Origin of the sequence: Siminovitchia jepli (assembly GCF_047228825.1) — a bacterium.
GTDB lineage: Bacteria > Bacillota > Bacilli > Bacillales > Bacillaceae_C > Siminovitchia.
Genome location: NZ_JBFEGN010000009.1, coordinates 1 through 82,108 on the forward strand (window position 1 = coordinate 1; position 82,108 = coordinate 82,108).

Here is an 82,108-nt window from a genome sequence, read left to right on the forward strand (position 1 = left end):
CCTCCCCGTGATTTGTAGTGTATACAGGCTCCTTCAAAAATAGATTACTACTTTAAAACGAAAGATAAAAGGCATAACGCTTCATTTTCATGCAGTGTTGTGCCTTGAGCGTAGCGAAAGGAATGATTATAAAAATGAGGAAATTCCTATTCCTGGTTCTGATACTATTTCTTTTTATCCCTTCCCATAAAATTGACGCGAAAGAAACATCACCGGAAGAGATGTACACACAACGAATGGATTTATATAAAAAAACAGAGGCAATATCCGGTGTTCCCTGGTACTTTATTGCTGCCATTGATCAATACGAACGGAGCATCCGCCATGTCAGGAAAGATCTTCCCAAACCTGATGGTTTAACGGGTTTTTATATGGACGCTTTAGAATGGGGCGGACCATTAAATCCGAACGTGGAAGACAACAACCCAAAGACGATTACATTTTTTGGGGGAAAGGGACTGGATGGAAACGGAGACGGAAAAGCGAGTCGAACGAATAATGAGGACCTATTATTTACAGCCGCCTCCATCATTTCTCCGTATGGTGTCAATGACACGAACGTCCGAATGGCATTATGGAATTATTATAAAAGAGATAAAACAGTGAGTATCATCATGACAAATGCCAAACTATACAGAACATTCAATCGCATAAATCTGAATGAAAGCGTGTTCCCGATCCCGAAAGGGTACAACTATACTTACCATAATACTTGGGGAAAAAGCAGGGGATGGGGCGGCAGGAGAATGCATGAGGGTACAGACATATTCGCTTCGTATGGCACACCTGTACGTGCTGTTCGATATGGCGTTGTTGAAATAAAAGGCTGGAACAAATATGGAGGATGGCGCGTGGGGATCAGGGATTTAAACAATACGTACCATTACTACGCCCATCTAAACGGTTTTGCAAAGGATTTAAAAATCGGTGATGTCGTAAAACCTGGACAAGTCATTGGAAGTGTAGGCAGTTCAGGATACGGACCTCCGGGTACTGCAGGAAAGTTTCCTCCACATCTTCATTTCGGCATGTATAAAGATAACGGGATCAACGAGTGGGCATTCGATCCATATCCTTACCTGAAAGCATGGGAATGGGCAGACAGATAAAAGCTAACGATGGACAGAAGAGATCCCATCAAAAGTGAAAGACTGGAATAGAATCAAATTTGATCGTTTTCATGGTTACCGGATCGTATTTGTACAAACCTCGATCGTATGTCGGGGTTACCGGTCCTATTTGCACAAAACTCGATCGTATGCCGGGGTTACCGGATCGTATGTTGGATTTGATTAAATTGGCGAACAGCCCTTTTTGAAAAAGCTTCGGGAAAGCACCCGAAGCTAAAATTGCCTGCTTTGATGACCACACTACGGAGAATTATCCTGTTTCGGGAATTGAATGGACGGATTGGTGTTCCCGCTGTTGTTGTAAAATTGCGGCACATCTCCCGGATACAATCCTATGGCAATGGGAACTTCCTGTTGAACAACTGCCTCTTTCGTTCCAAACGGGATAATGATTTGTACATTCACCTGAACCTGTATGGATATGGTTACAAACATATTATTAATGGGATATTGTTCCACCCTTGTATCGACATTTGTGGTGACGTCTCCGATAGCGGTAAACCGGATGGGTATACGTGGCCCCAAGTTGCCGAGAAGGGCGTTGTTTGTTGCCTGTCCCAGCGGGAAGGAATAAACAATCCCCTCTCCTTGTGAAGAAGATTCATAGTCAAATTCAACCCCGGTTTCTTCCGTGAGAGCATCCAGATTGCCTGCTTCGGCCTGTTTTAAATTCAACTGGATTGCCCTGGTAATATCTGCCTGGATTTGGTTAATGATGTCCGTTTTATACTGTACGGATGAACCTCCCGATCCATTCTGAACCATTTCCGTAATCTCCCGTATGTCTTTTACGTTTGGAATCACCTCTTTTACCGCCTTGCTGATGACTATGGGAGCAATTTTTTTCGTTTGTGATTCTGCATATCTCGTTAACGTCGGCTTAATGCCGTAATTCACGATCCAAAGCCCCGCAGCAGTTGACAATAAAAAAAAGACGAAAGAAATGAGTATGACATATCGGAACGGCAGCGGACCGCGCCGGAATTTGCGAGCGCGAAAATGAGTCAACAAAAATCCCCCCCATGGTTAGCATATGCGGACATGGGGGGTAATAGCTCTTTGAGAAAAAAATCATCTATATCATTTTTAATAATGCATCGCGCCCTTTTGTTCCGGCGGATATTCCGAGCTCCCCGGCAGCAGCCGTCACCGATTCGAGCGGCGCTTCCAGCAGCTGTTCAATCGTTTTTACTCCGACAGCCCTCCCCGCGATAATCCCGCGTTCTTTCAGCTTGTCATTTAAGAGCCCGACATCAAGGGCGCCGCACATAATATATCCACGATCATTGGACACGGCGAGCAACGTCGTTTTTGGCAAACGGACGGTGGAAGCTACAAACATGTGTCCGTCAATCATTACAGGTTCAATTGAAACCATCCAATCCACCCCTTCTGATACCCATATATATGAAAAAGAGGAAAGAATGGTTCACATTGGCATTTGGAAAGGGGTTACCCGTCTACGGCATTTGGTATAACCGGATTAAATACCATTCCATCACATCGCGCAAAAATTCGGGGAGATAATATGTTTTCGCTTTTGCATGCTGTATCTGCGGAAAAAACTTGCCGAAAGTAAACATGTCAAGAGTGGCAATCTCATAGGTCTCTTCAAGATCGAGAGGTTTGCCGCCAATTTTGATGATATCGCTTTGAAAATCCGCTGCAATTTGGTGATAGATAAATTTTCCCATCATGACTCCCCTGAACCCCAGCCCTTGAAACTTTAGCTGAGGCAAATGGGTCCGTTCGGCCTGGTACAGGACTTCCTTTAGCTCTTCTCCTGTCAGCTCCACTTTACAAGGGTTGATCGGATGAGGCAGCATGCGGTGGATATCATATTTGGTGACCGGTCCTTCATCAAGCCGGGACAGGAACAGCCCGGAATTGACAAGGGCGCAATCAGCCCCGCACCAATGATAAAGCGCTTCGGAAAGCATGGCTGGAAGCTCCGAACGCTTATCCCAAGAATACGTAAGCGGCTTAGGCAGCGAAACGACCTCTGCGGACAGCATTTTTTTGCCAATTTCTCTCCATTCATGCATCTGCTCAGTTTCATCCGGTGGAGCAGCCAAGTATGCCGTTTCGAATAGAGCGGCCTGGAACGTTTTGGTGGATACATCCCCAATCTCCCATTCCGCTGATACGTAACCGACATATTCTCCGTACCTTCCTGCCGCCCCCAAAATAGCTTCGCCTGCCTGTTCTCCGCTTGGCAAAACGTGATGTGTGTGCCCTCCCAGAATGAGATCAACCGCAGGTTCATTTTCCGCTATCCATTGATCAGCCTGCAGGCCCAAATGGGAAAGAACAATAATGACATCCGCCTCATGCCGAAGCATATCAATTTGTTTGGAGAGTGCCTGGAGAGGTTCACCAAGTTCCCAATCCAAAAGATTATATAAGCGGTGATAGTGGGCGGTTACGCCCGTCACGCCGATTTTTGCCCCTTTCGAAGTCGTGTACATCCGGCGCGGAAGGGCCCAGGCCGGCCTGTTCCCTTCCGGCAAAAACAAATTGGCCAACACGACATCAAACCGGGCGTCATCATACAGTTCATCCAATGAGCGATGATCCAGCGTCATTCCCTCATTGTTGCCGATTGTAACGGCTGTATAGCCGGCCTCGTTTAACAGTCTGACATTCCCTTTTCCCTTTGTTCCTTCCGTAAAAGGGTGCCATCTGTCAACAAAGTCGCCGCAATCAAAAACGAAGACATCCTCACCTTCAGCTTCATGGGCCGCTTTTCTTTCTTTTAAAAAACGATGGATCCGCGGCCAATTTTCCAGGTGGCTATGAATGTCATTCGTATGATAAATATGAACTCTTTCCTTCACATATCCACTTCCCATCCGTCAAAACAAATCAAGCTGCCTTGCTGCAAGTCCCTTATATTGTATGCCCAGCAAATCAATTAATTCTTTCGCGTTGCAGGCAGCATCCCCGCCGGAATTATTATTGAACAGAACAAAGACGTCCTTCGTTTCTGTTTGCAGCGTTAAAATATGTTCTTTCCATTGTTCCAGTTCTTTTCGACTGTAGCGGTATAAATACCGGGTCTTCCGCCAGTTTTTCTCCCCTGGCTTCATCCATGCAGGGGTATTGCGCCCATGCATGCGAATAAGTGCTTGATCCTTATCCGTGGCAGTGAGCACAATCGGAACAGAGGCTTCACCCACTTGGGGTTCGTCACAAACAACATGAATCCAACCTTCTTCTTTTAAAAATTGAAGCGTCTTTTCATGAAAACGGGGAGAAAACCATGTTTGATTTCTAAATTCCGCGGCAGCCGGAAATCTTTCCATCCTTTGCCGGCACATCCGTAAATAATCCACATTCTCTTTTGTACAATTGAACCATGGCGGAAACTGGAACAGCACCATCGCCAGCTTTCCACTCTCGGCAAACGGCTCGATCGAGTCAATATAAGCGTTAAACATTTCTTCCCTTGATGAAAACGGAATATCCCCGCGTTCATGCCCTGTCATGCCTTGATAAGCCTTGACGACAAACCGAAAATCCGCGGGCACATCTTTCACCCATCTTTCCACGTTCCGGGCCGGCTGAACGGCATAAAAGAATGAATCCACCTCAACGGTCGGAAAATGTGCCCCATACTCCTTTAATTTATCACTTGGAGCAATCCCTTTTGGATATAAATCGTGGTCTCCCCATCCGGTGACTCCTACATAAATCATATGCTCACCATCATTTCGTTTTCATACATATTATAACAAAGGCAAAAATGAACACGTAGTATATATAACCGTTAATACCCATAGTAAACTATGAGACCCTGACCTTTTCATTTGGCTTTTGGGAAGAAGCCGTTACAAAATTGTATTTGCCGGCTCGGCAGACAAGATCTCTTTAATCTGGTTGTTCTCATCCATAATGGCCACTTTCGGCTGATGGGAAGCGACTTTTTCTTCAGGTACAAGAACGTAGGAAATAATGATGACAATATCCCCCACTTGCACGAGGCGGGCGGCAGCTCCGTTCAGACAAACAACACCGCTCCCCCTTTCCCCGGGAATGATATAAGTTTCAAAGCGGGCACCATTGTGATTATTGACAACTTGAACTTTTTCGTTTGCCGCCATCCCCACTGAATCCAAAATATCCGCGTCAATTGTAATACTGCCTACATAATTTAAATTGGCCTCAGTTACGCGGGCGCGGTGTATTTTTCCATTCATCATCGTTCTATACATACTGACTCCTCCTGTTTGAAAATTGGATTCAAAATCAAAAAATGCAGAAGGATCTTGTTTTTCCTGTGTTCATGTCATCCTTCTGTCCCTGTCCGAAAGGGATCCGGGCAGATATAATTTATTTTAACAGTTCGGCAATGGTGCAGTTCAAATAATGATACCGCCCATCAAGATTATATCAAAAACAAAATCCCCCGCCTACATATTGTCTATTCCGACACATAGTCTTCCATTTATAATGAGAAGACCATATTTTTCAAAGGAGACTTGTTAATGAAAAGCGCTGTTCCTTGTCCACAATGTGAATGCGAAAATGTTCTACCTGAAAAACGGATTTTCGATTGTCGGCGAGGACCCTACAGATGATGCGGGTCGCCTAAAACTACATTGAAAAGAGGATGGGATATAAGTAAAAAAATCATTGAAAATGGTGTAAGTACTGAAAGTAAAACCGCATGAAATCAAGGTTTTAAATTTGATTTCATGCGGTTTCTTGATTTTCACTAATTTTTGTCCCTGTCTCTTTTTGTTCAAATTGTTAGTCTAATAGAAAGTTAATCATAATTCTTTGGAGAGAAAATCAGTTCATAAGGTGTCCCCACTCATTTTTTGTAACAGTCGGACACATCCAGCTCAATTTCAGTGTTAAAGGACGCTTTCCGCAGGCTTTTCTTCAGCCTCCTGCCCCTTTTAAATGGCTTTGCGATTGAAACTCAATAAACCCAACAGGAGAAATAGAATAAAGCTGCCACCTGTAACGAGTAACACTTGGCTTATCGGCACAAAGAAAATCCCTGGCATATTTTCTTCTGCATACATCATAAAGAATGGTTGCGCCCAAGGATAATAAGGACCAAAACGTTCTGAATTAATCGCTAAAATCCCCGGTAATGTAAAAATCACATTTAAGGTAAAAGCTACTGCAAAGCTGCGCCAATGCATCGCGGCCCAAAGTTGCAAAGCAATCATCGGAAATGTTGCAATCCAACCGCCAAAAATGAATTTGCTAATCACGATAAATGGGAAACTTTCTTCAAATCCATTCACCATACCCGCCACATAAACAACGACACCGTACATCAATTGAATCACTAAAACGAGAATTGCGATTAAGACAAATTTCGCTACATAAATTTGCGAGCGCGTAACAGGTAATGCAGCGAGCTGTTTCCAACCACCCGCTTGATGCTCGTAACGACAAACGATTCCTGCCAACACCCCAGTGATTAAAGGAAGGAATAATAAAGCATAGGGGAGATTCATAAACAAAAATAAGCTATACCACGGATTGAAGCCTTCCATCTGAGACATCATCGGATTCATCGCACCTATAAGCAATGTGAGGAGCGGACCAATAATAAGTAGCGCGTAAATGTTATTGCGTTTTAGCTTATACCATTCCGCTTCTAGTAATGAGACAAACATTTATTTAGCATCCTTTCGGTAAAAATCATACATACCCATAAAAAAAATAACGACACCTACACTAATGCCCAGTGCTGCATTCCACATTGGATTCGGTAAATAAATCCATTTCCAAGGCGTCCAATCCGGGAAGGAAAAAGCGGAATACGTCATTAAAAATTGTACAATTCCTACAGTGATCGCAACGGCTTGTGATTTACTCACAACCGAAATCCATAACTGCAGTGCGACAATTGGTAAAACGGCTAACAGAGGCAATGTACTTTGTTTGAATACTATTTCGTATGGAATCGATTGATTGAAATCCAAAAATATTCCATAAGCAATAGTGAAAATAATTAACAGTACAGATGCAACTACTAAATAGCAGAGGACAATAAAAAACTTCGCAGCATATAAACCTTTTTTCGATAATGGCAATGCCAATTGAAGCTTCCAGGCATTTGTTTCCTCTTCCACTCCTGCAATTTGAACCGCTAAGATGATGCTGCCGAGTACAATGGCAAGCGGAATAAATCCTTGAACGTTTATTAAATAATAGCCCCAATAATCCGGACTTTGTTGCATTAGCCACTCTTTTCGATAACCATAATTGATCATCTGCATAGCAACCACACCAAATGCGCCCAGAAACGCAAGCACTGGAAATCCTTTGCGTTTAATTTTGGCAAATTCAGCTTGCATTAACGTCATCATATTCAAGACGCCTCCTCTATCATCCGAAGGAAAATCTCCTCTAGTGAACGTCGCTCTTCTTCTACACGATAAATAGCAATATGTTGTCCCGTTAATTTTTGAATAGCGCCTGCAACCTCTGCATCCGCGCGAGGCTCACAGTACAACCATTTTCCTTCTATTTCCCCGCCTACAATTTGCTGCGCTTGTTGTACATCACTCACACGCATGCGTAAACGACTCTTTGCCAAAGTACGCATCGTTTGAATATCATCTTGATAAATGAGTTTTCCTTTTGCAATGACACCAATCGTTGTGGCAATTTGGTCAATCTCCGAAAGCAAGTGACTTGAAATCATAATGGTTGTTCCGTTTTTTGCTAATTCTTTAATGAGTGACCGCATTTCAATAATGCCTTCCGGATCCAAACCATTTGTAGGCTCATCTAAAACTAATAATTTCGGTTCATGCAATAAAGCTTGTGCAATCCCCATACGTTGTTTCATCCCAAGTGAGAAGCCTTTGACTTTTTTATCCGCGACATGACTTAATCGCACCATTTCTAAGACATCCGCAATACGCTTTTCAGGTACTTTTAAAACTTTACGCAACACTTCTAAGTTTTCCTTTGCAGTTAAATGCGGATAATAGGATGGATTTTCAACTAATGAACCGACTTGCTGTAGGATCTCTTTTCGATGCTTTTTTAAATCTTGGTTAAAAACTTGAATATCACCAGCGGTCGGTTTCATTAAGCCTAACAGCATCCGAATCGTCGTTGACTTCCCCGCGCCATTTGGACCGAGAAAACCATAAATTTCTCCTTCTTTAATTTTTAAATCAATACTTGAAACGGCCGTATGTTTTTCAAATTTTTTCGTTAAGTTGGTTGTTTTAACTATATATGTCATCTCATCCACCTCACTTTTAACTTTAAAGGCCATAGTTTAAAGTTAAGGGTACATTTGTTTAAAATTCGTTTAAAAAAGCGTACTCGAAAAACTCGAATACGCTTTGGTAAATTATATTTAAGCTTTGGGGTGTAATTGAATCGTCGTACCAGACACCGTACTATCAATAACAAGGGCTAAATTCATTTTCTCAGCCATTAACTCAACGATGGAAAGCCCAATTCCCGCTCCTTTCATATGAGCATGCTCGGTAAAACCTCGTCCTTTATCCATCACTGTTATGTGATTATCTTGCACAACAACGCGAATAAATTTTCCCTCATTAGCATGGCGCAATACATTTTGGAACAGATTATCGAGTATCCGTTCAAGCCATACTTGATCAATATGCCACACAAGCTCTTCAACTTCCAATTCCACATCAAACCCTTGCTCTTCAAACAACGGATACCATGAGGCAATACTTTGATTCACAAGCCGGTCTATACGTACATCTTGAGCTTCATAACGCATTTTATTTGCTGTGAGTAAAGAATAAGACATCAAGTTCTCGATTAGGTTGTTCATCGTACTAATGGAATGATCCAAATGCTCAGCTTGTTCAACAGGCACATTTTGCAATTGTGCACGCATTTTAGTGAGTGGTGTTTTTAAATCGTGTGATAAATTAGCAATCAATTCCCGGCGTAATTGCTCTTCCTCCTGTTCGCGTTTTTTAGCTTCTCTAAGTTCATCCACCATATTATTAAAAGCTTGTTCGACAGCGCCGATTTCATCTTTTTTCTTCACTTCTATGCGAATAGGCAAGCCATCCACCTCGCGAATTGTCATCGCTTCTTCCAAATTGACCAAGCGCTTTAAAATACGTATGAAAAATAATAGCGAAATACCTAAAAAGCCAACCATTAATAAGATTGCGATGAATAAAAAGCCTGATTCCATTTTAGCTGGTTCTAATGATTCACGCTCCATTTGTAAAACTAAAAAACCATTTTCATCTTGATTCCCTACAAAACGGATAACGGTAAAGATTGGGCCATCATAATGCGCTTGGATAAAGCGTGTAGTCTCTACCATATCCCAGTGCTCAGGTAATGTTGTAGCATCGTTGTCGTACCATTTTTTCACGAGTTCGCCATTCGCATTGACATAAAAAAAGCTCGCTTGCGGGTAATCAGTATGCCATTTTTCAACAATCGTCTCCATATCATCTAATGTTGCCCCGTAAACATCTTCAGTCCAGCGCTCTTCAATTTCTTGTATAGTCGGTACATCCGAAACCAAACGTTCAAAGTTGATACCAACCATATATAGAATCGTCACAAGCTGCAAAAAAGCTAAAGCGATAAGAATTAAAAAAATGTATTTTGTGAGTAATGAATGCCAAATCTTTTTCATGCTCTCACCCGGTAACCGATACCTCTTACTGTTTCAATAATTTGAGGCTCTGATGGGTCTTTTTCAATCTTTTCACGCAAATAACGAATATGTACCATAAGCGTCTTATCTCCGTCCATATACGGCTCTTGCCATACTGCTTCATACAACTGTTCCTTCGTTAAAATTTGATTCAAATGCGTAACAAAATAGCGGAGTAAACCATATTGCGTCTGCGTCAATAAAATCTCTTCACCGGTTTCTGTATCGTGCACTGTGAAATCTTTCGTGCGGACTTCAATATGTTTTAAGCGAATCGTCTCATTTGTTTTATTGAAACGGCGTAATAACACTTGAATCCGAGCTATAATTTCTTCTACTTGGAAAGGCTTCGTTACATAATCATCCGCAATACTCAAGCCTTCTAATTTATCATCTAACATCGAACGTGCCGAAAGCATTAAAATCGGAAGGTCTTCATACTCCCGCTTTAATTTGCGTGCAATCGAAAAACCGTCCAACCCCGGCAGCATAATATCTAAAATCGCAATATCCGGGGTAAACTTATCATCACTCTCTTCATACAGCTGAAAAGAAGGGTAATTATGTACAACAAAACCCGCTTGTACGAGCGCTTGTTTCAGCCAATTGGCAATTTCAACTTCATCTTCAATATATAAAACATCTATCATATCTTCACTCCTTCTATGTATAAAATAACATAACACTATTGGAAACATGATAAATATAAATAACCCGTCACAAATATGGATGTGACGGGTTTTGTATGATATTAACCTATTGAACCTTCCATTTCGAACTTAATCAAACGGTTCATTTCTACCGCGTATTCCATCGGAAGTTCTTTTGTAAATGGTTCAATGAAGCCCATGACGATCATTTCGACTGCTTCCTGTTCGCTGATGCCCCGGCTCATCAAGTAGAAGAGCTGCTCTTCAGAGACTTTGGAAACTTTTGCTTCGTGCTCCAATGAAATGTTGTCATTCAAAATTTCATTGTAAGGAATTGTATCTGATGTGGATTTGTCATCCAGGATCATTGTGTCACACTCGATATTGGAGCGGGCGCCGTCAGCTTTTCGTCCGAAATGGACCATTCCGCGGTATGTGACTTTGCCGCCGTGCTGTGACATTGATTTGGATACAATCGATGATGTTGTGTTTGGCGCCAAGTGGATCATTTTCGCCCCGGAATCCTGATGCTGGCCTTTTCCGGCTAATGCAATGGAGAGCGTCAGTCCTCTCGCACCTTCTCCTTTTAAAAATACGGCCGGATATTTCATCGTTACTTTGGACCCGAAGTTGCCGTCGATCCATTCCATTGTCGCATTTGCTTCACAAACTGCACGTTTGGTCACAAGGTTATAGACGTTGTTCGCCCAGTTTTGGATCGTTGTATAACGGCAATAACCATCTTTTTTAACGATGATTTCAACAACCGCACTATGAAGTGAGTTTGTTGTATAAACAGGTGCCGTACATCCTTCAACGTAATGGACGGATGCTCCTTCATCCACGATAATCAGTGTACGCTCAAATTGGCCCATATTTTCGGAGTTGATCCGGAAATATGCCTGAAGCGGCGTATCGACTTTTACTCCTGGGGGCACGTATATAAACGAGCCGCCGGACCAGACAGCCGAGTTCAAAGCTGCAAACTTGTTGTCCGTTGGCGGAATGACCGTTGCCCAATGTTCACGGAAAATGTCTTCGTTTTCCTTCAGGGCTGAATCCGTGTCTTTAAAAACGATTCCCATTTTTTCGAGATCTTCTTTCATGTTGTGATAAACAACCTCTGACTCGTATTGCGCGGAAACACCAGCCAGGTACTTTTGTTCAGCTTCCGGGATTCCCAGCTTGTCAAAAGTCTGCTTAATTTCTTCAGGCACTTCATCCCATGAACGCTCCGTATGCTCAGATGGCTTCACGTAATATCTGATTTCATCAAAGTTCAGGGCGTTTAAGTCGCCGCCCCATTGCGGCATCGGCATTTTATAAAAGTGTTCAAGCGATTTCAGCCGAAAGTCAAGCATCCATTGAGGCTCTTCCTTCATTTTCGATATTTCTTCGACAATTTCCCGTGTCAAACCGCGCTCGGTCCGGAAAATGGAAACATCTTTATCCCTGAACCCATACTTGTAATCACCAATTTCGGGTATTTGTTTCGCCATTGTTCATTCCTCCCTCTTTTATTGGTGCTCCTTTAATCCTTTTTCCATCGCTTTCCATGCGAGCGTGGCGCATTTGATACGCGCTGGAAATTTGGATACTCCTTGCAAAGCTTCGATATCGCCGAGATCAAGATCTTCTTCCTTGTCGTCAAGATCTTTTCCCTGAATCATTTCAGAGAATATATGCGCGAGTTTCAAAGCAGAATCCGTATCTTGGCCAATAATGGCCTGTGTCATCATGGAAGCAGATGCCATGGAAATGGAGCAGCCTTCCCCCTCAAATTTGGCATCCGCAACGATTCCGTTATCCAGCTTCATCGTTAAATGGATTCGGTCTCCGCATGTCGGGTTGTTCATGTCCACCGTCAGGTTTCCGTCGTTTAGACTCCCTCTGTTCCGCGGATTTTTATAATGATCCATGATTACTTGCCTGTACAGATTGTCAAGGTTGTTAAAAGACATTCGTGAAATACTCCTTTGTTTTAACTAGGCCTTCAACGAGTCTGTCAATGTCTTGCTCATCGTTGTATATATAAAAGCTTGCCCTTGCCGTCGCGGAAACATCCAGCCATTTCATGAGCGGCTGTGCACAATGATGCCCCGCCCTCACGGCAATCCCTTCCGAATCGAGTACTGTAGCCACATCATGCGGATGGACCCCTTCTATATTAAATGTCACGACCCCTGCCCGCTTTTCCGGTTCAGCAGGACCGTATATGGTTAAACCGTCAAGTTGGGACATCTTTTCCATTGCATAGGCCGCGAGTTTGTGCTCATGTTCAAGGATTGCTTCCCGGCCAATCTCATTTAAAAAATCGATTGCGGCACCGAGTCCGATTGCCCCGGCAATAATCGGGGTTCCGGCTTCAAATTTCCATGGAAGTTCCTTCCACGTCGATTCGTACAGTCCGACAAAGTCAATCATCTCGCCGCCAAACTCGATCGGTTCCATGTTTTCTAGATGGGCCTTTTTTCCATATAATACGCCAATCCCTGTAGGGGCACCCATTTTATGGCCGGAAAAAGCATAAAAGTCAGCATCCAGATCCTTCACATCAATTGGTACATGCGGTGCTCCCTGAGCGCCATCCACAACCATGACTGCTCCATTCTGATGGGCAATGGCTGCCAATTCCTTAATCGGATTAATCACGCCCAACACATTCGAAACGTGTGTGACGGAAACGATTTTCGTTTTCTTGCTGATCGCCTTTTCAGCATCTTCGAGCTTGATCGTGCCGTCTTTTTGAAGAGGAATATATTTAAGTGTTGCCCCTTTTTCCCTGGCAAGCTGCTGCCACGGAATAATATTGCTGTGATGTTCCATATAAGTAATGACGATTTCATCGCCTTCCCCGACGTTTGCCCGCCCGTAGCTTGCAGCAACCGTGTTGAGTCCCGTCGTCGTCCCTCTTGTAAAAATGACTTCTTCGGCAGAGGATGCATTGATAAATTTCCTGACCTTTTCGCGGGCGCCTTCGTATTTGTCGGTAGCTCTCGTCCCAAGCGTGTGGACACCGCGGTGGACGTTCGAATTGTATCCTTTATAATATTCTGCCAGCGTCTCAATGACTTGGATCGGCTTTTGGGAGGTCGCAGCACTGTCCAAGTATACAAGCGGTTGTCCATTTACTTCCTGGTCCAATATGGGAAATTGTTTGCGCACCTCACTCCAGTTCATGATTGCACTTTCCTTTCAATGATTTCGACCAATTGGCGTTTCACTGCTTCGATCGGCAGTTTTTCTACAACAGGAGCAAGGAAACCGTGAATAATCAGCCGTTCCGCATCTGCTTTGGGAATCCCGCGGCTCATCATGTAAAAGAGCTGCAACGGATCTACACGTCCTACAGATGCCGCATGCCCTGCCATTACGTCATCTTCATCGATGAGCAAAATCGGGTTGGCGTCGCCTCTCGCTTTTTCACTGAGCATTAATACACGGGATTCCTGGTTGGCGTTTGCCTTTGAAGCGCCTTTTTCAATTTTTCCAATTCCGTTAAAGATGGAAGAAGCGGCATCCTTCATAACGCCATGGGTTAAAATAAAACCTTCCGTGTGTCTGCCACTGTGCACGATGCTTGTCGTAAAGTTTTGCGTTTGGCTTCCCCTTCCGATGACAACGGTTTTCGTATCACCGTTTGAACCTTCGCCAATCAAGTTTGTTGTGGTTTCAGCGATCGTATTGCCGTCGTTCATCAACCCGAGAGCCCAATCAAGCCGGGCATCCCGACCGGTAATTCCCCGGCGGTTGACGTAAACCGTGGACCCTTTTGCCAGTGTATCAACCGCTCCATAAACAACTTTGGCGTTATGATTGGCAATGACTTCAGATACAATATTGACAATAGCATTTACCTCTTCGTTTGTGGACAAGTAGTTTTCCACGTACGTTACAGAACTATTGTCATCTGCAACAATGAGGACATGGTTAAACATCGCCGCATCTTTGTCGTCAAATATATAAACAGCCTGAACAGGCTCGGTTATTTGAACATTTTTTGGCACATATAAAAATGCCCCTCCGTTGACAAGCGCTGCATGAAATGCCGTCAATTTATGTTCGTCAACTTTTACCGCATCCGTCATGAAATATTTTTTCACCAAATCAGGATGTTCGGCAACAGCTGAAAATAGATCGGTGAAAATGACGCCCTGTGCTTTCAATTGGTCAGACAAGCTCACATAAGCAGCCTGGTGATTGTATTGAACATATAAGTTTTGATTGCTTTCTTCCATGTCAACGACGGATTTGGCCACCTCCGGCAAGTCGGAAAGAGACTTAAAAGTACGGACTTCCGCTTCATGCTTCGGGAATTCGGTGAAATTCCAATTTGTAATCCGTGTTTTATCCGGCTTTGGCATCGCAAGTTCATCCACTTTGCCAAAAGCATCCAATCTAAACTGTGTAAACCAGTCCGGTTCATTATGTTTGTTTGAAAAAGAACGAATGTATTGTTCATCGATCGTCATTTTCGTATCAGTTGTCATTTCAATCCCCCTACCGCTTATGCTTCCTGGCCAACTGTTTCATCTTCAATGCCAAGTTCTCCCTTGATCCAGTCATACCCTTCCGCTTCCAGACGATGTGCAAGTTCCGGACCGCCCGATTTTACAATCCTTCCCTGCATCATCACATGGACATAGTCGGGGGTGATGTAATTAAGAAGCCGTTGGTAGTGAGTAATGATCATGCATCCAAAGTCATCGCTTCTCATCTCGTTGATTCCTTGTGAAACTACTTTCAAGGCATCTATATCAAGGCCAGAGTCAATTTCATCCAAAATGGCAAATTTCGGTTTTAACATTAACAACTGCAATATTTCATTGCGCTTTTTCTCCCCGCCGGAAAATCCTTCATTCAAATAACGCTGTGCCATGTTCGGATCCATTTCAAGAAGCTCCATTTGCTTATCCATCTCGCGGATGAATTTCATTAACGAAATTTCTTTTCCTTCTTCTCTGCGGGCATTGATTGCTGTACGCAAAAATTCGGCATTTGTTACTCCGCTGATTTCACTCGGATATTGCATGGCCGCAAACAAACCGGCTCGCGCACGCTCATCCACTTCCATTTCGAGCACATCTTCCCCATCCAGCGTAATGCTGCCGCCTGTTACTTCGTATCTGGGATGCCCCATAATCGCGGCGGATAATGTGGATTTACCAGTTCCATTCGGCCCCATTACCGCATGAAATTCCCCGTTTTTTATTTCCAGGTTTACACCTTTTAAGATCTCTTTTCCGTCAATGGACACATTAAGATCTTTAATTGTTAACGTTGATGCCATCATTATTACCTCCGGATATAGAAATGTATTTGAAACTCGATTATTTTTTCATCTAAGTCCTAGTTTCCATCTTATCGCATTTTAAAATTATTATCAACTAGACAGCGCATAAGTATTGTTTCCCATCATTTTATTTGAGAATTTTCTCATTAGAAACAGGCCTTTGTTTAAACAAAGGCCTGTTTTTTCATAGTACGTTTGTTACGTTGCCGGTTATATTTAATATCGCCATTCGGGACTTGGCATATTCAGCTTCCCGCTTTTTTTCTACTTCCATTCTGGCATCATGATTTTGCCTGTATGTTTCATACCCTATGCCGTGTGCTCCATGAAATGCTTTTTCCATTACATTCGTATATCGAATGTCCAGGGAGTTAATAAAAAACCAATCCTTTCATTACCTTATTTACAATCATTCATATGTTTACCCCTTCATTGAGAACCTAAACTTTTTAACCAGGTATTTATTTTAACCATATTCTTTTAAAATTTCAACCAAGTATGGAATCGAGCGGAAGGCATATATTTTTCTGGAAACAGCCCCGCGGTTTAAGATCAGCAGGCAGGGCACACTTTCAATCTTGAAAAGTTCCGCAATTTCCGGAATATAATTCAAATCGGCTTTATAAATGGTTTTTCCATTCATTTCTTCAATGATATCAAGCATACGGCCTGCCACCCGGCACGTTCCGCATAACGGTGTATAAAAATATAAAATGGGCGATTCTTTCTTTTTTATCGCTTCAAGGATGTCCTTTTTTGTCCATTCTTGCATAAGCTGACCATCATCCTTTTAATAAATACTGTGCATGAACATCAATATGCGCCCTGATCAAAATATGGGCGAGGGTTTCGTACGGGGCTGTGGCCACTTCCTTGAACTTTCGGTCAATATAAAGATGGCGGGCAAGCGGAAATTCCCGTTTTAACTGTTTCCGCAAGTTCTCGCCGGAAGCATCTGCGTCAACGAGTATATATACATCTTTCCCCTCCAGCTCTTCAGATAATTCTTCCAGCCGCGACAACCCAATCGTACCGTTTGTGCAAATGATGCCCACGGGCTCTTTAATAATTTGTTGAATCCTTTTCTTGTCAGACAATCCTTCCACAATGATGACTTTTTCATAAGAATCATTCACCAGGCTGACCCCGCTTTCACGAAAACCAGATGCATAAGTACGGCTGCTTTTTATATTATGAGGAAAAAAACACCTTGGAACACGTCCAAGGCGCTTTCATCTTTTCTTATCCTTCGCTTGTCATTTTTTCATAGTCTTCGGCAGACATTAAATTTTCCAATTCGCTGCGGTCAGACAATTCTACAACGATCATCCAGGCTTTTTCATATGGAGATTCGTTGACAAATTCAGGGTTGTCCTCAAGCTCTTCGTTTACCTCAACGACCTTGCCGCTGACAGGTGCATAAAGTTCAGAAACGGTTTTGACCGATTCAACGCTTCCGAAAGGCTCGTCCGCTGTCACTTCATCTCCTACTTCAGGAAGTTCGACGAAAACAATGTCTCCCAGTTCGGATTGGGCAAAATCGGTAATGCCGATTCTTACTTTTTCCCCTTCTTCCTTTACCCATTCATGTTCTTCAGAATATCTCAGTTCGGCTGGTGTATTCATCCAAATCCCTCCATCATCTCTTTATTGATTTAAATGTACATAAAGAAAACTTTGAAAGCAAGAAAACATTCTTATTTCGTCCATGTTTCTTCAAATTCTGCTTCCTTAAACCCGACAGTGACTTTGTTTCCGTCCGTTACAATCGGGCGTTTGATGAGCATGCCGTCGGACGCAAGCCAATCGAGGAGTTCTTCATCAGAAGCGTTCTTTACTTTGTCTTTCAGCCCAAGCTCCCGGTATTTTTTGCCGCTCGTGTTAAAAAACTTTCTTAACTCCAATCTGCTTTTTTCATGCAAGTTTTTCAACTCCTCCTTCGAAGGAGGATTGTCAACGATATGTATCTCCTCAAACTCAAGCTGCTTCTCTTCCATCCACTTTTTCGCTTTGCGGCATGTGCCGCATTTCGGATAAGCGTACATCGTAAGAGGCATTAAATCACCTTCCTTTTTCTCTCATAAAAGATATGACAATATATTCGCCAAATTTTTCAAAAAACCTTTTTTTTAAAAAAAGAGATTATGATATGAATATAAAACAAACCACCGCGCCCGGGCAAATTAAAGGGCACGATGGTTTTTGACATTTTGTTAAACGATAAAGCGTTCCGCTGCGATCAGGGCATCGGCCGCTTCGCGTTTTTTGGCGATCACATTGATCGGGGTGTGGCGGATCAGCTTTCGGAGAGCAGAGTTCATCATCCGGAAGGAATCCCCTTCTTCAATTGCTGCCAAACATTCTCTTGCAAGCTGCTCCACCTTTACGATCGAGTCTTGACAAAAGATCTCTGTATATAAAACTTTTTGTCTGTTTTTCTCAAGGCCGTCGCGGGCGAGCGCTTTTTCCGTCCGGAGAACGGCTGATTCCATTGCGTAGCCCAATGAAACGATATCTGCGAGTTTCCCCAAAACTTCCTGTTCATTTTCCAGTGCTTTTCCATACTTCTGTGCCGCCAGCCCGGCAATCATGAGTGCTGCTTTCTTTGCCCCGCCCGTCAATTGTTTTTCCTGGGCGAGCGGCTCATCCCCGGGCTCTTCCGGCATGAGCATCATCAGTTCTTCCTGTAGGCTTTGGGCCTTGGCTAGGAGCGGCAGTTCCCCTTTAAACGCTTTTCGCAAATAAGTGCCAGGAACGAGCAGGCGGTTAATTTCGTTTGTTCCTTCAAAGATCCGGTTGATCCTCGAATCCCGGTAAGCCCGTTCAATTTCGTATTCCTGCATGTATCCGTAGCCGCCGTGAATTTGCACACCTTCATCGACAACATGATCGAGCACTTCCGTTGCGAACACTTTATTCAAGGAACATTCTATGGCATACTCCGCGATCGATTTCGCTACCTCCGTTCCGTTGTTGATCTCTTCTTCGGTCAGCCGGCTCATCCGTTCTTCAAACAGGCCGACTGTACGGTACACCGAGCTTTCGGAAGCATAAAGCTCCGCACCAAGCGTTCCGAATTTTTCCTTCGTCAAATTAAACTGGGAAATCGCCGTCTTAAATTGCTTGCGCTCGTTTGCATATTTCAGCGTAATTTCCAGCGCCCGTTTTGAGGCGCCAACTGCTCCGACACCGAGCTTGTAACGGCCTATATTTAAAATATTGAACGCAATTTTATGGCCTTTCCCGATTTCGCCAAGCACGTTTTCAGCCGGAACCTGGGCATCGTCCAAAATAAGCGTTCTTGTCGAGGAACTTTTGATCCCCATTTTCTTTTCTTCGGCACCTGTTGAAACACCTGGAAAATCACGTTCCACGATAAATGCCGTAAAATGCTCTCCGTCCACTTTGGCATATACGATAAATACATCAGCAAATGCCGAGTTCGTGATCCATTGTTTCTCCCCATTTAAAACATAGTGAGTCCCGGCATCATTCAGTTTGGCTGTCGTTTTGGCCCCGAGCGCATCTGAACCCGAACCAGGCTCGGTCAGGGCATAAGCCGCCAACAGCTCCCCTGTCGCAAGTGAAGGCAAATATTTCCGCTTTTGCTCCTCATTTCCGAAAAGGACGATCGGCAAGGAACCAATGCCGACATGGGCCCCGTGGGAAATGGAAAATCCGCCGGCTTTTGACATTTTTTCCGCAATAAGTGCCGAGCTGATTTTATCAAGTGCAAGTCCGCCATATTCCTCCGGTACGTCTGCTCCGAGCAGGCCAAGTTCTCCCGCCTGCTTCAACAGTTTGACAGAACGGTCAAATTCGTGGTTTTCCAGATGTTCGACTTGCGGCATTACCTCATTTGTTACAAAATCATCCGTCGTTTTGGCGATCATTTTTTGTTCTTCTGTGAAATCTTCCGGAGTAAACAGTTGATCCGGTGTAATATCTTCTATTAAAAATGCCCCGCCTTTTACCAGCTTTTTCGTTTCTTTTTCCATGATGACAACCTCCCTTTTAGGATAGCAATTCAAATACGCCTGCGGCTCCCATGCCGCCCCCGATACACATGGTCACTACGCCAAACTGGACATTTCTTCTCTTCATTTCATGGGCCAGAGTCAAGGTAAGCTTTGTGCCCGTGCAACCGAGCGGATGGCCAAGTGCAATAGCGCCCCCGTTGACGTTTACGATCTCCTCATTTAGGCCAAGCTCGCGGATCACCTGAATCGCCTGTGATGCAAAAGCTTCATTCAATTCAAACAACCCGATGTCGGACAGCTCCAGGCCCGCCAGTTGGAGTGCTTTGGGTATGGCTTTTACAGGCCCTACGCCCATGATTTCGGGCGGAACACCCGCCACGGCGAACGAGCGGAATTTTACCAGCGGCTTCAGTCCGAGAGAGTCGGCCTTTTCACGGTCCATGACCATTACGGCTGCCGCCCCGTCACTCGTTTGTGATGAATTTCCCGCTGTCACCGAGCCGTTTACGGAAAAAGCGGGACGCAGCTTGGCAAGCACTTCCATATTCGTGTCAGGGCGGACTCCTTCGTCCCTGGAAAAACGGACTTGCTTTTCTTGAAGCTTGTGATCCGGCCCCACCGATCTGATCGCTACATCAACCGGAACGATCTCATCGTCAAATTTTCCTTCGCCGATCGCCTTCGCCGCTTTTTGATGGCTCCGAACGGCAAATGCGTCCTGGTCTTCCCGGGTTACGCCAAATTGTTTGGCCACTTGTTCTGCGGTATGGCCCATGCTCATATAATATTCCGGAGCTGATTGGACAAGCTCCACATTCGGCCGGACGATATGTCCTGTCATCGGAACGAGGCTCATCGATTCCGCGCCGCCTGCAATGATTGTATCGGATGCTCCCAACATGATTCTTTCGGCCGCATAAGCGATCGACTGCAATCCCGAAGAGCAAAACCGGTTGATGGTAATGCCCGGAACATCATCCGGCAGGCCCGCAAGCCCGCCTATATTCCTTGCCATATTGAGACCTTGCTCCGCTTCGGGAACGGCGCATCCGAAAATGACATCATCAATATTGCCATTATAATCGCCCGCCCGCTTCAGTGTTTCCTTAACTGCGAGCGCCCCAAGATCATCCGGCCGCACTTGGGCAAGCGTCCCCTTTTTCGCTTTTCCGACCGGCGTCCTGGCACCGGCCACGATGACTGCTTCACGCATCATATTCCTCCTCGCTTTCTAACAATCTATGATCAGTTTCGTAACGGTTTTCCTTTCACGAGCATGTGCTGCATGCGCTGCTGGGATTTCGGATCTGCCGCGAGACTGAGGAAGGCTTCCCTTTCAAGATCGAGCAAATATTGTTCATCCACTTCCGTTCCGAACGGCACTTTTCCGCCAGCAATGACATATGCCAGTTTTTTCGCTATTTTCATATCATGTTCTGATAGGTAGCCTGAAAGCCGCATCGCTTCCGCACCAAGCAGTAAAGTGGCGTATCCTGTTTCCCCCGTAACCGGGATTTTTTCACGGACCGGCGGCCTGTATCCTTTTTTATGAAGCTCAAGGACAACCTGTTTCGCATCATGGATTAAATGGTCGCCGTTGATGGAAATGCCGTCCAAATCATTCAAAAAGCAATTTTCGGCTGCTTCTTCGGCCGATGTGGATACTTTTGCCATCGCAATCGTTTCAAATACTTTGTTTGCCACTTTTTGCAAATCTACTTCTATTGCTTCCGGCAAGCTTTTTAATGTTTTGATGTAAAGTTCTTTATTTCCGCCGCCGCCCGGGATCAGGCCTACCCCTGTTTCAACAAGGCCCATATACGTTTCCAGCGATGCCTGTATGCGTGCTGCAGGCAGACATACTTCCGCCCCGCCGCCGAGCGTCATGCCAAATGGAGCTGCTACAACCGGCTTTTCGCTGTACTTGATGTTCATCATCGCCTGCTGGAATTGGCGGACGACAAGATCAACTTCATAAATATCATCATCCTGGGCCGCCATCAAAATCATTGCCAGGTTGGCACCCACACAGAAATTTTTCCCCTGGTTGCCAATCACAAGGCCCTTAAAATGCTTTTCCGTTTCTTCAATCGCGTAATTGATCATTTGAATAATGTCAAAACCGATGGCGTTGCTTTTCGAATGAAATTCAAGCAGCGCAACACCGTCGCCAATATCCATGAAACTGGCGCCTGCGTTTTTCTTCAACACTTTTCCTTGTTTTTTTAGCAGCCTCAAGTCTATAACTTTCGGATTCAAGCTTTCTTCCTTATATACACCACTGTTGTAATATTGCTTTCCGGCTTCCGTTTCTTTGTAAAAACTGGCATCTTTGCGGGCAACCATGTCTTTTACCCAGCCTGGAACCTGGATGCCGTCCGCTTCCATTTTTTGTACGGACTGTTCTACCCCAATTGCATCCCACATTTCAAACGGTCCGAGTTCCCAGCCGAACCCCCATTTCATGGCCCGGTCAATCGAGACAATATCATCGGCGATTTCCCCAAGCAGTTCAGCAGAAATGGCCAAAACGGGAGCGGTGATGTTCCAGAGCAATTTTCCTGCCCGGTCTTCCGAATAGATAAGCGCTTTCAACTTGTTTTTCGTGCCTTTGGCCTGTTTCGCCATTTCAAGAGACGGGGTATTCAGTTTCTTTCTTGGTTCGTATTCCATCGTTTCGGGGTTGAGTTCAAGGATTTCCTTTCCTTTTTTCAAATAAAAGCCTTGCCCCGATTTACTTCCAAGCCACCCATTTTCAAGCATTTTCATCATGAAGCCCGGCACTTTAAATACTTCTTTTTCTTTGCCTTCGACTTGTTCGTAGACATTGTTTGCAACGTGCACAAAGGTGTCGAGACCGACCACATCGAGAGTCCGGAATGTAGCGCTTTTGGGTCTTCCGATGAGCGGCCCGGTCACCGAATCCACTTCCCCGATGCTGTATCCGCCCTTAGACATTTCCCTTACAGCCACGAGCAGGCCGTATGTCCCGATCCTGTTGGCAATAAAGTTCGGCGTATCTTTTGCAATAACGACCCCTTTGCCAAGCACATCCTCACTGAATTTCTTCATAAAAGCCAATGCTTCGGGATCGGTTTTTCCTGTCGGAATAATTTCCAGCAGCTTCAAATAACGGGGCGGGTTAAAAAAGTGAGTGCCCATAAAGTGCTTTTGGAAATCCTCCGTACGTCCTTCGGCCATTGCTTCAACCGAAATTCCGGAAGTATTGGAAGTAACGAGCGTCCCCGGCTTTCTGTATTGGTCAATCTGTTCAAACACGTGCTTTTTAACCGCAAGATTTTCAACAACGACTTCAATAATCCAATCCACTTCTGCGAGTTTTTCCAAATCATCTTCCAAATTTCCGGCAGTAATGAGGTTGATGTGCTTTTTGCTGGACAGCGGTGCCGGCTTTTGTTTTAACAGCTTTTTTAAAGCCTGCTCCGCATTTCGGTTCCGCACCTTTTTGTCTTCAAGCGTCAGGCCTTTCGCCTTCTCTTCTGCAGTCAGCTCTTTCGGTACGATATCCAACAGGATGACAGGGATCCCCACGTTGGCAAGATGGGCAGCAATGCCGGAACCCATGACGCCGGATCCAAGAACTGCCGCTTTTTGAATGCGAAATGACAATGCAATTCCTCCTCTGCAACTTTTTGAATGAATGCTCATTCATTTTATTTTTAAAAAAAACCTCATTGGTAAAATGAGTATCGTTATTTATTAATATATCGGAATTTTTGACGTGACGCAATCCATTATATGAAAATATTTTTTTTTATCATAAAAAGGACGTTCCCCTATCGTATATTCTTCCCGGTTGATTCCGCAAAGATTTGCAATGATGATGCCACTTTTTGATAAGAAAACAAGCCCTATGCATAAAACAATTTTTTCCACAAAGACTATTATTGCAAAACCATTTAAGGAGGGAAACGAATGCAAAACGAACAAATGCATCCACAGCAAGCACAAAATCAGCAGCCGATCATGGAACAGCCGCCCCACGTCATTACGACGAAAGATTTGGCCTATATTAATGATATGCTGGCGTGGAATTTGCTGACGATGAAAAAAGCCCATTTCTTTGCGCAGCAATGCCAGGACACAGAAATTAAATCCGAATTGGATCAATGCGGGCAAATGCATCAGCGGCATTATGAAATGCTGATGGCCCATTTGCAGGAAAAACAACAGAACAACCAATTCATGTAAGCCGGAAAGGAGCAATCACGTTGCAAATGAATCAAAACCATCAGGCCGGCCGCAAAATCCAAAATCCGGCCGCACAAGTCCCGAAAACGCCACAAATGAATGACAGGGATTTTACGAATGACATGCTTTCTACGGAAAAATACATGACAAGGAGCTATGCAGTTGCGCTGCACGAAGCAAGCCACCAGCATTTATACGACGACTTGCTGACGATTTTTAATGAGACCCAGCATGCACAGCGGAGACTGTTTGAACTCATGTTCCAAAAAGGCTGGTATTCATTCGATGCCGAAACCGAGCAAAAAATCCAGCAATCGTATCAGCAGCATGCCGGATATACAAATCAATTTCCGTATAGCGGGAATGTACAGTAAGGGATCTTAAGAAAGACGCTGGCGCGTCTTTCTTTGAGATGTGAGGCAAGAGGTTGGAATTGATTAAATTGGCGAACTGCCAATTTATACTTTTCTTTGGAAAAAGCAGGCCATGGCGGTCTGCTTTTCTTTTTTAACGAGGGGGGCGGAAGTTGGGATTTGCATGCTGAAATTGATTTTGTTTTTATCCATTATGCATGCTATCGTTCATGCTTTTTCCCGACAACCCTCATCGGCCTCATCATGTCATAATCTTCATGTTCTAAAATATGGCAATGCCACACGTAATCCCCGGTGTATTCCTTAAATTCCATGATGATACTTGTAACCATCCCGGGATCAGCTCTTACTGTGTCTTTCCAGCCTCTTTCAGATTCATCCGGCGCAATTTCCGGCCCTGTATAAATAATTGATCCATTTTCTTGAAATCGTTCCAGATCAAACGGCCTTCGGTGTAAAACTTTAAATTGAACAAGGTGAATATGAATGGGATGGGGAAATGCCGTCAAATTAATAAATTTCCATACTTCTGTACTGCCACGAACCGGTTTTTCCGTCACGAGGTCATCCCACATGCGATTGTCGAGCAGAAGAACCGGCCTTTCATATTGGTCCGTAATGGCGCTTAAAGTAAGCAGCCGTGTTTTATCGGCCGCATCTTCCGTTAATTGCTGCCCGGAATCCATTTTCACGGGAATTTCACTTGTATCTTTTTCAGAAAGCGGCAAGGTGACATCAAACCTCATGATGACCCCCATATCACCCTCTGAATTCGTATTTTGAAGAATGAGCTTTTTCCCCTGGAATGTCGAAAAATCAACGAGAATTTCCGTCCTCTCCGCCGGCTCCAATGAAACAGTCTCCAATTTCACCGGTTTTTCCAACAGCCCTCCGTCCGTTGCAATTTGATAAAACTCCCGTCCGTCTCCAAGCTTTAATGTATAAGAATTCGTATTGGAAGCGTTTAAAATTCTCAATCGATACCTCCGCGGCTCTACCTTCAGACGCGGCCAAAGTTTACCATTCACGGAGATCGTATTTCCGATAAAAAAAGGTTGGACCGAAGGATTTACAGGCGCAGGAGGATCCGAATTTTGCGGATAAAATAGTGAACCGTCAGGATTAAAGGATTTGTCCTGAATCATCAACGGAACATCAAATTTGCCACTCGGCAATTTTAGTCTCTTCTCAATGGGATCCCGAATCAAATAAAACCCCGAAAGGCCGGCATAAACATTCAATCTCGTAATCCCGATTGCATGGTCATGATACCAAAGCGTGGCCCCTCTTTGACGATTTGGATATTCGTATATTTTTCTTTTAAAAGCCGGCCCGGTCCGGGCAAAATCTCGCGAAAACCACGCTTCAGGATAACCATCGCTGTCTGAAGCGACATGGGCCCCGTGAAGATGCACAACAGTCCGGACTTCAGGGTTCCCCATTGTTCCGTGAAGGGTTCTGTCCACGGGGAAAAGGTGTTTTTCCGGCAGCTTATTCATCCACTTTACATAAACCGGTTTGTTTGTTTCGGTTTCAATCGTCGGACCCGGAAACATGCCATTATACCCCCATACAGTGGAAGGCGGGAAAAATTTATGAAACTGATGCCTCGTTTCGTTCATGGTGATTTCATAATAGACTTTATCTTCTTTGCGGTGTTTCGGTTTTGCTGTTTCCGGGATGGGCAATTCATCCACAAATTTGGGAATTGTTTCCGGTTTTGAAGGGTCAACAGTCATTGCAGGCTGCTTGGTGGTTTCCATTCTTTAAATCACACCTCCCTTGTTTATTTATGCCGTGTTATGCAAAAAGCCCTGTTTTGAAACAGGGCATGTGCGGACTCTTTTTTTATATATAAAAGACCAGCTTTGCGAACATCGCTCTGCTGGCCCAATACTTATTCTTTAAACCACCCGGACGGTCCAACGTCCATATTGATATTAATTTGTTTGATCTTTTGAAAGTCTTCAAGACCATACGTACCGAGACTGCGGCCGATACCGCTTTGCTTATAGCCGCCCCACGGCGCTTCGACAAACGTCGGATGGTACGTGTTGATCCAGGTAATGCCCGCACGCAATTTCTTAATAACGCGCATGGCGCGTGCCCCATCTTTTGTAAAAACTCCTCCGGCCAGCCCTCGTTCGATATTTTTTATTTATTCGCAAAAATCATTCCAACTATTAATCCCATTCTAAAGTATAAAAATAAGTCACCTTTGCATCTTTTGTGATTTTAACGATGCAAAAGTGACTTAAGATTTATTTTTGAATTTTATTCTTCTGACGAAAACATATATTTTTTATAATGATACCGGACAGACAGTATGAGTCCGATCGCCATCATATTGGATAAAAGGGAGCTGCCACCGTAGCTGATGAAAGGAAGCGGGATACCCGTGATCGGCAAAAGCCCGATCGTCATGCCGATATTTTGAAACACATGAAACGTGATCATCGAGATAACCCCGACGCAAATATACGAGTAAAATGGATTTTTCGTATCCAGCCCGACTCTTGTAATCTGATAAATCAATAAAAAGAACAAGCTAATAATAATGCTTCCGCCGATAAAACCAAATTCCTCGCCGAGCGTACTGAAAATAAAGTCAGAATGGCTTTCCGGCATGTACACTTCGCGGTTCCCGAATCCCTTTCCGCTCGTTTGCCCCGATCCAATGGCCAGCAGGGATTTCACGAGCTGGAATCCTTCTTTTGATTGATACGTGTATGGATCAATCCATGAGTATATCCGCTTAAATTGGTATTGTTGTACGCCGACATATTTTAACAGTTCCGGCTTTTTGATGGCAAAATACAGGACCATTCCGCCAAATAAAGACACAGCAGAAAAAATGGGAAGCAAAAGCTTCCAAGTAATCCCGGAAACAAACACTATTCCAAGAAAAATCGCCAGGAACACAAGGGATGTTCCAAGGTCTGGCTGTTTTAAAATGAAAGCAACGGGAGCTGCCACAATGATACCCAGCTTGACCAAGAGCCAAAAATCCGTTTTCGTCGTTTTCCGGAAAAATTTTACGTGATGATCGGCCGTAACTTTTGCAAGGACAAGAATCGTAAAAACTTTCATTAACTCCGACGGCTGAATGGCTCCAACTTTAGGTATAAAAAACCAGCTTTGAGCACCGTTTCTCTCCTCTGTTAATTCCCAGTTCCCAGGCGCGAGAAATAAGATGATTAACATCAACAAACCAAATCCATACAAGTACCAGGACACTTTTCTAAGCTGATCGGAATCAAACTGCATGGCAAACGCAGCAACAAATCCACCGATTACATACCACATGATTTGGTTCAATACAAAATTCCTATCATATTGCCCGGTCGTCTGGGCACTGTATATGACAATAACACTTGCAATCATCATTAACATTACCGTTAAAATGATTCCGTAATCCAGTTTGGGGATGGGCTTTTTCTGAGAGGTCATGTTGATTTCTCCTCTTTTATTAAAAATAACACGATACCATCTTAACATTATACTGAATTACAAATGAATTAAAAAGGAACAATTTATGAAGATCCACTATAAAAACAAAAAACAGAGACAGGCGAATACTCTTGCCTGTCCCCATATTCACTTCAAAAACTGCTGCCTGGCCTCCCATGTAAGCTGCCGGCTGCTCCACAATTTGATACATACTGTTTCGGTTCGTATTACGCGGGTTTTATTTTGGGGTTCCCGATCGTATTACGGGGTTCCTCGTGTGCTCTTTTGGAAACATATGGTTGCTGCATGGACAAGCTCTGTTTCAATTTTTCATTTTTGGGTAATTTATGATTAAGCATGCGAAAGGAAGTGAAAAATGTGCTTTGGACTATTATCGGTATCTTAATTGTTCTGTGGATTCTTGGACTTGTTGCCAAAGTGGGCGGCGCTCTGATTCATATTCTTCTCGTGGCAGCGGTCATAATCTTTATTATTAACCTGATTACAGGAAGACGCCATACGGATTGATCAAAACGCATGATCGGACTTGATCTTCCGGATGACGATTTTCCCAGTTTCTTGCGTTGTTCAAGCGCAGCGTTAGAATTTACCTTTCGTCAACAACGCAAAAATGCCGCCATTGGACCATCGGGCGGCCATTTTTGTTAATCCGGGACCTGTAAAACCATATCCACGTGCGGTATCCCTGCATCCAAATAAACTTCTGAAACAGGTTCAAAACCAAATGAGCGATAAAAAGATAATAAATATTCCTGCGCTTGAATTTTCACGCAATTCACCTTTGTATTTTCCTGAACAAACTTTAGGGCCCTTTTTATTAATTCGGTCGCCAAGCCTTTTCCTCTATACGTTTTCCGAACAAGCACCCTGCCTATCGAAAGTTCATGATATGTACTTCCCGGAGGCAAAATTCGTGCATACCCGGCAATTTCTTCGCCACAGGCAGCAAATAAATGAAAAGCAGTCTGATCATGATCATCAAGCTCGCGGTAAGCACATTCCTGTTCTACCACAAAAACATCCACCCTTGCTTGCAATATTTTATACAGTTCAACCGTTGTCAATTGATCGAACGTTTTCAAATGCCATTCCATCGCCATCATTCCTTTTCATTTTAATATAACACGAGACTTAAGTTTCAGAAAAATATTGCAAAACGGTTTTATCATACTGCATTGTTCACACTTATCGATGAGAGGACAGGATGATCATCCTTCCGGCACCCGCCTTTAAATGCATAATTTTACATTTTATGCTAAAAATTGAATAAATATATCGTCATATAATCCTATAAACCGGAACTGTACTATAAGAAAATGGATTCAGGACTTTTGACCTGCGAAAACCCGGGTAGTTAAACCTTTCACAAACGTTCAGACCCGATAGAACCGAAATAATAAGCCATTAGGGGGAGATGTCGATCTGTTTTTATGCTATCCTGCAAGCTGCCCGATACTTTTAATAGATCTTTCCACTCATGAAAAAAATACTGATTTATGGTATATTCAAAAAAATCATTGATACAAATTATTTGATATTTTTGTTCAAAGTTTTCGCATATCAATCTTGTTGATCCGGGAGCTGATGACTTCGTTAAATATATTAATATACCATGAACAACGATCAAACAAAGAAGATTCCAGCAAAGCAGTTAAGCTTTTGAACATGGTCGGAATTCCGTGAAAAAAAATGGATGAACACTATCCCCATCCCCTGTCAGGCGGAACAGCGGGTTCTGATTGCTATGGCGATGAGCTGTTAGCCAAGGCTCTGCACTCGATGTTACGATACAAGCACAAGTATCGGATATCATCAAGGATTTCCATGAGAAGATTAGCTCCTCATCACAGCATTGCTGTCAGCAGTTCCGTATCCACGGAAAAATTGGTCAAACCCCGCGAACCAATTGTATTGAAAGTGAACTTTCCTAATTTGGCAAATCCCCCGCAGGATGCGTATTCCATATCCTCTGCCCGGCGGCCAGGGATATTCGCAGGAGTCTTGAGCCTGTTTTTCATGAACGAAAGAGCATTTTGTTACTTGTCATCTATATCATACGGCAAAATGATTTGAAAGAGGATAATGGGGGCTTTCCACATATACGGAAAGGGGACTTTTAATGAAAAAACCCGCATGGTTACTGCTTGGCATTATACTTTTTCTTTCACTGTTTCTTGGTGGATGCATCGAACAAAACACGGCATCCGATGATCATAAATCTCGGAATGCCGGGAGGCCGTCAGATAATAAAAAACCCGTGGATGGCGGTGATTTAATTATTGGTTCGATCGGTTCACCCATACTTTTTAATCCGCTGTATTCGAATGATGGAGTGAGTGCAGATATTCAAGATTTCATTTTTGAAGGTCTTGTCGGTTCAAGCAAAGAAGACTTTAGCCCTGCAACGGATAAACTGGCCGCCGATGTAGAAGAATCTGAAGACGGCCTGACTTACACAGTCAAATTAAAAGAAGGGATCAAATTTCATGACGGGGAGGACCTGACTGCTGATGATGTTGTCTTTACTTATCGCATTCCCCTGAGCCCCGATTACGACGGGCCCAGAAAATCCTACTTTGAAGCATTGGAAAGTGTTGAAAAAGTAGACGATGAAACAATCAAATTCCGTTTAAACAAAGTTGATGCCCAATTTCAAACCGTTGGATTGAGTTTCGGGATCCTGCCAGAACACATCTTAAAAGACGTTCCGATTCGTGAACTGGCAGAGCATGAATTTAACACAAAAAAACCGATTGGTTCAGGCCCTTTTAAATTTGTCGAATGGGAAGATGGAGAGTACGTAAAAGTTGAAGCTTTTGATGAATACTATCAAGGCAGGCCCCATTTGGACACCATAACCATGAAATTCGTACCTGACACCAATGCGATGCTCACCCAATTAAAAAACCGCGATATTGATTTCTATGCAGGCATCCCGGCTTCCGATATTGAAACAGTAAAGTCTTTCCAGAATGATATCGACATCAAAATTGAAGAAGGATTGGCCCTTTCCTACACATTTTTTGCCGGAAATATGAGAAATGAATTATTCAAAGACAAAAAGGTTCGCCAGGCAATTGCCCACGCCATTGATCGGGAGACAATTGTAAATGAAATTTTGGAAGGACACGGGCAAGTAGCCCATGTGCCCGAAAGTCCCCTGAGCTGGGCATATAATCCGGATGTACCAAAGTTTGAATACGATCCTGAAAAAGCAAAGAAAATGCTTGCCGATGCCGGCTGGAAACCGGGAAAAGACGGTATTCTTAAAAAGGACGGAAAAAGATTTTCCTTTGAGCTGAAGACAAACCATGGCAGTAGAGTAAGAGAAGATATTGTCGTTCTTTTGCAAGAACAATTGAAAAAAGCAGGGATCGAAGCAAAGCCGGTATTTGTAGATTACAGCACACTCATCAACGATGTTAAACCGGGGGTATGGAATTTTGATGCGGTCATTTTCGCCTGGTTACTGGGGACAGATCCGGACCCAAGCAGCTTTTTTCACTCAAAGGAAATTGATAAAGGCCTCAATTTTATCGGCTATACCAATGCTGAACTTGATAGGCTGATGGAAATTCAGCTTCAAGAAAGAGATCTGGAAAAGCGCAAAGAGCTGATTGGAAAAATTCAAGCAAAAATTGCCGAAGATCAACCTTATATTTTGCTTTTCTATCCAACGGAGTTCAGGGCAATGCCAGCAGAACTCGAGGGGTATGAATTCCATCCAAAAAATAAGATATATAAACCTCACCAGTGGTGGCTGAATAAACAAGATTAATGCACAAAAAGAAGAAAACGGTAAGCTTTTCTTTTCATTTTGCCTACTGTAACCTCTCTTGAAGGGAGGTTATTTGCCGTTTGGGCAATATGTTATTTCATTCATATTTTTACAATTTCTGCAAAAAATTAGTTGTCATGAATTACTATTGATCATAATATATTTTTAATAAAAAAAGAAAATGGTATTTACGAACATTCATGTGTAAGTAACCAAGAGGAAAACCCGGAAAAATGACAGCCAGTCCCGGAAACCTCCGCATAACGGAATAGCCCATTATTCTCATGAATAAAAAAATGAATGGTGATATATTTATAGAGAAAACTTTAATCGGAATTTTCAAATGATTATAATTTTGAAATACGTTCGATTTCAACAGGGATGGTGGTAGGAATGACGGCTTTGCTCAAAGTAAAAAACCTAAAAACTTATTTTTTCATCGACAAAAAGGTCATCCGTGCGGTAGACGGGGTGGATATCGAGATCAACAAAGGAGAAACAGTCGCCCTTGTCGGTGAGTCAGGGTCGGGAAAAAGCATGACATCCTTATCTGTCATGAAGTTAATTCCGAATCCCCCGGGAAAAATAGTAGATGGTCAAATACTATTTGATGGTGTTGATTTGCTCCCCCTTCCCGAAGACAAAATGTACCGCGTTCGCGGGAATGCCATATCGATGATTTTTCAAGAGCCAATGACTTCATTAAACCCTGTTTTGACGATCGGAGAACAAATTACGGAGGTATTAATCTACCATAAAAAGCTGTCTAAAAAAGAAGCAGCGGCAAAAGCGGTAGAGTTGCTGAAAATGGTCGGATTTTCCCGGGCAAAGGAAATGATGAATGACTATCCACACCGCCTTTCGGGCGGCATGAGACAGCGGGTTATGATCGCCATTGCCATGAGCTGCAATCCCAAACTGCTGATCGCCGATGAACCGACAACAGCACTCGATGTCACAATACAAGCCCAAATTTTGGACATCATGAAAGATTTAAATGAGAACTTTGGAACATCAATTCTTTTAATTACCCACGATCTTGGCGTTGTGTCCGAAATAGCCGACAAAGTGCTGGTCATGTATTGCGGACAAGTGGTCGAGGAATCTCCGGTGGACGACCTGTTTGACGAACCGCTTCACCCATACACGATTGGCCTGCTTAAATCAATTCCTTCCATCGATCATGACACCGGAAAATTGATTCCGGTTCAGGGAAACATTCCCTCACCGGAAAATTTCCCGAAGGGCTGCCGTTTTGCCCCCCGCTGCCCTCACGTATTTGACCGCTGCCTTGCGGAAAGCCCCCATCTGATAAATGTGGACACAGACCGTTCAGTGCGCTGCTTTTTATACGATAACAAGGGGGATGAATGATGATGCCGATTGTACTTGCTAAAAATAAAAGGCCGTCCGAAAAAGAAAACAGATATATATTGGAAGCCATCAATGTCAAGAAACATTTCCCGATCAAAGCGGGGGTATTTCAACAGACAGTTGGCCAAATAAAAGCAGTAGACGGCATCAGCCTGTACGTAAAAAAAGGGGAAACGCTCGGAATTGTCGGGGAGTCCGGTTCCGGAAAGTCGACAGCCGGAAGGACGTTTGTCCGCCTGTATGAACCGACGGCTGGAAAAGTTTTGTTTAAAGGAAAGGATATCTCTCGATTGCCGGAACGGGAACTGACGCGATTTGTCAGAAAAAATATCCAAATGATTTTTCAGGACCCGTATGCTTCCTTGAATCCGAGGAAACAGCTCAGGTCCATCCTGAATGAACCTTTTACGACCCATCGTCTTTACGACAGAAAAATGCGTGACCAGAAAATTTCCGAACTTCTCTTGAAGGTAGGGCTAAGCCCTTCCTATATGAACCGCTATCCGCATGAATTTTCAGGCGGCCAGCGCCAGCGGATCGGCATCGCAAGGGCATTGGCCCTCCAGCCTGAATTAATCATTGCGGATGAGGCTGTTTCAGCGCTTGACGTCTCCATTCAGGCGCAAATTATCAATTTGATGGAAGAGCTGCAGGAAGAGTTCGGTCTTACTTATATTTTCATATCACATGACTTGAGCGTCGTGCGCCACATCAGCAGCCGGGTGGCCGTCATGTATCTTGGAAAAATCATGGAGTTTGCCAATAAAAAGGATTTATATGAAGACCCGCTCCACCCGTATACTCAGGCGCTGTTGTCCGCTGTCCCGGTTCCCCGGAAAAAGGGTGCCGTCAAACGGGAAAGGATCGTCTTGAAAGGAGACGTGCCCAACCCGGCAAATCCGCCGGCAGGATGTGTCTTCCATACCCGCTGTCCGGCAGCCATGGATATTTGCAGGAACATTGAGCCGGTTTTTCAAGAGATAAAGACAGAGCATTTTGTTGCATGCCATTTATATGAAAATCATAAAATCCTTTGAAAGGGGTGATACATGGCGCCGCTCTTTTGGGGTTTTATGCAACATAAATGAAGGAGGTTTGTACGATGAAAAGACCTGCATGGTTACTGCTCAGTTTGATGCTTGTCCTTTCGCTTTTTCTTGGCGCGTGCAGCGGAAACAAAACCGGAACCGGGGAAGGCAAGCCAAAGGAAGATAAAGCGCCGGCAGAAAATAAGGAGCCAGTGGATGGCGGAGATCTGGTTATCGGAACATCCGGATCACCCACGCTTTTTAACCCGCTTTATTCCGACGATACGGCGAGCGGCGATATTGAAGACCTCATTTTCGAGGGCTTGGTCGGCTCCAGTAAAGAAGACCTTTCTCCCACTACAGATGCGCTCGCTGAAACTGTGGAAGAATCAGAAGACGGCCTGACCTACACAGTCAAATTAAAGGAAGGCATCAAGTTCCATGACGGCGAAGACTTGACTGCCGATGATGTCGTTTTTACTTACAGCATTCCGTTAAGCGATGATTATGACGGACCGAGAATGTCTGAATTCGAGGCACTGGATCGTGTTGAAAAAGTAGACGACTTGACCGTCAAATTTCATTTAAAGAGAGTAGACGCCCAATTCCATTCCGTTGGTTTGGGATTTGGCATCTTGCCGGAGCATATTCTGAAAGATGTTCCCATCGCTGATCTTGGCGAGCATGAATTTAATACGAAAAAACCGATTGGTTCCGGTCCCTTTAAATTTGTTGAGTGGAAAGACGGGGAATACGTAAAAGTGGAAGCTTTTGAAGATTATTATCAAGGCAGGCCGCATTTGGACTCCATCTCGTTTAAAATTATCCCGGATGCAAATGCCATGCTGACCCAACTGCAAAACCGCGACATTGATTTCTGGTCAGGCGTCCCGCCTTCCGATATCGAAACGGTTAAATCTTTCCAGGATGAAGCCGGAATTAAAATTGAAGAAGGGTTGGCACTTTCCTATACTTTTTTCACCGGCAACTTGCGCAACGAATTATTTAAAGATAAAAATGTCCGCCAGGCGATCACTCATGCCATTGACAGGGAAGCAATCGTCAATGAGATTCTGGAAGGACACGGGGAAGTTGCCCACGTTCCGGAAAGCCCTGTAAGCTGGGCATACAATCCGGATGTACCCAAGTTTGATTACGATCCGGAAAAAGCGAAGAAATTGCTCGCTGAAGCCGGCTGGAAACCGGGCAAAGACGGCATTCTTGAAAAAGACGGCAAGAGATTTTCGTTTGAAGTAAAAACCAACCAAGGAAACAAAGCCCGCGAGGATATTGTCGTACTGCTTCAGGAGCAGCTGAAGGAAGTCGGCATTGAGGCGAAGCCAAAGGTCGTGGAATTCAGTTCTCTAATTGCCGATTTGGATCCCGGCGTTTGGGACTTTGACGCGATTGTTTTGGGCTGGGCACTGGCAACGGACCCGGATCCAAGCGGTATTTTCCATACAAAGGAAATTGAAAAAGGCTTAAACTTTCACGCGTATTCCAATCCCGAGCTTGATAAACTGATGGACCAGCAGCTGCAGGAGAAAGACAAGGAAAAACGAAAAGAAATGCTTGGTGAAATTCAGGCAAAGCTGGCAGAAGACCAGCCGTACACATTCCTTTACTACCCGATAGAATTCAGGGCCATGCCGGCAGAAATGCAAGGCTACGAATTCCATCCCAGAGTGCCGATTTATAAACCCCATCAATGGTGGCTTGATAAGTAAGATGAAGGAATATGGGGAAATGGACACCCGTTTCCCCTTTTCCTTTTAGAGGATGTTTAAAAAGTCGCCAAATGATAAGCGGCGAATCTCTTCGTTGGCTCGTTTTTGCGCTGCTCATGTATTTAAAAATACATTCCGCTGCTCAAAACTTCGCCGCCCCACCCTTCTTGCGACGCACGATGTGCTAGTGCCGACGTTGCTACAGGACGCGGGCCTTTAATCGGCCTTCTGATTTGTCAACTTTTTGAACACGGATTTTTAACAAGATTTTGATTCAGTGGAAGGGGGAATTCGAATGACTTCTTATATTATTCGCCGGGTTCTTATGGCAATACCGTTGTTGATCGGAATCACGATTATTTCTTTTGCCATTATTCAAGCAGCGCCGGGCGGTCCTACAACTTTGTTGATGGACCCGAAAATAAAGCCGGAAGACAAAATAAAATTTGAAGAAAAATACGGATTAAACGATCCCGTTCATGTCCAATACGGCAAATGGCTCGGGAATATGCTGAAAGGCGATTTCGGCACTTCCCTTATCAGAAGAGGTGTGCCTGTCAGTGAAATGGTCATGAACCGCCTGCCCAACACCCTTTTATTAATGGGTACATCCACGCTCATTGCTTTCCTCATTGCAGTTCCGCTCGGAATATTTTCGGCCACAAGACCCTATACGAAACTGGATTATACAGTGACGGTAGGCTCATTTCTCGGCGTGGCTACCCCAAATTTTTGGCTCGGCCTGATGATGATTATTTTTTTCGGTGTTCAGCTTGGGTGGTTCCCGACCGGCGGTGTGGCGACACTTAATGCCCCATTCAGCATATGGGACAGGCTCCATCACCTTGTGATGCCGGCTTTTGTACTGGCCGCGGCCGACATGGCTGCCCTAACCCGCTATACCCGCTCGAGCATGCTGGAGGTATTGCAGCAGGATTACATCAGAACGGCCAAATCGAAAGGGTTCAGGGAGCGGACAGTCGTATTAAAGCACGGGCTGCGAAACGGACTGATTCCCATTATCACCATGTTCGGATTGATACTCCCTAATCTCATCGGAGGGGCGGCCATTACTGAATCGGTTTTTGGTTGGCCGGGAATAGGCAGATTGTTTATTGAATCGGCTTTTACTCGCGACTATCCTGTCATCATGGCATTGACGGTTCTGACAGCCGTATTCGTTGTTATTGGAAATTTATTGGCCGATATTTTGTACGCCATTTTTGATCCGCGGATCGAGTATTAAGGAGGTGTGATGGTGCAATCTAACCATGAAACAATTCGGATGAATCCCAACATACAGGAGAAACCGGAAACACTTACAAAATTATTTATTCGCAAGTTCAAAAAAAATAAACTGGCCGTTTTGGGCGCCGTTGTACTGCTGATTATCATCCTCTCCGCTTTGCTCGCCCCGTGGATTGCCCCTTGCAATCCCGGGCAGACAAACCTGGCAAACAAATTGGCGCCGCCGGGCGCCGACCATTGGCTCGGAACCGACAGGTTTGGCAGGGATGTTTTTTCACGTTTATTGTATGGGGGAAGGATTTCCCTGCTGGTGGGCTTTGGCTCTGTTGCGGGCGCACTTGTGATTGGAACGACAATCGGCGCAGTCGCCGGATACTGCGGTGGGATCATTGACGCTATTTTAATGAGGTTTGTCGATATCGTCATTTCTATTCCGTCTATTTTCCTGCTGATTACAATTGTTGCGATTTTTCAGCCGGGCGTTGAAAAGCTGATTTTCATTCTTGCCATTACGTCATGGACAACTACTGCGAGAATTGTCCGGGGAGAATTTTTATCCTTGCGGACGAGGGAGTTTGTGCTTGCCTCCAAAACGATCGGGACAAGGCCTTCCAAAATTATTTTTAGCCATATATTGCCCAATGCCATGGGACCGATTATAGTTACCGCAACATTATTGATTGGAACCGTCATTTTGACTGAAGCCGCACTGAGCTATTTGGGCCTCGGTGTCCAACCGCCAACGCCCAGCTGGGGAAACATGCTCGAAGATGCGCAAAACTTTACGGTACTCCTGAAAGCTCCCTGGTATCCGGCATTCCCCGGGTTAATGATTTTAATTACAGTGTTGTGCTTTAACTTTGTCGGAGACGGCCTGCGTGATGCGCTTGATCCGAAAGGGAATTTATAAAGGAAAGGGATGGGGTGATGCAATAATGTACATGCGTTCGTGAACACGGCTAAGGATGGGGCAAAAAGCAGACTTTGGGAGTGGGCGATGGTACATGATGCCCCAAAGTTATAATACAACGCTATTGCCCCTTTTGTTGATGCTTTTGCGATCTTGAATGATTTGTCCGCGCCAAAAAAAGAAGATACTCATGATTCCCAGAAGTGCAAATCCTAAAAACATCACACTGCCGCCAAAATGCAGTAACAAGTATCCACCCGCCAAAGGTCCAAAGAAATTTCCGACACCCGTCAAGTTTTGGGCCCCATAATACATTCCACGCAGGCGATCGGGTGTAATATGATCAATCAACATATACTCCGACGGGATGACCATCGTCTCCCCAATCGTAAAGATCACCATACATAATATCAGCGTAAACCAGCCAGTAGCGAATGCAAAACCGCTCATTCCCATTGAAAAGAGAACACTGCCTGCAACGACTATCGTAAACGGCTTAAAACGCTCGGCCCATCTCGAAATAGGGTATTGAAACAAAATGACACATACACTGTTCACGGTTAGAACTGAAGTGTAAAGCAGCGTACCATTTATAAAATGCTCATTTAAATATTGCTGCATCGTGACAGACCACTGTCCATATACAGTCGTACTGACGAGACCTCCCAATACAAAAAAGAAAAGGGCCTTATCATATTTGATGACACGAAACGCTCCTTTGATCGTATGCGATTCTTTTAATTGCTCCCCTTCAATCTGTTTAATGCCATATTTATTTAATAATACATGCAGAAGAACGCTATACCCGCCATATAAACAACCTGTGGCAAAAAATGGATCAACCGTTTCTTTCAGCCATAAATAAGCCCCGATAGAAGGACCAATCGCATATCCGATATTATGGATCGTATAGCGGATGGAGAACACGCGCATCCTGCGATCAACAGCTGTCAGGTCGGCAGCCAATGCTTTGGATACCGGGGCAAAAAAAGAGGTGCTTACGCCCTGCAACAGTAGCATCAAAATGAGGAAATACACTTGCTTCGATAACATGAATCCAAAAAAAATGAAGGAGGATGCGTATAAAGAACCCAACATCACCTTTCTTCGTCCGATAAAATCCGATACAACACCGGCGACAAAGCCGCTAAACGTAGCCGCCAGTGATCCGCTTCCTATTATTAAAGCAATTTTCACTGGATCTAAGTGATGTTCCTTTACTAAATATAAAGGGAAATACAATATACTGATGCAACTTCCGATCGCTAAGACCAACGTACCAAAAAGCAATGTATTGACAATTGGATGATACTGATTGAATGTTTGAACAAATTTATTCATCATGTATCTCCCTTACCTGTTTTTTTACTCGTTGATGAACGCCATGATTTGCTCCCCAAGCTTTTCGATTGTACTTGTTCTCAAGCTGTATTTCTGTGCCGTTGATTTGCCAAAGTGATGGGCACGGATCAATCCCGCTCTTCTTAATGCAGTGATATGGTGATTGGTTGTGCTTTTTGCCAATCCAAGAAGTTTGTGAATCTCGGCAAAATTAGCTGGTTGCTGATTCAGTGCCCGCAAGATTTTTAAACGATTGGAATCCGCAAGTGCTTGAGTAATGGAAACCAGTGAATACATCTTCCCGCCAACTTCTCCATTGGCCGTTTTCATTGCACTCGTGGATGGATAGAGGCACGTACAAATATGTTCATGGAAATCTAAAATGGCAGCAGGATAATAGTGATATTGCGGCGTTAAAATAACCGTCTTTACTTCTTCCGTTTCTTCAAGCCTAATCCCGTTTGTTGCTTCTTCGATGAGATCAATTGGAGAAAGAGTTGTGAGCAGCCGTTCCTTTTCATCCGCATCTTTTTCCAAAGCTTGCAAGATATTGGCATCCATGTGTTGAAAGTATTGCTCATTCCACTTTGCCAATAGATATACCATTCGATCGCGGATCTCTCCAAGATTGCCCGGAATGGAACGTACCCATGGAGAGAGGAGCTCATAAATGTCTCCTGCCGGCTGGTTTTGCAGCCATGAAAGGAATGCATCTGCCGTCTGATCACCTTTATACTGCCAAACAAGCAAATTTAGGCGATGCAATACTTCAAAACGTTCATCAGCCAATTGTCCGGCAAATTGCGGGGCCAATTTCCGCTTGGTTTCACGAAACCAGTCATCCTGCAAGAATAAATGTTTGACTTGCTTATGGTAGATATACTTATAGAGACTGTTAATCAATTCATAAACAGGTGAAAAATCAATGACAAGCTGATATCCCATCATATCCTCCCTTATATCCGATTTGTTCTATATAAAGCGAACTTGATATTAGTTCTATTATACACGAACTAAAGGAACATACAGACCACTAATTTTCGACAAATTACACATCTGTTAAAATTGGAGTTACCCGGGCATCTTCCATTCGCTATCTCATAAAGCCCCATGCCATAAGAAAAGCGCAAGCGCATTGCCCGTCGACGTACAGACTGGAGTGCCTCCGACGAGATAAAGGATACACGGCGACGAAGGCAGGCTCAAGCAGCGACGTCCTCGAAAAAGCTTCGCTTTTCCTTCGTGCGATGCAGATGCTCCCGAAGCTTTCCTTGTCCTGTCGCTTCGCCTGCACTAGCACATCCTGTGCGTGACCCAAATCATCCGTTCCCACGCTTTGCCGTCACGTAGAAACTCTCTATGTGACCCCAATCAACCGTTCTCACGCTTTTCGGTCACGTAGAGCCTCTCTTTGTGACCCAAATCATCCGTTCTCACGCTTTTCGGTCACGTAGAGCCTCTCTTTGTGACCCAATCAACCGTTCTCACGCTTTTCGGTCACGTAGATACTCTCTATGTGACCCCAATCAACCGTTCTCACACTTTTCGGTCACGTAGTAGCATCAAAACGAAAAGTTATATTCACAAATAGTACGTTCAATAACAAAAAAGCCGGGATCACCCCGGCTTTTTTCGCATTAGGAAGTATAAAATTGTTAATGCCCCAAATATAAGGGAAATGAGGAAACTTCAACACCTGTAGGCAGGGCGTTTGCGCTTCTTATCTTTTTGGCTCCAATGTTTCTCCGCTGTCCATCATCTGTTTTTCATCCGGAGATGATGACGGTTTGTTTTTTTCCAAATTGCTCATATCCTGTCCCATTCCTTTTAAAAATTCGAGGATCAATGTAATGGCCCTGTTGATTTCAGGATCCTTTAAAGCGCGGGCCAGGCCAATATAGCCCGTTTTTCCATCTTGCTGCCCCTCACTTTCGGCAACCTTCGCGACTCCCGCATTGAGCTTTAAAAGGAATGGTTCAAGCTGGGTGACATTGATCATGCCAATTGTGCCAAGCAGGAGCAGGATATTTTTGATCGAATTTTTATTTTCGTTCATATTCGCAGTGTTGACGAGAATATCCAGTACTTTGTCACCCTGGCCCAACAGCCCTTTTACGAGATCAAGGATCCCCCTTTGTTTCAGGTAGCCAATAATTTCCATGATATCAAGTACAGCATCTTTGTGATTTAAAAGCGCCTCTTCTATTTCTTGCAACTCTTTTTGCTTCTGTTTTTGGATATCGGGGACTTGAAACTGAATATCTTTAATCGGTTCAGCCATGTGTCGCCTTGTCCTCCCTTTTTATAAAATCGCCCGGGAATACGTAATCAGGCCTTGCCCATTTTCTTTCCACTTCCACTCCTCTTTGCGGCTGGGGGTTTCCAAATCTGTGGTTAATGCGCGGGAGCGGGTCTTTTCCTTTTTCTTCAATCACTTCAAGCTTGACCATAACGTCCTTATAGGCAGGTGTATCGGTATCTTTATCGGCATAGCTGCTCGTCAGTTTGTTGATCGTCCCTTTGTCCATATTATTCATCGGCAAATACACTTCCTTGCCTTTTACACGGTCGGTCACATGAACCGGAACTTCTACCTGGCCGTATGGCGACGTCAGCCGGACAAGCGTCCCGCTTGCCAGTTTTCGTTCCCGCGCCAATTCCGGGGATACTTCCAGGAATACGCTCGGTGTTTTTGAAGAAATGCCTTCGGACCGGTATGTCATGTTTCCTTCGTGGAAATGCTCCAGCAAACGGCCATTATTGACATGAATATCATATTGTTCCTCATACTCAAGCGGCCTTGTCCATTGGACGGGGAATAAGCGTGCTTTTCCGTCCGGGAATGGAAATCCGTCTGTAAAGAGAAGCGGGCTGTCTGTTCCATCTTCTTTTACAGGCCACTGCAGGCTGTTATATCCTTCCAGCAGTTCATACCTGACGCCGGCAAATTGTGAAGCAAGGCTGGCAGCCTCTTCCATGATTTCGCTTGGATGTTCATATTTCCAGCCAGCTCCGAGCCTGTTGGCGATCTCCATAATAATTTGCCAATCCGGCTTGGACTCGCCAAGCGGTTCAAACACTTGGTAAAGCCTTTGGATTCTGCGCTCCGTATTTGTAAAAGTACCTTCCTTTTCCAGGCTTGGTGCAGCCGGAAGAACAACGTCGGCGTACTGGGCCGTTTTTGAAAAAAAGATGTCCTGTACGATAAAGAAGTCCAGTTTTTCAAATCCAGCCTGTACGTAATTGATATTCGAATCAACGAGGGCCATCTCTTCCCCTTTCAAATATAGCGCCCTTAACTTGCCGTCATGCATGGCATCGACCATTTCGTGGTTGTTCAATCCAGGATGTTCCGGCAGTTTTACGCCCCAGCCCTTTTCATATTTGGTCCGTACCTGCTCGTCTGCCACTTTTTCATATCCGGGAAACCGATCCGGCATGCTGCCAAAATCACTTGCTCCCTGAACATTGTTGTGCCCGCGAAGCGGATAGGCCCCTGTACCCGGCCGTCCATAATTTCCGGTAACAAGCAGGAGGTTGGATATCGCTGTGCTCGTATCACTTCCGCCGAGTTGCTGGGTAACGCCCATCGCCCACAGGACGACCATGCTCTTTGATTCGTGAATCATTTCCGCCACTTTGATGAGCGTTTCCTTTGATACGCCCGTTTCTTTTTCTGCAAATTCCAGCGTGTATGGATCTAAACTGCTGCGATATACATCAAAGCCGTTGACCTTGGATTGGATGAAGGACTCATCTGCCCACCCTTGATCGATGATATATTTAGTTACGGCGGATAACCATACGATGTCGGACGATGGCCTGGGTTTCATGTACACATCTGCCCTTTGGGCCATCTCATGTTTTCTCAAGTCCGCAACAACGAGCTTTTGCCCCTTCAGTTTATGGGAACGCTTTACCCTTGTCGCCAGGACTGGATGAGATTCGGCGGTGTTGGAACCGATGATCAATACCATGTCAGACTGCTCAATATCTTTGATGGAACCGGAATCTCCCCCGTACCCCACTGTCCTGAACAAACCCATCGTTGCAGGCGATTGACAGTAGCGGGAACAGTTGTCAATATTATTCGTACCGACAACGCCTCTTGCCAATTTCTGCATTAAATAAGATTCTTCATTTGTGCATTTTGAAGAGCTGATAAAGCCAAGTGCATCAGGTCCGAATTCATTTTTTATGGCGGTCAATTTTTCTGCAATAAGGGTTAAGGCTTCTTCCCATTCTGCCTCCCGGAAAACATTTCCATCCCGGATGAGCGGCTTTTTCAATCGTTCCTCGCTATTTACGAAATCCCAGCCAAACTTTCCTTTTACACAGGTGGAAATGCCATTTGCAGGCGCTTTCACCGTTGGCTCCACTTTCAGGATTTTCCGTCCTTTTGTCCAAATATCAAAGCTGCAGCCCACACCGCAATATGTGCAGACGGTTTTTGTCTTTTGAATCCGCTCTTCCCTCATTGCAGCTTCCATATCGGAAATCGCCAAGATGGACCCATATCCGGTTTCAACGTCTTTGGTCAAATCAATCATCGGGCGCAGCGTCTCTCTTTTAAGCCCCGTTAAATACCCTGCTTCACCTTCCATTCCCTTTTCCATCATGGCGTTGCAAGGACAGACGGTAGAGCAGTGGCCGCACGATACACATGATGATTCATTGATCGGAACGTCGTTGTCCCAAATGACGCGCGGATGCTCCCGCTCCCAATCTATTGTGAGCGTTTCTGTTACTTGGACGTTTTGGCACGCTTCCACGCAGCGTCCGCACAAGATGCATTGATCGGGATCATAGCGGTAAAACGGATGGGAGTCATCCACTTCATACGGCTTCGGCTCAAACGGAATGCTTTGATGGTTGATCTTCATCTCTTTTACCGTGTTATGTACCTCGCACGTCCCATTATTGTAATCACAAACGGTACAATACAATTCATGGTTGTGCAAAATTTGATCCATTGCGACGACTTGTGCTTTTTTTACGTCATCCGCTGCCGTCTCAACGACATCTCCGGCTTTGATTTCAGTTGAACATGATCTGACGAATTCACCGTTCACCTTTACGAGGCACGTGTCACACGTTTCGAGCGCTCCGAGGCTCGGATGAAAACAAACATCCGGAACTGAAATTTCCAGTGCTTTCAATGTTTCCATTACAGTTCCGGTGCCTTTTATTTGAATCTTTTCGCCGTTAATCGTTACAAAGTATTCTTTTGCCACCTTGTTCTCTCCTTTCCGAAATATTTTAGAAAGTTCCGATTAGTTAAAAGTCTAACATAAGGGCTTCCATTTTTAAACGATAAAGCTCCCTATTTCAATTCAACATGATTTACCCCAATGCCCCAAATTAAAAACAAGGGTGCCCCCTTTTTTTTTAAGAGAGTCCCCTTAGCTGATTTGCTTTAATAATTTGGCGGCTTGGGCTTCATTTACACCCTTGATGAGCGCCAATTCACTGATGATTAACTTCTTGGCTTCATTCAACAATTGTTTTTCACTTCCGTTTAACACTTTTTCGCTGCCCTGGCAAATAAGATCATGGATGACTTCGGCGGTCGCGTAAAACGTGCCGGTCTTCACTTTTTCCATGTTCAAGTTATAACGCTGTTTCCAAGGAAGCTTGAAATCTGTTCCGGAATCGTGAAGCGTCGACAAAACTTCGTTGGCCGTTTCTCTGTCTGTAATCGAACGAATGCCAGCTGCTGCTGCTTTTTTCTTGGGAATCATTACATCCATCTTACTCGTTGGAATAGAGATAATATAATATGTTTCTTTTTGGCCAAAGAAGTTTTTTTCCTCAATCGACAAAATGACTCCTGCTCCATGCATTGGGTAAAATACTTTATCGTCAACGTTAAACAAAAAATCAGCCTCCTATTCATATCCAATGTTCATTATATCACAAAATTAAAATGAAAAATATATTATGTTATCATGTTTTAATTATTTTTGTCAATGATTTTTAATCATTTTTTAGAATATCTTTTACCAAATAAAAAGACCCGCAACGCCACGGGTCCAAAGTCTAAATCCTCAACATTTTTGAGAAATGATGAATGATTTGTTCTATTTTATCACCATCCATGTTACAGCTCTTTTCTTGATTATCCTTCTTTCGGTAATACAATTCCCTTATATAATTGAACTGTCAGAAAGTAATATGCCGAGTAAATGATTAAAAAAATGACAATGGGCGTCCAAATGCGAAAATACGGGTCAATTACGATAAATCCAAAAATTTTTATTCCAAATAATACGTGGGCAATGCCAACAATGGCCGGGATTAAAAACACTAAAAATAACTCCTTATAAATGGACTTCGTTAATAACTTGCTGCAAACACCCATTTTGCGAAGCATTTCATATCGTTTTATATCCGTGGTTGCCCCGGAGAGAATTTTAAACATTAAGCAGCTCGCCAACATGGCCAGAAAAGCAATTCCCAGGAAGAAGCCCATAAACACTGTTCCGCTGGCAACAGCAGAAAATTCATCATATATTTTATATTTACTCAATATATCCTCAGCTTTTATATGTTCATATTTATCCAGCTGCAATTGGTCGAGTTTTTTCCATTCACGAATATGAGCGGCAAAATCATCTGTTTTTCCGAAAAATACTATTCCTTTTTTTCCTTTTATATGTGGATACATGTGTAAGTCCACTATTTTTATCTGTTTATCAAGGTAATTGAGATACGCAGGCTGTAGTGATCTTAACGCCGTATCCCATTCATCCGGAATGATCTTTTTGTTATTTACATTATTTTCTTGATGATCATTTGAAACAGCTCCTGCCGGCAGGTTTTCAGAAACACGTTTTACTTTACCAATATCCTGTTCGTCATGTATGAGCGGGCGATTTTTCTCCAGATCCTCTTTTACATAATAAATGAACTGATTATCTACTTTATAACGATACTCATTTTTTTCATTAAAAGGAATACTATTTAAGATGTTCATTTCTTCTGCTGTTGGGCTGTAAATCACTGTATCATATATTTCAAATCGTTCCGTTGATTTGATCACATTATTTTTAAAGGCCATACCTCCCGAGATTGCCCCTGCCCCAAGCGCAACTAACATTGCTACGGTTGCGAGAACTTTCGCCAATTGATTTATACGGAAGTTTAATTGAGCCAATGTGAAAGCATTGATCCCTTTTTCACGGTATTTCTTATTTCCTTGCAGCTTTTTTATGAGAAGGGGCAGGACAGAAGCAAATAGCATATACGTTCCTCCCGTTGTACAAAGCATTGCAATCATGATCCCTGATTCTTTTAACTTATCCAGGGTCATCATGGAGGCATAGCCAATTCCCAATAAAATAATGGAGAAACATGCAACTGCCACATTGACTTTCCCTTTCATAACAGCACCTTTTACATGGGCATCTGCATGTACAAGCTGCAAAACCGAGATACGTGATAATTTAACACTATTGATCAAGGCGGATAATACAAATATTGAGAAAAAGAAAATACAAGTCATTACCAAAGAAGGTACGTAAAATCCTATATAACCTTCCCCGGAAAAATCAAGTTGTTTCATAAGTAATTGTCCAATTCCTTGTGCAAGTCCAACACCTGCTATCGTACCAATAACCAAAGATGCTGTCCCGATGGCAATGGTCTCCATAAACATGAATAATGCAACCTTATACTTTTTTGCGCCCAGCATCATATACATTCCGAACTCTTTTTGGCGAAGAGATAACAAGAAGGAGTTCGCATATAAAATGTAAAAGAACGTAAGTATGGCTAATAAAACGGACCCTGTTTGAAAAACAAATTCAATTGAGTCAATCATCGAATTTGCTTCCAGAAATGCTTTATTTAAGGCCAGTGTTTGAAACATGTAAAAAATTGAAATGGACATAACGAGACCAACGAGCAGGACTATGTAATCTTTCTGCTTACTTTTTAGTCCTGACATGGAAAGCTTAAATAACATGCTGAACGCCCTTTCTTATGCTTTATGTGCACCTATGTCTGCAATCACTTCCAAGATTTCTTTGTAGAACGCCTCACGCGAACCTCCGCGGTGAATTTCTTTATTCAGCTTGCCGTCTTGAATGAATAAAATGCGCTGACAGTAACTGGCGCTATATGGGTCATGAGTGACCATCATAATGGATATACCTTGTTTTTTATTTAAATTTTGCATTGCCTCCAAAAGGGTGGTGGCATTCTTGGAATCAAGCGCTCCTGTCGGCTCGTCCGCCAATATGATTGCCGGCTCATGTACCAGTGCACGCGCCGCAGCGGAACGTTGCTTTTGTCCACCTGAAACTTCCGCTGGATATTTTGGAAGAAGAGATGAAATGTCCAGCATTTCCGCTGCCTTTTCCACCTTCGGTCCAATTTTTTTTGAAGGGATGCCTTGGAGTGAAAGCGGCAGTGCAATATTTTCATATATGGTTAAATTTTCGAGCAGGTTAAAGTCTTGAAAGATGAATCCTAATTTTCGGGAACGGAAGTCGGATAATTCTCTTTGCTTCATTTTCGTAATATCTGTACCCGCAATTTCAACAATGCCGCCTGTCGCTTTATCTAAGGTTGAGATTATATTTAATAAAGTAGTTTTTCCTGAACCGGATGGACCCATAATGCCCACAAACTCACCTTCTTGCATCGAGAACGATATTCCTCTTAATGCATGTGATTGATTTTCGCCTTTTTTTCCGTATATTTTTTGAACATGTTTTGCATTTACAACTGTTTTGTCCATCATATACCTCCCGCCTGTTCGTTTTTGCCCTGTTGTAAAGCAGTTGTAACGGCTGCTCCCCTGTTATTTTTCAAGTATTCCTTTTGCCTTTTCGGGAACTTCTTTTTCTTGTACAGTCTCATATTCGAAAACATATTTGCCTTTTACATGAACTTTTAAATAGCTGTTTTCCGGGAATTTTTTAGTTGAGGCAGTTAATTTAATTTCTTCTTCATTTCCGGCTTTGTCCACTCCATTCAACATGAACATATATCTATGCGGAAAATCCGGATTCGGTTTTCCTTCACCTTTGATAAGGACGTATACATCTTTTTCTTTCACAAGTGGATTAAACCGATCCCTTACATCTTCTCCAATAAGGGCCGATGCTCCAATTCCAATCATCACCAATACCAAAATGCCAAATACTATTTTTTTCATCTCTATTTCCACCTTTCTTTCTCCCGTTTTCCTTTGGGATGTCTATAAAGCTATATAAGATAATCCCAGTATAAGGTGGAATTCTTAATAAAAAACCGGGAAGCATCTTAAGATTTTCTTAAGATGCTTATAGAAATAACGATGTTGATTGCATAAAAAAACTCTCACATTGTGAGAGTTGTTAGAAAGGTACATGAATTTGTAAAATCATTTGGAATTCATTTTTGCGCCAAAGCCGGGAGTAAAATGTGAAATTGAACGACTCCATCTTCATATTCCGCTTGAATCTCTCCACCCTGCAGTTCTGCAATACTTTTTGCAATCGAAAGACCGAGTCCGGATCCTTCCACCCTGCTCCTGGATCGGTCTTTTTTGTAAAAGCGTTCAAATAAGTTATCCATTTCCTCCTTGGAAAACTCTTCGGAGTGATTTGCAATTGATAATTTAAGGTTATCCTGCTCTCTTTGCAGCGAAACTTGAATTTCGCTATCTTCGGTACTATATTTAATGGCATTCATCAATAAATTATCAAACAGTCGTACTGTTTGCTCAGAATCTGCAACAGCGTATACATCTTCGGCTGGGAAATTTTTCAAAATTGAAAGCCCGCGCTCTTCCAGGTGAGGTACCAATTCTTCGATTAATTGGTCAAGTAGCTTATTTATACATACTTCCTGTAAATGTAATACAAAATTTTCATCTGTAAGCTTTGTATATTCAAATAAATCATCGATTAAATTTTTAAGTTGTTCAGACTTTGAGAACGCAACTTTTATATATTCTTTATGTTGTTGATCATTTTCGTATTTCCCATCACGCAGCAAGCTCAAGTAGCCCATTATTGATGTGAGCGGCGTCCGCAAATCATGCGATACGTTTGTAATTAATTCATTTTTTTGCTTTTCCGCTTTTCTTTCTTTTTCAATTTTCATCATGAGCTCTTCGGCCATATGATTAATGTTCCCGGTTAATGAAGCAATTTCATCCTGGCCTTTCAGTTTTATACGATATGCCAAGTTTCCTTTTGCCATTTCTTTTACACCTTCTGCCATTGCTTCAATTTGCTTCATCTTTCGTTTAGTCATATAAAAGTAAGTAAAGATAAACACAAAAAATCCAATGATCAATGGAAAAGGTCCTTTTTTCGTCTCATAGCTTACATTTCCTTCCGGAATTCCGCTTACAAACAGATATAAGCTTTTTCCTTTAATGCTAACAGGATAAAACGTTATAAACTCTCTGCGCGACCATTCCTTGTCATCTGTATAATCTGGACGGTTAATGGCAAATGACATGACATTACTCATCGTATCATGCAGATTTATTTGAACTTCCTCTGCTTGTTTTGTTTTATACAAAACCTTGCCGGCTTCATCAGTAACAAGTACTTTTAAGGCGTTTTGCCCATTTTTTAAAAGTTGATCTTCCTCATCAATCAGTTTGTTGATCGCATCGATGGTATTTTCTTCCACCGCCGCTTCTGCCGTATATTTTGCTCGCCAGTTCATTTGTTCCATGCTGCTGCTGTAATCGATCATCGCTTTTTTATTCATGTTTTCAAATAGTGGTGCTGTTGCACTTGACGCCAGAAACCCTAACAATATACAGAAAACAAACGTAGTAATAAGCTGAAGCCTAATACTTTTTTGAATGGGGGCTGTCACGGGTTTTATGAGCCGTTTTATAAAAGAAAATGGTCTAATCTTTTTCAATCTTATACCCCACCCCCCATACAGTCTGAATATAACGAGGTTTCCTGGGATTTTCTTCTATTTTTTCGCGAATTTTCCGAATGTGCACCATTACCGTATTATCAGATTGAAAAGATTGTTCCTTCCACACTCTTTCATAAATTTGATCGGCACTAAAAACAATACCACGATTTCGAGCAAGCAGTTCGAGAATGGAAAACTCCCGGGGAGTTAATTTGATTTTACTTCCCCTTACTTTTACTTCGTGTGTTGCTGCATTAATTAGCATATCTTCAATCTCAATTTCATGTTCGTTATTTTTCATTCCCCCATTCATTTTCGTATACCTGCGGAGCTGTGATTTTATGCGTGCGATTAGTTCTAATGGATTAAATGGTTTTGTTACGTAATCATCTGCCCCTGTTGTCAATCCCAGTATTTTGTCCATATCTTGTGTTTTCGCCGATAACATAATAATGGGCATTTCTGCTATTTCCCTGACTTTCATGCACATATGGATACCATCTATTTTGGGCATCATCACGTCAAGCACGATTAAATGGACCTCATTTGCTTTTAATAATTCCAAGCCTTCTTCTCCATCTTCGGCCTGTAACACTTTATACCCTTCATTTCTTAAATAGATCGTAATGAAATCACGGATTTCCTTCTCATCATCCACTATAAGAATTGTTTCTTTATTCACGTCATACCTCCACGTTTTAAATAACCGTCAACATTTGCACTATGGATCAGCAGACCGTCCGGAATTTGTACAAACCGCTTGTTTGATTGCCTGCCCATATGGCTTTTGTTGTGCCGACAACGATTTTACCGTGTTCAGGCGGCGCTTGCAATGCGGAGGGTTATTTTTTGTTTGAAAAATCGCCTAAAATGTGTTCCGTTTCCTCAACAGAAAACCTTGGGTTTGTATGCACAAAAGACGATGGGCACTTATTGCCAATCGTCTTTTGTTCAAAGTGATCTTTCGCAAATTTAGACCAACATAAGAAAAACGCTAGCGCGTCTTTTCTTAGAGGTGAGAGGTGGGAGGTTGGATTTGATTAAATTGGCGACATGCCAATTTATGCTTTCTTATTTTTTAAGAAAAGCGAAAGCGCCTTGCCCATTGACGCACAGACTGGAGCGCCTCCGACGAGATAAAGGAAACACGGCGAGGAACGCGGGCTCAAGCAGCGACGTCCTGTCGCTCCGTATCCCAAAAACCGCCGCCCTGTTGTAATCTGACATATCACCGAGGTCTCTTTCTTCCAATTAACAATGTCACATGCAGCATGGTGATCGGAAGAGATGACTTTTTTCGGTAAGCCATATATTTTGGCTCCCAAATATTTGCGTATTTTTCCTTAAAATATCTCAAGCCTTTAAAATGGTAGAGAAATTGTCCGTGGAGGTAGATTTGGGAGGCAATTTTTTCGGTTAAAAATGAAAATCTTGATAAACCCACATTCGAAAGAGGAGCCATTCCCAAATTAAATCTCATATAACCCCTTTCTTTTGCCCATTCAAATAGCGAAAGAAAAATATAATCCATTGTACCCGACGGCGACTGTTGTTTATACCGCATCAAATCAACAGATATCGTAAAGTGTTCATCATAAACAGGCATCAGGTTTGCAAAAGCAATGATTTCATTGTTGTCATTTTTTAAAATGGCGATATCAGACTTATTTAAATACGACTTATCATAAAATCCCAAGGAGTATCCTTTTTCCCTTCTTCCCTGAAGCCAATCATCCGAGACCTCTTTCAATTGACTGAACAGTTCGGGGGTGAAGGGCGGCTTTACGATTTCAAGGCCGTAGTGTTCTCTTTTGAATTTATTGATAACAGCCCTGGCGCCTTTCATTTTTTTGCCTGAAATAGAAAAGTTCTGTAAATCAACAAATCCTTCCTCGCCCAGTTTAAAAAAGTCAAACCCGCTTTCATGAAGATAAGGAAGCATGTTCATGCCGACTTGATAAAATACCGGGGTATACCCATGTAAATCGGAAATATGCTGGAATTCTTCCACAGCAGGGAAAAAATCTTTTTGATCCCCGACAGGATCCCCCAGGACGACGAGCTTATCCGCATACTTTTGAAACGGAAACAGAACATTTCCCTTGCTGTTCCAAAAAATATACTTATCATGTAAAAAAATCAAGTGGGTTAACACATTGCCTTTATACTTTTTGAGATGAGCTAGAATTTTTTCTTCTTGCGTATCCGTTGCCTCCAACACCAGCTTGCGGGGATTGCCCAAAACATATCCGGCAACAAAAACACCAATGGCGATCAATATTCCAATCAGTGCACTCAAAAACAAATCTTGATAATCAGTGATAACATAGGGCATCAGCTTTGTCGGGATACTGATTTTTGCCGTTGGCAAATTCAGGTAACCGATTACTACGTACATGGACGTAATCAGAATCAGTATTGCAGCATCAAAAATGGTTTTGCCCCATGTCAAAACATAACTTTCCCGGTAAAATCTTGGCTTGGACATCCGGAGAAGGACGGCTACGCTCAGGAGAAAAATCGCCTCTTCATAGTCCAATCCCTTAAAAAGAGCAAGAACTGCGGCAACAATTAATACTGCCATCGTCAAGTGATAAGCCCGCTTGACCTTGTATTCAATGCCCCTTGACAATCCGAGCAGGACAATGCCGGCAGCCACTGTCAGCTGGTGGGAGAGATTCATGATCGGAAAGGACAGGAATTCTTCGACGACCCTTAATCTTTCCATGATTCCGGGTACGGATGCCGACAGCAGCAAAATGAGGCCGGAAGCAAAGATCAATACGGTTAACAGGAAATGGCTGACCGATCGGACGATAATATTGGGCAGATCTTCCCAAGCAAGATTCCACTTGTCCCAATATTCTTTTACAAATAAAATCACGCTAATGATAAAAGGGATGAAGAAATATCCGATCCGATATAACATCAAAAGGACCAAAACCTTCTCATCCTGAATCCCCAAATAGTCGGTTCCCCAAATGAAAACGAGATCAAACGAACCCAGTCCACCCGGGATCATACTGATGATCCCTGCACAGCAGGCAACAATAAAAATTGAAAACAAGTCGTGAAAGCCAATATCTATATGCAAAATTTTGGCCAAAAATGAAATGACCAGGAAGATCCCGCCCCATTCACATAAAGAAACGATGACTAAATTGAATCGGGTTGGAATATCCAAAATGATGTCCTTTTTATTTCTGTTCAAAACAAACAATAAAACAGGCAGATAGATCCCTACTGCAAGAACCGCCAAATATAGCCATTTCGTATTCACAAGCAACGGGATATCCCTGTAACCCGCAATGATGACCCATGAGAGCAGGGAAATGCCTGTCAAATAAAACAGCGATACGGATGCAATTGTCGTGAGCAATCTCTTTCTTGGGATTTTTTGGGACTCATAAAAATAGGTCCTGATCATTAATCCAATTAGCCCGCCAAAGCCTAACAGGTTGGAAAAAGCATTGGCGATCAATGAGCGCTTCATGAACTGTTTTTTCGGCACATCAAGGCCCAAAGTGTTTATGATGATACTATCATAAAAAAACATGGGAATGATGGCACAGGCCACAACCAATAAAACGAGCGCCATGTCTATCATCTGAATTTGGCTCATTTCACGCTGAAGCATCCCATAATCCAAACCTTTGGCAAACCTTTGTATTTCAAAACCCGCCAAGATCAATAAAAACAACGGGAAAATGATTTTTAGTATTTGAAGTCCCTTGTTTAATATATTTTTTTGCATACATATCCCCTATTGCCGTATCCCAAGAAGCAAGAGTTTTGATCCAGACTCCTTACGATTATCCTTTTTTGATCCATGCTGTATTTCAGCACAAACTCTTTCTCATTATATCGTATTTTTTGGGGCGGACAATCATTTGGAGTGAAAATAATGCAGGTTGACTCATATCATCATGCGAATACAAATTGCTTCCTAATCAAACAGCTTTTTCTCCAATGAGCATTTGCATCCTTTCGTTGGCCTCCACTCTTGCATCGCGAATAGGATTCCGGTCCTTTGACCGTTTTCGGCGGAATAACGCCGGCGCGGGCAATGGGGCCCCGGTCCTTTACCGTTTTCGGCGGAATAACGCCGGCGCGGGCAATGGCATTGGCCTGCCGGACCAATTCATAATGAATACCGATCGTCTAAAATGATTGCGTGTTAAATTATTACATTCATTGTATATAGCACATCCATCATTTTACCAAAAAATCATCCACCCATGGCTCGGGTGGATGATTTCTGCCTGTTGCTGGCCCCCCTGCAAGAAAGCAGGCTATTGTATGGCCGAAGGTATGCCTGAACCTTCAGTCTTTTTAATTTACCTTTTTTCCGAAAAAGAAAACTAAAAATGATTATTAGCCAGGCTGGAATGGGCTTGTTTTTAAGACAAAATAAAAACCACCATATTATGTATGGTGGAGACGGTGGGAATCGAACCCACGTCCAAGAATATCGCCACTCAAGCATCTACGAGCGTAGTCGATATATTGGCGTTTCGCGTCTTCTTCAGCCTATCGACGGGCTTCCAAAGCGCTAGCCTGATTGGTCTCTTCCATGGTCCCCAGGCGGAGGACTTCCGGCGTAGCCCACTGAGAGTGAGACCCTGACCCTACCACATGGGCGATGGAGGGAGGATCCGCATTAGGCCTTATTAGGCAGCTAAAGCGAGGTTTTCGTTAGATTTGCCAGTTATTATTGGCGTTGACGTTTTTACGAGGACGATCCCCTCGACTCGCAACTTGAGCTCGATCTATCCCTGTCGAATCCAAAACGTCCCCTTGTTAAAAAAGATTCCTAACAAAAAGAGTGTCCGTTTTAGATACTCGGATGTGTCGAATACATTGACTATTATAGCATAAAGTCGTGAAAAATCAATGCTTGACCGTTTTTTTACATTTTTTGGCGTTCACGAAACGCTCTCTCAATGTCCCGCTTCGCTTCTTTCCGCTTCAAATCTTCACGTTTATCGTATTGTTTTTTCCCTTTGCCAAGACCGATCAGCAATTTGGCAAATCCGTTTTTCAAATAAATCTTTAAAGGAACGAGTGTATAGCCCTGTTCTTTCGTTTCCCCAATCAGCTTATTGATTTGCTTGCGGTGCAACAGCAGCTTTCTTGTTCGGAGCGGATCGTGATTGTAGCGGTTTCCCTGCTCATATGGACTGATATGCATGTTATGAAGAAATACTTCACCGTTTTGAATGCGGGCATAGGCGTCTTTTAGGTTGACCCGGCCTGCCCGGATTGCTTTGATTTCCGTTCCTTTCAGGACGATCCCCGTTTCATACGTCTCTTCTATAAAATAATCATGACTCGCTTTTTTATTTTGAGCGATCAGTTTTCCTTCTCCCTTCGGCATCCTGATTCCCCCTCGCCGTTTTCTCTTCGGACAATTATAACACGAAACGGAAAAAGGTTAGAAGCAGGGCTCTCTAACCTTACCGTTTCTTCCCGCGTTTTCGGCGGACGTTCGCGGGTGTATTTTCATACGACTTCTTCTTTTTTCTCGGGCGCCTTGTCGTCCACTCATCTTCTTCATTGCTGTTGCCTTGGGCTCCCTTATTTTTTTCTTTGCCATTTTTCAATTTGACCACTTTGAGGTTTCCTTCCGCATCCGGCTTGCGGCTTTTTTTCATGCCGACGATTTCAAAGTCAATCGCATGCTCATCCTTGTTGACATGGATCACACGAACAGTAATCTCGTCGCCGATCCGAAATACATTGCCGGTCCGTTCCCCGATCATCGCAAATTGGCGCTCATCGTAGTGATAGTAATCATCGGTCATGTAACTGACATGGACCAAGCCTTCAATCGTATTGGGCAGCTCGACAAACAGCCCGAAATTGGTGACGGAACTGATAATGCCATCAAATTCCTCGCCAATTTTGTCCTCCATGAATTCCGCCTTTTTCAGCTCGTCCGTATCCCTTTCGGCATCTACGGCCCGACGCTCCATTTGTGATGAGTGATGGGCGATTTCTTCCAAGTCTGCCTTCCATTTTTCACGCGTGGCATCATCCATTTTTCCTTCAAACAAATAGGTTCTGATCAGCCGATGAACGATCAAATCGGGATATCTTCGGATCGGCGAAGTAAAATGGGTGTAAAATTTGGTCGACAGCCCGAAGTGGCCAATGCTTTCCGGATCATACTTGGCCTGCTGCATCGAACGGAGCATAACGGTCGAAACAACCATTTCTTCCGGTTTTCCCCGGACAGCCTCGATAATTTCCTGTAGGGCCCGCGGATGTACGGAATTGGCCGTTCCCCTGACGACAAGGCCAAAGTTCGTCATAAATTCAAAGAAGCGCTGCAATTTTTCTTCTTTTGGATCTTCATGAATCCGGTAAATAAATGGAACGTCCAGCCAATGAAAATGCTCTGCTACGGTTTCATTTGCCGCCAGCATAAATTCTTCAATAATCCGTTCCCCGATCGATCGTTCCCTGATCACAACATCGACCGGTTTTCCTTCATCGTCCACAATTACTTTTGCTTCTTTAAAATCAAAATCAATGGCGCCGCGCTTCATTCGCTTGTTTTGTAAAATGCCCTGGAGCTCCTCCATCAATTCGAACATGGGAACAAGCGGTCCGTATTTTGCACGAAGTACCGGATCTTTGTCTATCAGGATTTTATTGACATCGGAATATGTCATCCGTTCGGTTGAACGGATGATGCTCTGAAAAATTTCATGATTCACGACTTCCCCTTGCGGAGTGATTTCCATTTCACAAGACAATGTAAAGCGGTCCACTTTCGGATTGAGTGAGCAGATTCCATTCGACAAGCGATGGGGGATCATCGGGATCACCCGGTCAACCAAATAGACGCTTGTCCCGCGTTCAAACGCTTCCCGGTCGATCGGCGATCCTTCTTTTACATAATGGCTGACGTCGGCAATATGAACGCCAAGCTTGTAATTCCCGTTATCAAGCTTTGACAGCGTTACGGCATCGTCCAGGTCTTTTGCATCCGCCCCATCGATGGTCACAATCGTTTCATTTCTTAAATCACGCCTGTTGCCCATCTCGCTTTCGTCAATCGTCTCGGGAACGCCGTTTGCCTGTTCCATCACTTCATCCGGAAAAGCGAGCGGCAAATCATGCTTGTAAATGATCGATAAAATATCGACACCGGGATCGTTTTTGTGCCCGAGAATTTTAATGACTTCTCCTTCGGCATTTTTCCGGTTTTCCGGATAGGTCGTCAGGCGAACAACGACTTTGTGCCCTTCAACCGCCCCCATGCTGGCATTTTTCGGGATAAAAATGTCATCTGCAATTTTCGGGTCATCCGGAATCACAAAACCGAAGTGTTTGCTTTCATTGTAGGTGCCGACAACTTGCACCGTCCCCCGCTTTAAAATGCGGACAACAGTGCCTTCCCGCCTTGAACCGGAACTGGAAGGTGAAACCCTGACAAGGACATGATCCCCGTGCATCGCCCCGTTTTTTTCATGGGGAGGAATAAAAATATCATCCATCCCCTGTTCATCCGGGATGAGAAAAGCAAATCCCTTTGCATGGCCCGCCAACACGCCGCGCACGAGGTTCATTTTTTCCGGTACGCCATACCGATTGCTTCTTGTCCGGACGACAAGACCCATTTCTTCCATCTGGACAAGCGCCTTTACAAAATCTTTAAATGCCTCTGATCCTTCAATTTGAAAAGCTTCTTCCAATTCCTTTACGGATAGCGGCTTGTAGGCTTCATCCCTCATATATGCCAATATGTTGTCTATGTGATGCTGTAAATGTTCTTCCATATGCTTCTCTCCTTAAAAATAAGCCTAAACGGACCAATCAAGCCCTTCGAGGAAACGGAGTATATCTTCGTGCAATTGTTCTTTTTCCTCCCCAAGGGTAATCACATGGGAGGAATGTTCATACCATTTCAACTCTTTTTGAATGGACTCCGCTTTCTGATAAATAATATTTGCACTGTCCGGATTGACAATGTCATCGTACCGCGCCTGTACTACGAAGAGCGGTGCATATATCATGTCCACACAATCCCGGACATCGCCGATCAGCTGCTGAAGCGCCTTTAACGTTTTCATCGGTGTTTTCTGAAACTGTTCCATTTCTTGTTCGATCTGCTCTTTGGACTTTCCTTCAAATTGTTTATATTCACGTGCATATTTTAAGATCCCTTGGTACATGACTTCTTCACTTTTTATGTACATGGGGGCACACATCGGAACAATCCCTTTTACAGGAACAGTGTAGCCCAATTTCAGGGAAAATACTCCGCCAAGCGACAGCCCGGCAACAGCAATTTCTTCATGCCCTTTTTCTTTTAAAAATTGATAGCCCTCCATCACGTCCTTCCACCAATCATCCGGGCCGGTTACAACCAGCTTTTCCGGCGGAACCCCGTGTCCTTTATATTGAGGGGCGTGGCAAGTATATCCTTGTTTTTCCAAAAATCTCCCGAGCATTCTCACATCTGCGGTGCTTCCCGTAAAACCGTGCAGCAACAATACAGCACGTTTTCCGGCTTCAAACATAAAAGGCTTCGGTGGTTTAATTTTCATCGCCCTTCTCCTTCGTTATCATCCTTTATTTACACTATTACCCTATTTTAAGCAAAGTATCGTTTTCAGGCAAAATAAAAACCCGGTTATCATGTAACCAGGTTTGTGAAAAACTATACTTCAAAAAAGGCTACGGCCATTGTAAGGACAAAAAATAATATCGAAAGTACAACCGTGATCCGCTGAAGGACAAGATCCATTCCGCGGGCTTTCTGCTTTCCGAAAAGTTGTTCGGCACCACCGGAAATGGCCCCGGAAAGCCCTGCACTTTTTCCGGATTGAAGCAAAACAACAATAATTAATCCGATCGAAACAATAATTAATAAAGTAATGGCCAACGCATGCACTGAACTACACCTCCCGAGCCTGCTGCAGTAATTTTAATGTAGCATAAACAGCCCCTCTTAACAAGAGGGGCCCGGCTCATTTCAGTCCGAAGATACACCGGAAGCGGATAAACCGGCAAGACGGCTGATAACTCCCGTAATCAGGATGACAATGAGGGCCGGAACAAGCCAGCCAAGCCCCGCTTTATAAAGCGGCAATGTATGTTCGTAAAAAGAAATAATAGGCCTCATCCACCCGAAATAAGGGATATCAAACAGTTGACAGAACGTTTTAAAACCATCCATGATGCTTATGCAAAATGTTACCGCCGCCACAGACACATACACAAGGCGGGCATGGTTAAATAACGGAGACAAAAATGTAAGAAGCATCAGCACGATGGCAAGCGGATAAAGGAACATTAAAATGGGAATCGAATAATTGATAATGTTCGCTAATCCGAAGTTCGCAACCGTAAAAGAAAGCAGCGAAAAGAAAATGACGAACAGTTTGTAACTTACGTTTGGAAGCAATGTATGAAAATATTCACCGCAAGCTGTGATTAACCCGATGCTTGTTGTCAAACATGCCAATATAATGATAATGGCCAACATAACAGAACCGAATGTTCCGAAATAATAAGAAGATGCCTGGCTGAGTACGGGGCCGCCTGTATCGAAAAGGCCAAACGCTTTCGTGGTCGTTGCGCCCAAATAGGCAATGCCCACATAAATAATGGCAAGGAAAAAGGTGGCGACAACCCCGGATTTAACGGTAGCCGATAAAACGCCCGCCTTTGACGTAACACCGATCGACCGGATCGCATTGATGACGATAATCCCGAAAACAAGCGAAGCAAGTGCATCCATCGTATTATACCCTTCCATAAAACCTTTTACGAAAGCATCGCTTGTATATGCACCCTGCGGGGAATCGATCGGTCCAATCGGATTCACTATCGCCGTAATCAATAACACAGCAAGCAAAATAATAATGCCCGGCGAAAGAATTTTTCCAACACGGTCAACTATTTTGGATGGATTCAAAGAAAGCCATAATGTCACTGCAAAAAATAAAAATGTAAAAATAAACAGGCCGGCCTTTGTATAATCCGCTCCTACAAAAGGAGAAATCCCGATATCATAGGCAACGGCCCCTGTACGGGGAGCCGCGAAAAATGGCCCGATCGTCAAATAAAGAAGTGAAGTAAAGACGACGGCGTACCACGGGTGAATTCTGCTTGCAAGCTCCTGAAGATTGCTGCTTCCCGAAAAGCCCATTGCCAACACGCCGAGTAAAGGCAATCCGGTACCGGTAATTAAAAAGCCAAGAACGGCAGGCCAGATATTGGTTCCGGCATTTTGGCCCAGCAATGCAGGAAAAATCAAATTTCCGGCACCAAAGAATAAAGCAAATAACATAACCCCAATGACGAAATATGATGAAAAAGTCAACTTATTATTCAAAATATAGTTCCCCCCAAGATGTTCCTTTCATAATTTGGCCCATTACAAGTACGATCCCGCTGTTTTTTCATGTCAGCCCACAACAGGCAGAAAATCAAAAAAACGGGTCAAAAAGTTGTTCGGTTGGCAATGATTTGCGCGGACACTGCGATTTGCACTGCATGAATTCCGAAATAAATGCATGATTTGCACCGACAGGAACATGAATTCCATCTTTAAACCTTCTTGCGTCGTTTTAGCTGTAATTGTCCAGGAAGCTTCCATGCCATCGCAACAATAAGCAGGCAGAAAACGAAGCAAATAATGGCGACCATGTGCAGATGGGACTGGTCCAAATGGCGATTGAACGTAAGGCCGAGCAGGCTCCCCGATAATATGGAACCAAGATAGCGGCTCGTCTGAAACAGTCCCGAAGCAGTACCGGTATCTTCCGGATTGACATGTTCATACAAGGCGGTTTGGCTGGAAATATTGTTAAAACCGTTGCTCATCCCCAGTACGGCCATTATGACAAGCAGCCAAAGCAGCGGGGATGTTTCCTTGTAGGTCAGCAAAAGTCCTGTCCCGATTAAAAGCAAAGCCGCTCCAATCAGCATTGGCAACTTGGAGCCGTGCCTGTTAATCAGTCCTCCGGCAATTGGTGAAACAAGCACGCCAAACCCTGCCAGCGCCAGCATGATTAATCCGGTATGTTCCTCACTGTATCCCCGTACTTGCTGCAAAAACGTCGGAAACCCGAAAAAATAACAATAATAGACGGTATTGATACTCATAAACTGCAAATAAACTGCAGTTACATAACGATTTTTTTTCAAACTTTTTATGTCAATAAAAGGTTCATCATGTCCTTTTTCCTGCATATAGAACAATGAACCGGCACCCAAAAAGAGAAACAGCGCCCACCAGCGGATGTTTTCGTCAAGCGATAATAAAAACAAGATGATAGCTGCGATGGAAATGATAAAAAGGACAATCCCCTTAAAATCGATACGCCTGATGTCGAAGGTTCCTCTTTCAGTTTCAGGCAAAATAAAAATAGCCAATACAAAACCTGCCATAATAAACGGGAGATTGACCAGGAAAATGGCTTGCCAATCCCACGCAGCAATAAGAAACCCTCCGACAGACGGGCCAAATGCAGCCGATGTTGAAGCAAAGACTGACAATACAGCCAAAGCTTTCGCCTGATTTTTTGTAATGATGGATCTGACCATGCTCATACCGCTCGGAAATAACGTTGAGCTGCCGATTGCCTGTAATGCCCGGCAGCCCAGCAAAAACAGAAAATTGGGTGAAAACGGGGCCAACAGACAGGCAGCGGATACGAGCACCATCCCGGTTAAAAACAATTTTTTCGCCCCAAACATATCACTTAATTTTCCCATCACCGGCTGGCCTGCAGCACTCGCCAGGTAGAAAACGGAAATCAGCCAGGAAACATCGGCAAATGACAGCCCGTATTCATTTTGCAGACGTGTCAAGGCTACTGAAATCATCGACGAATTTAACGGATTCAGCATGGTGCCAAGCCCGATAGTCAAAACGATCATCCATTGTTTTTTTTCCAGGTATTTTGCCATTTGATCACCCGTTTTTATACGGTTAGTAAAATTCATGCCCCGGTTTACTATAAAATAGATTTTCCAAACTTACAACTATTTACGTTTAACGGAATGGCCAGGAAGGTCAAAAAGAAGTATTCTTTCAGAGGGAAAGCTTGGGGAAAATGAATGAGCCAATCAGGCCCGACTGCCGTCAGGCCTGCTGATTGGATTCACTTTATGTTGTAAAACGCCTTGGCGCCGGCATAAATGGCCGTATCGCCCAAGCTGTCTTCAATCCGAAGCAGTTGATTATACTTGGCAACCCGATCCGTACGGGACGGGGCGCCTGTTTTAATTTGGCCTGCATTTGCGGCAACTGCAATATCGGCAATGGTGCTGTCCTCCGTTTCACCGGAACGATGGGAAATGACTGCCGTATAGCCGGCACGCTTCGCCATTTCGATTGCATCAAACGTTTCGGTCAATGTACCGATTTGGTTTACTTTGATTAAAATGGAATTGCCCGCCCCTTCTTTAATGCCGCGCGCAAGTTTATTCGTATTGGTCACAAACAAGTCGTCCCCGACAAGCTGCACTTTTGAACCGATCCGCTCGGTCAGGAGCTTATGGCCTTCCCAGTCATTTTCATCCAAACCGTCTTCAATCGAAATGATCGGATATTTGTTGACGAGGGTTTCATACCAATTGACCATTTCCTCGGATGTTCTGACAATACCCTCGCCTTTTAAATGGTATTTGCCGTCTTCTTGATTGAACAGCTCGGAAGAAGCCACATCCATTGCGAGTTTGATCTCTTCGCCCGGTTTATAGCCGGCTTTTTCAATGGCCGTCATGAGTGTTTCAAGCGCTTCTTCATTGGAATTCAAATTCGGCGCAAAGCCTCCCTCGTCACCGACGCTTGTACTGAGTCCCTTTTCCTTTAATACGGCCTTTAAGCTGTGAAAAATTTCTGCACCGATGCGGAGCGCTTCTTTGAAGCTGGGAGCCCCGACAGGCATAACCATAAATTCCTGGATATCCACGTTATTATCCGCATGCTCGCCGCCGTTTAAAATGTTCATCATGGGAACAGGGAGCTGTTTCGCGTTGAATCCGCCCAAGTATTGGTATAACTCCAAATCCAGGAAATCCGCCGCGGCATGGGCAACGGCCATCGATACGCCCAAAATGGCATTGGCCCCCAATTTTCCTTTATTGTCCGTTCCGTCCAGCTCAATCAACGCATTGTCAATCCCAACCTGATCCGTTACGTCATACCCGATGATTTCCTCCGCAATGATATCATTGACATTGCTGACGGCTTTTTCAACGCCTTTGCCGAAATAGCGTTCTTTGTCACCGTCACGGAGTTCAACCGCTTCATATTCGCCGGTGGATGCACCACTCGGAACGAGCGCCCTTCCGAAAGCACCGGATTCTGTATCAACCTCGACTTCCACTGTTGGATTACCGCGGGAATCCAATACTTCTCTGGCATAAACATTTGTTATAAATGGCATCCATATCTCTCCTTAAAAAAATGATCATCATTTAATTAAACTGCTGCCGGTCATTTCCGGCGGCTTTTCCAAGCTTAGCAATTCGAGCATCGTCGGCGCCAGGTCAGCGAGAATACCCCCGTCGCGAAGCTGTATCCCGCGCTTTGTCACGATGACAGGTACCGGATTGGTCGTATGGGCTGTCATCGGGGCGCCTTCGGGTGTCACAACTTCATCCGCATTGCCGTGATCCGCTGTAATGATGGCCGTTCCGCCTTTTTCCAAAACTAAATCCACTACTTTTCCGAGGCATTCATCGACCGCTTCCACCGCTTGAATCGTCGGCTGAAGCATGCCGGAATGGCCGACCATATCCGGATTGGCAAAGTTCAAAATAATGGCATCAAATTTGTCTTTTTGAATTTCTCTGCATAAGGCTTCTGTCACTTCATAGGCGCTCATTTCCGGTTTCAAATCATACGTGGCCACTTTGGGCGAATCAATTAATATCCGTTCTTCGCCCGGAAATGTCGCCTCCCTTCCGCCGCTCATGAAAAAAGTGACATGCGGATATTTTTCCGTTTCTGCGATGCGCAGTTGCCGAAGACCGTTTTGCGAGATCACTTCTCCCAGCGTCTGATCAAGATTCATTGTTTTAAAAGCCACATAACCGTTGACTGTTTCGGAGTAGTGGGTCATGCAGACAAAATACAAATCTTTCGGACTGTTTTCACCCCTGTCGAACCCATGAAATTCCTTGTTTGTAAATGCATTGGAAATTTGGATCGCCCGGTCGGGGCGGAAATTGAAAAAGATGACCGAATCTCCGCTCTCTATCTGCGCATTTGGTTTTCCATTTTCATCCGTAATGATGGATGGAACGATAAATTCATCAAAAATGCCGTGGTTGTAAGAGTCCTCAACCATTTTCAAAGGATCCGAATAGAGCGGCCCTTCGCCAAAGGCCATCGCCCGGTAGGCTTTTTCCACTCTGTCCCACCGTTTGTCGCGGTCCATTGAATAAAACCGTCCGGAAACCGTGGCGAATTTGCCCACGCCATATTCCTTCATTTTACCTTGCGTTTCTTTAATATACCGCGCCGCTGTTTGCGGACCGACGTCCCGGCCATCCAAAATGGCGTGAACGTAAACTTCCTTGAGCCCTTCGTCGGCGGCCAGTTTTAACAAAGCATGCAGATGGTCGATATGGCTATGGACACCCCCATCGGACAATAACCCGAACAAGTGCAGCTTTTTGCCGTTTTCTTTCGCATGCGAAAGAGCAGCTTGGAATGTTTCGTTTTTTGCAAATTCGCCATTGCGAATGGCAATATTCACTCGCGTTAAACTTTGGTAAACGATTCGGCCTGCCCCGATATTTAAATGCCCCACTTCAGAGTTCCCCATTTGTCCTTCCGGGAGCCCTACTGCTTCACCGCAGGCTGTGAGGGTATTACGGGGGTACGTATCCCAATAGCGGTCAAAATTCGGCTTATTGGCTTGGGTAACGGCGTTTCCCTGCTCCTCCTTCCTTAAAGCGAAGCCATCCAGGATAATTAGAGCGACCGGTGCTTTACCCATTGGCAGCTGCCTCCAATAAACGGAGGAATGAGCGCGAATCAAGACTGGCCCCGCCGACCAACGCCCCGTCAACATCTGGCTGCTTCAGAAAATCATCGATATTTTCCGGTTTGACGCTTCCCCCGTAAAGAATTTTCACGGATTGTGCCGCGTTTCCGGAAAAACTGCTTTCGATAACTTGGCGGATGTGGCCGCATACTTCATTGGCATCTTCCGCTGTCGATGATTTGCCGGTACCGATCGCCCAAATCGGTTCATAGGCAATGATCAGTTCTTTTGCCTGTTCTTCGGTCAACCCTTGAAGGGCTTTGGACACTTGGCTGCCGACATGGCCTTTTGTTTCATTGCGTTCCCTTTGTTCAAGCGTTTCACCGACACAGACGATTGGCTTGATATGATGGCGAAATGCTGCCAATACCTTTTTATGGACGGATTCATCGGTTTCGTTAAACATTTCTCTGCGCTCCGAATGGCCAATGATACAATAAGACACGCCCAAATCTTTCAAAGCTGCCGGGCTGATTTCACCTGTAAAGGCGCCGCTGTCTTCAAAATGCATCGTTTGTGCCCCAATGCTCACATCATAGCCAGCAACCGCTGCAAGCAGCCTGTCCAAAAACAGAGCCGGTGCGCAAATAACCGTATCCACTTTGGACCGGCCGGGAACAAGCCCTTTTACTTCATTTGCGAAAACGATCGCTTCATTCATCGTTTTGTTCATTTTCCAGTTGCCTGCTATTATCGGTTTTCGCATGCCATACATCCTTTCTTTTTAAAAATCGCGGTCATCCAGCGCAGCGATGCCCGGTAAATTTTTTCCTTCCATAAATTCGAGCGATGCCCCTCCGCCTGTAGAGATATGGTCCATCTTTTCCGAGAGGCCAAAATGTTCCACCGCTCTCGCAGAATCGCCGCCGCCGATGATGGAGTATGTATTGTCCGCTTCTGCCAGTGCCTTTGCGACTTCCTTTGTCCCTTGGGCAAAAGGCTCCATTTCAAACACCCCCATCGGGCCGTTCCAAATGACAAGCTTCGATTTTTTGATGACATCGCTGTACAGTTTGGCCGTTTTCGGGCCAATATCAAGAGCTTGCCACCCTGCAGGAATGTGTTCAATATCGACAATCTGTATATGGGCATTTTCGGAAAAAGAATCCGCCACAACCGCATCGATCGGAAGAAGAAATTGTACGCCTTTTTCCTTCGCTTTCTCCATAAAGCTTTGGGCAAGCTCTATTTTGTCTTCTTCAAGCAGAGAATCGCCGATTTCATGGCCCTGCGCCTTGACAAATGTAAAAGCGAGCCCGCCTCCGATGACTAAATGATCGACTTTTTCAAGCAGGTTATCAATAACGCCAATTTTGTCTTTCACCTTCGCGCCGCCAATTATCGCCGTAAAAGGCCTTTGGGGATTGGATAAAGCGTTCCCCAGCACTTCCAGTTCTTTTTCCATTAAAAATCCGGCAGCCGATGGCAGGAATTTTGCCACCCCTTCTGTGGAAACGTGCGCACGGTGTGCGGTTCCAAAAGCGTCATTGACATAAAGATCAGCCAGATTGGCAAACGACCTGGCGAGCTCCGGATCATTTTTTTCCTCGCCGGGATGGAACCTTACATTTTCCAGCAATAAAATATCGCCTTCTCGAAGTTTGGAAATTTGCTTTTCGACATCTTCCCCAATGACTTCTTTTGAATAGCTAATTGTTTTGCCCAATAATTCTTCAAGCCGTTTGGCAACCGGCTCCAACCGCAGTTCTTCGACGACCTTGCCCTTGGGCCGCCCCATATGGCTGGCCAATATGACAATCGCGCCATGGCCCGTTAAATGGCGGATTGTCGGCAGAGCCGCCCGAATGCGCGTATCATCGGCGATGGCTCCGCCATCCATCGGGACATTAAAATCCACACGGCAAAATATGCGTTTCCCTTTTACATGCAAATCGTTGATTGTTTTCTTCCTCACTTGGACTGCCTCCTATTACCACGCAGAAAATAAGAGAGTGGGTGTTTCCCGCTCCCTTTTTTATTCTCCTCTATATTATAGATGCCAAGCCATGATTTATCCAATACTATTCTCCATTTTTCATGCCGATCCGCGATTGGCGATGTATTCCGCCAAATCAACCAAACGGTTGGAGTAGCCCGTTTCGTTGTCGTACCACGAAACGATTTTTACCATATTTCCATCCAAGACCATCGTGGAGAGGGCATCGATGATCGATGAATGAGTGTTTCCGTTGAAATCACGGGAAACGAGCGGATCTTCGCAATAAGCGAGGATTCCTTTTAAATCTGCTTCCGCCGCCGCTCGAAGGGCTGCATTTACCTCTTCCGCCGTGACCGTTCTCTCCAGTTCAGCCACCAAATCGACTACCGAAACGTTCGGAGTCGGAACCCGCATCGCCATCCCGTTCAGCTTGCCTTTTAACTCCGGAAGTACGAGGGAGACTGCTTTTGCCGCACCGGTTGTAGTCGGGATGATCGATTCGGCGGCAGCACGCGCCCTGCGGTAATCCTTGTGGGGAAGGTCCAGGATTTGCTGGTCATTCGTGTAAGAATGGACCGTCGTCATCATGCCCCGGCGAATCCCAAATTCATTATGAATCACTTTTGCCAATGGAGCGAGACAGTTTGTCGTACAAGATGCATTTGAGATAATATGGTCATTCGCCGGATTGTAATTCTCCTCGTTGACTCCCATGACAATCGTGATATCTTCATCGGAGGCAGGTGCAGAGATAATAACTTTTTTCGCCCCGGCTTCCAAGTGCTTGGCGGCATCATTACGCTTTGTAAACCGTCCTGTCGACTCGATGACAATATCAACGCCGAGGTCTCCCCAATTAAGCAGTGACGGGTCCCTTTCCGCCATCACTTTCAATCGTCGGCCCGCTACCAAAATATCATTTTCGTCCACAGTGACTTCTTCCCGAAGCGTACCGTGTATCGAGTCATACTTTAACAAATGGGCCAGCATGTTTGCATCAGTTAAATCATTTACTGCCACAATGTCCACATTTGGATTGTCCAATGCCGCCCGATATACATTCCTCCCGATTCTTCCAAATCCGTTGATCCCGATTTTCACTGTCATTTTTAAATTCCTCCTGTTATACGTTTGTTAAGTTTTTCAACAAATCCTTTGCCGCACCCTCATCTGTAATTAATACAGTAGTGGACGGAGCACTTTTCATGTAGGATTGGATCGCTTTTGCTTTTGACTTTCCTCCGGCAACCGCAATGGCATGTTGAATATGGTGCAGGTCCCCCAGTTGCAAGCCGACAGTGGATACCTTGTGAACAACTTCTCCATGAATATTAAAGTAATAGCCAAATGCCTCCCCGACAGCCTGACCATTTAACAGTTTGTTCATGTCTGCTTCGTTCGTATTTCGCCGCTTCGCCATTTTGATGGCATCTCCAATTCCATGCAATACAATTTTGGCCGATCGGATCAAGTTCAATACTTCCGATATATTGGGTTCTTGCAGAAGTGAATCCCGGACTTCTTCGCTGACTTGGTCCGGGACATATAACACCCGGTGGCTCCCGCCTGTCTTTTCGGCCATTCTCGCGCAAATGGAGTTGGCTTGATTTTTTACATCATCCCCGACGCCGCCCCGGGCAGGAACAAACAGCATCTGCCTTCCTTCACCGATTTCCCGCGTCATCATTTCGGCTGCGCAGGCCATTGTCGTTCCACCGGTCACCGCAATAATATTGTTGGCTTTCAAAACTTTTTTTAAATGCTCGGCACAGGCCTGCCCGAGCTCCTCCTTGACAACAGGAATGTCGTCAGAATCTCCGGGAATGATTTTCACTTCTGCGATTCCGAGCAATCGGCCAAGCTGCTGTTCCAATTCACGAATCCCTGCTGCCTCACGCACCAGGCCAGCAAGTTCCGCCAGCAACATCCTGCCGTTATCTGTAATTTCCATGCCTGCCGGCCGGGCCGATATAAGCTGCTGCTCTTTTAAAAACTCAATCTCGTTTCTGAGTACCCGTTCCGTCATATCGAGCATTTGTGCGAGCGGCCTTCTTCCAATAGGCCCAGTCAATTGGATCGATTTCAGAATCTGGTACCGTTTTTGCATCACTTCAAGGAGATCCGGAACCAATTTTTGTTGGACTTTTAACAGTTTTTTCAATAATAAAGTCACCCTTGATCAGTTATTGTCCCACTTGGACATTTTTTGTCCCGGTTAATCAAAAAAAAGAACCTGTTATTCAATATATATTTTAGCAGGTTCGGATAACCGTTTCAACTCCCATATTCACGGAGCCTCTTGTCTATTGTAACGGGATCGATTATTCCGTATTGGATAATCTCTCCCTGTATTTCGACGACCGGGATCATCAAGCCGAATTTTTCCGTTAACTCATCGCTTTTTTCAATGTCTTTTTCAATCAGTTTAAATGGATATTCCCGTTGCAGCTTTTGCAAAATAAGCAGCCCATCCTCGCAAAGGGGACATTTTTTTCTTGTATAATAGTAAACTTCCATGATGTGTTCCATTCCTTATTCATACCGTTTTCTTTTTGTGGATGAAGGGATGCGGAGCTGTTCCCGGTATTTGGCAACTGTTCTCCTGGAAAGTTGCAACCCTTTTTCCTTCAGCCTGTCCGCGATCAGTTGATCGGATAGAGGCTTCTTTTTATCTTCTTGTGCAATCATTGCTTCGATCAGCGCTTTCGCCTGGGCAGCGGAGGCCTGCTCGGTATCCGAATTGGCTCCCGTTTGGAGGGCTTGCGAGAAGAATTTTTTCAGTTCATGCATGCCATTTGGTGTCTGGATGTATTTGCCTCTAATGGCACGGCTCACAGTCGATTCATGCACATCAATTTTTTCGGCAACATCCTTTAACGTGAGCGGCTTGAGATAATGCGGGCCTTTCAGGAAGAAGTCCTGCTGTTCTTCCAAAATCGCCATGCCCACCTTCATCAAGGTCTGCTTCCGCTGTTCGATACTGCGCACAATCCAGCGGTAATCCTGGCGTTTATCGTTTAAAAATTGCTTGACCTTTTCATCCGCAACTTGCGACATCGTATTATAATAGTCTGATTGGTAGCGAATGTCGGGAAGATGTTTTTCAAAAAGCTGCAATTCGAGTTTTCCGTCTCTGATTTCAAGGATGAGGTCCGGTATGACATATTGCGGGCGCTCATGATCAAACTGGGTGCCCGGGCGCGGGTCAAGTGTTGTAATAAAATCAGCTGCTCTTTGAATGTCTTGCAGGCTGACGGACAATTGCTCGGAAAGGAACTTCCATTTTTTCTCCGCAAATTCATTGAAAAAGCCTGATAGCAGGTCGACAACAAGTGCCGGCGTATTTTTTTTCCTTTTTGACTGGATCAGCAAGCATTCCTGCAATGAACGTGCGGCGATGCCGGCCGGTTCAAGGCTTTGGATAATCCCCAACACTTCTTCGGCTTCATCAATGCCTGTTTGAACAGCGGCGGCCGCTTCTTCCAGGCTGATGGTCAAATACCCGTTTGGATCCAGATTATATATTAATTGTTCGGCTAATTTGCGTTGTTTGGCGGACAGCGCTTTCATTACGAGTTGAGATAACAAGTGATCGGCCAAGTTTTCGGTGGGCTCTGCCATTTGCTCGAGCCACTTTTTCTGATCGTGTTCCTGGTTCGTTATTTTCCGCTTCCTCACCATATCGTAGCGGGGATCTACGGACTGGACGATCGGTGATTCAAGCTGGATGAGCGGATTTTCCATTTCCTTCATCTCAAGAAACGCCGTTAACTCAGGGACAGTATATTGTAAAATGGTAATTGCCTGCTGCAATTCCTGGGTCATCGTCAAATTAAGCGTCTGTTTCTGTAGTAAAGCCGGTTCCATTTTCATTTGCCCTTCCTCCCCCCCATAGCTATTTTACTATATTTTGATTTGCGAGTATATAGAATATTTCTTCCTTCCGCAGAACACGCCAGCCTATTTTTCACTTAATTAGGCAGTTGTACAACCGTTGGACGGTTGTCCCTCATAAGTATGAATATGACCAATTAAAAAGGAGGCTTTTTTCATGAGAATGCACCATAAGCTTTGCGGCTGCAAAAAACCGTGCCAATGCGGCTATCCGCCGGTAAAACCGGCTATGCAATTGCCCGCTAAAACGGCGCCTGCCCAGGTCAGCCCCACTAAACAAAACACCGAATATGTCGGCCAGGATGTCTACATCCCGGTTATGCATCCAAGTCATACAACCCAAATAAACCATACAACCTATAAATATATGCACTCCTATCCGCACACAAAATCCGTCGTAAACTCCGTTTCAGAAGAACATTATTGCGTCTGCCCTCCAAAACACCCTTGCAGCTGGTATAGAAAATATCGGTAAACATGCAAAATAAGTCCTAACACGGGCTTTTTTCTCATAAAATGTCGAGTCTATTGGCACATGTAATGGCTAAAAACTTGTTGTACAATATGGTTAAGGCCAACATAAATGGCTTTGTTTAACCCCCTTTTAGTATAGTTGGAGACTTCGCCTCCACGGCAGGTTTCCTCATTTTTTTAGGCCCGGAAAGTTACGGGCTTTTTTTCTTTTTTTGAGAATGAACAATAACTATAACGTATTTTAGTAAAAATTAAACTTAGAAAAGAAGTGAAAAGCGTTTCCTCCCGTGATTGAAGTCACGTGTATCCACGCTAAAATCTTATGAATAATATATTTTAAATTCCTTGGTTCAATAACCATTTTTATCTAATTTATGTCCTCGATAATATATTTGTCCGTTTCCATATTCGAAAGATTTAATACTAATAAATATTAGGAGGTGAATGTAATTGTTTGCTTGTAATAAACCTATCGTTGCTAGCCCCATATACAAGGTTCACAATCATTATATCCGTCGGCCAAAACCAATTATCCATCCCGTTGTTCATGTAAATCGTGTAAACTTTGTAGATGTTCCAAAACATATTTATCGACCTGTTACAAGAAATGAATTTGTTGGAAGTACTCATTGTCGGCCACATCACTGCAAGTGTTTTTAAAACCCACAAAAATAGAGGTCCTTCATTATGAATGATAATGGATACGGAGCAGGATATCTGCTTTAATCGTTGTACTGTTTCATGGGAGTTTCCTCCGTTGGCAGCCTATATTAGTCATTTAAAGTTCTCTACTTCTCATGATCGGTCAATTTTTTACGACCGATCTTTTCCTAGTTGTTATTAAATTTTTCTTGGAACTGCGCAATAAAACGATCTAATAAATGCAACCATTTTGCGCCTTGTCCGCTTATTGCTAGCTCTTTTTATAGAAACTTGCATAAACTGAATTAACCTTTCGAAAGGAGATGACATGAAATGGGGTTTTACGGCGGCTATGGCTATAACGGCTACGGATGCGGTTATGGCAACTCCTTTGTTTTAATTGTTGTCCTTTTCATACTACTGATTATTGTAGGCACATCATTTTTCTATTAATAGCCTCCCTCCACATCTATAGACCGTAAACACATTTAATCTCTTTAAATCACCTTACAGCCTGAAGAGCGCTACCACCCGGCGCTCTTTCATATCGCTCCTGCCGCTTATTCAAAAGTTTTGGAAGATCTATAAGTTTTCTCCGTTTTTCTTCGAAATATGCAGTAAACTTTTGATATAATATCCCAAAACCATGTAAAGGCTGGGATTACATTGCATGTAGTAAATTTTGGTGATATTATATTTCAGCTGGCAATCCTTCTTTTTTTGCTCGGAATATTTGCAGCTTTGTTTTTTCTTTTTCGTTTACTCATAACTAAACAAAAGGGCAAGCAAAATAATATCGAACAAAAGCTTGATAGAATCATTGATTTACTTGAAAAGGATAAGAAAGAATAACTTTTTTATCCTTTTTTATTTGAATACCCACTGTACACGTATGCTGACTAGATTTGCGCCTTACGGCTTTTCGGACTTTAATGAGATAATTGCACTCTGAACTTAGATAAAACGCTTTCCAAAGGAACATGGGCAGTTAAAAATCATTTGGGAAGCCGGCATTTCCGATTTGAACTACGTTGGCGGAAGAGTGGGAGATGCGGACAAAACTATTTTACTGGAAACATATGGTTACATGTCCAACAGATCGGCCCAATTAAACAATGAAAAAATTAATGAATTTATGAAGAAGTGGTCCAAGAAATTGGAGGGTATAATTTGATGTTTTTTCGAGGAACTAGGACAAAACTAGGACAAAAAGAAAATGAAGCACCAACAAACGTTGATGCTTCAGGGTTTTAGCGCCCAGGAGGACGTATGTATTCGGATTAAAACATTGGTATATCCATGTTCTTCATGCCCAATGTGTAAAATATGTGTAAAAAATTTACCGTTATATAACGGCTGATTTTGTCTATGGTGTAAATAATAATAATTTGAAACCACTTAAACAACTAACCCCGTTCTGGTTACAGGACGGGGATCATAACCTGGTCTTCACCTACTTTTAATTTTCAATAAAACATTAATAACTACTTAATTTTTCATCTCTTTCTTTATAAAAGTTCGATCGGCATCAGTTGCGACTATACCAAACTTGTCACTAGCTAATCTTGCAATTTCTGGATCATGGATTACCGGTATATAATTTGTTCCATAGTTAGTAAGCCCATTGTATTTATTAACCATAAAAGTAAAAATATCAACTTTTGATGGATGGCCCATGTAACTACTGCCTGTCATTGACCCTATCGAATCACCAATAGTAAATTCCTCATTTGACTACGTCCTTTATCATTTCTTTCAACTTTATAATCAGTCATAGAAATTTACTCAGGGACATTCCTGCCTTTAAGTCTGAATATCCGAAACATCTTCATTTATTAGCAACACATTATCCAATCCTAGTTCACCAGGTCGAAATCGTAACTTTTCTTAAACCCTAATAACTTTCCAACTAATTTATGTCATTTATAAGTTTTCAAGATAACTGCATAGTTTCTTCACATTCATGTCTTATCTTTAGGGGGCGTATGTATGTTCATCAACCTAGGAAGGAGCATGAGTGAATAGTTTATCACCTTGTGCGCTTCCTTTATATCCTGCTTTCCTTTCTTATATAACGGGCATGACTATTAGCGAATTAAAGGACAGACAAGGGATATTAAGAAAAAAAGCGTTTATTCATACAATCCTTTTTTTATTGGGGTTTTCAATTTTTTTTTTAGCCCTCGGGCTATCCACCTCTTTCATAGGATCTTTTTTTGCCGAATATCAAGAACTTCTAAGGCAGTTGGGCGCTGTATTAATGGTATTTTTCGGGCTGGTCCTTACTGGTGTGCTCCGAGTTAATTTTTTGCTTTCTGATAAAAAAATTCAGTTTCGAAACCGGCCATCCGGTTATTTGGGGTCTGTTTTGATAGGCATCGGGTTTGCTGCAGGCTGGCCCCCCTGTACAGGACCAATTTTGGCAGGAGTGATTGCTCTTGGCATTGCTAATCCAAGCATGGGGTTAATCTATATGATGTTTTATTACTGGGTTTTTCCATTCCTTTTTTGATCATGACCTTTTTCCTCGACAAGATGACCTTCTTAAAAAAACACGGAAACCGTTTTATGGTATTTGGAGGAATTTTAATGATTTTGATGGGAATCCTCTTATATTTTGATTGGATGACGGTCATTATTTCATTATTAATTCCCTTATTTGGCGGCTTTACTGGATTTTAGTATTTAAGGACAACTGGCTTTACATAAATTGGAGGAAAAAAGATGAAGAAAAAGAAACGACTTATGATGCGCAGTGTGATACTAGCCATTATGGTAGCTGCTATCGTCTACACACTGTATGCCAACTTCACCAAGGAAACAAGAGGGCAACTGGCTATCGGAGACATAGCACCGGATTTTATCCTTTCTGATATGAAAGGTGCCGAACATAAATTGTCTGATTATAGAGGACAGGGCGTGTTTTTGAACTTTTGGGGAACGTGGTGTAAACCGTGTGAAAGGGAAATGCCTTATATGAAAAATCAATATCAAGTATACAAAGATCAAGGGGTAGAAATATTAGCCGTTAACGTCGGAGAACCGGAATTTGCCATAAATAGATTTGTTCAAAAACACGGTTTGGATTTTCCTATTTTGAAAGACGCCAATAAAGATGTGCTCAATCTATACAAAATTAAACCTCTGCCCACTACAGTGTTGATTGATTCTGAAGGTAAGATCACCGCAATAGAATCCGGGGAACTTTCAGAAGCAAAAATTAAAGGTATGATGGAGAGCATCAAGCCTCGTTAAGAGAATACAGAACGGTAAGATTAAAAATATGAGGTTGATGATATGTATCAAGAGATAAGCAAAATAAGTCAATTTTTAAGTGACCCATTTATGTCACTGTATTATGGGACAGAAGCACCTATAGTTGTTGCCTTTTTACTTGGATTAATAGGAGCGTTGGCACCTTGCCAGTTAACAGGAAATATAAGTGCTATTACACTTTATGGGAATAGACGTTTGCAAACATCCGGTTATTGGGGCGATGTGATCTTTTTTGTGCTAGGGAAAATCGCGGTATTCAGTGCTTTGGGCTTCCTGGTCTGGATAGTGGGCCAAAGCTTTGAAGAGAATATTATTCTTCTATTTCCTATTTTCCGTAAAGCGATGGGCCCCTTTCTGATGCTAGTGGGATTCTTTTTACTTGGATGGATCAAACTAAACGTAATCAATAAAATTACTAATAAAATACCGGTAAGATTACGCAGTGGCAAAACGGGATCCTTTTTAATGGGCGCAAGTTTCTCTATTGCTTTTTGCCCAACCATGTTTGTTATATTTTTCGTCACGCTTATGCCGGTTGTTTTGACCTCTTCACACGGTATGATTCTTCCTACCATATTTGGCATCGGGACCTCAATCCCAGTGCTGATTGTTATCGGTATGATTTCCTTTTTAGGATTAAGTGGCTCTTTACTAAAAAGGAGTAGAAAAGTAGGGATTGTCGTTCAACGAATTGCTGGTGCAACTCTTATTTTGATGGGGATATTGGATACCATTACTTATTGGGCTTAGAAACCCAGCATCAATATATAACTAAATAAAAATTCCCTTTGCCGGTAAACTGAACGGGCAAAGGGAACTTTTTTACGCTGCCATTTTCCTGCATTCCTCCGCACACTTAAAACAAGCCTCTGCACATTTTTGACAGTGATCATGTTCATGTTTCTTACATTCGTTACCACAAGCCTCACAGATATCAGCACATAATTGGCAAATTTGTTTTGCAAAAGGGCTGCCCGACTGCATAGACCTGGCGGCAAATGCACATATATCTGCACATTCTCGATCCATGCGGATACAGTCCGCCATCATGGCTAAGTCTTCTTCTTTCAAGCAGGCATCATAACAAGTGTTGCAGGCTTCCATACATTCCAGACAAGCTTTAATACATTCTTCATACATCTGGGCAATCATCCAATCATCCTTTCTTTTGAAACTTATACAATTTTACTTTTCCCAAGCATGATTTGAATAAACTACACAAAAATTGCATACTTCCCGATAATCAATAAAATAAAGTTATTTAATTTTAAAACCTCAAACACGTATAACCCCGTTCTGCCTTTAGGACGGGGTTATAATTAGTTGATTAATTTTTGAAGTGAGAAGTTTGTTCCAACTTAAAAATATAACTAAAGTCGTTTAAATCTAAGGGTGTATTCCACAATCGCGCCCGAAAGTTTAAGTGTACTTGTTCACATGGTAAAGAGCTTTACCCTGCACAGCAAGATAATTTCGATACATCTTTATCAAAGGTAAGAGACGCTAATTTTAATCCTTCTGCCATTGTTAAATATGGCGCAAAGCTATCTTTTAAATCCTCCACGGTTAAACCAAACTTAACCGCCAATGTCGCTGCATATATCACATCTCCTGCATTTTCAGATACGATATGAACCCCTAGAACTTTTAATGTTTTCATATCGGCAACAAGCTTGAAAACACCTGTTGTCTCACGATTTACTATCGCTCTTGGAACTGCATTTAAAGGCAATACTGATGTTTTAACTTTATAACCTTTTTCTTTTGCTTGCTTTTCTGTTAAACCAACCGTTGCAATCGATGGATTTGTAAATGTCACGGCAGGAACAACGGATAAATCTAATTTTTTATTTAACCCACCAATCGCATTATCAACAACAATTCCACCTTGATAGGCTGCCACATAGACAAATTGAGGTCCTAATGTTACATCTCCTGCTGCATAAACCTTTTCATTACTTGTTCTAGCATAATCATTTATCAATATTTCTTTTCGTGTTCCGACTTCTACCCCCGCTGCACTTAAATTTAAAGAATCAGTATTTGGTTTTCTTCCTGTTGCAACAAGTAACTGCTCTGATTCCACAACTTTTTTCTTGCCATCTACCGTTACATAAACCTTTTTTAGGTCTCCATCTTGTTCTGCACGCTCAAAAGTCGCCCCTTTTACAAGATTTATACCTTGTTCTATTAATGCTTTTTCTACGGCTTCTGAAATTTCGGGGTCATATTCTTTTAAAAGTGTCTCACTTCTTTGCATAAGTGTGACTTCTGAACCTAAATTATGAAACAGTTGCCCAAGCTCCAATCCGATATATCCTGAACCAATAACCGTTAATCGCTTAGGAACCTTTTTTAATTCAAGTAGTGTTGTACTTGTAAAATAATCTACTTCATTAAGTCCTGAAATGGGGGGGAGAGACGGAGAAGCCCCCGTTGCAATTAAAAAACGTTTTGCAGAAAGTTTCTCTCCGTTGACTTCAACTGTATTTTCATTAACAAATTTTGCTTCGCCTTCAATTAAATCAAATCCATATTCATCAATTAAATTGACATATTTTTGATTCCGAAGCTCACTCACCAATTCATTTTTTTGCTTGATTAAAGGAGCTAATTCCACCTCTCCAGCAGATGTTTGTAAACCCGTAAAAGAATTAACTTTTGCAAAATGATTGATTTCCCCAGCACGAAGAAGTGTTTTTGATGGAACACAACCAATATTTACACATGTTCCACCAACTGTTCCACACTCAATCATAGCTACTTTTGCCCCGTATTCAATCGCTTTAATCGCAGCCGAAAAAGCTGCCCCACCTGAACCAATGATAAGTAAGTCGTAATCCCCTTTGTCTCCTAACACCATATTTTCTTGTGTTGGAATTTCTTCTATTTCTCCCGGTAGATATTTTGCTTCATCGATTGCTTTTTTTACACGTTCAACCCCAACATCATTGGGTAATTCAAATACTACTTCACCCTGATGAAAACTAGCTTCAATGTTTTTGGCGCCTATGCTGGTTAATGCTAGATCAATATGTTGTTCACATCCTGTACAGGTCATTCCATTAATTTTAACCTGATACTTTTTCACAATTTATTCCTCCTCTATGTATAAAATCAACGGTATCTTCAATCAAAAATTAACGATTCAATAATAGGACATTGTTGTATTGCTTTTTGATCTGGACATCGACTTTTTAAGTCCTTTAACATTGAATCAATACGTTTTAAATCTGCAATTTGATCTTGAATTTCACTTTCCTTTTGGGATACAAATTCAAATATATTTTTGCAACGAACTTCATCATTATCAACAACTCCAAGTAACTTATGGATTTCACTCAATGAAAAGCCAAGGTCTTGAAGTCTTTTGATAAATTTTACACGCTTAACATCGGCATCTGAATATATCCTATAACCCACATTCGTTCGGTAAGGTTCTTTTAATAATGCTTTTTGTTCGTAATATCTAATCGTCTCTTTATTTACACCACATTTTTCTGCAAATACACTAATTCGGTACCTCACATTATTCGCTCCTATAAACATAATAAACCGTGTACCTTAGTACGCAGTCAATTATAATACTAAATTTCTCTTCTTCAAGTATTCTAACCCGTTACTTTAAGTGCGTAATTTCAATTTTGAACTATAAAGCCATTTTACCTTAAAGGTATTACTCCATACTCTGTCCTTTTAATGAAGTAACATGATTTGCGTTTTTAAACACCTTTATGTCAATATAACGATTTTATTTGTAATGAAACGACTTTATTGTTACTTAACATTGTTTGCAGAATCTCTGCATTTTTTATGACAATTTATCAGTAAGTGGATGTACTGTAATAAAATCTATTTTTTAGCCCATATACTTGTAGAAAAATATGGAGCTGATCATGATGACCATAGGCCTAGCCTTTTTAGTTTCGGTATTATTGATATATTTTACTAGTGTTTTAGTATCCTCATTTTTAGTTAGAAAACAGGTAACGATGATGCATGGGATGTTGTTTGCTATGTCATCGGCCATGGGAATCGGTTTATTTGCTGGAACGCTGTTCGGGATCTTATTTCAAGGACAATTACTGGTGTCCACTGTTATCGGGATATCTATAGGTTTAGTAACGGGAGCCTCCATCGGTTTTTATTACTCCTTTCTTGCTCTGTTAGAGGGGGTGTTATCTGGAGTGATGGCTGGTATGATGGGGGCTATGCTCGGGGAGATGGTAAAGCCGGCAGACTGGGACAAAGCCATTATGACAATGTTTACGATTGCCCTGTCGATCTCCTTTTTAATTATTTATGAAACATCTATTTATAGGAAAAGCCAGCCTAAATGGATTCGTTTTTATCAACACCCTTTTATTTCTTCTTTGATGTTTATCCTGATTTGTTTATTCCTCTATTCTCAAAAGCCATTTATATTAAAATCAATACCATTCCTTCCTCCCCATCATTAACTGAAACTTGTTTACCCTGCACACTTTCTGGACAAATTACATGTAAAATATGGTAAACAATAAAGAAAGGAGAGGAAACAGTATGGATAAGCATAACCACGAACATTCTCACCATCATAAAACATCTCCCACTCATTCGGATGACCACCATCAACACGGTGAGCACTCAGGGTATCATCAGCAGCATAATGTGAATGAAGAAGGACACAATCATCATTCACACGGGGGACATATGGGGCATCATGATCATCATGCCCACATGGTAGAAGACTTTAAAAAGCGTTTTTATATTTCCTTGATCATTACCATTCCTATTTTGATTTTTTCCCCCATGATTCAGATGTTTTTAGGGGTAAACTGGCGATTTGCTGGTGATATGTACATATTGTTTGCCTTGTCTTCCATCGTCTTCTTTTATGGAGGCTGGCCGTTTCTGACAGGGGCAAAAGATGAGCTAAAGGATAAAAACCCGGGGATGATGACGCTCATTTCCTTGGCCATTATTGTTGCTTATGTTTACAGTTCAGCGGCTGCATTCGGTCTTGCGAAAGAGGATTTCTTTTGGGAACTGGCAACCTTAATCGACATTATGCTTCTTGGCCATTGGATTGAAATGCGCTCAGTTATGGGAGCCTCTAAAGCATTAGAGGAACTGGCAAAGTTAATGCCTTCAGAGGCAAGTGTCATTGATGAAGACGGTAATGTAAAAGTTGTAGATATTGCCGAACTTAAACACGGGGATCATGTCTTGGTAAGGCCTGGTGAAAAGGTCCCGGTGGATGGTGAAATTATCGAAGGTAAATCTACGGTCGATGAGTCGATGTTGACAGGAGAATCCGTGCCAGTCGAAAAGGAAACAGGTGAGGAAGCCATTGGAGGCTCCGTGAACGGTGAAGGCTCGTTGATCATATCAATCAAGAAGACAGGTGAGGAAACATACCTTTCTCAGGTGATAAAGCTCGTCAGGGAAGCGCAGGAATCTAAATCAAAGGCTCAGGATCTTGCCAACCGTGCTGCGAAGTGGCTGTTTTATGGGGCGCTTGTCGCGGGATTGCTTACCTTTGTTATTTGGTTAGCCCTCGGTTATTCTGTTTCTTTTGCCATGACAAGGATGGTCACTGTCCTGATCATTGCCTGTCCGCACGCTCTGGGTCTGGCAGCACCCTTGGTTGTGGCTGTCTCTACATCCATTGCAGCTAAAAACGGGCTGTTGATCAGAAACCGTGCTTCGTTTGAAAATGCCCGCTTTATCGAGGCAATTGTTTTTGATAAGACCGGAACGTTGACCAAGGGAGAGTTTGGGGTAACGAATATCGCAGCATCCAGCTCATATACAGAAGAGGAAATACTATCACTCGCAGCAGCAGTTGAGGCGCATTCGGAACACCCGATTGCCCGCGGAATCCTAAAATCAGCAAAAGAAAAGCAACTTTCAATTCCACCTGTAAGCAATTTTCAGTCCCTTACAGGTAAGGGGCTGCAGGGAGTGGTGGATGGAAAAGAAGTCATGGTGGTTAGCCCAGGTTATGTACGGTCCGAAAATCTTTCTTTTGATGAGGGGCCGTTTAATGAATGGTCGGCTGAAGGAAAGACGGTTGTTTTTACTTTGGTCAACGGTAAGATTGCCGGCATGATTGCACTGGCGGATATTATTCGAGAGACGGCTCAAGAGGCGATTAATAAGTTAAAAGAATTGAATATCAAATCCATCATGCTGACAGGGGACAATGCCAAGGTAGCCCAGTACGTCGGGGACAAGCTTGGCATATACGAAATCTTTGCCGAAGTGCTTCCTCATGAGAAGTCAGATAAAATCGTTCATATCCAAACAAAAGAGGGGCTTAGAACCGCTATGACGGGAGATGGAGTAAATGATGCTCCTGCACTTGCAAAGGCGGATTTGGGCATTGCAATCGGTACCGGAACAGATGTGGCGATTGAAACAGCAGATGTTATCTTGGTAAAAAGCAATCCCATGGATGTTTTAAATATCATCAAACTCTCAAAAGCAACTTACAACAAGATGCTCCAAAACCTTTGGTGGGCTGCAGGATATAATATCGCAGCGATTCCCCTCGCGGCCGGCATCCTGTATCCAATGGGCATTGTATTGAGTCCTGCTGTAGGGGCGATACTCATGTCACTCAGTACAGTGATTGTAGCTATAAACGCAAAATTATTGAAAATAGACTAGAAAAATCCGGTGTCCTCTATCAAGACTTTCATCATCATGCCTGCACGTTAATTTGGACATTTGAAGGGTATACTCCTTTGGGGAGGATTAAATATACTCTCGGTATTCCAAACGAGTAAATTCCTGAATTCCCAAAAATTTACTGGAAATGGAGTGTAATCTGATGAG

At 43.3% G+C, this 82,108-nt stretch carries 71 protein-coding genes, 1 other RNA gene and 3 pseudogenes; 18 read left to right on the forward strand and 57 right to left on the reverse strand.

What is annotated here, in order from left to right:
• The first annotated feature begins 134 nt into the window (after positions 1-134).
• A complete protein-coding gene (locus AB1L08_RS05955) occupies positions 135-1,109 on the forward strand; it encodes a M23 family metallopeptidase (protein ID WP_413063817.1) in 975 nt (324 codons plus the stop codon).
• A gap of 261 nt (positions 1,110-1,370) precedes the next feature.
• Here the strand turns inward: AB1L08_RS05955 and yunB are convergent, their stop codons facing one another.
• The 23 genes from yunB to AB1L08_RS06065 form a co-directional block, all read right to left on the reverse strand.
• The gene (gene yunB / locus AB1L08_RS05960) at positions 1,371-2,138 is read right to left on the reverse strand and encodes a sporulation protein YunB (protein WP_413063750.1); all 768 of its coding nucleotides are present in this window, start codon (positions 2,136-2,138) and stop codon (positions 1,371-1,373) included.
• Positions 2,139-2,205: 67 nt separating this feature from the next.
• Positions 2,206-2,508 (reverse strand): YunC family protein, encoded by a 303-nt coding sequence (locus AB1L08_RS05965; RefSeq protein ID WP_413063751.1) that lies wholly within the window; start codon positions 2,506-2,508, stop codon positions 2,206-2,208.
• A gap of 82 nt (positions 2,509-2,590) precedes the next feature.
• Positions 2,591-3,967 carry a bifunctional metallophosphatase/5'-nucleotidase gene (locus tag AB1L08_RS05970; protein WP_413063752.1) on the reverse strand — a complete coding sequence of 459 codons (1,377 nt, stop codon included), beginning with the start codon at positions 3,965-3,967 and terminating at the stop codon, positions 2,591-2,593.
• Positions 3,968-3,985: 18 nt separating this feature from the next.
• Positions 3,986-4,828, reverse strand: coding sequence for a DUF72 domain-containing protein (locus tag AB1L08_RS05975; RefSeq protein ID WP_413063753.1), 843 nt, complete (start codon positions 4,826-4,828; stop codon positions 3,986-3,988).
• A 132-nt stretch (positions 4,829-4,960) separates the two neighbouring features.
• The gene (gene panD, locus AB1L08_RS05980; RefSeq protein WP_413063754.1) at positions 4,961-5,344 is read right to left on the reverse strand and encodes an aspartate 1-decarboxylase; all 384 of its coding nucleotides are present in this window, start codon (positions 5,342-5,344) and stop codon (positions 4,961-4,963) included.
• A 690-nt stretch (positions 5,345-6,034) separates the two neighbouring features.
• Entirely contained in the window at positions 6,035-6,769 is a 735-nt protein-coding gene (locus AB1L08_RS05985; RefSeq protein ID WP_413063755.1) for an ABC transporter permease, read from the reverse strand.
• Positions 6,770-7,465, reverse strand: a complete 696-nt coding sequence (locus AB1L08_RS05990; RefSeq protein WP_413063756.1) for an ABC transporter permease — start codon at positions 7,463-7,465, stop codon at positions 6,770-6,772. It abuts the gene before it with no gap.
• Between the two features lie 2 nt (positions 7,466-7,467).
• The gene (locus AB1L08_RS05995; RefSeq protein ID WP_413063757.1) at positions 7,468-8,355 is read right to left on the reverse strand and encodes an ABC transporter ATP-binding protein; all 888 of its coding nucleotides are present in this window, start codon (positions 8,353-8,355) and stop codon (positions 7,468-7,470) included.
• A 117-nt stretch (positions 8,356-8,472) separates the two neighbouring features.
• Positions 8,473-9,753: a sensor histidine kinase gene (locus tag AB1L08_RS06000; RefSeq protein WP_413063758.1), complete on the reverse strand. Its 1,281-nt coding sequence runs from the start codon at positions 9,751-9,753 to the stop codon at positions 8,473-8,475.
• Positions 9,750-10,424, reverse strand: a complete 675-nt coding sequence (locus AB1L08_RS06005; RefSeq protein WP_413063759.1) for a response regulator transcription factor — start codon at positions 10,422-10,424, stop codon at positions 9,750-9,752. The genes AB1L08_RS06000 and AB1L08_RS06005 overlap by 4 nt, the downstream gene beginning before the upstream one ends.
• A gap of 101 nt (positions 10,425-10,525) precedes the next feature.
• Entirely contained in the window at positions 10,526-11,923 is a 1,398-nt protein-coding gene (sufB, locus tag AB1L08_RS06010) for a Fe-S cluster assembly protein SufB (RefSeq protein WP_413063760.1), read from the reverse strand.
• Positions 11,924-11,941: 18 nt separating this feature from the next.
• Positions 11,942-12,385: a Fe-S cluster assembly sulfur transfer protein SufU gene (sufU, locus tag AB1L08_RS06015; RefSeq protein WP_413063761.1), complete on the reverse strand. Its 444-nt coding sequence runs from the start codon at positions 12,383-12,385 to the stop codon at positions 11,942-11,944.
• Positions 12,375-13,604, reverse strand: coding sequence for a cysteine desulfurase (locus AB1L08_RS06020; RefSeq protein ID WP_413063762.1), 1,230 nt, complete (start codon positions 13,602-13,604; stop codon positions 12,375-12,377). The genes sufU and AB1L08_RS06020 overlap by 11 nt, the downstream gene beginning before the upstream one ends.
• Complete coding sequence (gene sufD, locus AB1L08_RS06025) at positions 13,601-14,914, reverse strand: Fe-S cluster assembly protein SufD (RefSeq protein WP_413063763.1); 1,314 nt, start codon at positions 14,912-14,914, stop codon at positions 13,601-13,603. Before sufD ends, AB1L08_RS06020 begins: the two co-directional genes overlap by 4 nt.
• A 17-nt stretch (positions 14,915-14,931) precedes the next feature.
• Positions 14,932-15,717: a Fe-S cluster assembly ATPase SufC gene (gene sufC / locus AB1L08_RS06030; RefSeq protein WP_413063764.1), complete on the reverse strand. Its 786-nt coding sequence runs from the start codon at positions 15,715-15,717 to the stop codon at positions 14,932-14,934.
• 184 nt (positions 15,718-15,901) lie between these two features.
• Complete coding sequence (locus tag AB1L08_RS22560; protein WP_489686521.1) at positions 15,902-16,060, reverse strand: YuzK family famiily protein; 159 nt, start codon at positions 16,058-16,060, stop codon at positions 15,902-15,904.
• A gap of 123 nt (positions 16,061-16,183) precedes the next feature.
• The gene (locus tag AB1L08_RS06035) at positions 16,184-16,489 is read right to left on the reverse strand and encodes a thioredoxin family protein (protein ID WP_413063765.1); all 306 of its coding nucleotides are present in this window, start codon (positions 16,487-16,489) and stop codon (positions 16,184-16,186) included.
• A gap of 10 nt (positions 16,490-16,499) precedes the next feature.
• Positions 16,500-16,853 carry a toprim domain-containing protein gene (locus tag AB1L08_RS06040; protein ID WP_413063766.1) on the reverse strand — a complete coding sequence of 118 codons (354 nt, stop codon included), beginning with the start codon at positions 16,851-16,853 and terminating at the stop codon, positions 16,500-16,502.
• 106 nt (positions 16,854-16,959) lie between these two features.
• Positions 16,960-17,343 carry a glycine cleavage system protein GcvH gene (gene gcvH, locus AB1L08_RS06045; RefSeq protein ID WP_413063767.1) on the reverse strand — a complete coding sequence of 128 codons (384 nt, stop codon included), beginning with the start codon at positions 17,341-17,343 and terminating at the stop codon, positions 16,960-16,962.
• A 71-nt stretch (positions 17,344-17,414) separates the two neighbouring features.
• Positions 17,415-17,774 (reverse strand): arsenate reductase family protein, encoded by a 360-nt coding sequence (locus tag AB1L08_RS06050; protein WP_413063768.1) that lies wholly within the window; start codon positions 17,772-17,774, stop codon positions 17,415-17,417.
• A gap of 156 nt (positions 17,775-17,930) precedes the next feature.
• Complete coding sequence (locus tag AB1L08_RS06055) at positions 17,931-19,715, reverse strand: acyl-CoA dehydrogenase FadE (RefSeq protein WP_413063769.1); 1,785 nt, start codon at positions 19,713-19,715, stop codon at positions 17,931-17,933.
• A 16-nt stretch (positions 19,716-19,731) separates the two neighbouring features.
• The gene (locus AB1L08_RS06060; RefSeq protein WP_413063770.1) at positions 19,732-20,910 is read right to left on the reverse strand and encodes an acetyl-CoA C-acetyltransferase; all 1,179 of its coding nucleotides are present in this window, start codon (positions 20,908-20,910) and stop codon (positions 19,732-19,734) included.
• Between the two features lie 32 nt (positions 20,911-20,942).
• Positions 20,943-23,327, reverse strand: a complete 2,385-nt coding sequence (locus AB1L08_RS06065; protein ID WP_413063771.1) for a 3-hydroxyacyl-CoA dehydrogenase/enoyl-CoA hydratase family protein — start codon at positions 23,325-23,327, stop codon at positions 20,943-20,945.
• Positions 23,328-23,633: 306 nt separating this feature from the next.
• On the opposite strand from AB1L08_RS06065, the gene AB1L08_RS06070 reads away from it, so the two are divergent.
• Both AB1L08_RS06070 and AB1L08_RS06075 read left to right on the forward strand, forming a co-directional pair.
• A complete protein-coding gene (locus AB1L08_RS06070) occupies positions 23,634-23,909 on the forward strand; it encodes a hypothetical protein (protein WP_413063772.1) in 276 nt (91 codons plus the stop codon).
• Positions 23,910-23,935: 26 nt separating this feature from the next.
• On the forward strand, positions 23,936-24,283 hold the full coding sequence (locus AB1L08_RS06075; protein WP_413063818.1) for a spore coat protein: 348 nt from the start codon (positions 23,936-23,938) through the stop codon (positions 24,281-24,283).
• Between the two features lie 200 nt (positions 24,284-24,483).
• On the opposite strand, the gene AB1L08_RS06080 is transcribed toward AB1L08_RS06075, so the two are convergent.
• The 3 genes and pseudogenes from AB1L08_RS06080 to rodA all read right to left on the reverse strand — a co-directional run bounded on the left by AB1L08_RS06080 (position 24,484) and on the right by rodA (position 27,733).
• Positions 24,484-26,046, reverse strand: coding sequence for a multicopper oxidase family protein (locus tag AB1L08_RS06080; protein WP_413063773.1), 1,563 nt, complete (start codon positions 26,044-26,046; stop codon positions 24,484-24,486).
• A gap of 134 nt (positions 26,047-26,180) precedes the next feature.
• A pseudogene (locus tag AB1L08_RS06085) lies at positions 26,181-26,423 on the reverse strand (aldehyde dehydrogenase family protein); the annotation flags it as partial.
• 134 nt (positions 26,424-26,557) lie between these two features.
• On the reverse strand, positions 26,558-27,733 hold the full coding sequence (gene rodA, locus AB1L08_RS06090) for a rod shape-determining protein RodA (protein ID WP_413063774.1): 1,176 nt from the start codon (positions 27,731-27,733) through the stop codon (positions 26,558-26,560).
• Between the two features lie 378 nt (positions 27,734-28,111).
• Here rodA and AB1L08_RS06095 point away from each other — a divergent pair, with 378 nt between their 5' ends.
• Positions 28,112-28,261 carry a lmo0937 family membrane protein gene (locus AB1L08_RS06095; RefSeq protein WP_413063775.1) on the forward strand — a complete coding sequence of 50 codons (150 nt, stop codon included), beginning with the start codon at positions 28,112-28,114 and terminating at the stop codon, positions 28,259-28,261.
• Between the two features lie 137 nt (positions 28,262-28,398).
• On the opposite strand, the gene AB1L08_RS06100 is transcribed toward AB1L08_RS06095, so the two are convergent.
• On the reverse strand, positions 28,399-28,848 hold the full coding sequence (locus AB1L08_RS06100; RefSeq protein WP_413063776.1) for a GNAT family N-acetyltransferase: 450 nt from the start codon (positions 28,846-28,848) through the stop codon (positions 28,399-28,401).
• Between the two features lie 1,025 nt (positions 28,849-29,873).
• Here AB1L08_RS06100 and AB1L08_RS06105 point away from each other — a divergent pair.
• From AB1L08_RS06105 to opp4C, 6 genes are all read left to right on the forward strand, one after another.
• A complete protein-coding gene (locus AB1L08_RS06105) occupies positions 29,874-31,532 on the forward strand; it encodes a peptide-binding protein (protein ID WP_413063777.1) in 1,659 nt (552 codons plus the stop codon).
• 393 nt (positions 31,533-31,925) lie between these two features.
• Complete coding sequence (locus AB1L08_RS06110; RefSeq protein WP_413063778.1) at positions 31,926-32,906, forward strand: ABC transporter ATP-binding protein; 981 nt, start codon at positions 31,926-31,928, stop codon at positions 32,904-32,906.
• Positions 32,907-32,908: 2 nt separating this feature from the next.
• Positions 32,909-33,943: an ABC transporter ATP-binding protein gene (locus AB1L08_RS06115; RefSeq protein WP_413063819.1), complete on the forward strand. Its 1,035-nt coding sequence runs from the start codon at positions 32,909-32,911 to the stop codon at positions 33,941-33,943.
• Between the two features lie 65 nt (positions 33,944-34,008).
• Positions 34,009-35,661 carry a peptide-binding protein gene (locus AB1L08_RS06120; RefSeq protein ID WP_413063779.1) on the forward strand — a complete coding sequence of 551 codons (1,653 nt, stop codon included), beginning with the start codon at positions 34,009-34,011 and terminating at the stop codon, positions 35,659-35,661.
• Between the two features lie 295 nt (positions 35,662-35,956).
• Positions 35,957-36,907 (forward strand): ABC transporter permease, encoded by a 951-nt coding sequence (locus tag AB1L08_RS06125; RefSeq protein WP_413063780.1) that lies wholly within the window; start codon positions 35,957-35,959, stop codon positions 36,905-36,907.
• Positions 36,908-36,916: 9 nt separating this feature from the next.
• Positions 36,917-37,819, forward strand: coding sequence for an oligopeptide ABC transporter permease (opp4C, locus tag AB1L08_RS06130; RefSeq protein ID WP_413063781.1), 903 nt, complete (start codon positions 36,917-36,919; stop codon positions 37,817-37,819).
• Between the two features lie 108 nt (positions 37,820-37,927).
• Here opp4C and AB1L08_RS06135 read toward each other — a convergent pair whose 3' ends face one another.
• The 26 genes from AB1L08_RS06135 to rpoN form a co-directional block, all read right to left on the reverse strand.
• Positions 37,928-39,160, reverse strand: coding sequence for an MDR family MFS transporter (locus tag AB1L08_RS06135; RefSeq protein WP_413063782.1), 1,233 nt, complete (start codon positions 39,158-39,160; stop codon positions 37,928-37,930).
• A gap of 24 nt (positions 39,161-39,184) precedes the next feature.
• The gene (locus AB1L08_RS06140) at positions 39,185-40,105 is read right to left on the reverse strand and encodes an ArsR/SmtB family transcription factor (protein WP_413063783.1); all 921 of its coding nucleotides are present in this window, start codon (positions 40,103-40,105) and stop codon (positions 39,185-39,187) included.
• Between the two features lie 775 nt (positions 40,106-40,880).
• Entirely contained in the window at positions 40,881-41,441 is a 561-nt protein-coding gene (locus AB1L08_RS06145) for a helical membrane plugin domain-containing protein (protein WP_413063784.1), read from the reverse strand.
• The gene (fdhF, locus tag AB1L08_RS06150; RefSeq protein WP_413063785.1) at positions 41,434-44,394 is read right to left on the reverse strand and encodes a formate dehydrogenase subunit alpha; all 2,961 of its coding nucleotides are present in this window, start codon (positions 44,392-44,394) and stop codon (positions 41,434-41,436) included. The genes AB1L08_RS06145 and fdhF overlap by 8 nt, the downstream gene beginning before the upstream one ends.
• 168 nt (positions 44,395-44,562) lie before the next feature.
• Positions 44,563-45,036 (reverse strand): CarD family transcriptional regulator, encoded by a 474-nt coding sequence (locus AB1L08_RS06155; protein ID WP_413063786.1) that lies wholly within the window; start codon positions 45,034-45,036, stop codon positions 44,563-44,565.
• A 242-nt stretch (positions 45,037-45,278) separates the two neighbouring features.
• The gene (locus AB1L08_RS06160; protein WP_413063787.1) at positions 45,279-47,126 is read right to left on the reverse strand and encodes an FtsX-like permease family protein; all 1,848 of its coding nucleotides are present in this window, start codon (positions 47,124-47,126) and stop codon (positions 45,279-45,281) included.
• A gap of 15 nt (positions 47,127-47,141) precedes the next feature.
• On the reverse strand, positions 47,142-47,903 hold the full coding sequence (locus tag AB1L08_RS06165) for an ABC transporter ATP-binding protein (protein ID WP_413063788.1): 762 nt from the start codon (positions 47,901-47,903) through the stop codon (positions 47,142-47,144).
• Between the two features lie 63 nt (positions 47,904-47,966).
• A complete protein-coding gene (locus AB1L08_RS06170; protein WP_413063789.1) occupies positions 47,967-48,323 on the reverse strand; it encodes a YxeA family protein in 357 nt (118 codons plus the stop codon).
• Between the two features lie 218 nt (positions 48,324-48,541).
• On the reverse strand, positions 48,542-50,035 hold the full coding sequence (locus tag AB1L08_RS06175) for a HAMP domain-containing sensor histidine kinase (RefSeq protein ID WP_413063790.1): 1,494 nt from the start codon (positions 50,033-50,035) through the stop codon (positions 48,542-48,544).
• The gene (locus AB1L08_RS06180; RefSeq protein ID WP_413063791.1) at positions 50,022-50,720 is read right to left on the reverse strand and encodes a response regulator transcription factor; all 699 of its coding nucleotides are present in this window, start codon (positions 50,718-50,720) and stop codon (positions 50,022-50,024) included. The genes AB1L08_RS06175 and AB1L08_RS06180 overlap by 14 nt, the downstream gene beginning before the upstream one ends.
• Before the next feature lie 546 nt (positions 50,721-51,266).
• Positions 51,267-53,792 carry a bifunctional lysylphosphatidylglycerol flippase/synthetase MprF gene (gene mprF, locus AB1L08_RS06185; RefSeq protein ID WP_413063792.1) on the reverse strand — a complete coding sequence of 842 codons (2,526 nt, stop codon included), beginning with the start codon at positions 53,790-53,792 and terminating at the stop codon, positions 51,267-51,269.
• A gap of 678 nt (positions 53,793-54,470) precedes the next feature.
• Positions 54,471-54,835, reverse strand: a transfer-messenger RNA (tmRNA) gene (gene ssrA / locus AB1L08_RS06190).
• Between the two features lie 112 nt (positions 54,836-54,947).
• Positions 54,948-55,415 (reverse strand): SsrA-binding protein SmpB, encoded by a 468-nt coding sequence (smpB, locus tag AB1L08_RS06195; protein ID WP_413063793.1) that lies wholly within the window; start codon positions 55,413-55,415, stop codon positions 54,948-54,950.
• A gap of 79 nt (positions 55,416-55,494) precedes the next feature.
• Positions 55,495-57,825 carry a ribonuclease R gene (rnr, locus tag AB1L08_RS06200; RefSeq protein WP_413063794.1) on the reverse strand — a complete coding sequence of 777 codons (2,331 nt, stop codon included), beginning with the start codon at positions 57,823-57,825 and terminating at the stop codon, positions 55,495-55,497.
• Positions 57,826-57,849: 24 nt separating this feature from the next.
• Positions 57,850-58,596 (reverse strand): alpha/beta hydrolase, encoded by a 747-nt coding sequence (locus AB1L08_RS06205; protein WP_413063795.1) that lies wholly within the window; start codon positions 58,594-58,596, stop codon positions 57,850-57,852.
• A gap of 113 nt (positions 58,597-58,709) precedes the next feature.
• Positions 58,710-58,943, reverse strand: a complete 234-nt coding sequence (secG, locus tag AB1L08_RS06210; RefSeq protein ID WP_413063796.1) for a preprotein translocase subunit SecG — start codon at positions 58,941-58,943, stop codon at positions 58,710-58,712.
• Positions 58,944-59,024: 81 nt separating this feature from the next.
• Positions 59,025-60,389 carry a branched-chain amino acid transport system II carrier protein gene (brnQ, locus tag AB1L08_RS06215; RefSeq protein ID WP_413063797.1) on the reverse strand — a complete coding sequence of 455 codons (1,365 nt, stop codon included), beginning with the start codon at positions 60,387-60,389 and terminating at the stop codon, positions 59,025-59,027.
• Between the two features lie 215 nt (positions 60,390-60,604).
• A complete protein-coding gene (locus AB1L08_RS06220) occupies positions 60,605-61,969 on the reverse strand; it encodes an MFS transporter (RefSeq protein ID WP_413063798.1) in 1,365 nt (454 codons plus the stop codon).
• Between the two features lie 194 nt (positions 61,970-62,163).
• Positions 62,164-63,453, reverse strand: a complete 1,290-nt coding sequence (gene eno / locus AB1L08_RS06225; RefSeq protein ID WP_413063799.1) for a phosphopyruvate hydratase — start codon at positions 63,451-63,453, stop codon at positions 62,164-62,166.
• A gap of 27 nt (positions 63,454-63,480) precedes the next feature.
• Positions 63,481-65,013 (reverse strand): 2,3-bisphosphoglycerate-independent phosphoglycerate mutase, encoded by a 1,533-nt coding sequence (gpmI, locus tag AB1L08_RS06230; RefSeq protein WP_413063800.1) that lies wholly within the window; start codon positions 65,011-65,013, stop codon positions 63,481-63,483.
• Positions 65,006-65,767 carry a triose-phosphate isomerase gene (gene tpiA, locus AB1L08_RS06235; protein ID WP_413063801.1) on the reverse strand — a complete coding sequence of 254 codons (762 nt, stop codon included), beginning with the start codon at positions 65,765-65,767 and terminating at the stop codon, positions 65,006-65,008. The genes gpmI and tpiA overlap by 8 nt, the downstream gene beginning before the upstream one ends.
• An 18-nt stretch (positions 65,768-65,785) precedes the next feature.
• On the reverse strand, positions 65,786-66,976 hold the full coding sequence (locus tag AB1L08_RS06240) for a phosphoglycerate kinase (protein WP_413063802.1): 1,191 nt from the start codon (positions 66,974-66,976) through the stop codon (positions 65,786-65,788).
• Between the two features lie 120 nt (positions 66,977-67,096).
• On the reverse strand, positions 67,097-68,107 hold the full coding sequence (gene gap, locus AB1L08_RS06245) for a type I glyceraldehyde-3-phosphate dehydrogenase (protein ID WP_413063803.1): 1,011 nt from the start codon (positions 68,105-68,107) through the stop codon (positions 67,097-67,099).
• Positions 68,108-68,123: 16 nt separating this feature from the next.
• On the reverse strand, positions 68,124-69,161 hold the full coding sequence (locus AB1L08_RS06250; RefSeq protein WP_413063804.1) for a sugar-binding transcriptional regulator: 1,038 nt from the start codon (positions 69,159-69,161) through the stop codon (positions 68,124-68,126).
• A gap of 113 nt (positions 69,162-69,274) precedes the next feature.
• Positions 69,275-69,517: a glutaredoxin family protein gene (locus AB1L08_RS06255; protein WP_413063805.1), complete on the reverse strand. Its 243-nt coding sequence runs from the start codon at positions 69,515-69,517 to the stop codon at positions 69,275-69,277.
• A 15-nt stretch (positions 69,518-69,532) separates the two neighbouring features.
• Entirely contained in the window at positions 69,533-70,873 is a 1,341-nt protein-coding gene (rpoN, locus tag AB1L08_RS06260; protein ID WP_413063806.1) for an RNA polymerase factor sigma-54, read from the reverse strand.
• Positions 70,874-71,051: 178 nt separating this feature from the next.
• On the opposite strand from rpoN, the gene AB1L08_RS06265 reads away from it, so the two are divergent.
• The 3 genes and pseudogenes from AB1L08_RS06265 (at position 71,052) to AB1L08_RS06275 (ending at position 72,862) form a co-directional block, all read left to right on the forward strand.
• Positions 71,052-71,369 carry a CotD family spore coat protein gene (locus AB1L08_RS06265; RefSeq protein ID WP_413063807.1) on the forward strand — a complete coding sequence of 106 codons (318 nt, stop codon included), beginning with the start codon at positions 71,052-71,054 and terminating at the stop codon, positions 71,367-71,369.
• A 1,022-nt stretch (positions 71,370-72,391) separates the two neighbouring features.
• A pseudogene (locus AB1L08_RS06270) lies at positions 72,392-72,463 on the forward strand (YjcZ family sporulation protein); the annotation flags it as partial.
• Between the two features lie 213 nt (positions 72,464-72,676).
• Positions 72,677-72,862: a DUF4083 family protein gene (locus tag AB1L08_RS06275; protein ID WP_413063808.1), complete on the forward strand. Its 186-nt coding sequence runs from the start codon at positions 72,677-72,679 to the stop codon at positions 72,860-72,862.
• Positions 72,863-73,498: 636 nt separating this feature from the next.
• On the opposite strand, the gene AB1L08_RS06280 is transcribed toward AB1L08_RS06275, so the two are convergent.
• Positions 73,499-73,687 carry a hypothetical protein gene (locus AB1L08_RS06280; protein ID WP_413063809.1) on the reverse strand — a complete coding sequence of 63 codons (189 nt, stop codon included), beginning with the start codon at positions 73,685-73,687 and terminating at the stop codon, positions 73,499-73,501.
• A gap of 340 nt (positions 73,688-74,027) precedes the next feature.
• On the opposite strand from AB1L08_RS06280, the pseudogene AB1L08_RS06285 reads away from it, so the two are divergent.
• From AB1L08_RS06285 to AB1L08_RS06295, 3 genes and pseudogenes are all read left to right on the forward strand, one after another.
• Positions 74,028-74,692, forward strand: a pseudogene (locus tag AB1L08_RS06285) (cytochrome c biogenesis CcdA family protein).
• Positions 74,693-74,734: 42 nt separating this feature from the next.
• On the forward strand, positions 74,735-75,265 hold the full coding sequence (resA, locus tag AB1L08_RS06290) for a thiol-disulfide oxidoreductase ResA (protein WP_413063810.1): 531 nt from the start codon (positions 74,735-74,737) through the stop codon (positions 75,263-75,265).
• A 42-nt stretch (positions 75,266-75,307) separates the two neighbouring features.
• On the forward strand, positions 75,308-76,036 hold the full coding sequence (locus AB1L08_RS06295; protein ID WP_413063811.1) for a cytochrome c biogenesis CcdA family protein: 729 nt from the start codon (positions 75,308-75,310) through the stop codon (positions 76,034-76,036).
• Positions 76,037-76,108: 72 nt separating this feature from the next.
• On the opposite strand, the gene AB1L08_RS06300 is transcribed toward AB1L08_RS06295, so the two are convergent.
• The 3 genes from AB1L08_RS06300 to merR all read right to left on the reverse strand — a co-directional run bounded on the left by AB1L08_RS06300 (position 76,109) and on the right by merR (position 78,814).
• Positions 76,109-76,438: a four-helix bundle copper-binding protein gene (locus AB1L08_RS06300; RefSeq protein ID WP_413063812.1), complete on the reverse strand. Its 330-nt coding sequence runs from the start codon at positions 76,436-76,438 to the stop codon at positions 76,109-76,111.
• 298 nt (positions 76,439-76,736) lie between these two features.
• On the reverse strand, positions 76,737-78,377 hold the full coding sequence (gene merA, locus AB1L08_RS06305) for a mercury(II) reductase (RefSeq protein ID WP_413063813.1): 1,641 nt from the start codon (positions 78,375-78,377) through the stop codon (positions 76,737-76,739).
• Between the two features lie 38 nt (positions 78,378-78,415).
• Positions 78,416-78,814 carry a mercury resistance transcriptional regulator MerR gene (merR, locus tag AB1L08_RS06310; protein WP_413063814.1) on the reverse strand — a complete coding sequence of 133 codons (399 nt, stop codon included), beginning with the start codon at positions 78,812-78,814 and terminating at the stop codon, positions 78,416-78,418.
• A 368-nt stretch (positions 78,815-79,182) separates the two neighbouring features.
• Between merR and AB1L08_RS06315 the strand changes: the two genes are divergently transcribed.
• Positions 79,183-79,746 carry a hypothetical protein gene (locus tag AB1L08_RS06315; protein ID WP_413063815.1) on the forward strand — a complete coding sequence of 188 codons (564 nt, stop codon included), beginning with the start codon at positions 79,183-79,185 and terminating at the stop codon, positions 79,744-79,746.
• An 82-nt stretch (positions 79,747-79,828) separates the two neighbouring features.
• Positions 79,829-81,940, forward strand: a complete 2,112-nt coding sequence (locus AB1L08_RS06320) for a heavy metal translocating P-type ATPase (RefSeq protein ID WP_413063816.1) — start codon at positions 79,829-79,831, stop codon at positions 81,938-81,940.
• Positions 81,941-82,108: the final 168 nt, after the last annotated feature.

Excerpts from the sequence above, each read along its gene's own strand:
- AB1L08_RS06000 (WP_413063758.1), bottom strand. The coding sequence starts at position 9,753 with ATGAAAAAGATTTGGCATTCATTACTCACAAAATACATTTTTTTAATT.
- AB1L08_RS06135 (WP_413063782.1), bottom strand. The coding sequence starts at position 39,160 with ATGAATAAATTTGTTCAAACATTCAATCAGTATCATCCAATTGTCAAT.
- AB1L08_RS05975 (WP_413063753.1), bottom strand. The coding sequence starts at position 4,828 with ATGATTTATGTAGGAGTCACCGGATGGGGAGACCACGATTTATATCCA.
- sufU (WP_413063761.1), bottom strand. The coding sequence starts at position 12,385 with ATGTCTTTTAACAACCTTGACAATCTGTACAGGCAAGTAATCATGGAT.
- AB1L08_RS06005 (WP_413063759.1), bottom strand. The coding sequence starts at position 10,424 with ATGATAGATGTTTTATATATTGAAGATGAAGTTGAAATTGCCAATTGG.
- AB1L08_RS06295 (WP_413063811.1), top strand. The coding sequence starts at position 75,308 with ATGTATCAAGAGATAAGCAAAATAAGTCAATTTTTAAGTGACCCATTT.
- AB1L08_RS05990 (WP_413063756.1), bottom strand. The coding sequence starts at position 7,465 with ATGATGACGTTAATGCAAGCTGAATTTGCCAAAATTAAACGCAAAGGA.
- AB1L08_RS06055 (WP_413063769.1), bottom strand. The coding sequence starts at position 19,715 with ATGGAAAAAGAAACGAAAAAGCTGGTAAAAGGCGGGGCATTTTTAATA.
- AB1L08_RS06080 (WP_413063773.1), bottom strand. The coding sequence starts at position 26,046 with ATGGAAACCACCAAGCAGCCTGCAATGACTGTTGACCCTTCAAAACCG.
- eno (WP_413063799.1), bottom strand. The coding sequence starts at position 63,453 with ATGCCATTTATAACAAATGTTTATGCCAGAGAAGTATTGGATTCCCGC.
- AB1L08_RS06070 (WP_413063772.1), top strand. The coding sequence starts at position 23,634 with ATGCAAAACGAACAAATGCATCCACAGCAAGCACAAAATCAGCAGCCG.
- AB1L08_RS06320 (WP_413063816.1), top strand. The coding sequence starts at position 79,829 with ATGGATAAGCATAACCACGAACATTCTCACCATCATAAAACATCTCCC.
- AB1L08_RS06060 (WP_413063770.1), bottom strand. The coding sequence starts at position 20,910 with ATGCGTGAAGCAGTCATCGTGGCCGGTGCCAGGACGCCGGTCGGAAAA.
- AB1L08_RS06020 (WP_413063762.1), bottom strand. The coding sequence starts at position 13,604 with ATGAACTGGAGTGAGGTGCGCAAACAATTTCCCATATTGGACCAGGAA.
- mprF (WP_413063792.1), bottom strand. The coding sequence starts at position 53,792 with ATGCAAAAAAATATATTAAACAAGGGACTTCAAATACTAAAAATCATT.
- rnr (WP_413063794.1), bottom strand. The coding sequence starts at position 57,825 with ATGGAAGAACATTTACAGCATCACATAGACAACATATTGGCATATATG.
- AB1L08_RS06160 (WP_413063787.1), bottom strand. The coding sequence starts at position 47,126 with ATGTTATTTAAGCTTTCCATGTCAGGACTAAAAAGTAAGCAGAAAGAT.
- opp4C (WP_413063781.1), top strand. The coding sequence starts at position 36,917 with ATGGTGCAATCTAACCATGAAACAATTCGGATGAATCCCAACATACAG.
- AB1L08_RS06100 (WP_413063776.1), bottom strand. The coding sequence starts at position 28,848 with ATGGAATGGCATTTGAAAACGTTCGATCAATTGACAACGGTTGAACTG.
- AB1L08_RS06315 (WP_413063815.1), top strand. The coding sequence starts at position 79,183 with ATGATGACCATAGGCCTAGCCTTTTTAGTTTCGGTATTATTGATATAT.
- AB1L08_RS06255 (WP_413063805.1), bottom strand. The coding sequence starts at position 69,517 with ATGGAAGTTTACTATTATACAAGAAAAAAATGTCCCCTTTGCGAGGAT.
- gap (WP_413063803.1), bottom strand. The coding sequence starts at position 68,107 with ATGACAGTGAAAATCGGGATCAACGGATTTGGAAGAATCGGGAGGAAT.
- gpmI (WP_413063800.1), bottom strand. The coding sequence starts at position 65,013 with ATGGGTAAAGCACCGGTCGCTCTAATTATCCTGGATGGCTTCGCTTTA.
- AB1L08_RS05965 (WP_413063751.1), bottom strand. The coding sequence starts at position 2,508 with ATGGTTTCAATTGAACCTGTAATGATTGACGGACACATGTTTGTAGCT.
- AB1L08_RS06075 (WP_413063818.1), top strand. The coding sequence starts at position 23,936 with ATGAATCAAAACCATCAGGCCGGCCGCAAAATCCAAAATCCGGCCGCA.
- AB1L08_RS06110 (WP_413063778.1), top strand. The coding sequence starts at position 31,926 with ATGACGGCTTTGCTCAAAGTAAAAAACCTAAAAACTTATTTTTTCATC.
- AB1L08_RS22560 (WP_489686521.1), bottom strand. The coding sequence starts at position 16,060 with ATGGAAAAAGCATTTCATGGAGCACACGGCATAGGGTATGAAACATAC.
- AB1L08_RS06220 (WP_413063798.1), bottom strand. The coding sequence starts at position 61,969 with ATGGCAAAATACCTGGAAAAAAAACAATGGATGATCGTTTTGACTATC.
- AB1L08_RS06035 (WP_413063765.1), bottom strand. The coding sequence starts at position 16,489 with ATGCAAGAATGGACAAAAAAGGACATCCTTGAAGCGATAAAAAAGAAA.
- AB1L08_RS05955 (WP_413063817.1), top strand. The coding sequence starts at position 135 with ATGAGGAAATTCCTATTCCTGGTTCTGATACTATTTCTTTTTATCCCT.
- AB1L08_RS06265 (WP_413063807.1), top strand. The coding sequence starts at position 71,052 with ATGAGAATGCACCATAAGCTTTGCGGCTGCAAAAAACCGTGCCAATGC.
- AB1L08_RS05985 (WP_413063755.1), bottom strand. The coding sequence starts at position 6,769 with ATGTTTGTCTCATTACTAGAAGCGGAATGGTATAAGCTAAAACGCAAT.
- sufB (WP_413063760.1), bottom strand. The coding sequence starts at position 11,923 with ATGGCGAAACAAATACCCGAAATTGGTGATTACAAGTATGGGTTCAGG.
- AB1L08_RS06050 (WP_413063768.1), bottom strand. The coding sequence starts at position 17,774 with ATGCCTCTTACGATGTACGCTTATCCGAAATGCGGCACATGCCGCAAA.
- rodA (WP_413063774.1), bottom strand. The coding sequence starts at position 27,733 with ATGACCTCTCAGAAAAAGCCCATCCCCAAACTGGATTACGGAATCATT.
- rpoN (WP_413063806.1), bottom strand. The coding sequence starts at position 70,873 with ATGAAAATGGAACCGGCTTTACTACAGAAACAGACGCTTAATTTGACG.
- AB1L08_RS06105 (WP_413063777.1), top strand. The coding sequence starts at position 29,874 with ATGAAAAAACCCGCATGGTTACTGCTTGGCATTATACTTTTTCTTTCA.
- AB1L08_RS05995 (WP_413063757.1), bottom strand. The coding sequence starts at position 8,355 with ATGACATATATAGTTAAAACAACCAACTTAACGAAAAAATTTGAAAAA.
- sufC (WP_413063764.1), bottom strand. The coding sequence starts at position 15,717 with ATGATGGCATCAACGTTAACAATTAAAGATCTTAATGTGTCCATTGAC.
- tpiA (WP_413063801.1), bottom strand. The coding sequence starts at position 65,767 with ATGCGAAAACCGATAATAGCAGGCAACTGGAAAATGAACAAAACGATG.
- smpB (WP_413063793.1), bottom strand. The coding sequence starts at position 55,415 with ATGCCGAAGGGAGAAGGAAAACTGATCGCTCAAAATAAAAAAGCGAGT.
- resA (WP_413063810.1), top strand. The coding sequence starts at position 74,735 with ATGAAGAAAAAGAAACGACTTATGATGCGCAGTGTGATACTAGCCATT.
- AB1L08_RS06205 (WP_413063795.1), bottom strand. The coding sequence starts at position 58,596 with ATGAAAATTAAACCACCGAAGCCTTTTATGTTTGAAGCCGGAAAACGT.
- AB1L08_RS06120 (WP_413063779.1), top strand. The coding sequence starts at position 34,009 with ATGAAAAGACCTGCATGGTTACTGCTCAGTTTGATGCTTGTCCTTTCG.
- sufD (WP_413063763.1), bottom strand. The coding sequence starts at position 14,914 with ATGACAACTGATACGAAAATGACGATCGATGAACAATACATTCGTTCT.
- AB1L08_RS06125 (WP_413063780.1), top strand. The coding sequence starts at position 35,957 with ATGACTTCTTATATTATTCGCCGGGTTCTTATGGCAATACCGTTGTTG.
- AB1L08_RS06145 (WP_413063784.1), bottom strand. The coding sequence starts at position 41,441 with ATGGCTGAACCGATTAAAGATATTCAGTTTCAAGTCCCCGATATCCAA.
- panD (WP_413063754.1), bottom strand. The coding sequence starts at position 5,344 with ATGTATAGAACGATGATGAATGGAAAAATACACCGCGCCCGCGTAACT.
- gcvH (WP_413063767.1), bottom strand. The coding sequence starts at position 17,343 with ATGAATACACCAGCCGAACTGAGATATTCTGAAGAACATGAATGGGTA.
- AB1L08_RS06115 (WP_413063819.1), top strand. The coding sequence starts at position 32,909 with ATGCCGATTGTACTTGCTAAAAATAAAAGGCCGTCCGAAAAAGAAAAC.
- AB1L08_RS06170 (WP_413063789.1), bottom strand. The coding sequence starts at position 48,323 with ATGAAAAAAATAGTATTTGGCATTTTGGTATTGGTGATGATTGGAATT.
- AB1L08_RS06165 (WP_413063788.1), bottom strand. The coding sequence starts at position 47,903 with ATGGACAAAACAGTTGTAAATGCAAAACATGTTCAAAAAATATACGGA.
- AB1L08_RS06300 (WP_413063812.1), bottom strand. The coding sequence starts at position 76,438 with ATGATTGCCCAGATGTATGAAGAATGTATTAAAGCTTGTCTGGAATGT.
- AB1L08_RS06140 (WP_413063783.1), bottom strand. The coding sequence starts at position 40,105 with ATGGGATATCAGCTTGTCATTGATTTTTCACCTGTTTATGAATTGATT.
- AB1L08_RS06280 (WP_413063809.1), bottom strand. The coding sequence starts at position 73,687 with ATGGGCCATCCATCAAAAGTTGATATTTTTACTTTTATGGTTAATAAA.